Source organism: Pseudoalteromonas sp. T1lg122 (assembly GCF_002964825.1).
Lineage (GTDB): Bacteria > Pseudomonadota > Gammaproteobacteria > Enterobacterales > Alteromonadaceae > Pseudoalteromonas > Pseudoalteromonas gelatinilytica.
Genome location: NZ_PQCG01000023.1, coordinates 1 through 93,205 on the forward strand (window position 1 = coordinate 1; position 93,205 = coordinate 93,205).

The 93,205-nt window shown below is 42.1% G+C and carries 90 protein-coding genes, 2 tRNA genes, 1 rRNA gene and 2 pseudogenes; 42 read left to right on the forward strand and 53 right to left on the reverse strand.

Annotation, left to right across the window (positions count from 1 at the left end; all coding sequences use genetic code 11):
• Positions 1-157: 157 nt before the first annotated feature.
• The 9 genes from rrf to C2M33_RS10190 all read left to right on the forward strand — a co-directional run bounded on the left by rrf (position 158) and on the right by C2M33_RS10190 (position 7,115).
• Positions 158-272 (forward strand): 5S ribosomal RNA (rrf, locus tag C2M33_RS10150).
• 769 nt (positions 273-1,041) lie between these two features.
• Positions 1,042-1,974, forward strand: coding sequence for a hypothetical protein (locus C2M33_RS10155; RefSeq protein ID WP_063700561.1), 933 nt, complete (start codon positions 1,042-1,044; stop codon positions 1,972-1,974).
• 30 nt (positions 1,975-2,004) lie between these two features.
• Positions 2,005-2,904, forward strand: coding sequence for a DUF350 domain-containing protein (locus C2M33_RS10160; RefSeq protein WP_062566277.1), 900 nt, complete (start codon positions 2,005-2,007; stop codon positions 2,902-2,904).
• A gap of 73 nt (positions 2,905-2,977) precedes the next feature.
• Positions 2,978-4,630 carry a polyamine aminopropyltransferase gene (locus C2M33_RS10165; protein WP_420820056.1) on the forward strand — a complete coding sequence of 551 codons (1,653 nt, stop codon included), beginning with the start codon at positions 2,978-2,980 and terminating at the stop codon, positions 4,628-4,630.
• 79 nt (positions 4,631-4,709) lie between these two features.
• Complete coding sequence (locus tag C2M33_RS10170; RefSeq protein WP_063700564.1) at positions 4,710-5,123, forward strand: YjfI family protein; 414 nt, start codon at positions 4,710-4,712, stop codon at positions 5,121-5,123.
• Positions 5,124-5,147: 24 nt separating this feature from the next.
• Positions 5,148-5,840 (forward strand): PspA/IM30 family protein, encoded by a 693-nt coding sequence (locus tag C2M33_RS10175; RefSeq protein WP_063700567.1) that lies wholly within the window; start codon positions 5,148-5,150, stop codon positions 5,838-5,840.
• A 71-nt stretch (positions 5,841-5,911) separates the two neighbouring features.
• Complete coding sequence (locus C2M33_RS10180) at positions 5,912-6,550, forward strand: hypothetical protein (RefSeq protein WP_055199258.1); 639 nt, start codon at positions 5,912-5,914, stop codon at positions 6,548-6,550.
• Positions 6,547-6,864, forward strand: a complete 318-nt coding sequence (locus C2M33_RS10185; protein WP_063700569.1) for a hypothetical protein — start codon at positions 6,547-6,549, stop codon at positions 6,862-6,864. The genes C2M33_RS10180 and C2M33_RS10185 overlap by 4 nt, the downstream gene beginning before the upstream one ends.
• Positions 6,865-6,929: 65 nt before the next feature.
• Entirely contained in the window at positions 6,930-7,115 is a 186-nt protein-coding gene (locus tag C2M33_RS10190) for a hypothetical protein (protein ID WP_054554683.1), read from the forward strand.
• Here C2M33_RS10190 and C2M33_RS10195 read toward each other — a convergent pair.
• From C2M33_RS10195 to C2M33_RS10215, 5 genes are all read right to left on the reverse strand, one after another.
• Positions 7,108-7,509, reverse strand: a complete 402-nt coding sequence (locus tag C2M33_RS10195; protein WP_058585357.1) for a hypothetical protein — start codon at positions 7,507-7,509, stop codon at positions 7,108-7,110. The genes C2M33_RS10190 and C2M33_RS10195 overlap by 8 nt on opposite strands.
• Before the next feature lie 13 nt (positions 7,510-7,522).
• Positions 7,523-8,008, reverse strand: coding sequence for a hypothetical protein (locus tag C2M33_RS10200; protein ID WP_054554607.1), 486 nt, complete (start codon positions 8,006-8,008; stop codon positions 7,523-7,525).
• 149 nt (positions 8,009-8,157) lie between these two features.
• Positions 8,158-9,534: a class II fumarate hydratase gene (locus C2M33_RS10205; RefSeq protein ID WP_105174393.1), complete on the reverse strand. Its 1,377-nt coding sequence runs from the start codon at positions 9,532-9,534 to the stop codon at positions 8,158-8,160.
• Between the two features lie 8 nt (positions 9,535-9,542).
• Complete coding sequence (locus C2M33_RS10210; protein ID WP_054554609.1) at positions 9,543-9,908, reverse strand: hypothetical protein; 366 nt, start codon at positions 9,906-9,908, stop codon at positions 9,543-9,545.
• 106 nt (positions 9,909-10,014) lie between these two features.
• Positions 10,015-10,209 carry a hypothetical protein gene (locus tag C2M33_RS10215; RefSeq protein WP_054554610.1) on the reverse strand — a complete coding sequence of 65 codons (195 nt, stop codon included), beginning with the start codon at positions 10,207-10,209 and terminating at the stop codon, positions 10,015-10,017.
• Positions 10,210-10,392: 183 nt separating this feature from the next.
• On the opposite strand from C2M33_RS10215, the gene C2M33_RS10220 reads away from it, so the two are divergent.
• Positions 10,393-10,983, forward strand: coding sequence for a DUF938 domain-containing protein (locus C2M33_RS10220; protein ID WP_105174394.1), 591 nt, complete (start codon positions 10,393-10,395; stop codon positions 10,981-10,983).
• On the opposite strand, the gene C2M33_RS10225 is transcribed toward C2M33_RS10220, so the two are convergent.
• The 3 genes from C2M33_RS10225 to C2M33_RS10235 form a co-directional block, all read right to left on the reverse strand.
• The gene (locus C2M33_RS10225) at positions 10,960-12,099 is read right to left on the reverse strand and encodes a GNAT family N-acetyltransferase (protein ID WP_105174395.1); all 1,140 of its coding nucleotides are present in this window, start codon (positions 12,097-12,099) and stop codon (positions 10,960-10,962) included. The genes C2M33_RS10220 and C2M33_RS10225 overlap by 24 nt on opposite strands.
• Entirely contained in the window at positions 12,096-13,463 is a 1,368-nt protein-coding gene (locus C2M33_RS10230) for an alpha/beta hydrolase (protein WP_105174396.1), read from the reverse strand. The genes C2M33_RS10225 and C2M33_RS10230 overlap by 4 nt, the downstream gene beginning before the upstream one ends.
• 68 nt (positions 13,464-13,531) lie before the next feature.
• The gene (locus C2M33_RS10235) at positions 13,532-13,993 is read right to left on the reverse strand and encodes an Lrp/AsnC family transcriptional regulator (protein ID WP_105174397.1); all 462 of its coding nucleotides are present in this window, start codon (positions 13,991-13,993) and stop codon (positions 13,532-13,534) included.
• A 113-nt stretch (positions 13,994-14,106) separates the two neighbouring features.
• On the opposite strand from C2M33_RS10235, the gene C2M33_RS10240 reads away from it, so the two are divergent.
• The gene (locus tag C2M33_RS10240; protein ID WP_105174398.1) at positions 14,107-15,276 is read left to right on the forward strand and encodes a PrnB family protein; all 1,170 of its coding nucleotides are present in this window, start codon (positions 14,107-14,109) and stop codon (positions 15,274-15,276) included.
• A complete protein-coding gene (locus C2M33_RS10245; RefSeq protein ID WP_105174399.1) occupies positions 15,276-16,394 on the forward strand; it encodes an aminotransferase class V-fold PLP-dependent enzyme in 1,119 nt (372 codons plus the stop codon). Before C2M33_RS10240 ends, C2M33_RS10245 begins: the two co-directional genes overlap by 1 nt.
• On the opposite strand, the gene C2M33_RS10250 is transcribed toward C2M33_RS10245, so the two are convergent.
• The 5 genes from C2M33_RS10250 to C2M33_RS21200 all read right to left on the reverse strand — a co-directional run bounded on the left by C2M33_RS10250 (position 16,366) and on the right by C2M33_RS21200 (position 18,412).
• Complete coding sequence (locus C2M33_RS10250) at positions 16,366-17,130, reverse strand: MBL fold metallo-hydrolase (RefSeq protein WP_105174400.1); 765 nt, start codon at positions 17,128-17,130, stop codon at positions 16,366-16,368. The genes C2M33_RS10245 and C2M33_RS10250 overlap by 29 nt on opposite strands.
• Positions 17,131-17,198: 68 nt before the next feature.
• Positions 17,199-17,699: a DUF4124 domain-containing protein gene (locus C2M33_RS10255; protein WP_158685581.1), complete on the reverse strand. Its 501-nt coding sequence runs from the start codon at positions 17,697-17,699 to the stop codon at positions 17,199-17,201.
• A 108-nt stretch (positions 17,700-17,807) separates the two neighbouring features.
• A tRNA-Ser gene (locus C2M33_RS10260) sits at positions 17,808-17,900 on the reverse strand.
• 53 nt (positions 17,901-17,953) lie between these two features.
• Positions 17,954-18,044, reverse strand: a tRNA-Ser gene (locus C2M33_RS10265).
• Positions 18,045-18,271: 227 nt separating this feature from the next.
• The gene (locus C2M33_RS21200) at positions 18,272-18,412 is read right to left on the reverse strand and encodes a hypothetical protein (RefSeq protein ID WP_167350231.1); all 141 of its coding nucleotides are present in this window, start codon (positions 18,410-18,412) and stop codon (positions 18,272-18,274) included.
• A gap of 324 nt (positions 18,413-18,736) precedes the next feature.
• On the opposite strand from C2M33_RS21200, the gene C2M33_RS10275 reads away from it, so the two are divergent.
• Positions 18,737-19,585 (forward strand): diacylglycerol/lipid kinase family protein, encoded by an 849-nt coding sequence (locus tag C2M33_RS10275; protein ID WP_105174403.1) that lies wholly within the window; start codon positions 18,737-18,739, stop codon positions 19,583-19,585.
• A gap of 54 nt (positions 19,586-19,639) precedes the next feature.
• Here C2M33_RS10275 and C2M33_RS10280 read toward each other — a convergent pair whose 3' ends face one another.
• On the reverse strand, positions 19,640-20,569 hold the full coding sequence (locus tag C2M33_RS10280; protein ID WP_063700595.1) for a DMT family transporter: 930 nt from the start codon (positions 20,567-20,569) through the stop codon (positions 19,640-19,642).
• 101 nt (positions 20,570-20,670) lie between these two features.
• On the opposite strand from C2M33_RS10280, the gene C2M33_RS10285 reads away from it, so the two are divergent.
• Positions 20,671-22,113 carry an aminotransferase-like domain-containing protein gene (locus C2M33_RS10285; protein WP_063700597.1) on the forward strand — a complete coding sequence of 481 codons (1,443 nt, stop codon included), beginning with the start codon at positions 20,671-20,673 and terminating at the stop codon, positions 22,111-22,113.
• Between the two features lie 65 nt (positions 22,114-22,178).
• Here the strand turns inward: C2M33_RS10285 and C2M33_RS10290 are convergent, their stop codons facing one another.
• Positions 22,179-22,979: a YggN family protein gene (locus C2M33_RS10290; protein WP_063700707.1), complete on the reverse strand. Its 801-nt coding sequence runs from the start codon at positions 22,977-22,979 to the stop codon at positions 22,179-22,181.
• A gap of 391 nt (positions 22,980-23,370) precedes the next feature.
• Between C2M33_RS10290 and C2M33_RS10295 the strand changes: the two genes are divergently transcribed.
• On the forward strand, positions 23,371-23,559 hold the full coding sequence (locus tag C2M33_RS10295) for a PA3496 family putative envelope integrity protein (RefSeq protein WP_082389337.1): 189 nt from the start codon (positions 23,371-23,373) through the stop codon (positions 23,557-23,559).
• Between the two features lie 52 nt (positions 23,560-23,611).
• On the opposite strand, the gene C2M33_RS10300 is transcribed toward C2M33_RS10295, so the two are convergent.
• Both C2M33_RS10300 and C2M33_RS10305 read right to left on the reverse strand, forming a co-directional pair.
• On the reverse strand, positions 23,612-24,094 hold the full coding sequence (locus C2M33_RS10300) for a glutathione peroxidase (RefSeq protein ID WP_105174404.1): 483 nt from the start codon (positions 24,092-24,094) through the stop codon (positions 23,612-23,614).
• A 67-nt stretch (positions 24,095-24,161) separates the two neighbouring features.
• Entirely contained in the window at positions 24,162-25,028 is an 867-nt protein-coding gene (locus tag C2M33_RS10305) for a LysR family transcriptional regulator (RefSeq protein ID WP_063700602.1), read from the reverse strand.
• A 162-nt stretch (positions 25,029-25,190) separates the two neighbouring features.
• Here C2M33_RS10305 and C2M33_RS10310 point away from each other — a divergent pair, with 162 nt between their 5' ends.
• Positions 25,191-26,345: an iron-containing alcohol dehydrogenase gene (locus C2M33_RS10310; RefSeq protein WP_063700603.1), complete on the forward strand. Its 1,155-nt coding sequence runs from the start codon at positions 25,191-25,193 to the stop codon at positions 26,343-26,345.
• On the opposite strand, the gene C2M33_RS10315 is transcribed toward C2M33_RS10310, so the two are convergent.
• Both C2M33_RS10315 and C2M33_RS10320 read right to left on the reverse strand, forming a co-directional pair.
• Complete coding sequence (locus C2M33_RS10315; protein WP_063700605.1) at positions 26,342-26,641, reverse strand: AzlD domain-containing protein; 300 nt, start codon at positions 26,639-26,641, stop codon at positions 26,342-26,344. The two genes, C2M33_RS10310 and C2M33_RS10315, sit on opposite strands and share 4 nt — an antisense overlap.
• Positions 26,638-27,345 (reverse strand): AzlC family ABC transporter permease, encoded by a 708-nt coding sequence (locus tag C2M33_RS10320; RefSeq protein ID WP_105174422.1) that lies wholly within the window; start codon positions 27,343-27,345, stop codon positions 26,638-26,640. Before C2M33_RS10320 ends, C2M33_RS10315 begins: the two co-directional genes overlap by 4 nt.
• A gap of 152 nt (positions 27,346-27,497) precedes the next feature.
• Between C2M33_RS10320 and C2M33_RS10325 the strand changes: the two genes are divergently transcribed.
• Complete coding sequence (locus C2M33_RS10325; protein WP_063700607.1) at positions 27,498-28,148, forward strand: cytochrome b/b6 domain-containing protein; 651 nt, start codon at positions 27,498-27,500, stop codon at positions 28,146-28,148.
• Between the two features lie 61 nt (positions 28,149-28,209).
• Here C2M33_RS10325 and C2M33_RS10330 read toward each other — a convergent pair whose 3' ends face one another.
• Entirely contained in the window at positions 28,210-28,662 is a 453-nt protein-coding gene (locus C2M33_RS10330; RefSeq protein WP_063700610.1) for a c-type cytochrome, read from the reverse strand.
• Between the two features lie 91 nt (positions 28,663-28,753).
• Positions 28,754-29,224 carry a DUF2721 domain-containing protein gene (locus C2M33_RS10335; protein WP_063700612.1) on the reverse strand — a complete coding sequence of 157 codons (471 nt, stop codon included), beginning with the start codon at positions 29,222-29,224 and terminating at the stop codon, positions 28,754-28,756.
• A gap of 247 nt (positions 29,225-29,471) precedes the next feature.
• On the opposite strand from C2M33_RS10335, the pseudogene C2M33_RS10340 reads away from it, so the two are divergent.
• Positions 29,472-32,869, forward strand: a pseudogene (locus tag C2M33_RS10340) (S8 family serine peptidase).
• Positions 32,870-32,999: 130 nt separating this feature from the next.
• Entirely contained in the window at positions 33,000-35,165 is a 2,166-nt protein-coding gene (locus C2M33_RS10345; RefSeq protein ID WP_063700615.1) for a S9 family peptidase, read from the forward strand.
• Positions 35,166-35,186: 21 nt separating this feature from the next.
• Here the strand turns inward: C2M33_RS10345 and C2M33_RS10350 are convergent, their stop codons facing one another.
• The 4 genes from C2M33_RS10350 to C2M33_RS10365 are packed head-to-tail and all read right to left on the reverse strand — an operon-like array spanning position 35,187 to position 38,862.
• Complete coding sequence (locus C2M33_RS10350; RefSeq protein ID WP_105174405.1) at positions 35,187-36,662, reverse strand: sensor histidine kinase; 1,476 nt, start codon at positions 36,660-36,662, stop codon at positions 35,187-35,189.
• A complete protein-coding gene (locus tag C2M33_RS10355) occupies positions 36,662-37,387 on the reverse strand; it encodes a response regulator transcription factor (protein WP_105174406.1) in 726 nt (241 codons plus the stop codon). The genes C2M33_RS10350 and C2M33_RS10355 overlap by 1 nt, the downstream gene beginning before the upstream one ends.
• A 59-nt stretch (positions 37,388-37,446) precedes the next feature.
• A complete protein-coding gene (locus tag C2M33_RS10360) occupies positions 37,447-38,151 on the reverse strand; it encodes a spondin domain-containing protein (protein WP_054563701.1) in 705 nt (234 codons plus the stop codon).
• Positions 38,152-38,160: 9 nt separating this feature from the next.
• Positions 38,161-38,862, reverse strand: coding sequence for a spondin domain-containing protein (locus C2M33_RS10365; RefSeq protein ID WP_063700620.1), 702 nt, complete (start codon positions 38,860-38,862; stop codon positions 38,161-38,163).
• A 205-nt stretch (positions 38,863-39,067) separates the two neighbouring features.
• Here C2M33_RS10365 and C2M33_RS10370 point away from each other — a divergent pair, with 205 nt between their 5' ends.
• A complete protein-coding gene (locus tag C2M33_RS10370; RefSeq protein ID WP_105174407.1) occupies positions 39,068-39,439 on the forward strand; it encodes a DUF4870 domain-containing protein in 372 nt (123 codons plus the stop codon).
• A gap of 57 nt (positions 39,440-39,496) precedes the next feature.
• Complete coding sequence (locus C2M33_RS10375) at positions 39,497-39,934, forward strand: YqaA family protein (protein ID WP_105174408.1); 438 nt, start codon at positions 39,497-39,499, stop codon at positions 39,932-39,934.
• On the opposite strand, the gene folX is transcribed toward C2M33_RS10375, so the two are convergent.
• From folX to folM, 3 genes are read right to left on the reverse strand one after another with little or no spacing between them, the layout of a single operon-like run.
• Entirely contained in the window at positions 39,931-40,290 is a 360-nt protein-coding gene (folX, locus tag C2M33_RS10380) for a dihydroneopterin triphosphate 2'-epimerase (RefSeq protein WP_054554637.1), read from the reverse strand. The two genes, C2M33_RS10375 and folX, sit on opposite strands and share 4 nt — an antisense overlap.
• Positions 40,291-40,292: 2 nt before the next feature.
• The gene (folE, locus tag C2M33_RS10385; protein WP_063700628.1) at positions 40,293-40,847 is read right to left on the reverse strand and encodes a GTP cyclohydrolase I FolE; all 555 of its coding nucleotides are present in this window, start codon (positions 40,845-40,847) and stop codon (positions 40,293-40,295) included.
• Positions 40,848-40,865: 18 nt separating this feature from the next.
• Positions 40,866-41,585, reverse strand: a complete 720-nt coding sequence (gene folM / locus C2M33_RS10390) for a dihydromonapterin reductase (protein ID WP_063700630.1) — start codon at positions 41,583-41,585, stop codon at positions 40,866-40,868.
• A 248-nt stretch (positions 41,586-41,833) separates the two neighbouring features.
• Between folM and C2M33_RS10395 the strand changes: the two genes are divergently transcribed.
• Entirely contained in the window at positions 41,834-42,694 is an 861-nt protein-coding gene (locus C2M33_RS10395; RefSeq protein WP_233999159.1) for a sulfite exporter TauE/SafE family protein, read from the forward strand.
• Here the strand turns inward: C2M33_RS10395 and nadE are convergent.
• From nadE to C2M33_RS10410, 3 genes are all read right to left on the reverse strand, one after another.
• Positions 42,691-43,527, reverse strand: coding sequence for an ammonia-dependent NAD(+) synthetase (gene nadE, locus C2M33_RS10400; protein ID WP_063700632.1), 837 nt, complete (start codon positions 43,525-43,527; stop codon positions 42,691-42,693). The genes C2M33_RS10395 and nadE overlap by 4 nt on opposite strands.
• 95 nt (positions 43,528-43,622) lie before the next feature.
• Complete coding sequence (locus C2M33_RS10405; protein ID WP_105174409.1) at positions 43,623-44,249, reverse strand: YceH family protein; 627 nt, start codon at positions 44,247-44,249, stop codon at positions 43,623-43,625.
• Between the two features lie 17 nt (positions 44,250-44,266).
• Entirely contained in the window at positions 44,267-47,632 is a 3,366-nt protein-coding gene (locus C2M33_RS10410) for a response regulator (protein WP_105174410.1), read from the reverse strand.
• 164 nt (positions 47,633-47,796) lie between these two features.
• Between C2M33_RS10410 and C2M33_RS10415 the strand changes: the two genes are divergently transcribed.
• Positions 47,797-50,079 (forward strand): penicillin acylase family protein, encoded by a 2,283-nt coding sequence (locus C2M33_RS10415; protein WP_105174411.1) that lies wholly within the window; start codon positions 47,797-47,799, stop codon positions 50,077-50,079.
• On the opposite strand, the gene C2M33_RS10420 is transcribed toward C2M33_RS10415, so the two are convergent.
• Positions 50,072-51,172 carry a GGDEF domain-containing protein gene (locus C2M33_RS10420; RefSeq protein WP_233999161.1) on the reverse strand — a complete coding sequence of 367 codons (1,101 nt, stop codon included), beginning with the start codon at positions 51,170-51,172 and terminating at the stop codon, positions 50,072-50,074. The two genes, C2M33_RS10415 and C2M33_RS10420, sit on opposite strands and share 8 nt — an antisense overlap.
• A gap of 261 nt (positions 51,173-51,433) precedes the next feature.
• On the opposite strand from C2M33_RS10420, the gene C2M33_RS10425 reads away from it, so the two are divergent.
• Both C2M33_RS10425 and C2M33_RS10430 read left to right on the forward strand, forming a co-directional pair.
• Positions 51,434-52,966: a carbon-nitrogen hydrolase family protein gene (locus tag C2M33_RS10425; RefSeq protein ID WP_063700640.1), complete on the forward strand. Its 1,533-nt coding sequence runs from the start codon at positions 51,434-51,436 to the stop codon at positions 52,964-52,966.
• Positions 52,966-53,283 (forward strand): DMT family transporter, encoded by a 318-nt coding sequence (locus C2M33_RS10430; protein ID WP_054554646.1) that lies wholly within the window; start codon positions 52,966-52,968, stop codon positions 53,281-53,283. Before C2M33_RS10425 ends, C2M33_RS10430 begins: the two co-directional genes overlap by 1 nt.
• Before the next feature lie 41 nt (positions 53,284-53,324).
• Here the strand turns inward: C2M33_RS10430 and C2M33_RS10435 are convergent, their stop codons facing one another.
• Positions 53,325-54,203 carry a DMT family transporter gene (locus tag C2M33_RS10435; protein WP_082873973.1) on the reverse strand — a complete coding sequence of 293 codons (879 nt, stop codon included), beginning with the start codon at positions 54,201-54,203 and terminating at the stop codon, positions 53,325-53,327.
• 235 nt (positions 54,204-54,438) lie between these two features.
• Here C2M33_RS10435 and C2M33_RS10440 point away from each other — a divergent pair, with 235 nt between their 5' ends.
• Entirely contained in the window at positions 54,439-54,822 is a 384-nt protein-coding gene (locus C2M33_RS10440; protein WP_063700644.1) for an MAPEG family protein, read from the forward strand.
• Between the two features lie 77 nt (positions 54,823-54,899).
• Here C2M33_RS10440 and C2M33_RS10445 read toward each other — a convergent pair whose 3' ends face one another.
• The 3 genes from C2M33_RS10445 to C2M33_RS10455 form a co-directional block, all read right to left on the reverse strand.
• Positions 54,900-56,105 carry a M56 family metallopeptidase gene (locus tag C2M33_RS10445; RefSeq protein WP_063700647.1) on the reverse strand — a complete coding sequence of 402 codons (1,206 nt, stop codon included), beginning with the start codon at positions 56,103-56,105 and terminating at the stop codon, positions 54,900-54,902.
• 9 nt (positions 56,106-56,114) lie between these two features.
• A complete protein-coding gene (locus C2M33_RS10450; protein WP_063700649.1) occupies positions 56,115-56,489 on the reverse strand; it encodes a BlaI/MecI/CopY family transcriptional regulator in 375 nt (124 codons plus the stop codon).
• 68 nt (positions 56,490-56,557) lie between these two features.
• Complete coding sequence (locus C2M33_RS10455; RefSeq protein ID WP_063700715.1) at positions 56,558-57,244, reverse strand: pseudouridine synthase; 687 nt, start codon at positions 57,242-57,244, stop codon at positions 56,558-56,560.
• Between the two features lie 80 nt (positions 57,245-57,324).
• Here C2M33_RS10455 and C2M33_RS10460 point away from each other — a divergent pair, with 80 nt between their 5' ends.
• Both C2M33_RS10460 and C2M33_RS10465 read left to right on the forward strand, forming a co-directional pair.
• The gene (locus C2M33_RS10460) at positions 57,325-57,630 is read left to right on the forward strand and encodes a DUF6482 family protein (protein ID WP_063700650.1); all 306 of its coding nucleotides are present in this window, start codon (positions 57,325-57,327) and stop codon (positions 57,628-57,630) included.
• Between the two features lie 308 nt (positions 57,631-57,938).
• Complete coding sequence (locus C2M33_RS10465; RefSeq protein WP_063700652.1) at positions 57,939-58,346, forward strand: GNAT family N-acetyltransferase; 408 nt, start codon at positions 57,939-57,941, stop codon at positions 58,344-58,346.
• Between the two features lie 14 nt (positions 58,347-58,360).
• Here C2M33_RS10465 and C2M33_RS10470 read toward each other — a convergent pair whose 3' ends face one another.
• The 8 genes from C2M33_RS10470 to lptM form a co-directional block, all read right to left on the reverse strand.
• Positions 58,361-58,720: a HopJ type III effector protein gene (locus tag C2M33_RS10470; protein WP_063700655.1), complete on the reverse strand. Its 360-nt coding sequence runs from the start codon at positions 58,718-58,720 to the stop codon at positions 58,361-58,363.
• A gap of 9 nt (positions 58,721-58,729) precedes the next feature.
• Positions 58,730-59,842: a retropepsin-like aspartic protease family protein gene (locus C2M33_RS10475; protein ID WP_063700657.1), complete on the reverse strand. Its 1,113-nt coding sequence runs from the start codon at positions 59,840-59,842 to the stop codon at positions 58,730-58,732.
• A 67-nt stretch (positions 59,843-59,909) separates the two neighbouring features.
• Positions 59,910-60,620, reverse strand: coding sequence for an HAD-IA family hydrolase (locus C2M33_RS10480; protein ID WP_063700659.1), 711 nt, complete (start codon positions 60,618-60,620; stop codon positions 59,910-59,912).
• A 12-nt stretch (positions 60,621-60,632) separates the two neighbouring features.
• Positions 60,633-61,586 carry a tyrosine recombinase XerC gene (locus C2M33_RS10485; protein WP_063700661.1) on the reverse strand — a complete coding sequence of 318 codons (954 nt, stop codon included), beginning with the start codon at positions 61,584-61,586 and terminating at the stop codon, positions 60,633-60,635.
• Positions 61,583-62,194 carry a DUF484 family protein gene (locus C2M33_RS10490; protein WP_063700662.1) on the reverse strand — a complete coding sequence of 204 codons (612 nt, stop codon included), beginning with the start codon at positions 62,192-62,194 and terminating at the stop codon, positions 61,583-61,585. The genes C2M33_RS10485 and C2M33_RS10490 overlap by 4 nt, the downstream gene beginning before the upstream one ends.
• Positions 62,191-63,021 (reverse strand): diaminopimelate epimerase, encoded by an 831-nt coding sequence (dapF, locus tag C2M33_RS10495; RefSeq protein ID WP_063700665.1) that lies wholly within the window; start codon positions 63,019-63,021, stop codon positions 62,191-62,193. The genes C2M33_RS10490 and dapF overlap by 4 nt, the downstream gene beginning before the upstream one ends.
• Positions 63,022-63,085: 64 nt before the next feature.
• A complete protein-coding gene (lysA, locus tag C2M33_RS10500; RefSeq protein WP_063700667.1) occupies positions 63,086-64,339 on the reverse strand; it encodes a diaminopimelate decarboxylase in 1,254 nt (417 codons plus the stop codon).
• Positions 64,340-64,519, reverse strand: a complete 180-nt coding sequence (gene lptM, locus C2M33_RS10505; protein WP_054554660.1) for an LPS translocon maturation chaperone LptM — start codon at positions 64,517-64,519, stop codon at positions 64,340-64,342.
• A gap of 148 nt (positions 64,520-64,667) precedes the next feature.
• On the opposite strand from lptM, the gene cyaY reads away from it, so the two are divergent.
• The 8 genes and pseudogenes from cyaY (at position 64,668) to add (ending at position 74,290) form a co-directional block, all read left to right on the forward strand.
• A complete protein-coding gene (cyaY, locus tag C2M33_RS10510; RefSeq protein ID WP_054554661.1) occupies positions 64,668-64,991 on the forward strand; it encodes an iron donor protein CyaY in 324 nt (107 codons plus the stop codon).
• Positions 64,988-65,643, forward strand: a pseudogene (locus C2M33_RS10515) (alpha/beta hydrolase). Before cyaY ends, C2M33_RS10515 begins: the two are co-directional and overlap by 4 nt.
• Positions 65,644-65,664: 21 nt before the next feature.
• Positions 65,665-66,552: a DUF2914 domain-containing protein gene (locus C2M33_RS10520; RefSeq protein ID WP_105174412.1), complete on the forward strand. Its 888-nt coding sequence runs from the start codon at positions 65,665-65,667 to the stop codon at positions 66,550-66,552.
• A gap of 36 nt (positions 66,553-66,588) precedes the next feature.
• Entirely contained in the window at positions 66,589-67,527 is a 939-nt protein-coding gene (hemC, locus tag C2M33_RS10525) for a hydroxymethylbilane synthase (protein WP_105174413.1), read from the forward strand.
• 1 nt (position 67,528) lies between these two features.
• Positions 67,529-69,352: a uroporphyrinogen-III synthase gene (locus C2M33_RS10530; RefSeq protein ID WP_105174414.1), complete on the forward strand. Its 1,824-nt coding sequence runs from the start codon at positions 67,529-67,531 to the stop codon at positions 69,350-69,352.
• A complete protein-coding gene (locus tag C2M33_RS10535) occupies positions 69,349-70,458 on the forward strand; it encodes a heme biosynthesis HemY N-terminal domain-containing protein (protein ID WP_105174415.1) in 1,110 nt (369 codons plus the stop codon). The genes C2M33_RS10530 and C2M33_RS10535 overlap by 4 nt, the downstream gene beginning before the upstream one ends.
• 30 nt (positions 70,459-70,488) lie before the next feature.
• Positions 70,489-73,185, forward strand: a complete 2,697-nt coding sequence (locus tag C2M33_RS10540) for a CHASE domain-containing protein (RefSeq protein WP_105174416.1) — start codon at positions 70,489-70,491, stop codon at positions 73,183-73,185.
• 103 nt (positions 73,186-73,288) lie between these two features.
• Complete coding sequence (add, locus tag C2M33_RS10545) at positions 73,289-74,290, forward strand: adenosine deaminase (RefSeq protein ID WP_105174417.1); 1,002 nt, start codon at positions 73,289-73,291, stop codon at positions 74,288-74,290.
• 17 nt (positions 74,291-74,307) lie between these two features.
• Here add and C2M33_RS10550 read toward each other — a convergent pair whose 3' ends face one another.
• The 4 genes from C2M33_RS10550 to C2M33_RS10565 form a co-directional block, all read right to left on the reverse strand.
• Positions 74,308-74,724 carry a CBS domain-containing protein gene (locus C2M33_RS10550; protein WP_054554669.1) on the reverse strand — a complete coding sequence of 139 codons (417 nt, stop codon included), beginning with the start codon at positions 74,722-74,724 and terminating at the stop codon, positions 74,308-74,310.
• A 145-nt stretch (positions 74,725-74,869) separates the two neighbouring features.
• The gene (gene fre, locus C2M33_RS10555; RefSeq protein ID WP_058585406.1) at positions 74,870-75,583 is read right to left on the reverse strand and encodes an NAD(P)H-flavin reductase; all 714 of its coding nucleotides are present in this window, start codon (positions 75,581-75,583) and stop codon (positions 74,870-74,872) included.
• 87 nt (positions 75,584-75,670) lie between these two features.
• The gene (gene ubiD / locus C2M33_RS10560; protein WP_105174418.1) at positions 75,671-77,137 is read right to left on the reverse strand and encodes a 4-hydroxy-3-polyprenylbenzoate decarboxylase; all 1,467 of its coding nucleotides are present in this window, start codon (positions 77,135-77,137) and stop codon (positions 75,671-75,673) included.
• An 85-nt stretch (positions 77,138-77,222) separates the two neighbouring features.
• Positions 77,223-77,510 carry an MliC family protein gene (locus tag C2M33_RS10565; RefSeq protein WP_063700686.1) on the reverse strand — a complete coding sequence of 96 codons (288 nt, stop codon included), beginning with the start codon at positions 77,508-77,510 and terminating at the stop codon, positions 77,223-77,225.
• Between the two features lie 113 nt (positions 77,511-77,623).
• On the opposite strand from C2M33_RS10565, the gene C2M33_RS10570 reads away from it, so the two are divergent.
• Both C2M33_RS10570 and C2M33_RS10575 read left to right on the forward strand, forming a co-directional pair.
• Entirely contained in the window at positions 77,624-78,529 is a 906-nt protein-coding gene (locus C2M33_RS10570; protein ID WP_105174424.1) for a DUF808 domain-containing protein, read from the forward strand.
• A 108-nt stretch (positions 78,530-78,637) separates the two neighbouring features.
• Positions 78,638-80,599: an alpha/beta hydrolase family protein gene (locus C2M33_RS10575; protein ID WP_105174419.1), complete on the forward strand. Its 1,962-nt coding sequence runs from the start codon at positions 78,638-78,640 to the stop codon at positions 80,597-80,599.
• A 312-nt stretch (positions 80,600-80,911) separates the two neighbouring features.
• Here C2M33_RS10575 and C2M33_RS10580 read toward each other — a convergent pair whose 3' ends face one another.
• Positions 80,912-81,868, reverse strand: coding sequence for a tetratricopeptide repeat protein (locus C2M33_RS10580; protein WP_105174420.1), 957 nt, complete (start codon positions 81,866-81,868; stop codon positions 80,912-80,914).
• Between the two features lie 187 nt (positions 81,869-82,055).
• On the opposite strand from C2M33_RS10580, the gene dbpA reads away from it, so the two are divergent.
• Positions 82,056-83,444 (forward strand): ATP-dependent RNA helicase DbpA, encoded by a 1,389-nt coding sequence (gene dbpA, locus C2M33_RS10585; RefSeq protein ID WP_105174421.1) that lies wholly within the window; start codon positions 82,056-82,058, stop codon positions 83,442-83,444.
• Positions 83,445-83,453: 9 nt separating this feature from the next.
• On the opposite strand, the gene C2M33_RS10590 is transcribed toward dbpA, so the two are convergent.
• Positions 83,454-84,035, reverse strand: coding sequence for a DNA-J related domain-containing protein (locus C2M33_RS10590; protein ID WP_063700695.1), 582 nt, complete (start codon positions 84,033-84,035; stop codon positions 83,454-83,456).
• A gap of 158 nt (positions 84,036-84,193) precedes the next feature.
• Here C2M33_RS10590 and C2M33_RS10595 point away from each other — a divergent pair, with 158 nt between their 5' ends.
• The gene (locus C2M33_RS10595) at positions 84,194-87,028 is read left to right on the forward strand and encodes a tetratricopeptide repeat protein (RefSeq protein ID WP_063700698.1); all 2,835 of its coding nucleotides are present in this window, start codon (positions 84,194-84,196) and stop codon (positions 87,026-87,028) included.
• On the opposite strand, the gene C2M33_RS21340 is transcribed toward C2M33_RS10595, so the two are convergent.
• The 3 genes from C2M33_RS21340 to trxA all read right to left on the reverse strand — a co-directional run bounded on the left by C2M33_RS21340 (position 87,001) and on the right by trxA (position 90,183).
• Positions 87,001-88,251, reverse strand: coding sequence for a methyl-accepting chemotaxis protein (locus tag C2M33_RS21340; protein ID WP_063700699.1), 1,251 nt, complete (start codon positions 88,249-88,251; stop codon positions 87,001-87,003). The genes C2M33_RS10595 and C2M33_RS21340 overlap by 28 nt on opposite strands.
• 164 nt (positions 88,252-88,415) lie before the next feature.
• Positions 88,416-89,675, reverse strand: coding sequence for a transcription termination factor Rho (gene rho / locus C2M33_RS10605; protein WP_062566226.1), 1,260 nt, complete (start codon positions 89,673-89,675; stop codon positions 88,416-88,418).
• A gap of 181 nt (positions 89,676-89,856) precedes the next feature.
• A complete protein-coding gene (gene trxA, locus C2M33_RS10610) occupies positions 89,857-90,183 on the reverse strand; it encodes a thioredoxin TrxA (RefSeq protein ID WP_063700701.1) in 327 nt (108 codons plus the stop codon).
• Positions 90,184-90,273: 90 nt separating this feature from the next.
• On the opposite strand from trxA, the gene rhlB reads away from it, so the two are divergent.
• Together rhlB and gppA are read left to right on the forward strand one after the other, a co-directional pair.
• Positions 90,274-91,548 (forward strand): ATP-dependent RNA helicase RhlB, encoded by a 1,275-nt coding sequence (gene rhlB / locus C2M33_RS10615; protein WP_063700702.1) that lies wholly within the window; start codon positions 90,274-90,276, stop codon positions 91,546-91,548.
• A 48-nt stretch (positions 91,549-91,596) separates the two neighbouring features.
• Positions 91,597-93,090: a guanosine-5'-triphosphate,3'-diphosphate diphosphatase gene (gene gppA, locus C2M33_RS10620; protein ID WP_063700705.1), complete on the forward strand. Its 1,494-nt coding sequence runs from the start codon at positions 91,597-91,599 to the stop codon at positions 93,088-93,090.
• Positions 93,091-93,205: the final 115 nt, after the last annotated feature.

The following is a 93,205-nucleotide window of genomic DNA, read 5'->3' on the forward strand; positions in this document are numbered from 1 at the left end:
CCTGTACTAATTACCCGTGAGGCTTAACCATACAACGCCAAACGCGTTTTATGACAGCGTAACAGACAGAAGTTAAGAAACTAAAGTAGACATTTACTTGATATCAGAATTCCAAATTTATTAATTTGCTCAAAAGAGCGAATTAAAACCAAATTTGCTTGGTGACAATAGCGTTTTGGACCCACCTGACCCCATGCCGAACTCAGTAGTGAAACGAAACAGCGCCGATGATAGTGTGGCATTTGCCATGTGAAAGTAGGACATCGCCAGGCTCCAAATTAAAGAAAGCCCGATTCGAAAGAGTCGGGCTTTTTTGCGTTTTAGCTGTCAGCTTTCAGCCATCAGCCAGGTAGGTTGGGTAGAGCGCAGCGAAACCCAACGTCAGTTAGCGAGTGGCTAGTTAGCAAGGGTAAAGTTGAACTGTAGGGGGGTTGTTAAGTACAGAGTCACCCTCACTAACAACCCCATGTAGGAGGCACTTCAGTGCCGAATAGACAAGAGATATCAGACGTCAGATATTAGAGGTCAGTTGAGCTGTGGGGTTGTTTAGTACAGAGTCACCCTCAGCAACAAACCCCGTAGGAGGCACTTCAGTGCCGAATAGACAGGAGACATCAGACGTCAGATAGTAGATGTCAGTTGATCTGTGGGGTTGTTTAGTAAAGAGTCACCCTCAGCATCAAACCCCGTAGGAGGTACTTCAGTGCCGAATCTAGACCATAACAAACACATTCACGGCTAAAGCCATTCCTACAAGTAAACTTTACCTAGAACCTAGAGTAGAGGAAGACTCAGCACCAAACACCTCTACCGCGCGGCTGATCGCTGACGGCTGAAAGCTGATAGCTCTGTGATGTGTTGGGTTTCGCTGCGCTCTACCCAACCTACGCCAGACCTTAAAACTTTCCCCTCGCTAACTTTACTCTCGCTAACTTATGTAACCTACCACCCAATTTACCCTTTGTTGCAATTTTAATCTTGGTTTAGCACTTGAGCTATGTAAAACTATTTGCGTTTTTAAACCACAATCAGGTGACATGAATGTCTCAAATAAAAGCTTGGAAACTTATTAGCCTGTTTTGTTTGGTAAGCTTGCTTATGGGCTGTGAGTCGAAAGAAGAGCAGCTGAAACAAACAATACAACAATCCATAGAAAAAGCTGAAGTTGAATTAAATCAACTTGGTACAGCGCTTGATAATGGCTCTTTGCGTAATGCGACGATACTTAAACAATACGGACAAGTGCTTGCTGAGCAGCAGCCGCAACTTTCTGAGATCGCGCGAGTAATTAGTCTTGATGCTACTCGTGAAGGGGCTATTTATTCAGGTCTTACACAACGCTTAGCTGAGGTTAAGTCTACTTATCTAATACCCCCTTATGAAGATACCCTTCATCAACTTGATCTTATTCGTGATGCTGCCAAACCGTCTTTATTTCAGGATGCGCTGACAGATCCTATCAATATGCTTGCCGATATGTCGCAAGGCTCACTAGCGCGGGTTGGTGCAATTAGTGAAGCTGCTGAAGGTGAAAGTGTTGGTAACCAGTTAGTTGGTAACCCTAACTATGGGCAATGGCAAACAAATAGCAGCGGTACCAGTTTTTGGGTTTGGTACGGTATGTATCGCATGTTGGGCGATGTATTCGACCGAGTTGAATATGGTCGCTGGAGCCGTCATAGAAAGTATAGCTATTACAATGACTATGGCCGTTATCGTTATTCAAGCCCAAAACAGATTAAAGCACAACAAACGGTAGAGACGCGTACTCGACAGTCTTATCAACGCCAAGGTAAACAATTCACTAGTCCGTATGCCACTAAGCGCAGTGGTGCATCTGGATTAAGCCGTAGCAGCTATACGCCGCCACGCACACGCAGTAGCTATGCTTCTAGCAGTAGTTACAGTAAAAGCTCTGGGTCATTACGCAACAGCTCGAGCAGAACATCACGTGGCATTAGCCGCGGTAAGTAGTGAAAAGAATAACCACCGGAGTTACAACACATGTATGAATTTAATGGAATAACAACTTGGTCGTTGCAAGCTTTAGCAATCGACTTTGCAATCATTATCGCTTTATTTGTCAGCCTAAAATTTATCAAAGGCTGGGTATCTAACTTACACGCTAATGATGAAATAACTGAGCGTGATAATTTTGCTTTTGGTATTAGCTTTGCGGCAGGACTTGTGGCATTGGCTATTGTTCTAAGTGGCGTGAGCAGCGGCTCATTTGCACCAACCTTGCAACAAGAAGCATTACAAATGCTTGGATATGGTGTGATGGCGATTGTACTTATTAAGCTAGGTCATTTCTTCCAAGACAAGGTAGCGCTTCGTAAAGTGAGTCTGCACGACGAAATCGTTAAAGGTAATGCGACTGCTGCATTGATTGATTTTGGTCATGTAGTAAGTGTGGCTATCGTTATTCGCTCAGCTTTATTTTGGGTGGCAACTGAAGGTTGGCATGGTATTCCAATTGTGATCGCAGCTTTTGCGATTGGCAGCATTGCGATGCTACTGATCAGTCAATATCGCGTGCAGTTATTCAAACGTACTAATCGCAGTGGCGATTGTTTACAACAAGCGGTTATTGACGGCAACTTAGCTGTGGGTATTCGTTACGCTGGCTTTTTAGTGGGCAGTGCATTGGCATTAACTGCTGCATCAGGTATTGCTCCTTATGCTGCTGACAACATTGTAGCTAGTTTAGGTTACTGGGCATTAAGTGCAGCTGTGAGTTTGGTGGCTTTCATTTTACTACACTTAGTGACTATCAAAATCATCCTATCTGGTTGTGATATTTCAGACGAAGTGAACCGCCAGAAGAACGTGGGTGTAGCTGCTATCTCTGCAGCAATCTCATTTGCGATTGGGTCGACTATGGCAACCTTGTTAGGTGCCTAATTAAGTGTCTACTACAACAAGCGCCCCAAGTAGAGCTCATCTACTTGGGCATGATTTCCTATTAATAACTGTTATGGCCGTACTCGCTGGGTGCGGCCTTATTTATGAATACCTGCTATCTCATTATGCTGGTCGTGTATTAGGCTCGGTCGAGAGTGCCATATATGCCATGATTGGCACCATGATTGTCGCTATGGGTATCGGTGCCTTTTTAGCGCGATGGTTTAAAGATGCGTTTACTGCCTTTGCTTGGCTTGAGAGCATAATTGCTTTGGTCGGCATGGGCTGTATTTTAGCGATAGCGAGTGTAATCGCTGTCAGTTATTCATTGCCGCATATCTTCTCCGAAATATTTAACCTGCCTGCAGATACGGTACTTAATGGTTACGTGTTTGAAAGGCTGCAAGAATGGTCTCGTTTTTTACCTTATGTGTTTGGTCTATTACTTGGGCTATTAATTGGTATGGAGATCCCGTTAATTGCGCGTATTCGCCAGCAAGTCTATGGGCGCTTTTTAGAGAACAATGCGGGCACCATTTACGGGGCTGATTATATCGGTGCCGGTATAGGTGCTGCGATTTGGGTGAGCATTATGCTCGCGATGCCAATTATGCAAGCAGCAGCGTGGACAGCGTTATTTAATATTATTGCCGGCCTCGTATTTTTATGGCGCTATCATCAACACGTTCGCTTCGCTAAGTTACTGTTAGTTTGCCATGTACTGTTGTTGGTGTTTTTTGCGTTTGTGCTCGTGCTTGGCACTAACTGGATGAAAAATCTAAGCAATGTTTTATACAAAGATAAAGTCATCTACTCGCAAGCAACTAAGTATCAGCATTTGGTGTTAACTGAGCGTTTGAGTCGCAATCAGCCCAATGCAATTACTGATCTTTACCTCAATGGTCGTTTACAGTTCTCAAGTGTGGATGAGCAAATTTATCATTCAATGCTTGTCTATCCTGCTATGTTGGCCTCAAATCGCCATGACCGCGTGTTGATCATCGGTGGCGGTGACGGGCTTGCATTACGTGATGTTTTGAAGTGGCCAGTAGAGCATGTCACTCTGGTTGACTTAGATGGTCAGCTGTTAAACTTATTTGGTAATGATGTTGGCGACTATGATGCGCCAGAGAAAATCAGAACACGTTTAACAGCGCTAAATAAACATTCTATGAGCGACCCTCGTGCTGATATTCGCATTGCAGATGCCTTTTTAGAGGTCGAAGCAATGCTGGCAAAAGGCGAGCGCTTTGACACTATTTTAATTGACCTACCAGACCCTAATCACCCTGATCTCAATAAGATGTACAGTGACTATTTTTACAATCATGTACGTCAGTTATTGGCACCTGACGGGGCTGTGGCTGTGCAATCAACATCCCCTTATCATGCGAAGAAAGCATTTTTGAGTATTGCTAAAACAATGAAAGCTGCGGGTTTTGGTTATGTTGAGCAATACCAACAAAATATTCCTTCGTTTGGTCAATGGGGTTGGACAATCGCGACTACCGCTGGCAAATCAGCAAGTCAGCGAATTCGTGAAACTAACGAATTACCCGTGCCATCTCGTTGGGTAAGCAAAGAATATTTATTGGCTTCTTTTGTGTTTCCGAATCATTTTTTTGAACAAGTAAACACGATTGAAGTCAATAGATTAGGTTCTGGAACCTTATATGATTATTACCGCCAAGCGTGGCAAGTTGAAACCGAATTGTACAAAAATTGATATTTTATAGTTGACATAATATGTCGGCTATGCAAATCTTAACTCAGACATAATATGTCAAAACGTAAAAAGGTGAGACATGGAATTAAATGAACTATCAATCAAACTGGCTTCTTTTGAAACAGAAGGTGTGAGCTTTGAGTCTTTCTTGATTGCCAACGAAGGTGAGCAAGATGTGTTACAAGTTATCGTCGATGGGAATGATGAGTTACCTATCTTTGTTACTCAAACAGAAGAGCAATTACTGTGTATTAGCTACCTGTTTGCTGAAGACGAAGTACAAGCAGATATGCGTAATGAGTTAAACGAAACGTTACTACGTTTAAATGTACCAATCCCATTAAGCGCATTTGCAAAAATTGATGATAAATACGCTATTTTTGGCGCGTTATCGGTTAATTCATCGTTTGATGATATTACCCATGAGTTGGTAACACTGGCAGACAATGCGATTGATGCACTTGAAGCCGTGACCATTTATTTAAACGATTAATTAGCAATTTCTGGAGTTAAGATTATGAGTATTTTAAAGAAACTATTTACAGCTGTACGTGGTGGCGCTCGTGAAGCAGGACAAGCAATTGTTGATGCAAACGGTATCCGTATCTTTGAACAAGAAATTGCTGATGCACAAAATGCCCTACAACGTGCTAAGAAAAGCCTGACTGAAGTAATGGCAAAAGAGATGCAAACGAAGCGTAAAATTAGCGCACTAGATGCATCAATTGCTGAACATGAAGCGTATGCAGGCCAAGCACTTGAAAAAGGTAACGAAGCTCTTGCATTAGAAATCGCAGAAAAAATCGGTGATTTTGAAGCTGAAAAAGCAGAGAACGAAGAAGTGTTAGCTGGTTTTAGTAACCACATTGTGCAACTAAAGCAGCAAGTTAAAGAAGCTGAAAAGTCGATTAAAGAAAACCAACGTCAATTAACAATGGTTAAAACGACTGAAAGTGTGCAGCAAGCAACAATGGCTGTAAACAGCACGCTAAATACGAATAGCTCATCAATGACATCAGCACGTGAGTCTCTAGAGCGTATTAAGCAGCGTCAGCAAGACCGCCAAGACCAGTTAGGTGCGGCTAAGCAATTAGAAGCTGACACTAACGGCGATGATTTAAAAGCGAAAATGGCTGAAGCGGGTATTGGTGATACGAGCCCGAAAAGCGCGGATATTTTGGCGCGTATTAAAGCAAAGCAAAATAGCTAATCTGTTAGCGGAAAAACAAAAGGTAACCCACGCACTGGGTTACCTTTTTTGCTTCAACAAGGAGTCAGCCAATGTTTAACTTTTTCAAATCTAAAAAAGCCCCAGAGCGTCAGCTTACTGATCCAAGCCAATTACTTGTTGGTGATATGCTAACAGTGATTGATTCGTTCGCTTACCCAAGCTGGTTAAAAGGACAGACACTGCGTGTTATTGATGTGCAAACGTATCAGTATCAGCGTAGTGCAGAGTATGAGTTGGTACTCGAAAGCGAATCTGGCCAAGTGGTGTTTTTGCAAATTGAGTCAGATGACGGTGAACAGTGGGCAAACTTTGCGATCAAAATTCAACGCGATGATGTTGATGAGATTTTTACCCTTGATGAGTTTGCTCGTATTTTTGATGAAGACGAATTAACGGCAATTAATGTACAAAATAGTCCAGAGCGTTTTAGTCACTTTTTAGCATCGAGCTATAAACAATCAGAAGCACCTTATGTGTGTTATTTCCATAATAAGGACTACCGTAATAAGCCTTTACCTCGATATGAAGATGAAGGTGGTGAGCCGTGTGAAATGATCTGTTTAAGCTCTGACGATGAATCGCATAGTCTAAATATTGAGATCTGGGAAGGCGGTGAGACAGAAGTATCACTGACGTTAACTAGACCAATTAGCGATATTGTTGACTTATTTCCTGGGGATGCCAAGTGAGTGATGCAAAAGCCAAATGGCAGCGTCAGGAGCAAGCTGTTAGAGCCACACAAATGGCATTTGATTTAAGCTCTGAAGTGCAAAAATCAATTAAAAAGCAAGCCATTGACCAAGAGCTTACGCCATCAGATATGATCCGTAAGATTTTGGAGCTCGACGTTAAGTCGAAAAAAACCAGACAACGCTTATCGTTTAACTTAAATGATGAAGAGATTGCCTTATTGGCTGAGCGGTTTGGTGTTGCTGCTGATGATAAACGTGCTGTGAAACAGCGAGTGGCAGAATTACTCATTGCACACAGCAAAAAAAGCTAGGGTTTTGCCTTTACTTCTTTAAGCCCTTACACTGAGACTAGTTGTTTTAAAGAAGTGGCATGACTGTGGATATTATTTTACTTGCGTATTTAGTTATTTTTGCATTATTTGGCACTGCAGCAAGTTACTTTGTTCGCTACATTTATGCTTATTGGGTGCATAATACAATGCAAGTAAAGTACATTTATAAGGCCGGGATTTGTATCATCAGCGTGGTGATAGTATCCGGCCTTATTGCATTGTTTACTTAATTTCGATTGCTTGGCACTGTTGTGAAATACACAGCGATTGTACAGGCAGAACTGGTGAGCAATCGTTAACGGTTAATGCTTGATCAGATGACTTTTCAGCCGCTGTAATTCGCTCTGCAAGTTGCTCTGCTTGCTCTTGTGTGTTGTTCAACGTTGAATAAACCACATAGCGACTTGGGCCACCACATGCCCGCTCACCAACTTCTAACACCTTACATTGAAAACTCGCAGTACAGCTATTATTGCTAACGATATCGTTCAGCTGATCATTTAAATCACCTAGATCAACGCGCGCAGAGCTACCCGACGTTGTTGTTTCGCAACCGCTTAAAGCAATGCTTGCTAACACAGTTGTGGTGATGAAAAGTTTCTTGAAAGTCGATGAACGAACCATTATTGCTTATTCCTTAGTATACACTTGCCGCTGAGCCTTCGATTCTAACACAAGTATTCTCAGAACACTGCGCACCTGGTGCGGTTAGATGCTGACAAATACTCATCATGTCGTTTGCTGCGTTAAATTGCTTTTCAAGGGCGGTAATATCTTTTGCAAGTTTTTCAACCTCAGCCGTGTCAGCTGTTTTGGTTGAATAAACAATGAAGCTACTTGGGCCGCCACAAGCACGACTACCAACAGGTAATACTTTACATTGGCTGCTGTTGTCACAGCTTGGATCATCGATTAATTGTTTAAGTTGCTCATGGGCAGAGCTAATAGTGGCTTTATCTGGGGCTGCTTTGGTCACTTCCTCAGCGTTTTTTATTTCAACGGCTTTTGGTGCCTCGACAAGTTTATTGCTGGTTGCCGTTGATTCGGCTTGCTCATTAGTTGCAGCGTCCGAGCACGCAGTTAATAACACAGGAAATAAAATTGCCAATAGTGGATAGCGCATAACATACCTAAAAATCGTTGAATAAGTACTCACTATCATACACATTGCTCAAAGTGGAGCAATAAAAACGTTAGCTTTCAGTAAGTAGCTCTGTATTCACAGAGCTACAATAAGATAAAAGTTTTACAGCTATCTGCAATAAATAGGTATTACAAACCACCTTGGGTTAGTTTGGCTGGGTTCAGTAACTCGCTCAGTTCTTCGCGCGAAATATCCGTATGCTCAGCAGCAACATCAATAATAGGTCGACCTTCTTGATAAGCTAATTTGGCAATTTTTGCAGCTTTGCTATAGCCGATCACCGGATTTAGTGCAGTAACCAGAATTGGGTTTTTAGCGAGCGCTTTATCAACATTGCTTTGGTTTACTTTAAAGCTGGCAATCGCTTTATCTGCCAGTGCTTCACTGCTATTCGCCAGCAGTTCGATACTTTGCAAAATGTTTAAGGCAATCACAGGTAGCATTACATTAAGCTCAAAGTTACCCGCTTGACCAGCCACTGTAATGGTAGCGTCATTGCCAATTACTTGTGCGCTGACCATCGCTGCCGCTTCAGGGATCACAGGGTTTACTTTACCCGGCATAATTGATGAACCTGGCTGTAGAGCTTCAAGTTCAATTTCACCAAGACCTGCAAGTGGGCCTGAGTTCATCCAGCGTAAGTCATTGGCTATTTTCATTTGTGCGACAGCAAGTACCTTTAGCTGACCTGACAGCGCAACAATGGCATCTTGTGAACCGATGTTATAAAAGAAGTTTTTGCTTGGGCTAAAGCGAATACCCACATTCTCACTCAAGTGTTGGCAAAACTCACCGGCAAACGCTGGATCGGCATTAATACCTGTACCAACTGCTGTGCCACCTTGTGCAAGTTCACAAACTCGCTCAAGAGCTTGGCGAATACCAGCCATTGCATGATCCACTTGTAACTGCCATGCCGCCAGTGTTTGTGCAAAACTCACGGGCATTGCATCCATTAAATGAGTGCGACCGGTTTTAACAATATGGCCTACTTCGGCTTGTTTGCTTTGTAGGCTTTGACTGAGTTTATCGAGTTTAGGAAACAGCTCATAAATGATGTTAATAGCGCTACTTACAGCAATCGCAGTGGGGATCACATCATTTGAGCTTTGCCCCATGTTCACATCATCGTTGGGGTGAATGGTTTCCCCTGCAAATTGGCTCGCCAGCGTTGCAATGACTTCATTGGCATTCATATTTGAGCTAGTGCCAGAGCCTGTTTGAAATACATCAACCGGAAACTCTGAAAAATGTTTACCGTCGATGACCTCTTGGCATGCTTGCTCAATGGCTTTGGCTTTACCTTGGCTCAAATGGCCTAAAGCAGCATTACTTTGAGCGGCAGCTTGCTTAATGTAGGCGAGGGCGGTGATAAATTGCTTAGGCATGGCTAAGCCACTAATTTGAAAATTGTTGATAGCGCGTTGCGTTTGAGCTTGATACAAAGCATTCGCAGGGACTTGTAGCTCACCCATGCTATCTGATTCGGTTCTAAATTGGCTCATAAACACTCCTAAATCGGGTTAAATTCTTGGCTGAGAAGGCACGCTTCTCGCTCCAAACTGAAATACTTTTCAATACAGTTATGAGTTTTGTAGTAACGCTTTAGCGCAAGTTGCGGTTTATAAAGCTGAGCCAAACATTGTTTACGAATTGCATTATGCACTAATGAATCACACATCTTTTCAAGTAGTTCATGAAAGGTGCGTCTTAGATACAGCTCTTGCAAAATAAAGTTGTGATGCTTTTCGTAATAGCGTGCAATGTTTAAACCCGCTTCAACATAGTTCGCAACAAGTGCAGGGGCATGTAGCCCAGGTCTTTGGCAAACACATTTCATTTGCCGCTGATAATGGAGCATAGCATTGTGAGAGTGCATAGAAAAACCGATTAACTGTAATGATAATTGTTATCATTACAGTTAATCGGTTTTAGTGCAAGTCTTATGTAATGAAGCTAAGACTGAATGGATTAACTGTGTGTGATTAATTGTAGCCGAGAATAAAAATCTGGTCTGTTTCATGTTTTTTCGGCGCCTGTACATTTTCTTTGTTACATTGAGAAAGAAGATCGATCACGGTTGCTCTGTCGTCACAACTTGTTAAGGCGGCTTTTTCGCTTTCAGCACGTTCGCTGGCTGCAAGTGCTGCATCTACAGCGGTGTAGGGTGAGATATACATAATATTGCTCCTATTGGTTAACTCACTTAGGAAATAGCATAAGCTGTACCAATATTTATCAATAAATTTAACTTGTTGAAAATAATGGTTTTATATTTTTAACTAATAAATTCACCGCGACTTTATTATTTATTTTTGCTTTACTGTTGTGCACTAATTACCAAACATGGTGCACTAATTTGTATGGATAAACCCTTCTCTCAAGCCTGTGAAAACAACAAATTACCTATTTTAAACGTATTAGAAGCGTTCTTTTCTGATGTGACGGATGTATTAGAAGTCGGCTCAGGTACTGGGCAACATAGTGTGCATTTTGCAACGCATTTAGCACATTTGCAGTGGCATTGTAGTGATCGCGAGGTTAATCACCCGGGGATTTTACAATGGCATCAAGAAGCTGCATTAACTAACTTGCATGCGCCACTGACACTCGACCTTAATGATCCTTGGCCGGTTGAAACAGTGAATGCAATTTTCACTGCGAATACAATGCACATTATTAGCTGGCCACTGGTGGAGCGCTTTTTCCAAGGTGTAGCAAAGCATTTAGCGCCAAAAGGAAAATTGTGTATTTATGGACCATTTAAATACCAAGGTAAGTATACCAGTGCCAGTAATGCAGAATTCGATGCTTTTTTAAAACAGCAAGATGCACATAGTGCAATCCGTGATTTTGAAGCGATTTGCCAACTTGCAGAGCAAGCTGGCTTAACCTTTGTTGAAGATGTGCAAATGCCAGCGAATAACCAATTATTGCTGTTTAAAAGGCAGTAAGCTTTCGCATTGGGCTTTATAGAGCGCCATATGTTGGCGTTCTCTAGTAATAAAATCGCTAATGGCAGCTGCAAACTCAGTGTGCTGAATATGATGCAATGAATAGGTATTTACGGGCTTAAAACCGCGGCTTATTTTATGCTCACCTTGCGCGCCAGAATGGAACTGCTTAAGTTTATTGGTAATGCAGTACTCAATGCCTTGGTAATAGCAAAGCTCAAAGTGCAAACTATCAAGCTCATAATTTGTTCCCCAGTATCGACCATATAAACAGTTCTGATCTTTAAAACTGAGTGTGGCGGCAATCACTTCTCCTTGATACTTAGCGAACATTAATACCAGTTTGTCGGCCATGCTTTGCTGTAATAACTCAAAAAAGGCGGTATTCAAATAACCATTGTGGCCTGAGCGCTTCAAATAGGTTTGGCGGTAAAAATGACTAAATTTCTGCATATGCTGTTTGTTGATGTCAGCGCCTTCGAGCCATTCTATGGTTATCTGTTGTTCAGCTATTTTAGCGCGTTCTTTTTTGAGCGATTTACGTTTTCTTGCGGTGAGTGAAGCTAAAAAGTCCTCAAAGTCATTATAGCCTTCATTAAACCACTGAAACTGCACGCCATGACGTTGCATTACGGTGTCGCTAGTTAATACTGTCGCTTGTTGCTGGTGGCAAAAATTTATATGCCAACCTGACCAGTCTAATTGCGCTGCCGTTGCTGTGAGTATGTGCTGAATATACGCATAGACTTCAGCGGGTTTATTGTGATTTATACTAATTCGTTGCCCTGCAATAGGTGTGAAGGGTACGCCACACAGCCATTTAGGGTAATACTCTAGGCCATGTTGTTGATAGGCTTCAGCCCAAGCCCAGTCAAATACATATTCACCATAAGAGTGGTGTTTTAAATACCCGGGTAGTAGGGCTATGACTTGTTCTTGCTGGTAAATTGCTAGGTGCATGGGTTGCCAGCCCGACTCTTCACTCACACAGCCTGCTTGTTCTAAAGCAGCTAAAAAAGCGTGTTCTGTTAAGGGCGTATCATCAAAAAATGATTGCCAAAGGGCTGCATCAATCTCGCTTATTTGATTAAACCAGCGGTGGCTAAACTCACTCATTGTGCAGCCGATTCAATATCTTTGATGAAACCGTTGATATGCATAGCAAGCTTATCGAAATAAGGATTAAACGTGAGTCGTGCAAAGGGCTTGTGCGCTTGTAAATTTTCGGCTGTGCGCTCACCCATCACAACGTCTTTTTGGTATTTGCAGGCTGTATAAAGCGTGTCGTCATCTAAGTAGCTTCCGCAATTGCGATACAAAGCTTTACGACCGTAGTAAGGGTTGCTGGGTTTATTAACAATACCAATGTGTGACATCCCTTTGATTTTTTTACAGTCATCGGTGTCGCAGTCATCACGAATTATTTGGTAATCAGCTGGAAAGCTAGCTGGGATGTTTTTGTCATCCCCATAGTATACAAGGCGATCAAGCTGATTATTCTTGCGCGTTTTTGGGTCGTGCAGCTTAGTTAAAATCTTAAAGGTTGCTTGGTTATCTATTGTGGTGTCAATATCACTAAAGGTACTAAATATCGCTACATTAGGCAGTTGGCGATGACGTAGTTCATCAAGGCTAATACGGCTCATTGCTTCGTGACTAGCTGAGGCAGCACTAAATGGAAACGACTCATACTTGGCAAAATCAAGGTCCGCATCTTTATCAATCCAATTCACAAATGGAATCGCATCGACCCATTTCGCCAGCCAACCGTTTTTATTGTGTGGCTCGCTTGCGGGTGAAAACAACATAGCAGCCGTAATTTTATTATCGACCGGGCCTTGAGTTAAGTAATCAATAACCAGTGCAGCACCGGTTGAGTAGCCCCCTAATATCACCTGATCAAAGTCTTTTAATGTGCGCTCAATAGCATATACGCTAGCCTTTTGCCAATCATCGGCATCGATGTCTCTAAGTGCTGCAGGAGCAGTACCATGCCCAGGTAGTAAAATTGTTCGCACCGTATAACCTTGCTGATAATACACCTGTGCAAGGTCGTGATAGGTAAAGGGTGAATCGGTTAAACCGTGGATCAAGAGCACGGCTTTACGGCTGTTGGCGTGTTTAAGTTCAAATGGGCTTATTAAATCAGCAACAGTCGCGTTAGCTGGTCGAGCGCCTTGTGCAACAAGCTGCTGATAGGTGTCGGTGTAAACAGGGCATGGCAAACTAGCACGCGGATTTTCGCTACTAATTTGCAGGTACGCAGCGGTTAAATAGTCACTAAATGCTTGCTCGACATTATAGCTAAAGGTGCTATGGCTGCGTGGTAATGGCTCTCTAAATAGCCCTTCGCGCTTACTTTTCATCATTAGTGCTTGGTCTTCAAGCTGAGTAAGGCAGGTTTGTTGCTGTGCCATTAATGGGCTGCTAAATAGTCCACTGATGGCCCAAGAAAGAGCAACTAAGTTGATGAATTTCATATTTTAAGCATCCTTTTAAAGCCTGTTTTTAGCTTATCGAGTTATGTTTTATTTGCAAGCAAGCTGCGTCAAGCGAGCGGTAAATGACGCTTAGTGAACGCTTGTTTTAAAACCACCGTCGACTCGATGTTAGCAATACAATCAATACTACCTAATTTATGTTTCACAAAGCTTTCATAGCTTTCTAAATCAGCGGCAATAATCTTGAGTAGATAATCATAACTGCCTGAAATAACAGAGCACTCAAGCACATGTTCAAGCTTCTCAACCTGCTGCTCAAATTGCTCAGCAGCGGCAACAGAGTTTTGGTTTAAGCGAACAAAGGCATACACAGACACATTTAAATCAACGGCTTTAGGATTGATGGCAGCATGATAACCGCTGATCACATTTGCTGATTCGAGCTTTTTAATGCGGCGAAGGCAAGGGGTATCTGACAGGCTAACAGACTGGGCCAGCTCCGAGACAGAAGTTCTTGCATTGTCTTGTAGAGCATTAAGTAGTTGTTGGTCTTTTTTGTCTAATTTCATTTTAATTTGAGTGATTTTCACTAATCTAGGTGGATTCTAGTCTATATTTTGGCGATTAGCACTCATTGAACTCTGTTAACATTATCGCAATATAATTATTTTGGAGTGAGCCTGTGACTGAGAACACCAAGGCATTTGATAGCTGGCTTCGCACCCGTTTTGTTGAAATCAACAGCGAATTAGAAAAACTATATTGGCAACAAGACGATAAAGCGAATGTAGAGGGTGTCGGTGAGCACCTTAAACGTCAATTAGAGCAAGAGGGTAATGAGCATATTTGTGCTTTACTGGCTGAGGGCAATACCGATGAAGGCTTTGATAACGCCTTCGATTTATTAGGTAATGTTGGTTTGTATATGGCGGCATGCCGTCGACATGAAATCACTGAGCCTTCTCGTGAAACAAGCTCACCGCTTGTTGAAGCCTCTGCGTTGGCAATGCACATCGGTGCATCTATTGGTGTAACCCCGCGATTTGCAACGGCGCATTTAACCACCCACAATAAAGCGGTTGATGGTTTGTATAAGCGCTTTACTGACCTTGAAGATGAGAAAATCTTTGTCGATTACAACACCAAGGGCATTTTAGCGTATAAGCGCGCGGCAGATGCTTTATTAAAAATTCAGCCGTTAGGGATATCGCACCCTATCACGGCTGATTTACTGGCAGTAGCAAAACAAGCGCTGCTTGATGTGATTGATTCGAATAATGCGCTATATAACAAGCTCGACACAGACCGTTTTTTCTATTGTGTACGTCCGTATTACAAGCCGTACCGAGTAGGTAAAGAGGTATATCGAGGTGCGAATGCCGGTGATTTTGCGGGCATTAATGTCATCGATTTATTACTTGGTCTTTGCTTTGCTAATGAACCTAGTTACTCGCAAATGCTGGTGGATAAATTCTTGTATATGATGCCTGAAGATCAGCAGATCCTGCGTGAGAGCATGCGTATGACAAGTATTATGGATGACTTCTTAGCGGCAGAAGCTGAGCGCGATAGTGAATGGTTACAAACTAACTTAAAGCTGTTCATTCAAGTGTGTAAACTGCATGGTGATACTGCCATTGGCCATCATAATCAATTGGTCAGTAAATATATTGCGCAGCCTTCACAGCAAATGCAGCAACAACATATGGATAAAGTCACAGCCAGTGGGCCGCCTTTGCATGTGTTACTAAACTCACTAGAGCAGTTGCGTGATCGCCGTGCGGCAGCAAAGCGGGATGATATTCGCACTCGTTTCGATGACTTAACTAAGTTAAAACAGTGGATTAAGTAATGAACAAAAACGATTTTGTAATTCCACAAGGCAGCTATTTGCTTAACCACTCTGTTGGGCGACCATTAAAATCTGCTGAGCAGCATTTTCATCAGCAGTTTTTTGCCGCTTGGCAAAATGAAAATAAAGAACCATGGCAACAGTGGCTGCAAGGTGTCGAGGCATTTACGAGTAGTCTCGCTAAATTATTTAACTCGCACAGTGAGCTATTTTGCCCACAAGTTAACTTATCGAGTGGTTTAACTAAGCTTTTGATGTCGCACCCGCGACTTCAACAAGAAAATTGCAAAGTGTTGATGGCAGAAAGTGATTTTCCAAGCATGGGTTTTGCAATGCAAAAAGCCCTACCTGAAAGTGCTGAAATCGTGTTTATTGATAAGCATGAAGACTTAGCCGATGCGCAGGTTTGGCAGTCATATTTAGCGAATAATGATATTGATTTAGTCTTTATTAGCCATGTTTATTCAAACACGGGTCAGCAAGCGCCTATTCATGAAATTATAAATATCGCGAAACAACACAACACATTGAGCTTACTTGATGTTGCGCAGTCTGCAGGTATTTTAGAGGTCGACTTAACTAAGCTAGATGCCGACTTTATGTTGGGCTCGAGTGTCAAATGGCTATGTGGTGGACCGGGTGCTGCTTATTTATGGGTTAACAGCAAGCAGCTATCACTTTGTCAGCCACAAGATGTTGGCTGGTTTTCTCATCAAAATCCGTTTGAGTTTGATATTAAGCACTTTGCTTATCATCAAACCGCGTTGCGCTTTTGGGGTGGCACACCCTCAGTTGCACCTTATATTTTGGCTTCGCATAGTATTAATTACTTTGCTGATCTTGGTATTGAGAAAGTACGCGCTCATAACTTAGCAATGCTCGCGCAGTTTCATGATCAATTAGCTGATTATATGCGTTCACCAATACAGGCTGACAAATGTTCTGGAACGGCCATTATGCATTTTGGCGAGCAACAAGCCGCTGTCAAAGCTGCGCTTATTGCAGCGAATATTGCGGTTGATGAACGTCACTTAGGTTTAAGAGTTTCAGCTCATATTTATAATGATCAGCAGGATATTGATAAATTTATCAAGACTGTGAAAAGCGCTTTAAATTAAGTGCTTGTCGGGCCTTTGCTTTGACGGAACGCCAGTGCGTCATTGGTTTTTCGGGGACCAGCGCTAAAATTTGCTCAAAGTCGATGTCATCAATACTAACTTCGTTACTGTGGGCAAACATAATTCGTTTTGGTTGCAGCGCTTTTAGCATCAACAAAGAGTTTAAATACAGCTTTGGGTAAAAAACAGGAAAGGGTGGCACAAGCTGCCCTTTTACTTTGACCAATAAATCAGCAATGTAAATTCGCTCGCTAGGAATATGATACAGACTAATATCTCGGTCTGTATGACCTGGGCTATGCAGTGCTTGCCAATCGTCAAAGCCCGGTAGGGTTGCATCTGTGGCAAGGTAATAATCTGCATCTAAATGGCGGCTGTACCAAAGATTGTGGCGTTTTTTATTTAACCTACCGGCGACCCACCAAGCCAAAGCGATATCGGTTAAATGCATTAAAAAACCATCAATGCCTCTATACCATTGCCCAGGGGCGTTCGACGTAGCTATTTTGCCACCGCTTAACTTTCTTAATGCATGCGCTCCACCGGCATGATCGGGGTGCATATGGGTGACTACTATCAGTTTTAAGTCTGTGATGGGGCGCTTGAGTTGCTCGGTAATATAGTCAAATACAGTATTCACATCAGCACGGCAACACCCATCAAGCAGCATCAATTTATCTGGATATTCAACCAAATAGATATTTTGAATATAACCTTCGAGCGTGTGAATTTGCAAAACGATTGATCCCTAAACTTAATCAGCAAACCAGTTATATCATGTCTGACCAGTTTTAGTAAGCTAGACTAATTGGGCTGGCTGTTTTGCTCAGTTAGCTGTTTCTTGCCTTCTTCTAACTGTGCTACCTGTTTTTCGAGGATGGTGATTTGGCTTTTATAATAAGCGTTAATACGCTCACTTTGTTTGCTGATAGCATCTTCAATAGAAGGCGCACCTAACCTGTTTGCGGCATCTTGCGTCATATTATTGAGTTTATCGATGCGTTCACTTTGTTGTTTTTGTAGTTCTTTGATTTCTAACTGAAGGCGGTCTATTTCGCGATCGGCTTTTTGAATTTTTAAATAATCCTCAACACTTAAGTCCGCTGGCTTTTGTGGATTTGGCGGCTGCTCTGTGGCTGGGGGTTGGTTAGTTGCTGGTGGCGGTGCAATTTTCACGATTACTGCGTCTTTACCACAAGGCTGCTCTGTAAAGGTGGCAACCCCGTCAATCATGCACTTATAAATAGTGGCCTGACTGTTGGCGCTGGCAAATAGGGCAAGAGTAAAAAATGCAAAACGAAACATAGCATCACTTTGTGTAGCAAATAGATACATAGCATGCATGAAATATAATGAAGTGTGCAAGGTTTCGGGCATAAAAAAACCGCTTAAAAGCGGTTTTTAATAATAAAATGGTGGAGAAGGAGGGATTCGAACCCTCGATAGAGCTACAAACCCTATACTCCCTTAGCAGGGGAGCGCCTTCGGCCACTCGGCCACCTCTCCAGCGCATAATTCTGATTGTAATTTGCTGAAATAAATCAACAAATAAAAATAAGTGGTGGAGAGATAGGGATTTGAACCCTAGAGGGGCTACAAACCCCTGCCGGTTTTCAAGACCGGTGCATTCGACCACTCTGCCATCTCTCCACATCGTGATGCGAGAATAATACTTAGCTGAATCGGCTGTGTAAATAGGAAAAAGTTTGTTTGCTTGTTTTTTGAGCGTAAAGAGGGTGTTTTTTGTAAAAAGGTTTAATTATTTGCTGTTTTTAACTTAAAAGAAGGGGGTTGGGGCAGTAAACGGAGGAGCTAAAGAAGGATCTTCGTTAGTGGTTGGGTGTTTACTGCACCGATAAAGTAACCATGGTTGGGGATTACTTGTGTTGTACTGCGCCGCCAAGAGCTAACTTTTTGCCGTAGCGATTTAGTTTTGCCAACATTTTTGCTTTGCGGTTTGTTGGTTTTACGGCAACATGAGCTGCAGCGTTTTGGTTTAATGTATTAATTGGGTTCATTACTTTGCTCCGGGTTGTGTTTGGTTGAAAACGTGAGTATTTTGCAACCAAACTGGACAAAAATAAAACGATAAAAATTGAGTCTGTCGGATAACTTTTTCTAATCTGAAAGCCTTTTATTAACATGGGGTTAAGTTTTTAAATACACATTGCTCTGCATGCTTATGCAATTGCATTTGCGTTGAAGTGTAAGTAAATAAAGGTTTTTAGCTTTTGGTGTTTTTATTTATGCGTTTTTAGAGTGAGAAAGTGATTAATTATTCAGATTAATATAATTTGAACGAGCGTGGTGTTTTTGCCATGCAAGAAAAGAAGTAACCGTTGATGTTGATAATAATAAAGCCAAGTGACAAAAAAAATCATAAAAACAGTGTTGATTGGCTACTAAAAGAATGTAAAAAAAGACAGATTGAGCCTGAATTGTATTTAACCACAGGCAAGTTTGAGAATGATTGCGCTGATATTGCGCTTTTGGCTAAAAACCAGACTCAAGTTGTGGTGATTGGTGGTGATGGGACGCTGCATTTAGCCGTTAATGCATTAATGACGAGTCGCTGTTCTATCGCGTTAATTCCAGCAGGCACAGGAAATGATTTTGCTCGTGGCTTTGCGTGTAAACAACAGGCTTGGTATGACGCTGTTTTTAATAGCCGTACAGAATTAATCGATGTTGGACAAATCAATCAACGCTATTTTATTAATGTGGCGGGAATAGGTTTTGACGCTGAAGTCGTGACTAAACTAAATAAAGCCGGAAGTTTTAGCTCGTTTGGCTACACTTGGCAGGGCATCAAACAGCTATTTTCATTTCGGGCACGATCACTTCAGGGTGAGTTTAATGGTAAAGCACTCAACTACAGTAATTTAGCGACGATTTTTGCTAATCATCATTACTTTGGTGGTGGCTTAAAGATTGCCCCTCGGGCAAAGTTAAATGATGGTCAGCTTGATTGCTACTGCATGCCAGCTGGCGGTTTATTGAAAAACCTGCTCAGCTTTTTGTATTTACTGCTCGTAAAGCATCATAGTTTGCACGCGCTGGAATATACCCGTTTAACGACTGCCGAGATCACCACGAAAGGACTGGCTATAGAAGCCGATGGTGAGCTCGTTGGTTTTACTCCGGCTAAAGTTAAGATTCACAAACAAGCACTTCGTTTTCATGTGCCATAAAAAAGCGCCGGCAAAATTTGCCAGCGCTTGGTGTTAGAGGCGACATAGTCACTTCTAACTGGGGATGGAGCTTTTTTGCTGTAGGTTACGTGCAGCAAAAAATGCTTTAATTTGTCGAGTTGGAGTTAGCACGATAGCATTTCCGAATAACACCAAGCTAAATCCCATAAAGGTATTCGCTTGCCATTCGAATCCTTCAAATAAGGTGCTTAAAACCACTGCAACCAGCGGGAACAATACGATTACATAGCTTGCTCGCTCAGGGCCGATATTTTTAAGTAGCGCGAAGTAACAAGCAAATGCGATTACGGTACCAAATACTGCTAAATAGAAGAGCGATACCCAATAACTGGTTGGGGCATTCAATGTCAGCTCAACGTCGCTTACTAAAACATAAGCAGCTAGCCCTAAAGCGCTGTACAACATGCCCCAGGCATTGCCCTGAAGTACGCCAATATTACGCTGAGAGTTTCGAACGCTGACCATATTTCCCAATGAAGCCACAAAGGTCCCAGACAGCGCAAGTAGTAACCCGACCAACGCACCATTACTCAAGTCGAATTGCTGAATTTGTGGCCAAAACAAGCTGGCAATACCCATTACGCCAAGTAGTGCGCCAAAGTAAATTCGTTTTGCAATTGGCTTGGCGAAGAACAAGCGGGTGTTAATAATGTTCATTAATAGCAACATCGAAAAGGCAATTGAGGCCATTGCTGAGGTGAGATAGTTCTGCGCCCAATACAGCACTAAATAATTTAAACCAAAGTTAAATAAAGCCAATAATGCAAAAAATCCGTGATCACGCAGTGAATATTGCATAGGGAGTTTTTTTACCAGCACAAAGGCCCACATTAAAATGGCTGCAATGGCAAAGCGATAAAATAAAGAGACCTCAACAGCGACATCACCCAGTTGAAACTCAATAGCTAGCCAAGTCGATCCCCAGATCAATACTGTAGCAAGGTAGAGAGCGGCGCTTTTCATAGTTAGTACCTAAAAATTGAAAGTATGTTCATTTTAGTTCGCTTCTGTATACTTAACATATACAGAAAACTAGAAATGCAACCTATACAGTTTGGTGGGCTATGTCACAAGTTATCAGTCGTAGTAACAGTGAGTTCTTATATCAACAAGTTATTCAGCTAGTTAGAGATCTTTGCTTGCAAGGCTCGTTATTACCAGGTGAAAAATTACCTTCACTCAGAAAAATGGCAGACAAGCTCAACATTAGTATTCCGACGGTAAAACAAGCTTATCAATTACTTGAAGGACAGGGGCTAATTGAAGCCAGAGAAAAGTCAGGTTACTTTTTAAAGTCTTCACAATTAAATCAGTCGCGGCCAAAGCGAGTCAGGCTGAGTCGAGAACCTACCACAGTCAACAAACAAGGCTTAATAGAACAAGTATATAGTGCTATCCACAAAGCTAATGTGGTGCCATTTGGTATTGCCAATCCTGTGGCTGCTGCACCGACAGATAAAGCATTGGCAAGAACCATGCGTCGGGTAATGACACTCGCTGGGGCATCGGCAATTAATTACGGTCCGATGGATGGCTTTGCACCACTTAAAAAACAACTCATTCATCGTTATTTAGACTTCGGCATTGGGGTTGATAGCGATGAATTAGTGATCACCAATGGCGCTCAAGAGGCGTTGGCGATAGCCCTTAAGTGTGTCGCTAAACCCGGAGATGTTATTGCTATCGAGTCGCCTTGCTATTTTGGCATTATCGAATTAATCGAAAGCTTAGGCTTAAAGGCACTGGAAATACCGCTGTGTCCTGATGAAGGAATATGGCTAGATGATTTGGCTCAAGCACTCGATGAGCATGATATAAAAGCCTGTGTATTTTCTACCTCATTAAATAACCCGGTTGGCAGCTTTATGCCTGATGCCAAGCGTGAACAATTGGTGGCACTTTTGGAGCAGCGCGACGTGGTGCTTATTGAGGATGATGTTTATGGCGACTTACATTTTACAGCCAAGCGTGCGACGCCTGCACAGGCCTATTCAAAAAAGGGCTTAGTGATCACCTGCGCGTCGTTTTCAAAAACAGCTGCCCCCAGTTACCGCATAGGTTGGATCATTGCCGGTAAGTTTGCAGAACAAGCAAGACGGCATAAACGCGCGCTTAGTTGCTCTGCGCCACTTATAAACCAGTGGACCTTGTATGAGTTTATAGCCAGCGGAGAGTACGACCGTAACATTCGTTTGCTTAGACAGCGCTTAAGCACCAACAAAGAGCGCATGATTTGGTGCCTGCAGCAATATATGCCAAATTGTGCGCGTATTAGTAACCCGCAAGGGGGCTGTGTTATCTGGGTTGACCTTGGTAGCCAATATGATGCGGTAAAGTTATTCCATTTGGCACTAGAGGCGGGGATCAGCATTACACCAGGGTTGATATTCTCAGCGGGTAAAAAGTACCGTAGCTGTTTTCGTTTAAGTTATGGCTTGCCTTGGTCTGAAAACTTAGAGCAGGCGATTAAAACGTTATCGCAACTGACTGTGTTGGCCAAAAAATAAAAAAGCGCAGAGCAAGCTCTGCGCGAAAGGACCAAGTTTTTGGTTCAGGGATGTTAATTCGTCAATTACTCTGCGTTCTGTTTGAAAGTAAATAGTTGGTACTCTCTTAGCTCTGGTACTAGCGCCACTAACTCTTGTTCTTTGTGAGCGATATCTGCAAAGCTGCCGCATAATGCATCTGCGCGCTCTTCCAGTTGAGCTGCCTGTGTTTCTACACGCGCTTCGATTTGTGCGCCCATGTTTTCCATACGTTGTTCAAATTCATCCATGTCGCCACCTGAGCCTAAAAGCTCAGAACCTAGCGCCACTAAAATACTGCCCATTGATTGCATCATGGCTGACTCGACTGCTGATTCGATTTGCTCATCAAATTGGTCTTCAAAGTTTTGGCCAAATTTTTCGAAATTTTGCTGACCCATGGTGAACGCACCTTGCTGATAGAAAGCGTTTTGCACTTCTACGCTGATATCGTCCATTAATTCTGAAATGTCGTTTAGGCCGTCAATATTGAAGGCTTTTGACACCTCTTCTATTGCTACGCCTGCGATTTTTACGCCATCAAGTGCAATATTTGCTACTTCAGGAAGTTGGCTGCGTAAGCTGTCTGAGTAATCTGCAATTGCTTGCTGTTGTGAAGCATCAAGCGATACGCTTTGACCATCGATATACAAAGTGTGCTGATCGATGATTTTCATTGTGCGATTATCGGCTGTGTATACTTCTAACTCGCTAGGTGTGATGCGTACATCATTTTTAAATTCAACATCACATTGCTCACCGCTGAATGAAATATTTGTATCATTATCGTTATGAGCCATTGCGCTGGTAGCGATAAATAAAGAACTTACTAACAATAACTTTTTCATTTTTTTCTTTCCTGTTTGAAATGACACAAACACATAATCAATTAAGATGCCAAAGTTAATAATTTCATATATTTCAAATTGTTGTGTTATTTTGGCTGTTTTTACTAAAGTGATAAAAATAAAGTTTTAACCACTTTTTAGTCAAATTAACTAAAAAATACACGAGCATAAATGTGTTTTATCGAAACGATAAAAAACTCTCACTTTTCAGAAATCGAATTTAGCGCTATTTATTCACAATATTGACATATGGCCTATTTAGCATGGGTATATGGCTTTATTTTGGTGGTTTTTTAGATACTAAATTACTACTGAGCTTTTTAATCTTTGCCAATTCATCGAGCAAATTTTAATCTCCTGAATTGGTCTCAAACACTTTATGGAGTGGGTTGTGGGTAAGACATTTAGTTATGACGCGCTAGATGACGATTTTGTTGAAGACGAGTACGAAATGGTCGGGCGTAATCAACACGACAAGAAAAAGCAACGCGTTAAGAAGAAGTTGGAAGACTATCTTGAACAAAAACGCTTGCGTAGAAACTTAGGCGATGACGACTTTGACGAGTACTTGAACGACTAAGCATAAATTTAGATAAAGAGGCAATTTGCCTCTTTATTGCTTTAAGACATTGCTACTTGCTAAGTGCAGTAACAATGTCTGACTCGAGCTGCTCAGGTTTTGTTAGTGGCGCATATCGCTTAATGGCTTTGCCGTCTTTACCAATTAAAAACTTGGTGAAGTTCCATTTTATTTTGCGGGTAATAAAGCCCGGCAACTCTGATTTTAGGTATCTAAAGACAGGGTGAGCGTGTTCGCCATTCACATCGACTTTGCTCATCATTAAAAAGCTAACGCCATAGTTAATAAGGCAGCCTTCTTTAATTTCCTTCGCATCCCCAGGCTCTTGTTTACCAAATTGGTTACAAGGAAAGCCAATTATTACTAAGCCTTGCTCATGATATTTTTCATGCAGTGCTTGTAAGCCTTCATATTGTGGAGTGAAGCCACATTTACTTGCAGTGTTCACAACAAGTACGACCTTGTTTTCAAAATCAGAAAAGTCAACGGTTTGGCCTTGCAGGCTGGTAGCAGAGAGTTGGTGAAATTCGCTCATAGTGATAACTTTTTATTATTGTTGCAGTGATTCTAACGTGCTTGGCATTTTTCTAAAAGGGTAAATTTTAATCAGCAAATGCATTGGTTAAGTGTTCTATTAGTAAACGTACACGAAACGGTAATAGATCTTTTCTTGGGTAGACTAACCAAGATGCATTATCACCAACCTGAAACTCATCCAGAATACTAACCAATTGGCCATTTTTTAAGTAAGGCTCCACAATATCTAACGCTAAGTGGGCGATGCCAACTCCAGCTACAGCAGCATTTAAAATTGCCTGTGGGTGGTTACTGCGCCAATTACCATCAATACGAACTTCTTTGATTTCTTCGTCAATATTAAATCGCCAACGTTTTCGCATGGTGATTAAGCAATTATGTTCAGCCAGATCGTAAGGTGTTTTGAGGGGAGTGTGGTTGGCTAAATATTCTGGGCTAGCAACAAGTGTCATAGCACGCTTACATAACGGGCGGGCAATTAAGTTCGAGTCTTGCATCCTGCCAAAGCGGATAGCTAAGTCAAAGCCTTCTTCAACTAAATTGACGTTGCGGCTATTAAAGTCGAGATCGACTTCTACCTCAGGATAACGCTTTACGAACTCAGCCACTTTCGGTGCAACTTGGTTTGCCACAAACTCGCCTGCTCCTGTGATGCGAATTAGCCCTTTGGGTTGACGTTGTTCACCTTGTAATTGATTGTTTGCATCGATTAACTCTTGGCGAATTGCTTTTAATTTTACTGCGTATTCACGGCCTGCATCGGTAAGACTTATTTTGCGAGTGGTGCGTTGAAATAACACCGAGCCTAAACGGTTTTCAAGTTGTTGTATTTGCCGGCTAATATGTGAAGTTGATACTTCCATAGCCTTTGCTGCATGAGTAAAGCTGCCGTGCTCAACAACATATAAAAATTCCTCTAAGCCTTGCCACATTATCTTGTACCCTAGAATGCCTCAGTAAATTAATAGCAGTTTAGGCTGTTTATTGTTGCATGTCTGCAAAAGTGATTATCAATTTTCTGGCTTTATCCCTATATAAAAACAACTACAATAGTCGAGTCACTGATTAATACTCACAAATATAAGGGAGTAAGCATGTTAAATTTTAGCTTTGAGAATCCAACCAAAATTCATTTTGGTGAGCAACAAATTAAAGAAATTCAAAATGAGATCCCAAAAAATGCCAAGGTGCTTGTTACTTATGGTGGCGGTAGCATCAAGAAAAACGGTGTTTATGATCAAGTTAAAGCCGCATTAAGTGAGCATACTTGGTTTGAATTTGCGGGTATTGAGCCAAACCCAAGTTACCAAACATGTATGAAAGCGGTAGAGCTGGTTAAAGAGCAGCAAATTGACTATATCTTAGCTGTAGGCGGTGGTTCAGTGGTGGATGGTAGTAAATTTATTGCCGCTGCGGCAGAATTTACTGGCGAACCATGGGATATTTTAGCAAAAGGCGCTGAAGTTAAATCTGCAGTAGCACTTGGCGTTGTACTGACATTACCTGCAACTGGCTCAGAATCAAACACGTTCAGTGTTGTATCAAACTTAGAAACGCAAGACAAACTGCCGTTTGCCAGTGAGTTTGTGCGTCCTCGTTTTGCAGTTCTTGATCCTGCAGTGACATTCTCATTACCTGAGCGTCAGGTAACGAATGGTATTGTGGATGCGTTTGTGCACACGATGGAGCAATACTTAACATATGATGTGGGTGCCAAATTACAAGACCGCTTTGCTGAGGGGATTTTAATGACCCTTATCGAAGAAGGGCCAAAAGCATTCTCTGAGCCTGATAACTATCAAGTGCGTGCGAATATTATGTGGTCAGCAACTATGGCATTAAATGGTTTGATTGGTGCAGGTGTACCACAAGACTGGGCAACCCACATGATTGGCCACGAAATGACTGCGGTGTATGGCTTGGACCACGCACAAACATTAGCGATTGTATTACCGCGTATGATGGCAGAGCAAAAAGACACGAAGCGTGGCAAGCTATTACAATACGCAGAGCGAGTGTTAGGTCTTGATATCAGCGATGAAGATGCGGCGATTGATAACGCCATTGCTGCAACAGAAGCATTTTTCCATAGTGTTAAAATGCCAACTCGTTTAAGCGATTATAAGCTAGATGAAAGTGTTGCAGATAAACTTGTTGCGCAGCTTGAGCGCCATGGTATGACGGCGCTTGGTGAGCGTGAGCAAGTTACACTTGAAAAAAGCCGCGCGATTTTACTAGCGAGCGTTTAACTTAAGATTATAAATAATCCCATCCCTGCCAGTGTTGTGTAGTATATGTTGTGCGTCTTATAAGCCACGATAACAGATACGATAGCAGCACTTAGGTAGGGATTTTGCCAATCTAGATTTATCCCTTCGTCATTAATAAACACAATGGGCACCCAAATTGCGGTGAGTACTGCTGGGGCGCTAAAACTTAAGAATTGCTGCATTTTGGGGCCGACTTTAAACGGTAATGCACGGTGCAAAAATAAGTAACGTGTGAAGAAGGTGATACACGCCATTAATAAAATGGTGGTCATCATTGTGTATGCTCCACTTTTGCCTGCCAGCGACTAATTAGGTAACCCACTGTCATAGCGATAAGAGCCGCAGTGACAAGCCAAAGTTGAAAGCCCTGATTTTTTAATAGCGTTGCAACAACGCCAGCGGTGATTACAGTAGCCAGTGTTGCAAGGTTCTTTACACCCGGAATAACTAAAGCAATAAACGTGGCTGCGATGGCGAAATCAAGCCCTAGGTGTGTTAAATCGGGGAGGAGGCTTCCTGCGACAATACCAAGCAGGGTCCAGATATTCCAGGCAATATAAAAACTAAACCCGGCACTGAGTGCATAAATAAGGCGCACTTTTGTGCGATAGGCTTTGCGATGATGCGAAAAAGCAAATAATTCATCCGTCAATACAAAACTCACAGGCAGGCGCCAACGAAAGGGTTGATCAATGACTTTGTGACGAATAGCTAAACCATATAAAAAGTGCCGTGAGCTAATAATGAGTGTGGTAAATAAGATAGTTAAAAGCGGGGTATTGCCGGCCATTAATTCAATCGCAACGAGTTGTGCTGAGCCTGCAAATACCAACAACGACATAGCTTGTGTTTCTAAAGCACTGAAGCCATTTTGAACAGCTAACGAACCACATAAAATCCCCCAAGGTAACACCGCAAGGCATAAGGGGAGCATGTCGAAAAATCCTTTTAGCAAGGCTCTTATTGTTGATTTATGCATCTTATCGCTCATGTTTGTTGTTATGGCTCAGATCAAAACGGCTGAAATAGAGGTGTGTCAAAATAACTGAAGTTTGCAATAATGTATAGCCGAACCCGTTGCTGAAATTTCATATCTGCAAGTTATAAGCGTCTTTTAAAGGGAAAGTTACAATGTCTAAAGTTAAAGTATGGGATGGCTTTATAAGAAGCTTCCATTGGTTATTAGTTGCGGCCATCGCAACACTCTATTTTAGTGCTGAAGAAGGTATGTTGGAGCTGCACTTTGCTGCAGGCTACTTTACCTTGGCGCTTATTATTACACGCCTTGTTTGGGGCCTTGTTGGTAGCAAAACGGCAAAACTCTCTGCACTTATTCATTCGCCTGTTGCGGCAATAAAATCGTTTAAAAGCAGTGAGCATAAGGCGGGTCATGGTGCGGCGGGTAGTTATATGGTGATCGCTTTCTTTGTTTTGCTTATTGTGCAGTTAACCTCGGGCTTAATGACTAGTGACGATATTTTAACGGATGGCCCGCTGGTGGCGCATGTATCAACAGACACCGTAGAGCTTGCTGGTTGGTTGCACCATCTAAACTTTGATATTTTGTTGTATGCCATAGTGTTACATATTCTGGCGATTGTGATTTACCGTATCAAGGGTAAGAACTTAGTAAAACCCATGCTAACGGGCAGTAGCGATCAGGTATCGGTCACTGAGCCAGTCACTAAATCACCCGTACTCGCTTTTATTATTTTTGCAGTATGCTTAGTGGTGTTATTTACGACGTGGGGCGCAGAGCCGCTCAGCTATTTGCTTGGGTAGCAACTTCAAAACATGAAAAAAGGCGCTAATAAGCGCCTTTTTAGTTTAAATGATTACTAGACTAGTCTTTGAAAGACTTATGGCAATCTTTACAACCTTTAGCCCATGCGCCAAATGCTTTACCAATTACTTTTTGGTCGCCACTTTGTGCAGCTACTGCTAGCTCATCAGCATATTGTTGGAAAGCGACTGCTTTTTTCATGAAGGTTTCGTTGTCGCTCCAAACAGCTGCAAGTGCAGATGTATCACCTTTATCGGAACCCGCTACAAAAGCTTCCCAAGGCATTTTTGATAATGCCGCTGCATTGTTTGCACGCTTTTGAAAACGTTCTGCATCAAAAGGTACTTTTCCTTTTAGCATATCGCCCATGTCACCAATTTGTACGCGGATCATTGAAAATGCTGCCTGACGATACTCGATTGCATCGCTTGGTTCTTCAAATACAGAATTTGCTGATGCGCCCAGTGCCATTGTTGAAAGCATTGCACCTAGTACTAATTGTTTTAATTTCATTCCTTTTGCCCCTTAAGATGTCATAAAAGTAAACTAACTGAGTTGTATCTTAGCCCAATATAATATTCAAGTGTATTGCGGTTAATCTTAATTAATCATTAATATCAATATCGGCGAAGATCATACCGCGGCGCATGCTTCTTGTTGCTAAGAAAACCTCGCCTAATAAAGATAAAAAACCACAAATCAACAGTGCCATAGCAGCCACAAAACAGCTAGCAATCGTCACGCTTAAATTAATTGATTGAATGTGTGATAAGAATAAGCACATGACCACGGCGCACACCAATAAAGCACTGAGTACACTCAGACTAAATGCAATATGAATGCAGCGTGAGCGTTTTAACAGTGCTCTTAACTCTGTTGTCAGCGACTTATTGAAGTCTTCATCGGTACTGACTTTAAGCTTACGCTCTAACTGTCTCGCTCGATCGGTAATACGCGCTAAGCGGTTTGAAAGCACGCCTAACGTTGCTGCAATACCGGTAATTAAAAAGACCGGTGCAACAGCAGTTTGAATCACTTTTGCCATAGTAAGAATGTTGATTACTTCTGAATTCATTTAACCGTACTCTATTTATTAAAACTCAATACATGATGTTCATTTACAAATGTTTACAACTCTAGCTTGCATGTTTAAACCTCAAAAAAACATATGCTTACAGCTGTTTTGTTGTTCGGTTGCGCACTGAATGTAACGCTAATGTAACGGAAATGTTGTTCTTGTTTGGGTTTCCGTTTTATATTGGGACTGAAACGTAGTTTCAATCACTATTTAGACGATAACATAACATATCCCAGGGGAACCCATGTCTAATAATCTAATAAAAAGAACTGCAGTTGCTTTGGCTGTAACCAGTGCAATGTGCGCTAGTGCACAAGCTAATGACTTTTCTAAATATAATCTTGCCGGTAAAAAATTAATTAAATCGAGCGCCGTCACTAAAAAAGAACAGAAAGCTCATCGTGAAGCGACAAGCTGGCTAGTAAAATTAAATGCTCCAGCAACAATTAATGCGAAAACAATGGGTGCAGATGTAGCATCGATTCAAGCGCAAGCAAAAGTAGCGCAAGCAAACGTAGAACAAGCTATTAATAGCATGGATTTACCAGTACAAGTTGTTGCTAAAACATCAACATTAGTAAGTTCAATCGTAGTGAATGGTAACAAGCAAGATGTTGCTAAGTTACTATCGAATTCTCAAGTTGAGGGCATTTACCCAGTATACGATTATGAGTTGCATGTTGCTGACAGCGCTGACTATATTGAAGCAACGCCTTTAGTTTCTAATGGTTTAGCAACAGGTGAAGGTGTTCGTGTTGCTGTACTTGATACAGGTATTGACTACACTCACACTGCTTTTGGCGGTGCGGGTACAGATGAAGCATATGCTGCAGCGATTGCTGACCCTGCTTCTGTAGATTGGCCACAAGGTAAGGTATTAGGCGGCTACGACTTTATTAATGATGATGCTGACCCTATCGATGTGACAACTAACCACGGTACACACGTTTCTCACTCTGTGAACGGTATCGCGCCAAACGTAGATTTATTCGTTTACTCTGTGTGTAATAGTGGCTGTCCAGGTCTTGCGCAATTATTAGCACTTGAAAGCGCAATGGATCCGAATGGTGACGGTGATATGAGCGACCGTGTTGACGTTGTAAATATGTCACTAGGTGGTGATTACGGTGATATTGCCAACGATGCTGTAGGTCTATTCATCAACCAAGCAGTTAAGCTTGGCACAAACGTTGTTATCTCTGCTGGTAATGACGGTGCATACCCGTTCATCGTTGGTGGTCCAAGTACAACTGAAAACGCTCTTTCAGTAGGTGCAATGACTCACCCTACAGGTGAAGAATCAGTTGGTAGTGGTACAGTTAATGGTGAAGAAGCGATTGTACAACCAGCCAGCTTCGGTCCACAAACCGCATTCAGTTACACCAGTGACAACCTTGAGCTAGTTTACCCTGACGCAAACCAAACAGCATGTGAAGCGTTTGCTGATGATGTTGATTTCACAGGTAAAGGCGTAATTCTTGACCGTGGTGCGTGTAACTTCAGTGCGAAAGTATATTACGCACAAGAAAAAGGCGCAGTATTTGTTATTATCGCAAACAACACTGATGATGGTACGCCAGCACCTATGGGTGGTTCTGAGCCACTTGTTACAATTCCTTCAGTAGGCGTAACATTTGCAGCAGGTACGGCGCTTAAAGCGGGCGGTACATTTAATTTAACGGTTGAGCGTCTTGTTATGTCTGGTGCGATTGCAGACTTCACATCGCGTGGTCCTTCAATGGGCGGTCTGTTAAAACCAGAAATTACTGCACCAGGTGTTAACATCATGACTGCTCATCCGGGTCTTGGTGATGGTCTTACAGGCGCAACGGGTACATCATTCTCTGGTCCTATCACAGCAGGTGCGGTGAGCTTATTGAAAGAAGCGCTACCAGAGCGTAACGCGTTTGAAATCAAAGCGACGTTAATGAACACTGCAAACCTAAATGTGACTATGGAGCCATTAGCAATCAACCCTGATGCTGAGCTTGCACCAATTAGTTACATCGGTGCGGGTCTTGTTGATGTAAACAAAGCGGCTAACTTACCAGTTGCAGCGTGGGCTGCAGATACTAAACAAGCAGCACTTTCGTTTGGTTTAGTGAATGCATCAGAAACCGTTGAGCTAACTAAAACAGTTCAAGTTAAGAACTTCTCTAACGAAGATAAAGTGTACACGCTTTCTCTTGAACAACGTTATGCAGATGATGTTGAGCGTGGTTCATTCGCTCTTGATTACCCAGAGTCAATCACAGTGCCTGCAGGTCAAACAATGTCATTCGACGTAACTGCGACAATTGATCCTGCAACGTTACCAGAGTGGACATTAACGGATGACAATATCGGCTCACAAGATGCAACGGCTGATTTAACTAACCTAGAACTTGATGGTGCGTTAATCTTCTCTGAAGGTAGTGATGAAGCATTCCACCTTGTTTATCACGTATTACCAAAAGCAAATGCAGCAATGAGCTTCATGCCTGTGGTAACAGATAATGGTGTTGCACATGAAGTGACAAATACAGGTGCTGTAGCACTTGAGCCAGTGTTCGCGCCAACAGTAATGACTGATGATGTTGATGAAGACCAACGCTTTGACTTAGTGGGTGCGTCAATCGAAACGTTTGCTGTATCAACTGAAATCTGTGAAAGCGGTTTTGTGACATTAACGACGCTTGTTCTAAATGAAGGTATTACACACTCTTATGTGGGTGGCTTCATGGCTGACTTCGATATGGACCAAGATGGCGAATACGATGTAACGGTACAAAATGGTAAGTTAGAATGGTTCTACGATGTTGAGCCAGGCACAGCAATTACCTTTACACACGGTTACGGTAGCGCGTCTGGTTTCTTAGACAATGTTTACCAAATCATCGGTAATAACCACCTGACAATGCAAAGCTGTATTGAAGCATTTGGTCTAACTGCTGAAGATATGGGTAAAGCGAGTGCAAGCATTCGTTTCCGTACAGAAGAAGAAACATGGACGCCAATTGCATCAGGTGAAGGTGATGTTGCAATGGGTACTTACACATTCACTGATGCATCAAGCGATGTATATGCAATGCTTGTTGATGACGCTGGTGAAGTGGTTAGTTCAATTGAACCAGGTGCTTCAGCGACATTATACAATGCAGGTGAAGATTTCATGATCCTTTCAGACTCAGGTTCTAAAGCATATGCTGCAACACCTGAATCTGATTCAAACACTCCACCAGTTGTTGCTGATGCTGAGTTCTCAGTAAATGAAAATGCAGAAAACGGTACGGTAATTGGTACCTTAGAAGCAACTTACGGTGCTGACTTAGCAAGCCCTGTAACTGAGTTTATCGTAATTAGCTCAACGTCAACGGCTGTGTCAGTAACATCTTCAGGTGATGTTGTAGTTATGAATCAAGACGTACTTGATTATGACGCTGGTTTAACATCAATTGAGCTTGAAGTTGTTGCAACTGACAGATCAGGTAATGTTTCAGAGTCTGCGATGGTAACTGTTACAGTTAACAACCTAGCTGATGAAGCATCTGAGAACCAGTTGTAGTTGAAGAGCCGAAGAAGAAATCTTCTTCAGGTTCACTAGCATGGTTAACATTACTTGCTGCACCGTTCGCATTTATGCGTCGTCGTAAGCAAAAGTAATTACTTGATAAGTAATTGATAAAAGGGAGCTTCGGCTCCCTTTTTACATTGCTTCACAAAGGCTACTTATATATTGCAGTTTTTTTACTTATATTGGAGACGGAATAATAAAAACGAACACAGGAATCCCATGAAAGTTGGCCATTCACTTTGCCTTGCGGCACTCTCTTTAGCTGTTCTATCAGCGTGTAATAAAGTCCCAGATAATAAAGAACAAGCTGTTATTACAGAGCAAGTTCAGATTGCAGCACCCGTCGCCAAAAAAATACCTCATGAAATGACCATTCATGGTGACACACGTATCGATAACTACTATTGGATGCGTGATGATGAACGCAAAGATGCCGCTGTTATTGCTCATTTGAATGCTGAAAATGCGTATGTTGAAAGTAAACTGGCACATACTCAAACGCTACAAAACACCCTATTCGAAGAGCTTAAAGGGCGTATTGAGAAAGATGACGATACCGTACCGACAAAAAAAGGGGAATATTACTACTTCTCACAAACGCGCGGTGATGACGAATACCCGGTTTATGTGCGCAGCAAAGATAGCCTAGGAGAAGATAAGCAGGTTATTTTAAATGTGAATGAGCTTGCTAAAAATCATGACTATTTTGCCGTAACCGGTTTAGCTGTGAGCCCAAATGGCAATTTGCTTGCTTATGGTGAAGATACCGTGAGTCGCCGTATTTACACAATTAAAGTAAAAGATTTAACCACAGGTAAAATGCTCACAGAAAGCCTTGAAGGCACAGAAGGTGATGTCGTGTGGGCGAATGACAACAAAACCTTTTACTACATCAAAAAAGACCTACAAACGCTGTTAGGCTACCAAGTATATCGCCATACGCTAGGCACCCCGCAAGCTGACGATGAACTCGTTTACGAAGAGGAAAACACTAGTTATTACACCGGTATTTACAAGAGCAAAGACCAACAAGAGATCTATATTAGTCATGGTAGCACCAGTGCATCTGGCGTCTCGGTTATTGATGCTAATGATGTCAAAGCAATGCCAAAACGTTTTATTGAACGCGAAGCAGGGCTTGAATATGACATCAAAAAGTTAGGCGATTGGTATTACATTGTTACTAATTTAAATGCAGTTAACTTTCAACTTATGAAAGTGCACCGCGATAAAGCGCATGATAAAGCGCAATGGCAAACGCTAATTGCTGGTCGTGATAACGTAAAGCTTGAAGGCATCGAGTTATTTAACAATCATTTGGTATACGAAGAGCGAGAAATGGGGCAAACCCGTATCACTATTCGTGACCTTCGTAACCAACAAGAGCAAGTCGTAGCGTTTAATGACCCAACTTATATGGTCTTTAGTTATGGTAATGGTGAGTTAGATAACCCTAACTTACGTGTTTACTATTCAAGTATGACGACGCCAGGCAGCAGCTACGATATCAACCTAGAAAGTGGCGAAAAAACCCTGCTTAAACAGCGTAAAGTGTTAGGTGATTTTAATCCTGACAATTATGCCTCTGAGCGAGTTTACGTGACCACCCGAGATGGTGTCGATGTTCCTGTGAGCCTTGTTTATCGTAAAGACAAGTTCAAAAAAGACGGCTCGAATCCGCTTATGCAATATGGTTATGGTTCGTATGGTGCGACCATGGATCCGAGCTTTTCTAGCTCTCGATTAAGCTTACTTGATCGTGGTTTTGTGTTTGCGATTGCGCATATCCGTGGCTCACAAATGCTGGGTCGTCCTTGGTACGAAGACGGCAAGTTGCTGAAAAAACAAAACACCTTTAATGACTTTGTTGATGTGACTAAATCATTAGCAGCTCAAAAGTATGGTGATAAGGATAATATCTTTGCCATGGGTGGCAGTGCAGGTGGCTTACTAATGGGGGCTGTTGTGAATCAAGCGCCTGATCTTTATAAAGGGGTGATTGCAGCAGTGCCTTTTGTTGATGTAGTCACGACCATGTTAGATGCCAGCTTACCACTGACAACGAATGAGTATGACGAGTGGGGCAACCCGAATGATAAAGTCTATTACGATTACATGCTGTCATATTCGCCGTATGACCAAGTTAAGAAGCAGGCTTACCCAAATATGTTAGTCACCACCGGCTTACACGACTCTCAAGTTCAGTATTTTGAGCCTGCAAAATGGGTTGCTAAGCTACGTGAATATAAAACCGATGATAACTTGCTGCTGTTCAAAACCGACATGGAAGCAGGGCACGGTGGTGCTTCTGGGCGCTTTAAAAGCTTGCAAGATACCGCTTTATATTACGCCTTTATGCTCGATTTAGCGGGTATCGAAAAATAATAACAACACAGGCATCCGTGATTAAGCGGATGCCTGCATTGCTAAATTAAAACGAAATTCACTGCCTTTTCCTAGGGTACTTTTTACGTTTATTTCACTATCCATTAGGGTGAGCAGTTGCTTACAAATAGCAAGTCCCAAGCCTGTTGAGCCTCGTTTTATACTATTACGTGCTTGATAATGAGGTTCGAAAATCGCATTGAGTTCATCCTCATGAATACCAACCCCGGTATCAGACACTGCCACGTATAACTGATCACTTTGCTGGCTAACTTTAACGGCTATTTCACCGCCATTTGGGGTGTGCCGAATGGCATTTTCGATTAAGTTTGTAAGCACCCGCTCTAATTTTGCAATATCTGCTGTCACGGTAAAATCGCAAATTTCGGGAATAACCTTGAGCGAAATACCTGCTGATTGCGCTGTTAGAGCAAGCTTTGCCACACAATCATAAATCAACTCGCCCAAATTAAAGGTCTCGGATTGTATTTTCACTTGGCCGCACTCTAAATTAGCCAGCTCAAAAATTTGTTCAATCAGCTGTTTTAGTTGCTGGCAGTTATCCATTGCAAGGTTGAGATAATGACGTTGCTCAGGCTCGTTTAAGTGGCTATCCGGTTTATTGATCACCTCCAAAAAGCCGTGCAGTGAAGAGAGTGGCGTACGTAAATCGTGTGATAAATGAGTGAGCAACTCTCGGCGTTGCTTATCAGCGTGCTGTAATGACTTAAATTGCTCATCAATACGCGCCAGCATGGCATTGACGCCTTTGCTTAAATTGCCAATTTCATCATCAGCTGTATAGCTAGAGTCCAATGACATTTTGGTTAGGCTGTAGTTAGCCGCTTCTATTTTATTAAGCTCTTTATTGAGTTTTTTGAGCGGTAAGGTGAAAAACCGAAATAACAGCAACATCGCAATAAAGAGCGCAACTAAGGCGGCTATAAACCACATTGCGGCAAGCCAAAGGTTATCATTGGCTTTAATGTTTTTAAGGGTTGTATCGTAAGCTTGCCCGCCAATTATCACGTACAAATAGCCTTGCAGTTGTTGCTGATTATAAACTGGTGCGGTCGAAAAAATTTTTACGCCATCCTTGCTACGTGGATCGTCACCATAAATTGGCGTGGCAGTGGGGTTGTCGAGTAGCTGCTGTATTGGGCTTAAGTTTATTTGTTGCCTCACGACTTGCCCTGGTTTAGCTGAATAAGTCAGTAAATGACCTTCTGGGTCTACAAAATAAAACTCAAATGCAGGACCAAGTATCATCAGCGTGTGAAATAAGTTTTCTAGTGCCTTATAGTCATACACACCTTGCTGGATCAGTGGGTTATCATGCACTAAATGCTCGGCTAATTGAAGGTGCAAGTTTTGCTGAGCATGGTGTACCGAGCTTTGCTCTAATTGCTTACTCCAATTTAAAACCAGTGCGCACAACAGGCTAAAAATAAGCACTAATGACCAAGCGAGTTTTTGATAAAGCGTCATTGATTTCATTAGTTTGCACTCAATTGACCGGGGTTTAATTTATAGCCTACACCCCAAACTGTTTCGATAAAATTGGCTGGGTGATGTTGCTCAAACTTACTGCGTAAACGGTTTATATGGGAATTAACCGTATGCTCGTAGCCGCTGTGTTGATAGCCCCATACTTGGTCTAGTAGCTGCTGGCGGCTAAAAACATGGTTTGGATGTTTAGCAAAATAGACCAGTAAATCGAATTCGGTGGCGGTTAAGTTAATTGCTTGGTCAGCTAAAAATGCTTGGTGGCTGGCAAATTCAATGTGTAGCTCTCCAAGTTGAATTGCCGCTTGAGCGCTATCTTCATGGTGTGATTGAGCTGCTATAAGTTGTGACCTATGCCGTAATTGCGTTTTTATTCGTGCTTGTAACTCTCTAGCGAAGAACGGCTTGCAAATGTAATCATCAGCGCCCATTTCCAGACCAATCACTCTGTCCATATCGCTACTGAGTGCGGTCAGTAAAATAACGGCAATACTTGGGTAGTGCTCTTTAATTTTGCGACATAAGCTCAAGCCATCCATTTGTGGCAGGTTAATATCAAGCAGTACTAAGCCATAACTTGAGCTGGCAAGCTTCTTTATTGCAGTTTCTGCGCTCGAGGCTTCATCAATATGTAAGTTTAGGCAGTGCAATTGTGTGCTGATAAGTTGGCGGATTGCTCTATCATCTTCGACGATTAATAATTTTTCTTGGCGCATGGCTCACTCCAAATCACAGAGGCACATCCTTATGACCTTCTGTGTAAGGAGTGCGATTATTATTGCGTCCGCGTTATCGTGATCCGAGCAACCGGGTTATCAAACTTATGCTGGCTGGTGAGCACTGAGTTTGTCAGGCCATCATCTTGACTAACCACACCTGGGTGCATTGCAACACGGTTAATATCGTCACGCATTTCGTTGTAGCCTTCGCCTGAGTCGGCAGGGCCTGGGATCGTGCCTTGTGCTTCAGAGTTAGCCTCTGTGCCTGCATCATAGGCAAAACTAGTGCGAGACAGTGACTCATTAACCGCTAACGAAGACACGTCTATTGCATTAAGACCGGTAAACGCGTCATTTGTATTCACCAACATGGTCGCTAAGCTGATTTTTAATGAATCAAGCTGCTCAGTACTCAGCATTAAAGTGACTTGCTCACCTGGAGGGAGTGGACTCTCAGCTGAGCTTGAGGCCATAGCAAAATCAGTTGCTAATAATTCACTGTTATCTCCTCCTTCAGCCATTAATTCGAGCGCAGCAGAAGCTGGTTCACCTATTTGCCAAAGCATACCCTCAGAGTGAGCAATGGCTGCAATCGGTGACAATGGTTGGGCATTGGTTAAATTCGTAACTTGTACTGTAAATTCATAGCTCATAACGGGCATTACAGGATCTGTTACTTCCACCTCGTTATTATCTGAATCCCCACAGGCCGCAAGGCTGGCACTCAATGCGAGGATAATTAAGCTTTTTGAAAAGCGCATAATAACCTCCTATTTAACCGTAACTGTGAGCATCGCAACTGGATTTAACCATCTGTGTACGGTGTTATCGAGGTCACTTATCCCCGCTTCTAAATCGTCGTCGCCTAAGTTACCCGGATGAATATGCACCATCATATTCGTTTCGCTACTGGTGACGCCGCTGCCATTCATACCCGCATTGCCACCCGGTGCAGCAGGAATACCTGGCGTGCCCGGCATGCCTGAGCCTTCAACAACAAGCTCATCATTGGCTTCGGTGCCCGCATCATAGGCATTGAGATAAACAGTGTAGGTACCAGCTTCTGTTGGGATCATCCAACTATCTAAACCTACAAAGCCATCATTGGTAGGCAGTAGCATGGCTGTTAGAGATAAGTAGTTATTGCCATCCTTGGTGGATAAGCTCGCCATCGTTGAGCTTGCTGGTGCCAGTAAACCTTCAGCTGGATTGGCAACCATGTCGCTGTTTGCGGCTGTGGCTTCAGTCATTAATGGCTCGAGATTGCCACCTTCAGCCATAGTTTGTAGGGCTGTAGAAGCAGGCATAGCAACGCTGAAAAGTTTGCTATCACTGTTATGAGCTGTAATGAGGATAGGGGTAAAGTGTAAACCTTGCGTGAGGTTAGTTAGTTTTATATCAAGCTCAGCAGCTTGGCTTGCAAGGCTGGTTACTGCGCATGCAGCGAACAAAGTTAAAGGTAAAGCTTTCATATGAGATTCCTGTTTTTGATGATTCAAAACCAGTATCGAATAGCAATATCCAGAAACTCTCACAAAGTTATCACATTTTTATCACAGCGTTGATTACAGTCTTTAGTGTTGGTTTGGAGTATCAAATTTAATCAATTTAGCTAGGGTAAAAGGTCATTACAGTTTATAGTAGAGAGACAAACAGACCCATAACAAGGAATTTAAAATGGATGATAATCAAAAAGTTGAAATAATTGTGGCAGATAAAGAGCAGCGCACGTGGGCAATGTTTTGTCACTTAAGTGCCTTAGCAGGCTTGCTTTTCCCGTTCGGCTCAGTGATTGGACCTTTGATTGTTTGGCTTGTAAAAAAAGAAGAAATGCCACTTGTAGCTGAGCATGGACGCAAGTCATTAAACTTTCAATTAACCATGATGATCGCCTACATTGTCTGCTTTATGCTGATGTTTGTTGTCGTTGGTGTCATTCTTTTGCCATTGGTTGCGCTATTCTCATTGATTATGGTGGTCGTATCGGCGATTAAAGCCAACGATGGTAAAGAAGTAAACTACCCAATGGCGATAGAATTTATAAAGTAAACTAATTGCCATATACTTAAAGCTCAGCCATTTGCTGAGCTTTTTTATGTGATGTTTATGGCCTACTTATCGTTATTTCTCAGCGCGTTTATTTCCGCAACCTTATTACCTAGCTCTTCAGAATTAGTGATGACAGCTATGATAGCCAGTGGTGACTATCTACTTTGGTTGTTATGGCTAAGTGCAACCGTGGGCAATGTACTTGGGAGTTGTGTGAATTATTGGCTGGGCACGCAGGTTATGCGATTTAAAGACCGTAAATGGTTTCCTGTTTCACAAAACTCGATAGACAAAGCCGAACAGCAATTTAATAAGTACGGTGTTTACAGTTTGTTGTTTGCTTGGCTGCCTATTGTCGGCGACCCTTTAACGGTTGTTGGCGGAATTTTTAGGGTTAAGTTTTCAATCTTTTTGTTACTCGTGACCCTAGGCAAAGGCGCACGTTATTTAGCTGTGCTTGCCTTTGCGGTAGGGCTTGATAAATTCTTATTCTAGCTTTTTTGCCAATCAAGGGTCAGTGATACTGAATCAGCAAAGCGCAGCGCATGAGGTTTATCGACGCGTACTTTGGCATAGTGAACACTTTGATGCTGGTGGCAAATTGCTAAAATTTCAGCAACCAATTTTTCTAACAGCAAAAAGTGGCCTTCTTCGACAAGGCTGATCACTTCTTTAGTAATAGTCTTGTAGTTTAGCGCTTTATCGACTGCGTCAGTTTCACAAGCTTGATCAGCGGGGTAGTGAATTTCTAAATTAATCACTACATCTTGCTTTTTCTCACGTTCCTCAGGGTTAAAACCTATAAATGTTCGTAGCCTGAGGTTAGTAACATTAATAATTGCGTTGGCCATCATTACCCTCTAACTAGTTGTAAAAACTCGTTACGGGTTTTTGGATCGGCTCTGAAGTTACCTAACATAACCGATGTACGCATGCTTGAGTTTTGCTTTTCAACGCCGCGCATCATCATACACATGTGTTTTGCTTCAACGATTACGCCAACACCTTTCGCGCCAGTTACTTCTTCAACTGCTTTAGCAATTTGATGGGTTAATTGTTCTTGAATTTGGAAACGACGCGCATACATGTCAACAATTCGCGCAAACTTAGATAAACCAAGTACTTTGCCGTTAGGGATATAAGCGATATGACAGCGGCCAACAAATGGCAGCAAGTGATGCTCACACATAGAGTAAAGCTCAATGTCTTGAATCAATACCATATCATCGGCATCTGAAGTGAATACCGCATTATTGGTGATCTCGTCTAACGTTTGACGATAACCCTTAGTTAGGTATTCCATTGCTTTTGCTGCGCGTTTTGGTGTGTCGAGTAGTCCTTCACGAGCAGGATCTTCACCCACTGCGCTAATTATTTGTTGGTAACTGTTTTTTAAATCATCGTGCATAGCTTTCTCAGTAATTCGTTATTTTAAATGTCTGCCACCATCAACAGGCATAGAGCGACCTGTGATGTAGTGACTGTTTAGTAATAGTTCTACGCTGTTAATAATCTCGGCGCAGCCGGGCTCAATGCCCATTAGCGATTTCTTTAATGTTTTTGCTTTGTATTCGTCGCTATCGTGCTCGTTAAAAATGATAAGCGAGGGAGCGATAGCATTCACTTTAATGGCTGGTGCAAATTTAGCGGCAAACGACTTGGTTAAATTATCAAGCGCCGCTTTACTTGCTGCATAAGCAAGGTGCTTAGGGCTACCTTTTTCAACCACATAATCGGTTAGGTGAATAATATCTGCGGCTTGGCCACTGTTTTGCTGATAATGCAGCAACAAATCAGAAGCTGCTAGATTAATTAAATAAGGCGCTTTGGCGTGAATACGCATCATGTTATCAAACAGGTCTGCGTAATCGTGGTTATTTTCCTCACAATCCCAGCTAGACGCATTATGGATAATTGCTTTGAGCTGATTGGTATGGGTTTTTAATTCTTCGATAAAATGCCCGATAGCTTGGTCACTATTAAAATCGGCATGAAGACAAGTAGCACCTTTTCCTGCAAGCACATCTATTGCTGCATGGCGGGTACGATAAGTGACTATGATTTCTTGCCCTTGCGCTAAAAAGTGCTCGGCCAGAGCGAGTCCAATACGTTGGCCTGCGCCAGTAATTAATATGGGCGATGACATAAACTAATATAAAACCTTAGATTTTTAATACGAAATGTAATGTATTTAATGGCTATAACTGTAACAACTATAAACCAAATTACAGAACTATTTCATCTTTACTGCAATCATGTTGCCAAACTTTCTACGCGATACTGTCAAACATAGATCAGTTGCTCGGTTTTCTGTCTCAGGCATAATAGCCATACTTGATGCTTTTCTTTTTCACTATGTTTGCTGTCATAAAATCATTTAGCTGGCTACGGACTGTGCCATGGCTATTTATAATCGCTGTTTACAGTACTTTATTGCTTTCGCAAGGGCCTGCTAATGCGGTGAGTAATTTTGTGGCGCAATTGAGTATTGCTGCAACGATGGCCGTTGGCTCATTTGTTGCTGGTGGCACGGCTCTAGGAGGCGGTGCGGTAGCGTTTCCGGTAATGACCAAACTATTAGCAATTGAACCTGCGACAGCGAAAGTGTTCTCTCTTGCTATCCAAAGCTTTGGTATGACAGCAGCAGCTTTAACAATTATTTTTAGCCGTATCCCTTACTACAAACAAGTGGTGTTAATCGCGACGCCAATGGCTATTTTAGGCGCTGTATTGAGTTTATTGTTCATTGCTGATCATTTACCAAGGTTAGCGGTGAAAGGGGTCTTTAGCGCACTATTATTATGTTTTGCGTTGACCTTGGCATGGCGTATTTATCGCCGAGCTCAGCATATTTGTAGCCAAACAAAGATTATTGTGAATAAAACGCGGGTCGCGTTGATTGCAACGCTGGGTGGTGTTGCATCAGGGTTGGTAGGGTCGGGCGCCGATATTGCTATTTTTGCGCTGTTAGTTATTGCATATAACGCGAATATCCAACGTGCAACGGCAACCACGGTGATCATTATGGCTGTGACGTCTGTCGTTGCAAGTATCGTGAATTATTTTTACCTCGAGACAATTAACTCACAAATTCAAGCCTACTTATTAGCTGCAATTCCTGTTGTGGTGCTTGGCGCACCGCTTGGTGCTTATGTGTGTGCAAAAGTGAAAAGCGGGCAACTCATTAGCTTTTTATTGCTACTCATTGCCCTCGAGGTGTCATTTACGATTTATGAATTGCTGAGTGTTGTTTAAAGCGCATCGTAAACAGTTGGGATCGCTTGGCGCTTATGCTGAGTACGTAAGTAAATGCCAGTCAGCTTTTCTTCAACTTCACTACTGACGTCTTTACCTTCTAAGAAATCATCAATTTGATCGTAAGTGAGGCCAAGCGCTTCTTCGTCAGTCAGGCCTGGGCGATCACATTCTAAATCGGCAGTCGGGGCTTTATGCACAAGTACTGCTGGCGCACCTAAGTGCTCAGCAAGTGCACGAACTTGACGTTTTGATAAACCAAATAGGGGGGCTAAATCACACGCTCCGTCACCAAATTTTGTGTAAAAACCAGTGATGTTCTCTGCACTGTGATCGGTACCAACAACTAACCCTTGGCAGAAGCCGGCAATTTCATATTGTGCAACCATGCGCTGGCGTGCTTTTACATTACCTTTGATAAAGTCGATTTTAGCTTGTTCTGGCAATTCGGCGCCACCACCAACAACCGCGGCCATTGCTTGTTCATGCATGCCATCGACAGCCGCTTTGATGTTAACCGTCATACGTTTACTCGGTTGAATAAAATCAACGGCTAGTTGTGCTTCGTCTTCGTCTGCTTGTACGCCGTAAGGTAAGCGCACAGCAATAAATTGATATTCGTTGGTGTTATGTTCTTGGTTTAATTCATCCACCGCTAATTGGCATAAACGGCCGCAGGTTGATGAGTCAACACCGCCACTGATCCCTAATACAAGTGAGCGAGAGTGCGCAGCAATAAGTCGGCTTTTAAGAAAGTTAACACGACGGGTGATTTCCGCTTTTACATCAATAGTTGGTTGGACTTTCATTTCCGCCAGAATGTCGGCACGCATGGTAGAGCTCCTATTTTTCGTTGTGGTTGTCAGCGTTTTGAGGGAACCCCTTTATAAAGGGGTAGAATTACATTATGTTACGGGCGCGGTTTTTATTAAAGACCTAAATGCGCTTTTATTGCGTTAATTTGCTGCTTAAGATCTTCGATTTCGCTTCGTAATTGTTGCACTTCACTACTGTTATCCTGCATCGGCTCGTTACTTGCCATGTCTTCAGTAATGCTGTCTGGGTCAACAAACAAGTGCATGTAGCGGCTCTCTCGCTTGCCTGGCTCTCGTGCTAAGCGCGCAACATGCTCTTGCTCTATAAGTGCATTTAATGCGGCTTCGACTTCATTGACGTTACTGAACTCAGCGAGGCGGTTGCTGCGAGTTCTCAGTTCGCCTGGTGTTTGCGGGCCACGTAACAGTAACAAACAAATTATGGCTCGTTGCTGCTCAGTAAATTGCAAACTGCCAAATTCGGTATTACAAAAGCGGTGAGCGTATTTATTTACACGACCTGATAGCCCTTCATCAACCGTCACTAAGCGTGATGCAACAAGCTCATCGAGTGTATCTTGGACTTGCGCTTCAGTGAGAGACAATACTGGCTCACGGTTAGATTTTTGATTACATGCATTAGTCAGTGAGTTTAAAGATAATGGATAATGTTCGGGTGTTGTACTTTGCTTTTCGAGTAAACAGCCAATAACACGTTGTTGAATTGATGATAATTGCATGGTTTTACTCTCTTTCTTTATTCTTCAGTGGTTAGCCACACTGTTAACTTTTTATTGAGCGAGTCAAATTTTAGGGGTTTGGTAACATAGTCGTTCATACCTGCGTTTAAACAACGCTCTTTGTCACCTTGCATCGCATTTGCAGTGAGTGCGACGATATTAACTCCCTGATGAGCTGCGCCTGCTTCACCTGCCCGAATGGCTCGTGTTGCTTGGTAACCATCCATTTCTGGCATTTGGCAATCCATTAACACTAATTGATAGGGGCTTTGTTCTCGGCTTGAAAGTTTTGCAATCGCTTCAAGGCCATTTTCGGCAATATCAAAACTAATGCCTGCTTGTTTTAGCAACGAACCTGCCACCATCTGATTTACTTTATTATCTTCAACCAGCAACACTTGCGACTCAGCGCTACCGCTGTTTGTCATCACTTTGGTAATTAGGGTTTCTTTATTAACCTGCTGCTGTTCAATGTACTTGTCGTTCGCAAGAGCATTAAATAAATCAGACTGCGTTAATGGTTTAAAGATAATACTCTCAACTTTTAAGGTTTGTCTTGTTTGTTTTTCTGTTAGGCTCATAGGCGCCATTAAAATACGCTTGCAGCTGGTGGCATTGAAGTAGTTTAAGAACTCTTTCTGCAATTCTTTAGTAGCACTGTTATAAAACTTATAATCTATTAGAATTGCATCGCAGCCCTTATTATCAGGCATGGCTGCGCGATTTAATAAGCTTGGCATATCGCTGTAAGTTTCTACCTCAGCTCCCCACAACTGCAATTGCTTTTTGGCGATATTGCTGCTGAGCTTACAGCTATCAGCAATTAAGATATGTTTTTTATCAATAATATGACTTGGCTCTGGCGCATGTTTCGTGTGATCACGTTTAACCTTTACTGAGAAATTAAAGGTGCTGCCTTCTCCGTATGAGCTAACGACACTGACATCTCCAGCCATCAACTGACAAAGCTGTTTTACAATTGCAAGGCCAAGCCCCGTACCGCCGTATTGACGGGTGGTAGAGGCATCTGCTTGCGTGAATGAGTCAAATAAAGTGGCTTGTTTTTCAGGTTTAATGCCCACTCCCGAATCAATAACAGAGCAGTTCAAGAATAATTCTTCATTGCTAGTTTCGAGCTTGGCGATAACAATTATCTCACCATCTTTTGTGAATTTAACCGCATTGCTCACTAGGTTATTGATGATTTGCCTAATCCGATTGGGGTCACTGATAATAAACCCGTGATGAAGATTCGTTGTATCAAGCAGTAGTTTGGTATTGTTCTGTTCAGCCTTAATAGCAAACGATTCGATTGTGTCGCCTAGTAATTTAGACACGTTGAAGCTGACATTTTCAATATCGAGTTTACCAGCCTCAATTTTAGAGAAATCTAAAATATCATTAATGATATGCAGTAAAGACTCTGCTGATGATTGCGCAAGTTCAAGATGGTGGTTTTGTTGGCTATCTAGCTTGCTTTGTTTAATGATATTGAGCATGCCGATCACGCCATTCATCGGGGTGCGGATCTCATGACTCATACTCGCTAAAAATTCACTTTTGGCTTTTACGGCTTGTTCTGCAGCTTCTTTTGCTTGAACGAGTTGTTGTTCGGTCTCTATACGACGTTGGCTGGCATGCAAACTACCAATGAGTGCGGCAACGGCAATTAAAAAGCTTTCTTCATTTTTACTCCAATGCCTACGTGTAAAGCATTTTTCAGCGCACACCACCCCCATGCTTTTACTCCCTGTGGGAATAATCACCGTTAACATTGAGCGTATATTAAACCAATCTAGGTAATTGCTACGAAGATCACTTGTCAGAGGGTGTTGCTGGGCATCGCTGGCATTAATTACTGCGTGATTATTAATGGCATCAAAATAGTTTTGAAATTCAATTTGTTGCAACGATATGGCTTCATTAAATTCGGGTTGGCTCTGATCGTGAATGGCAAAGGTGTTGAGCGATTGTCGATCGTCACTGAATAGCCAGATACTGGCGCGATCTATATCAAATGCATGACAAATGGCTTGCACAATAACATGCTTGGAGAGGTTAAGATTACCTGTCAGTACCGCATCATTGACGGTGAGAGACGCTAAAATCTCGTTATGTAAGGCGATTTTGTTATTTTCGAGCTCAACACGTTTACGGGTATCAATATTTTGCAGTGAGCCAAAAAGTTTTATACAACGACCATTTTTGTGTTCGGCTTCACCATGTAGCAGCACCCAAATTTCATCACCTTCTGCAGTGATGATCTCAACTTGTGTTTCAAAACTTTCACCATACTTGATTGCGCGCTCGTTCAAACGGCGAATTTTATCGCGGCTTTCGCCAGCTTTGAAATGGGTAAAGTTAGCAGGCCACTCAGGTTGAACATTCAGTGGAAACTTAAATATTTGCTTGGTCATATCTGACCAATACACGGTTTTTGTTTCAAGGTTAAATGACCATGCACCCACTTTGGCAAGGCTACTCATGGTTTCTAACATGCGTTCGCTTTTGTACTGCCTTTCAACCATGCGCAAAAAGAATAGTGAAGCACAAGCAAACAAAATGCAGAACAAAATAATGGCGAATCTTAGAGGCCAAACAGCAGAGCTTGGTGGCTGCCAGCCAGATTTTGGCGAGGCATACATGCGCCACTCACCACCGGGCAGGTTTATCGTAAAGCTCAGAGGTTTTGTGTTAAGTATATCTTCTGAGCCATAGAAAAAATCGCCTTGTAAACCGCGACCACCACGGCCTTGCAGTGCAACATCATAATGCTGGCTAAGCGCAATCAAACCCGAATTGCTATAGATTTTATTTACATCGAGTACGACCGAGAGGAGCCCCCAAAAAGTGTTCTCAGGAGGAATGAACACCGGCATTCTTGCTATCAGCGCTTGGCCTCCTTGTACAAGCTCCAAAGGGCCTGCCATAACAATACGATTTTCATCTCGAGCTCTAATCGCATCATCACGCTGTGCTGGGTTTTCTAAAAAGTTTAGCCCGATGGATTTTTCGTTACCTGTGAGAGGATAAGTCATCTGGATAATCATATCAGGCGCTGCACCGATGTTTCTAAGTTCTGAAGAGGTTGCGAATAAGGGCGCGGCTATTTGCTCATAGCGAGCTTGGTCTAAATTGGGTTCGGCAGCAACGGCAACGGCAAGGCCCCTAACAAGTTGAATGTTAGATACTAAGGTGGCTTCGAGCTCTGCACGATAGGCGCTGATTTTTGCAAGCTCCTGCGCCCGAAAAGCATCTTTCTCACGGCTGTAATTAATTTGGTCGATGACGAGGCCAATTACCACCACACAGGCGAGTGAAACCCAGAAGGCTAGCTTCAGTTTTTGCAGCTTTTTATTATCTGTTTCGGTGGCTAGCGGCATGAGAAATATCGGGTTTTATACTTTCTACCTACTATAGACAATTTCTGTGGCAATTAACAATGAACAGCTAGCTAGAGTATTAATTTTAATTATTTGTATCGCAACACTATTCTTTCACAAAACTCAGGTTAATATAGTGTTACTTTAGCGCAAGGATAATTGGCATGTTTAAGATAATCAAATGGTTACTCATAGGTTTGTTCGTGGTGGTGTTACTCGCAACCGGGCTTGTTTATGGCGTATTAAACTTAAGTTTACCGGCCCTTGATGGGCGTGGTAAAAGTGACGCTATTGCGCAGTCTGTCAAGATCGAGCGAGACACGTTGGGGCAAGCTGTTATTCATGCCGAAAACCGTTTAGATGCGGCCTATGCATTAGGCTTTGCGCATGGTCAGGACCGATTCTTTCAGATGGATTTACTGCGCCGCAATGCTGCTGGCGAACTCAGCGAGCTATTTGGTAAAGCTGCTATAGGGCTTGATAAAAAAATGCGCTTTCATCAGTTGCGTAAACGTAGTCAGATTGCGGTTGCACAGTTACCCGCTAAAGATAAAGCGCTATTAAAAGCGTATGCGAATGGGGTCAATGAAGGCCATGCACAAGTTGGCTATGATAGTTTTGAGTATTTACTCACTGGCGCTGAAGCCAAGCCTTGGCAAAGTGAAGACAGCTTGCTAATCATTTTTAGCATGTACCTTGATTTGCAATCGACGACGTTTCAGCGTGACAAAGCATTGATCGAAATCGAAGATTTATATGGCAAGGAGATGGTTGACTTTATTACGCAGCCTAGCCTCTATCAAGCTGCACTCGATAACAGCCAATTAGCGCCTTATGACGGCGGTATTCCTCATCTTAAAGACGCTCAATGGGCTATGACAGAGATTGCCGACCGAAAAGAACTTGGCAGTAATAACTGGGCTGTAACTGGGCAGCTAACTGAAACCGGTGCAGCCATGCTGTCTGACGATATGCACTTATCATTTGCAGTGCCAATCATTTGGTACCGTGCTCAGCTTAATTACCCTCTCAATGGCGAAATGCAACAAATCACTGGTGTGTCTTTACCAGGCGCTCCTGCCATTGTTGTTGGGACCAATAATAAAATTGCGTGGGGATTCACTAACGGTTATTTAGATACAGCGGATTGGGTCGCACTTGAGAGTAAAGAGAAAACCTGGCAAATAGATGAACCAATTTTACTCAATGACGGCAACAGCGAAAATTACGCTTTAACCATGAGCGAGTACGGCCCGGTTAAAGAAATTAACGGCAAACCTTATGCGCTAAGTTGGGTTGCTCACCATGAGTATGCGGTTGATATGGAATTACTTAAACTTGAGCAAGCAAACACTGTTGACGATGCATTAGCACTTGCTTCTGAGGTGGGAATTCCTGTACAAAATTTAATGGTCGTTGATGATAAAGGTAATGCAGCTTGGAAGAATATGGGGGCTGTGCCTGCCCGTAAAGTTCCGCATCAATTAGCTGTTTCAGAGCAAGCGTATCCTGCAGCATGGCATGATAACGAAACGCAGCGTCCATTTGTCAAAAATCCAGAAAGTGGCCGATTATGGACAGGCAACTCACGAGTCGTTTCAGCAGAGGATGATCAGCGCTTTGGTAATGGTGGTTATGCAATGGGGGCTCGCTCGGCACAAATTCGCGATCGCCTATTTGAAAAGCAGCAGTTTAACGAACACGATTTTTACGACATACAACATGATAACGAAGCGCGTTTCTTAACGGCTTGGCATAAACTGCTGGTCAAACAGCTTAGCACTGCAGGCGATAAATATGCGCTGTATTTAAAAGAGCTAAATAATTGGCAGGCGTGTGCTTGTAGCGACTCAATTGGCTACACCTTAGTAAAACGCTACCGCAGTGAAGTGATTAATGGCTTATTTAGCCCGTTAGAGAATAAGCTAAAAGCTCTCGATAGTAGCTTAAAACCGATAAAACGAGACTTAGAGCCCGCAGTTTGGCAGCTTATCGAAGCCCAGCCTCAGGCATGGTTAAACCCTGAGTATGCAAACTGGCAACAGCAAATGATAGGAGCCTTTGATCGCGTTATCACTAAACTAACCGAGCAATACGGTAACAACCCGCACAGCTGGGAGTGGGGCAAGGTTAACGAATTAGTGATTGAGCACCCATTTGCCAAGCAAATACCCGCATTGAAAAGCTTACTGAATATGCCAACAGCGCCAGGATTTGGTGATACCTTTATGCCTTCGGTGCAAGGACGTAGCTTTGGTGCTTCGCAGCGCTTTATTGTCCAACCTGGGCACTTAGATAAAGCAATTATGGCTATTCCGGGAGGGCAGTCGGGGCACCCATTGTCAGAGTTTTACCGCGCAGGATTTAATGATTATGTCAGTAATGGTTTAACGCCATTATTGCCACAAGAGATTGCCCACAGTATCACTATCGATGCGGTTAATTAACCGCATCAGCATCTTTAAAAGCAGGGTGTTGGCCTTTGGCAACGGTTGTTTGGTTGCGCCCTGCATGCTTACTTTTATACAGCGCCTCATCGGCGTGCTGTAGCATTTTTTCTATTGAAGCGAGCGGTTGCCATTCAATAAGCCCAAAACTCATGGTGACATTGAGATCAGGAAACTCGTGATGCGCCTCTAATTCGGCGATTTTTAAACGTAGCGCTTCAATTTTTGCAAAGGCTTGTTTTGCATCTGTATTGGTTAATAAAATTAAAAACTCTTCACCCCCCCAACGTACCGCAATATCGTCATCATCAATAAATTGGCGAATGAGCCTTGCGACATTAATGAGCACCGTATCACCTTTTTCGTGGCCGTAATTGTCATTAATATTTTTAAATTTATCGATGTCAGCCATAACAATGCAAAGGTTGCTCTCAAGCTCGATGCTTTTTTGATGTGCAGCAGTAATCAGCTTTTTTGCAAAACGGCGGTTATAGAGTTTAGTGAGTGGGTCGCGAGCGGCCATGTCGGTTAACTCAACCCGTTGTGACAAGGTGATTTCTCTAATTAGACCCATGCCGTAGACCATAGGTAAGCCAGCAATAATGATGTTGATCACATTCACGTGTGGGAGGAGTTCAGGGTAAGCAAAACTGTACTGAACATCTGCAAAAAATACATACAGCAGGGCGAATGTCGCAATCATCATTAGGCTATAAAAAGCAGCGCGTTTAAAGGTTAATTGATAATCGATCATTAAAATACAAGACACTGTCCACAAGTAAAATTGAAAGCCTGCACCTAAGCCTAGGGTGGCGCAGACAATCACTGCATGAATAATTACTTCTAGACAAAATACTCTGAGTGCTAGCGAAGTCAGTCCTTGCTTAATTAAGAAGATACCGCTGGCCCAAGCAAACACGCTCAAAATATTAACTAACGCAAGCATGTTCGCCCCTATGTGGGCAAATGCGGGGATCAGCAAAGCATGAACAATTAGCGCAAAGTATGCGATTTTGGAAATAATCAGAAATTTAACGTGTTCAATTTCTTCTAAGCCAGATTGCTTTGATTGTTTTAATAAATGTTTGATCAATCCAACCTCTAATACACATGGAAGTAGCATAATTATAGATTAAAAGCTGAACAATGCAGGTTTATAATTGCTCGCTTTTGCTTTGTAAACTTAGGTAGGTTCTGTTTATGAATGAGGCTAAGCGTTTGTTCACATCGAGTTTGCTAAGCTTAGGGCTTGGCAGAGTTTGCAATTGATGCCACTCTAGTTAAAGCAAATCAAGAAACATTCTGACTCAATGTTTGCTGTGATTATTCTCTCGTGCCTAAAAAAGGAGTATCTATGCCGGCGGAAAAAACGCATTTAGCGATCTGTAATCTCACTAAAGAACAGTATCCACAAATCAAAACTCTGATGGATCAAGCCTATCCAGGGCTTGGTGGGGCTTGGCCTAGCCACACTATTTTTAGGCTGATAGACCAGTTTCCGGAAGGGCAAATAGGCATCGTCGATGATGGTGTCTTGGTGGGCATCGCCTTGAGTGTGCAGGTAGATTACGCGCGCTTTTCTAACCCTCATACCTACGAAGACATTGTTGATGGTCACGACCGAGTATTTAGTGACCCTGAGGGTGATGCACTTTATGGTTTGGATGTGGTTATTTCATCGACTCATCGAGGGATGCGACTTGGCAGACGTTTATACGATGCACGAAAAGAGCTGTGCCGTCAGTATAACTTACGCGCTATTTTAGCGGGTGGGCGAATTCCGCGATATTACAATCACAGTGCAGAGATGTCTCCGATGGAGTACATCGAAAAAGTTGACCACAAAGAGCTTTACGATCCGATTCTAAGCTTTCAGCTATCTAATGATTTTCAAGTTAAACGTTTACTTAAAAAGTATCTTCCTGAAGATCAGGAATCCGTTGGTTATGCCACTTTACTAGAGTGGAATAATATTATGTTTGAGCCCACTGATACGGTACTTGAGTCGACTAAATCAATTGTGCGTGTCGGTGCTGTACAGTGGCAAATGCGCTGTGTTGAGTCTGTGGAAGAACTGCTCAAGCAGGTGGAATATTTTGTTGATACGGTGTCTGACTATAAAAGTGACTTTATTCTGTTTCCGGAATTTTTCAATGCTCCATTAATGGGGCTCACTGAGCAAAGTAATCAAACGGAAGCAATTCGCTATCTGGCCGAATACACAGAAACATTCCGTGATGCGATGTCGCGCATGGCGGTTGAATACAATGCCAATATTATCACCGGCTCAATGCCGCTCGCAGAAGATGACAAGATTTATAATGTCAGCTATTTGTGCCACCGTAGCGGTAAAATTGATGAGCAGCGCAAAATTCATATTACGCCCCATGAGCAAAATGACTGGGTGATCCAAGGCGGTGACAAAATTGCGGTATTTGAAACGGATGCGGGTCGTGTCGGTATTCAAATTTGTTACGATGTTGAGTTCCCTGAGCTGTCGCGTATTCTCGCTAAGCAAGGGCTGGATATTTTGTTCGTGCCATTTTGGACGGATACTAAAAACAGTTACTTACGTGTTCGTCATTGTGCGCAAGCACGTGCAATCGAAAATGAATGTTATGTTGTGATTGCAGGCTCGGTTGGTAACCTACCAGAGGTAGAAAGTTTAGATGTACAGTACTCACAATCGGCAGTGCTTACCCCATCTGATTTCTCATTCCCGCATGATGCGACCTTGAATGAAGCAACACCGAATACCGAAATGCTGTTATTCAGTGATTTAGATATGGATAAACTGAAAATTCTTCACAGTGAAGGTACGGTAAGAAACTTAAAAGACCGCCGTGAAGATTTGTATGACGTGATCTTGAAAAAGCGAGATCAATAATGGCGTGGTTGTATTTAATTGTCGCAGGTCTGTTAGAAATTGGCTGGCCTGTTGGCCTTAAGATGTCTCAACAGGCAGACAGCCGCTGGTTAGGCATTGCAATAGCCGTCGCCTTTATGGTCGCTAGTGGCTTTATGTTGTGGTTGGCGCAGAAGGATATTCCGATGGGGACATCCTATGCTGTATGGACAGGGATCGGTGCAGCGGGCACTTTCTTGGTCGGTATTTTATTTTATGGTGATGCCGCCACATTTGGCCGCATTGCCGGAGTACTGCTGATAATTAGCGGAGTGATAACGCTCAAAATTAGTCATTAAAAAAGCGGCAATAGCCGCTTTTTTAATGACTAGAAACGCACCTAATTGGGTAGCATTACCAGAATGGCTGCCAGTGCAATTAACACAAGCCCCGCCGTGTCTTGGCGTTTTAGCGGTTGTTTTAACCAAAGAATCGATACCAAAATGGTAAAGAATACTTCTATCTGCCCCAATGTTTTTACATAAGCAACATGCTGCAAGCTCATGGCGCTAAACCAACCAATAGAACCTAAACAGCTACAAACACTAACAGCGGTCGTGGTGCCTTTGTGATGCCACATTTTCTTAAATGTATCGCGCTCTTTTAATGCAATATACACGCACAGCATCAGTGTTTGTAAGCTAATTATCAGCACTAACACCCAAGCTGCTGAGTGTGGAAAAGTCAGTCCTGAATTTAAACTTGCCTCACGGATCCATGACGATGAAAGAGCAAATGAAGTACCACAGGCAAGCCCAAGCAGTGCGGTGCCCAAATTAAAGTGTTTAACATTCGCGATGCCACTTAATAGCAATACCGCAATTGCACCAATAAATACGCCAACCCAACCTAGCAATGACAGTGCTGAGCCAAAGAACATTACACCTAAAATCGCCGCCATCAGTGCTTCACTTTTGGCAAGCCCTGCGCCGACTGCAAAGTTATTCATTTTAAACAGTTTTACCATCAAACCAGTGGCAACGATTTGGACGATACTGGCACCAACAATGTAGCCAATAAAAGCGAGATTAAAATCAGGAAGTGCGGCGTCTTGATACTGATAAAGTGCAAATAAATACAAGGCAGCAATTGGGCTGGCAACGATAAAGCGAGCAAGTGTTACCCCGGCAACACTCACAGTTACACTGAGTTTACTTTGCAGAGCGTTGCGCCACGACTGCATAAATGCCGCAAAAATAGTTAAGAAAATCCAAGTCATATTGAAAATAAATTAATGAGGAGAGGCAATTAGAGTAACAAAACCAAAGTATGAGAGCATTAGCTTATCGACCAACTTGAGAAAAACTCAGCTGTGACAATATGCCGCAGGGCTTTTATGCTGTCATTAGGCTATAGTGACAATGATGCTATTGCTAGCCGCTGCTGTTTTAAGTAGCGGCTTTTTTTTGTTTGCGGTAGGGTGAGCTATTACAGTTAAAAGATAAGGAAATACCATGACCACATTGATTATCTGCGCACTCATCGCAGTGCTCATACCTTATTTAGCTAAAGCCCCCGTGGCTTTTGCACAAAATAAGTTGTCAGGCTATGACAATAAACATCCGCGTGAACAACAAGCTAAACTAACAGGCTTTGGTGCTCGAGCATTGGCTGCACATCAAAATAGCTTTGAGTCACTAATTATTTTTGCGGTCGCGCTGGCAGTTGTAATAGGTAGCAATAATGTCTATCAGGTGACAGAAACCTTAGCGATTATGCATGTTATCGCCCGCGTGTTGTATTGTATTTTCTACTACATAAACCAAGATATTCTGCGCTCATTAGTCTGGCTAGTGGGGTATGTCTGTGCTGTGGCGATGATTGCTGTTTGCCTCTAGTCACAAGCCAATGAGTAAAAACCATAAAGCAAGCGGCTTAAATAAGGCGCTTGCTTTAGGGTCTTAAGTGGTTACTTTTACTTAGAGCTAACTTTAATTTTCTCTATTAAATCCTTTGCTTGATAGTTTTCATCTAAGGCAAAGTCGAGTTGCACTAAGGCATTTTTAAAGCCAGATTCAGACGGCGCATATTGCCATTGTTTTAAGGCTCTTTTCGCTTCTCGATTGAAAACACCTTCAGGCTCTGCGCTCACCACACTAACATTGCTGGTGGCGCCGCTTGGTAAAATATCGTATTTCAAAACGACTGAACCGCTAATACCTTGCTCTGCCGCTTGAATTGGGTATATCGGCTCTACGCGCATTACCGCTTGATAGTCTTTTGTCTTTTCAACGGACATCGGCTGTTTTGCAATGGCAAAACTGCTAAGCATGCCCATTGTAAAAATAACTAACGCTGTTTTTGCAATAAATGAGCTGTTGTCGATCTGCTTGATCTGATTTAGACGTTGTAACATGGTGTTTTTATCTCCGTATTGTGAATAAGCCATTAAGCCTGTTCTGCTAAAGCTTGCACAGTGCACTAATGCCTTACTGTATAAAATTCGTTGTTCAGTTGATTTATTTTTGAGTACTTGCTCATCACATGAAAGCTCTTGAATGCGGCGCAGACTTGCATAACCAAGCCAAGCGACAGGGTTAAACCACAACAAAATAGTGGCACATAAAGCGATGGCATTAATTAGGTTATCTTTGCGTTTAATATGCACTGATTCATGCTCTAAAATAAGTGCTAAAGCATGGCTGTTGTAATGGCTTTGGTAGTTTGTTGGCAGCACTAGCTTGGTGTTTATAACCCCTACAACCATTGGTGAACTCACCTGATTACTTTGGTACAAGCGCATGCTTTGGTTGCTGTGCTGATCAAGGGTAATTGGCGCTAATTGCAGTTTTGCTAGAAAACGGTAATGAAAATATACGGCAGTGATCAGCAGTGCGGCACTAATAAAGCCATAAATAGCAAACCAAGTGAGCGTAAACTGCGGCATTATTGCTGTGTTTGGCGTGATAGTCAGCTTACTGATAAAGTCGTTTTGAATTGGCTTTAAGTGCTCTGGTAGGTTCGCTAACAATAAACTAATTGGTAAAAGCGCCCACAGTGTATAAACCAAGCGCGCCGATAGCTGGCTTAGTAACTTTCGCTCTAGCAGCAATAAAAACATAATTGCAGATGAGATCAAAAGTTGTTGATCTAACAACCAATTAAAAAATGCATCTAACATAACAACGCCTTATTTTTGCTGTTTTTCCCAATCATCGATAACCTTTTTCAGCTCATCAATATCATGTTGTGAGAGTTGCTCTGATTTAGCAAAGCCACTCACCAGCGGCGCAATTCGGCCATTAAAAAAGCGTTCAATAAAGCTTTGGCTTTCTTTTAATGTGTATTCTTCACGAGCAATGCAAGGGGTGTAGTTATATTGGCGACCTTGTTTCTCGAAGCTTAGTGCGCCTTTTTTAACTAAACGGCTTAATAGCGTTTTAATGGTTTTTTCGTGCCATTCTTTATCGTCACTTAAACGCACAATTACTTCACTAGCCGTGGCTGGGTAGCCAAGCCATACCGCATCTAATACTTCAAATTCAGCTTTAGAAAGTTCAATCATTTTTATGCCTACAGATGTAATCTTTAATTTAAGATTACACGCGTAATCAAATAATGCAAACTTTTTTGTTAGAGAACGTCACTTTTTTTGATACTGACTATCTGCCCTTCGGGCAAATTCAGCGTGGTGAGTGACAGTTTTGCGATATCTGTGCGGTACAGGTCGATGACTTTGTAGCCACAAAAACGTGCCATTTTACGTATTTGCCGGTTTAAACCTTGCTTTAAGACGATGCAAAACTGTGTTTCGGTGACTTGAGTCACCTCACAAGGAAGGGTTATTTGTTTATCTACAGGCACACCGTTTGCCATTTTTTTACAAAAATCACTATCAAGAGGTTTATCTACGGTGACTAAATAGCGCTTGGGTTGGTGGTAATCAGGGTGGATCAGTTGATTACAAAACTCACCGTCATTAGTCAAAATTAACAACCCACGAGAGTCCTTGTCGAGCCGGCCAATTGGGTAAACGCGAGTAGTTTTAGGCAGGCTATGAATAAGGCTTGTTGGGTCGTCAGCATTTAATTTGCAATCTATACCAACAGGCTTGTGATATGCAAAGTAGGTGAGTGGCGCTTTAGCTGAAATTTTTTCGCCAAGTACAATTACATCATCGTGCTCATTAACGTGATCTATGTGATTTGCAGCACGGCCATTTACTGTTACCTCACCTTGATCTATCAAGCGTGATGCTTGCTTTCGAGAACAAACACCTGCATGGGCAATAAATTTAGCAAGTCGTACTTTTTCTAGCATGAGTGATTTTTGTACAGTTAATTTGATCACAGTATATCAAACCCGCGTATAAGAAGTACTACATACAAAAGGGGTTCGACATGGCAATTAAGTTATCTGAACTTGCAGCGCACCAACCACTGCAAAAGGTTATCCTTCATTCGTTGGAAATGGCACTGTATCAGGTGTCTGTGGTGATCAATAACGTTGAATATTATGTCACTGATGAGCAAGGTGAGTTTATTCGCGATATTAGCCCGTTGCACATTCAAAAGCGCCTCGATCACTTAAGTTATGGTGATATGGTTTTACGCCACACCAGTGCTTATGATGAGATGTGTGGTCAGCCCGAAAAGCTGGCCAGCAACATGCTTGAAGTACCCTATGGTAAGAACCACTTATACTGATTAACGATATAAGCGTATACTGAGTCATAACATTTTATATACCCAAACCACCTCAAGATGCGAGTTTCAGTTGGAATTAAATGCGATTTAGGCAAGGCATTGATTGCAAGTAATAGTGTTTCTATTGTTAAAATCAATAACGCAGTATAAATTGCATTTAAACCAACCCTTTGGGCGCTTCACAGGCACTTACTCTCATCGTTGTTACTTCTTAAAAGGGACTGCCATTCTTGCAAAGTAACGCCTTGATATTAAGCACCTGTGAAACGCTGAATTCTGCATCTTGAGGTGGCTTGGGTATATATACTATGTATCAATTAAAAAGTGATGACTCAGCTGATCTCAACAACCAGCTAAGAGAACAAATTGTTGCTTTCAACGCCGTGCATTTTAATGCCGAGCGTATTCCCGTTGGATTTAAATTCGTTAATAAACAAAACACTGTTGTTGCTGGTATTCATGGCCAGGTATTTGGAAATTGGCTGCTTATTAGTTGGCTATGGTGTGATGATAAGACGCGTGGTAAAGGGCTTGCGACACGATTACTCGCTGAATTAGAGTGTAAAGCTAAAGCGCTTGGTGCAAACACCGCACAACTTGATACGCTCGATTTCCAAGCTAAACCCTTTTACGAAAACAACGGCTACCAAGTCAAATATGAAATGCGTAACTACCCACTCGACGGCTGCCGTTATTTTATGGAAAAAAGCCTTTAAATATCAGCTTTTACTCACTTCGCTTTAAGCACGTCTTGCTCGGTAAAAGTAACACCTAAGAAAGGTGTTGCTTCTGGGGCAAGCATGAAAGTGCGGATGTTCATGTGGTCTTGCCCTTCAGGATTGTGTAATACGTCATCACGATAAAACGCGCCAAAGCAATCTAGGGTGTTTTGTTTACTTAGTTGATTAAGCTTTGCAAAGGCAAAAATTTTACACGAACCATTATTTTCATTAGCCGCACTTAACAGCCCATGATTATTAAAAGCGCTTGGGGTAAAGTCATAATTGTTGTCTATGACCGCCATGGTGTCGGTAAATTCAATTTGTTGTGGTGAGTTTGCTAATGTTGCCAGGAAATCGTTCAGAGTCATTGCTTGTCCTTAAAAATTGTTCTTTATCAACTCTAACTCATTCACTTGCTGATTGATATTAAACTTAAAATTCTCTAAAAAGTTCATACCAAGCAAGCCATAGCCAACATGATTTTCTATTACCAACACTTCAAAATTACGAATACGTTGTTGTCCGACTTGAAACGACTCGAGTTGATAACGCTGCGCTTCAACAACGCCATTAGCTGTGTTTACTTCTAGTGTGCCAAGGTAATTGGCAGGACTATTCAGCGAGTTTAATTGCGTTTGATTTATGACTGTAAAGCTCGCGCCCGTGTCGATCATCAACTCGGTTTCGATATCATCGTTGATAATACTGTTCACTAAATAGTGTGAACCTCGAGCGGTTAATTTTATAACTTCAACTCCTGCGAGGGCTTGTTGAATCAACAGATGTAACTGCTCAGCTTGCTGTTTGTATTCATGATCTTCAGGCAGTTGATCTAGGGTTATTTGGCTCGCGACATAATCTTCTAAATGATAGTTAGCTAATGCATGATTATATAAGTAATGCGCGTTACCTGGCGCGTAATCAAGCCACTGTTGACTGCTATTCAGCAATGCCTGCCATTGTTGCGCCGCACTAAGTTCATCAATATAGGATGTGCTTAGCTCGTCTATTTGTTTGTTAAGTTGTTGCTTATCATTGCTGTCTAACTGGTTGCTAAGAGCCAGTAAATTGATAATACCTTGTTGGGTATCACCTTGTGCGATTAAACGCTTAGCTTCAAGTTCAAGCATGGTGACATCGTAAGGGTGACTATTTAAAAAGGCCGTTAAAAATTGCTCACTTAAGGTGAATTTTTGATGGGAAAGCCATGTCTCAAGTTGTTGTTGCCAAATTTGTTTAAGTTGCCTTGCATAGCGAGGTTCATTAACAAGCAATTGGGTGTACTCGGCCACCGCTTTGTCGAATAATTGGTTGCTAAATAGCGCAACAGCTTGTTGAAAATGGGCTGGTAAAACCGCGCTTTTCTTGACTATGGGAGTGGTTGCTACAGTCTCAATTTGTTTTGGCTTCACGGGGTTAAACAGCTGCCAAATAAAGTATCCGTTTAAGCTAAGAGAACATAGCAATAATAATTTAAGAAAAGCATTCATCCGTTTTGCCCAATCATTTAATCTTTGTTGTTTACTTACTCAGCATAAAACAAATTTTTGAAAGTCGTTACTTTTTAACTAAATGATTGAGCGCCATGATATTGCTTATTTCAATATCAGCTAACCCTTGATAACGATATTGCGTTGCTTGGTTATTAAGCCAAACGCTTTGGCAGCCGGCATTATTTGCGCCTTGCACATCAGTATCTAGGCTATCGCCAATGTGCAAAATTTCCTTGTGAGGCACCTTTAAGTGTTTGGCTGCGCTATCAAATAAGGCGCTATGCGGCTTCGCTTTTCCGTGTGGGCCTGCTTGTAAAACTAACTCAAACACGCCATTAAGGTTAAACTTTTCTACTTCAACATTACCATTGGTGATGGCGATGAGGCGGTAGTGTTTACTGAGATTAGTAAGTAATTCAAGTACTTCATCAGTCACGTTTATTTGACTGCGGGCATCAGCGAATGCCTGATAAGCATTTTCGGCATGCAACTGAGCTTGCTCTGCTGAAAAACCCAGATCGGTCATGGCATAGTGTAATGCTGCTTGTCGCCAGCGTGTAACGTCATCAATTAAAGTTGCATCATGTTTTAAAGCACACTCGCGGCATGTTAACCAGTAGCTCATGCTATCGGTGGGCCATTGTTCTAGCGCTTCGAGGTAATCAGCTTGTGCTTGCAAGGCTGACTTTATGATCGGATGGTTGTTGTAAAGTGTGTCGTCTAAATCAAAACTTAAAACAGAAACTGGCGATAGGGCACGGTTAAATCGGATCATAATGACAAGGGTTTACTCTGAAGTTGAGCGCTTTTTAGCGCGTGGATGGGTGTTATCGTACACTTTAGCTAAATGCTGAAAATCTAAATGCGTATAAACTTGAGTTGCAGACAAACTACTGTGTCCTAACAGTTCTTGTACGGCACGCAGATCCCCTGATGATTCTAAGATATGTGATGCAAACGAGTGGCGCAATTTATGCGGATGCACTTGCGAGCTGATCCCTTGCTTAATTCCCCATTCTTGCATCCGTAAGCGAACTTGGCGTACGGAAATTCGCTTTTTTTGGCTGCTAACAAACACGGCTATTTCATCAGGATGTGCAAATTGAGGGCGAATTTTCAGCCATGCTTTTAATGCACTGAGCGCTTTGCTGCCTACAGGTAATAAACGTTCTTTGTTACCTTTACCACGGACTAAAATTTCGCCTTCAGTCGGGTTTATATCTTGTAAGTTAGCACCAACTAACTCGCTAATACGCAGACCCGAAGAATACATTAATTCCATCATAGCTTTGTCACGAATAGCTAAAGGCTCATCATCTGGCAGTTCTAGTAGCTTAGCCATTTGATCTACGTCTAAATTTTTGGGTAAAGGCTTGGAAAATTTAGGCCCTTTAATGGCCTCTGCCGGATTGTGATAATGTGCCTGACTGGCTATATTTTTGGCTTTTAAGAATTTATATAAACTGCGAATACAACTTAGTTTTAAACTGATTGTGCGACCACTTAATTGTTTGCTGCGCATTTGCATGCTGTAACGGCGAATATGCTCACCTTGAACAGCAAACCAGTCTTCACATAGTTTACTAAAGTACAAAGCTGCGAAGCCTAGCTGGCTAGTATATTGGTTTACTGTGTGCGCTGAGTATTGTTTTTCGTAGCGTAAGTAGTCTGCAAATAGTTGGATGGGTGTTCGCCAAGCATCACTTAATTCATCAATGTCTGGCGTCGTCACATCGCTCATGCAAGTTCCAATAAGCGCAGTTGCAATGAGCGCACAAACTCAAGGACAAAAAAGCTGTCTTTTGCCGGTTCGAAGTGATTTACGTCATCACTACCAAACGCCAAAATTGCCACAGGGTGTTTCGTGTTACCAATTAGATATAAAGCAGTCGATTGAGTCGTGTCTGAAAACAGTAAGTCTCTTTCTTGTTGGCTTACTCGACCCAAGTAAATGCCGTCGTTTTGCAGGCGATGAGCAATTAATTCATCAAACTTTTTATCGTACTTAACTAAGTGGCATTCGTTAATGGATGGGTTCGTGCAGATAATATTGCGCAAGTTGCTAGCCAGTGTCGTAAAGTCGTAGTTAGTCCATAACTGACGATGACAGTCGCTAAATAAGCGGTAAATTAACTCGTTTTCTTTTGCTTGTTCAACGAGCTGCTCAATCTTATTTTTTAATAACGTATTGTGTTCACGTAATTGGCGCTGTTGAATATGCACCAAAGACGTTGCTCCCGCCGTTTGCTGTTGTAGTTCAACTTCAGCGAGCACATCAGGGTTTTTAATAAAAAAATCAGGGTGTGCTTTTAAATATTCAGCAATTTGTTGTTCTGTTAGTTTGCTCATAGTGCCACTTGTCCATCAAAAACATGCTCAGCAGGGCCTGTCATTCGTACAGGGTGGCCTTCGCCTTGCCAACGTACTTGTAAACTGCCGCCGGGCAAGTCAACTTGTACGGTAGTAGCAAGTTTATTCTGAATTTGACCAACCACGACCGCAGCACAGGCACCTGTACCACAGGCTAAGGTTTCACTAACGCCACGTTCCCACACTCTTAGTTTAATGTGATCTTGCGAAATTACCTGCATAAAACCAACATTTGCGCGTTGTGGAAAGCGTTCATGATTTTCAAGCAGTGGGCCTAAGGTGGTGACTTCTGCGGTATGAATGTCATCAACTTCTAACACGCAATGCGGGTTACCCATCGATACTGCGCCACTAAATACCGTATGTTCTTCCGTGCGAAGAATATAGGTCAGCTCACGCTTGCTGGCTTTTAATGGGATTTTGTTCGGTTCAAAATTGGGATGGCCCATATTTACCGTTACTTGACCATCTTTCTCTATATAAAGCGTGAGGTTACCAGACTTTGTTGAAACCGAGATTTTATGCTTATTGGTTAGGCCTTTCATACGTACAAAGCGGGCGAAACAGCGCGCACCGTTGCCGCACTGTTCAACTTCGTTACCATCGGCATTGAAAATACGATAATGAAAATCGAGATCAGGAGAGTAAGGGGCTTCAACCATAAGCAGTTGATCGAAGCCAATGCCGAAATGGCGATCTGCCAGCTTCTTTATTTGATCACGTGATAAAAAAACATTTTGAGTAATGTTATCAATAACGACAAAGTCATTACCTAGGCCGTGCATTTTTGAAAAATTAACTAACATAACGCTCTAATTCGGGTTTGCTCTGAGCTAATCATGCCACAGAGCAGGGCGGTTATAAAAACGTTTATGGTAAAATTTTCTCACCTTGCCAAAGGCTTTCTAAGGTTTCGCGTTGGCGAATTAAATGGCTTTGCTGACCATCCACCATAATCTCTGCAACACGCGGGCGTGAGTTGTAGTTTGAGCTCATTGTGAAACCATATGCGCCAGCGCTGCGCTGCGCTAAAAGGTCACCGGCTTGAAGTGCAAGCTCACGGTCTTTGCCTAAAAAGTCGCCGGTTTCACAGACTGGGCCGACAATGTCGTAGTTGTAAGTAGGCGTATCATCTGCGCGAGGTTCAACTGGCACAATACTTTGCCAAGCTTGATACAGTGATGGACGCAACATATCGTTCATGCCTGCATCAACAATAGCAAAGAACTTATCTTGGTTTTGTTTAATAAACTCAACTTTAGTAACTAAAATACCTGCGTTGGCTGCAATCGCACGACCAGGTTCAAAAATAAGTTCTAAATCTTGGTAGTCTGCTAATCGAGCGGTAATTTTATCAACATACTCGCTTGGATGAGGAGGCGTTTCGCCATTATAAGGCACGCCAAGACCACCACCGATATCTAGGTGAGTTAGCTTGATGCCAACCGCTTTTAACTCTTCGATAAGAGTCAGTACTTTTTCAAGTGCTGCTAAGAAAGGTTTTATTTCCGTTAGCTGCGAACCGATGTGGCAATCTACACCGGTAATTTTTAAACCGGGTAATGATGCTGCATGTTGATACACAGTCACCGCAGTTTGAATATCAATACCAAACTTATTCTCTTTTAAGCCGGTTGAGATATAAGGGTGCGTTTTTGCATCTATATCTGGGTTTACGCGAATCGAAATCGGTGCCACTAAGTTAAGATCCGTTGCCACTTTTGAAATACGCTCAAGCTCAGCCACTGACTCAACGTTAAAACACTTGATCCCCAATTCAAGTGCATAGGCAATTTCGTCAGCGGTTTTTGCAACGCCAGAAAACACAACCTTACTTGCGTCTCCGCCTGCTTGGATAACACGCGCAAGCTCACCTTTTGAAACGATGTCAAAACCTGAACCAAGTCGCGCTAAAATATTCAGCACGGCAATATTTGAGTTGGCTTTTACGGCATAGCACACCAAGCTCTTATGCGACTGAGCAGCGTCTGCAAATGCTAAATAATGACGTTCAAAGGTTTTGCGAGAATAGATATAACAAGGCGTACCATATTGTTCGGCAAGCTCTTTGACAGCGATGTCTTCAGCGAACAGCTGATTATTATTGTAGTTAAAAAAGTCCATCTATTGGTCCTGTTTTTGCTCTGGTTGTTCGGATGGATCAGCTTGTGGCTGAGACTTTGCAGGCGGCTTAGTATCATCTGGCAGATAAAGAGCACCACTTTGTCCGCAACCTGCTAGGGTTAGTAGAAGGGCGCTTAGAGGTAAAATGGTTTTTAATTTTTGGCTATGAGTCTCTTTCATTAGATTAATACGGTTGCTGGCTTTATAATCGCAGAGTAACAGAATATTTAAAAAATGCAGCTATTCGCGGATGAATTTATTCCTGTTACACTTGATGTACACAATCTGCCCCCAGATCTAGGCTTAAAGCCAGTTAAAGGACACTAAAATGACTGATCATGAATACCACACACTAGCCGATGCATTAATGCTAACTATTGAAGAGCAAATCGATGAATGTGATGCCGATTTAGACTATGAATCAGCGTCAGGTATTTTAGAAATCATCTTTCCTGATCGCAGTAAAATAGTGATCAACAAGCAAGCACCATTACACCAAGTTTGGGTAGCGACTAAATTTAACGGTCACCATTTTGAACTACGCGACGATAAGTGGATTGATAACCGCTCAGGTGCAGAGTTTTGGCAATTTATGTGTGATGCAGCAACTCGCCAAGCAGGTCAAACAATTGAATGGCGTTCTGAACTATGAGTTTAGAGTTTGTTGAATATCCAGCGCAAGGTGATCACAAAGCAACGGTTATCTGGCTACATGGTTTAGGTGATTCAGGTGATGGTTTTGCGCCCGTTGCACCGCAACTTGCTTTACCAAAAGAGCTTGGTGTGCGTTTTGTGTTTCCACATGCGCCAGTGCAACCGGTCACCTTAAATGGTGGGATGGCAATGCGCTCTTGGTACGACATTAAATCAATGGATTTAGATAAGCGTGCTGATGAGCAAGGAGTGCGTGAATCTGCTGCAAAAGTGGCTGCAATTATTGACCAAGAAATTGCAAAAGGTATCGCTCCTAACAAAATTATTCTTGCCGGTTTTTCGCAAGGGGGTGTGGTATCGCTGCACTTAGCGCCACGTCTAGATTATAAATTAGCGGGTGTAATGGCACTTTCAACCTACATGTGTGTGCCTGCAAAATTAGCCGATGAAGCCAAGCAGCAGGGGTTAAATATTTTTATGGCACATGGTCGATTTGACGATGTGGTACCGCATAGCGCAGGCAGAAAGCATTTGACGTGCTTAGCGCAAATAACATGGAAGTAAGCTGGCAAGACTATCCGATGGCGCACCAAGTTTGTGGTGAAGAACTAATGGCTATTCGAGAGTGGTTAATTGCTCGCTTGAGTTAATTTTTGGTTTTAGAGGCCAACATGACAAAGAAACTTGTAATTACAGCAAATATGAATACCGTTGAACCGGTTAACTCAGCGCCGACGGCAGTGACCTATCAATGGCATTGGCGACGCATCTTTATGGTTAGCAGTGTTATCTTAGTTGCGCTGGCTATATTAGTGTATAGCTTTATTGGCGCTGTAAATGCAGAGCAATCACCGCAAGATGAGCCGCAATCAGAGTTTGCAAATGCTGAGCTACAAGCGCCTTTGAATGACGCTGAGCAAGAAGAGCCAAAAGAAATCGTCGCACCGTCTATGAATGAGCAAACACCGCTGGCTGATAACACAGAAACAGCTAAAGCAGAGGTTGTGAGCTCAAACATTGTAGAACCTGAGGTTACGACAGTAGAGGCTGAGATCGACAGTGAACAGGTTGTTGACGCGCAACAACCGGAAACATCAGCGGTCACTCTTGATGAAGAGCCACTCCAAACAGAACAGCAAGCAGAGATTGCTGCAGCGCCCGATGCTCAGCAGCAGTTTTCACAGTCAGCACATATTGCCAGTGTCGCAATTGGCGCTAAAATAGACACAGATAAAGTAAGCCGCGCAGTATTAACTACCGATGTTGTTGATCGAGAACCAGTAAACGTTCTTAAAAACGATGTAAAATTAGCGCAAATTAGCAATAGCCTGAGCTTTTTTAGCGAGCTTAGAAATATGCAAGGGCAAACTGTTCGTCATCAATGGTATTACCAAGATCAACAGCTTGCTTCAATTGAATTAGCGGTAAGTAGCCCACGTTTTCGTACTTATTCAACGAAAAACATCATGCCAGAGCAATTGGGTGATTGGCGTGTTGAAGTTATTGACGCAGAGGGCAACTTACTGGCCCAAAAAGAATTTAGAATTTTAGCTGAGTAATATTTAGTATCAGCCTGATAATTAATTGGATTTTTCATGACACAGACAACAAAACTAGTTCGTATCGCTACCCGTAAAAGTGCACTTGCTTTATGGCAGGCAGAATTTGTAAAAGCTCAATTAGAGCACTTCCATGACGACGTAACGGTAGAGTTGGTTCCTATGTCGACGCAAGGCGATATTATCCTTGATACGCCACTGGCAAAGATTGGTGGTAAAGGCTTATTCGTAAAAGAGCTTGAGCAAGCCATGCTAGATGGCCGTGCAGATATTGCGGTGCATTCAATGAAAGATGTGCCTGTTGAGTTTCCTGAAGGCCTAGCATTACACACTATTTGTGAACGTGAAGACCCACGCGATGCGTTTGTATCAAACAACTACAAAAGCTTAGATGAGTTACCACAAGGTGCTATTGTTGGTACATCAAGCTTACGCCGCCAATGCCAAATTCGCGAAGCTCGCCCAGATTTAGACATTCGTGATTTACGCGGTAATGTTAATACGCGTTTAGCAAAACTAGATGATGGTCAATATGATGCAATCATTCTAGCTGCAGCGGGTCTAATTCGTTTAGAAATGCCTGAGCGTATTACAGCTTTTATCGAGCCAGAAGTATCATTACCTGCAAATGGTCAAGGTGCTGTGGGTATTGAGTGCCGTATTGATGACGAAGTAACAAAAGCATTATTAGCGCCACTCGAACATACTGAAACTCGTATTCGTGTTAATGCCGAGCGTGCTATGAATCGCCGTTTAGAAGGTGGTTGCCAAGTGCCAATTGGTGCATTTGCATTGGTTGAGGGTGAGCAAGTTCATTTACGTGGTTTAGTGGGCGCTATTGATGGCAGCCAAATGCTACGTGATGAAGTGACAGGTCCAGTGGCTGACGCAGAGCAGTTAGGTATTACACTTGCTGAAAAGTTACTTGAGCAAGGTGCTGATAAAATTTTAGCTGAAGTATATAGAGACGCTTAATATGCATATTTTGATAACTCGTCCAGAAGGAAAAGGCACTGAGCTTGCTCTTGAGCTTCAGCAGGCGGGTTATCAAACAACCCTGTGTCCAGTCCTTACCTTAGATTATCTCACTGTTAATAGTAGTGAACTCGCACCGCTAGAAAATGCCGATAAAATCATTTTTATCTCGCAAGATGCCGTGCATGCCTTGTTAAAACTCACACCAACCATCAACAAAGCAGCGCAACTTTATGCGGTCGGTCAGCAAACTGCTGATGCGGTTTATGAAGCCTTTGGGCGTCGTGCTGCAGTACCCAAACAGCATGATTCAGAAGGTTTGCTTGAATTAAAAACGCTGCAAGATGTTGAGCTAAGTAACATTGTTTTAGTGAAAGGTGAAGGCGGGCGCACGACCATAGCAAAAACTTTAAAACAACGTGGTGCTTTGTTAAATCAGTTGGTTGTTTACAAGCGGAGCGCAATTGAGAGCGAACCGGGCAAGTGGATGGACCACTGGCAAACAATTGATGTAGAAGGTATAGTCATTACCAGTAATGCAGCGGTGGATGCCATTTTTAATGGCTTAAATGAGCCTCAGCGTGCATGGTTGAAAGAGCGGAAATTTTTCGTTGCCAGTGAGCGTATCGCTGACTATTTAAAGCAACAAAATGTCGCAAGAACACAGATACATATTGCTGCAGGGGCGAGCGATAGCGCTATGTTCACCTGCATTAATCAGCAAGGTAGCAAAATGAGTGAAGCAGAATCAAAACAACCCGCAAAAGCAGTGACTGCACAGCCAGAGAAAAAAGCGCAAACAACGGCAAATAGTGGGGCGAAAGCGCCTGTGCAAGCTAAAAAAGGCATCAGCAAAACAGGTAGCTTAGCGTTACTTATTTCACTTTTAGTGGCTTCTGCGGTTGGCTATGAGTTTTATCACAAATTATATAGCGATCAGCAATCGGCTGTAGCATTAACTGAGCTGACAGATGAAAACCTACGCTTACAGCAGCAAATTGATGCATTAAAAAGCGCACAGCAAACATTACAACATTCACTTTATAACAGTGAGCAAAAGGTCACTGATGCGCTGAATGAAAGTGCTGAGCAAACTCAGCAGCAATTACAAGCGGCTTTAAAGCGCGCCGAGCAGCAAACTTTCACGCTTAATCCGCAAGAAGTCACAAGCCTGCAACGTATGGCCGAATTTAAATTATGGGCTGAGCACGATTATCAAGGGGCTGCAGCTGTGTTATCGCGCTTAGATAGCTTGCTTGCAGAACACCCAGGTACAGGGGCTATTCGCCAAGCAATTCACCAAGATTTACAAACCTTGAATGCCATAGAGCCTGTTGCTGTTGAAGCAATTTATTTGAAACTGCATGGCATTAATCAAAAAGTGGATGAACTTCTATTTAATGCTATTTCTCTACCTGAAGAAGTCGTCAAAGAAGACCCAAATCAACTAAGTGAAAATGTCAGTGAGTGGCGTCAGAACCTTGCTAAGTCATGGCAGCAGTTTAAAGACTTCTTTGTTACAGTGCGCACACGTGAAGATATGGTTATCGCACCATTTTTAAGTGAACAAGAGCGTCACTTAGTAAAACAACGTCTGAGTTTATACTTAGCTCAAGCGCAAGATGCGGTATTAAGTAAGCAAAGCAGTGTGTATTTTAGTGCTGTTGATGCTGCACATAGCTTGGTAAAAGATTACTTTAAGCAAGATGATGCACAAACAAAAGCGGCATTAAAAAGCCTTGCTGAGCTTTCTAAAGAGCAACTCGATTTTAGCCCAAAAGTGTCACTGCAAAGTACTGAGCAGGTGAAGGAGTGGGCACAATGATCCGCTTTTTATTAATCATTATTGCAATTGCAGGCTGCTTGGGGATAGCCCCCTTTTTTATAGACCAAAAAGGTTATGTCTTAATTGCCTTTAATAAAACGACCATTGAAGGCACTATTTGGGGCATCACAGCACTTTTAATATTAGCATTTGCCGCACTGTTTTTGCTTTATAAGCTTTGTCGTTACGTAATGTCTTTATATAGCCATACACGCCATGGTTTTTTTGCGCGCAGTGAAGAGCGTAAACAAGCGGCTATTGAGCAAGGTGTATGGAGCTTAATCAATAACGATTATGCACAGCTGGAGCTTGCTCTTGATAACAATAGCGTGGCAGAAAAGTGGAGCGATGTACGTTACGCGCTTCTTGCTAAAGCAGCACTCGCAAACAATGACAGCGAAAGAGCAATTAGCTTTCTTGATAAAATAAGCCAAGATAAGCAGCTAAAAGTCGCTAATTTATGGATCGCCAGTGGCGAAACCAGCACTATTTTTGCTGACCTAAAAGCCTTAGCTGAGCGTAAAAAAGCCACTCGTTTAGAGCTTAAGATGTATGCCCATGTTTTAGTGCAAGAGCAAAAGTGGGCAGCATTAAATGACTTTATGCCGCGTTTATTACGTAAAAAAGCACTTTCTGAGCAAGAGTGGCAACAACTGTTTGACGGTTACTTTGCAGCGCAGTCAAACGCGGATTTATCTGAACGATATGAGCAATTAGCCAAAAACCTGAAACCATATGCTGAGGTAAGCTATTTAGCAGCGATGGCAAAAGCAGGTGAGTTAAACAAAATTGAGCTAAGCTTAATTAAAATGATCAAAAAACCGCTGCAGCATAAAGACTTAGCACGTATTTTACGTACTAGTAGCGCTGGCGATGCACTCAAGCTACAAGCAAGCTTGCAAGATGTATTGAAAAAAGACACCGAGAATACAGATTTGCTACTAGCTCTTGCGTGTTTAGCGAATGCTCATGGTGAATATGACTTAGCTGCGCGAGTGTTTGATAAAGCGCTTAATGCAAATAATCGCCATGCCTATTTGCAGCAAGCGGTACTCAGTTATAGTAAAAGTGCCCAGCCAGAAAAAGCATTGGTACTCTATCAATAATTTTACTCCAGGCAGCAAAGGAGCGATGGCTTGAAGAACTTATTTACACTGACAATAAGTATTGCACTAGCTTACTTTCTTACAGGGTATTTAAGTAATTCTTTGCTGGCGATTGATGGTTATGCGGTTGCTGCATGGCCGCCTTCTGGTATTGCGCTTGCCAGTATCTTGCTACTTCGAAATCGAGCCCTACCAGGAGTTTTGCTAGGGGCGCTCTTTGTAAACCTCATTCACCTTGATAAAGCTACCGATATTTTCCATTGGCAAATGATGCTGCAGGCTATTGGTGTAACAACTGCATCAACATTCCAAGCTTGGCTTGCCTATTACATTATTATTCATGTCGCTAAGCGCCCGATTGAATTATCGTCATTAAAGCAAAGTGTGCTTGGTTTAATGATTGGTGGCCCTCTGTGTAGCTTGATTGCGGCTTCAATTGGCACAGGCTTGCTGGTCATTAATAATGTTATTCCGAGTTATGCGGCACTTAATAATTTTATTGCATGGTGGATTGGCGACAGTATTGGGGTGCTGATTTTCACGCCATTAGTGTTAGCTGCATTTAGTTACCATCATACCCGCCAGCGACTACAAATTATTGTGCCGTCGCTATTAATCTATATGGTTATTTGTGTCAGTTTTTATGGTGCAGCCAGTGTAAAAAAAGACAAAGACTTACAACGCCAGCAAGCCAAAGTTAGTGCGATTCATACTAATCTTGAACACCAAGTTGATGAAATTAAGTCGCACCTAGCCTTACTCGCCACTTTTTTTGCTAGTAGTGACGTAGTTGATTTTGATGAGTTTAAGCGCTTTACAGCAAGACAAATGCAATACAGCGAAGAAATCCTTGCTCTTGAGTGGGCGCCTAAAGTTATTCACTCACAACTAAACAACTATCAAAACTTATTGCGTGATGAATTGGGCGCTGATTACTACGTGAAAGAAAAAAATGCTGCTGGGCAGTGGCAGCCAGTGAGTCAGCGAGCTGTGTATTTTCCGGTGCAATATATTCACCCATTAGCAGGGAACGAACCCGCGCAAGGTTTTGATTTGGCCTCAAACGAATTACGCAAACAAGCATTAACAGACTCTCGATTAATTAAAAATGTTACCGTCAGTGAGCCTATTACCCTGATGCAAGGTGATGGCAACGAAAAGGGCGTTTTATTCTTCAACCCTGTCTATTCAGACATTAATCACCAAGTCGGGTTTAGAGGTTATGTTGTTGCAGTGGTCAATTTAGAAGTGTTAGCACAAACACTTAACTTTAATCAGAACACAGAGATTGATGCCAGCTTCTATGATGTTACCGACGGCAGTAACCCAGTCGAAATTTATAACCCCCAACGTGTTGGCACAACGGCCATTGCGAGCTTTAACTTTATTATTGGTGAGCGTGTATGGCAGGTGAAATTATGGGAGTCAGTAGCACAATCATCATGGCTGCCTTATTGGCTGGCGCAAATAGTGGGTATGCTGTTTGTTTGGTTATTGATCACTTTTTTGATTTCAGTAACCGGCACAAATATTCAAATTCGTCAGCAGGTCGCGAAACAAACTCAAAGCCTTCGCGAAGAAAAACTAAAAGCCGATAAAGCCAGCCAAATTAAAAGTGAGTTCTTGGCAAATATGAGCCATGAAATACGCACGCCTATTAATGGTATTAAGGGGTTGCATTATTTAGCGATGCAAGAGCAAGACTGGCAACAAGCTCGTGGTTATATTGATCAAGCAGATGGTGCATTGAATGTACTATTACGGGTAATAAATGATGTTTTAGATTTTTCTAAAATTGAAGCTGGGCGATTGGAGCTACATCAAGAACCCATAGATGTGAATGCGTTGGTTAGTGAGCTGACTAACTTATTGCAGTTTGAACTTAACTCTCGCTCGTTAGAATTTAGTGTTGAGTTTGATGCATCTGAACACTTACTGCTCCACACCGACCCAATTCGTTTAAAACAAATATTGTTGAATCTGTTAAATAATGCGGTGAAGTTCACCCAAGAGGGTACGATTACATTACGTATTTGGCAGCAGGGCGAATTTACTTACTTTAGTGTTATTGATACGGGTATCGGCATCAGTAAAGAGGCACAACAGCGCCTGTTTAAACCATTCTCACAAGCCGATAGCTCAACCTCTCGTCGCTTTGGCGGGACAGGTTTAGGCTTGAGTATTTGTCAAAAACTCATTGTTATGATGGGAGGCGAGATAAGCCTCAGTAGCACTGAAGGGCAAGGATCAACATTTACAATTTCGCTGCCATTTGAATCACCTCTTGAAGAGGTCGTTCATAGTGACGATGAGTTAGCAGATATCGATGTGACTGCTGTGTCATTTGCCGATGATGCAATTCTATTGGTTGAAGATAATCCATTGAATCAACATGTGGCGAGTTCGATTTTAAAAACTAAAGGCTGCCAACCTGATATCGCGAAAGATGGCCATGAGGCTATTAAGATGATCAGTGAAAAAAGCTATGACCTTGTGCTCATGGATATTCAAATGCCGAATATGGATGGCTTACAAGCGACCAAGGTTATTCGCAATGAATTACTGATAACCGATTTACCGATCATTGGCTTATCGGCAAATGCCCATGATGATGACCTTAAGAAAGGCTTAGCCAGTGGTATGAATGGTTATTTAACTAAACCAATTGATGCTGATAAACTTTTTAAAACCTTGTGGCATTTTTTGCATAATGATAGCAGCCATTAAAGCAGACATTTGACCTCAAAAAAGTAAATAAAATCATCTAAACTTGAAATATCGCCGTGGGTACGTATGATCCGCGCAAATTTACTGAACCTGAGTGCTAATTATGATCAATAACAAACTCCCTTTGCTTGATATTCACCGTCATCTAGATGGTAATGTTCGCCCACAAACGATCTTAGACCTTGGTCGTCAGTTTAATCTTGAATTACCTGCTGATAACATTGAAGCGCTTATTCCGCACGTACAGGTTATCGACCCTGAGCCAAATTTAGTGGCGTTTTTACAAAAGCTAGATTGGGGTGTAAAAGTACTGGGTGATTACGATGCTTGTCGTCGTATTGCTATCGAAAATGTTGAAGATGCGATTGCCCAAAACCTCGATTACGTTGAGCTTCGTTTTAGTCCATATTATATGGCGCAAAGCCAAGGCCTACATCCGCAAGGTGTTGTCGAAGCGGTGGTTGATGGTGTTAAAAGTGCGTGTCAAAACGCGCCAATCAAAGCCAACTTAATCGGCATTATGTCGCGTACATATGGCACTAAAATCTGTCAGCAAGAGCTTGATGCGCTACTAGCTTTTAAAAATGATTTAGTTGCGGTTGATTTAGCTGGCGATGAAATTGGCTTTCCGGGCGAGTTATTTGTTGATCACTTTAAGCAAGTACACGATGCATACTTAGCAGCCACTATTCATGCAGGTGAAGCGCGAGGCAGCGAAAGTATTTGGCAAGCAATTAACGAGCTTGGTGCAACGCGTATTGGTCATGGTGTAAAAGCGATTGAAGATACTGCGCTAATGGATTATTTACGTGATAAGCGCATTGGTATTGAGTCTTGCTTAACCAGTAACATCCAAACTAGTACTGTTGCTGAGCTTGCTAAACACCCGTTAAAAACCTTTTTAGACCATGGTATTTTGGCATCAATTAATACCGATGATCCGGCAGTTGAAGGTATTGAAATAGCCTATGAGTATCAAGTAGCAGCACCTGCGGCAGGTTTAAGCCCAGCCGATATGGAAAAAGCGCAAGCTAATGCGCTTGAAATTGCTTATTTAAGCGATGCTGATAAAGCGGCTTTAAAACAGTTAGCTGCTAATCGTTAAGCAGCTAACTCGTCATCCTATACTTGGTGCTCTTGGCATGAAACGTAGTTTTCATATAATGCCTTGAGCACGTCACCTCGGCTGATCATGCCAACAACCTTACCACCCTCGATAACTGGGTAATTCTTTGGCTTACCCGTTTTCATGGCATCAGCCAACTCAATGATATTTTGATCGCTACTCACGGTAACAACATCGGTGCGCATGAGTTGTTTTACCTTTACCACGCCATCGCAGAAATAACTGTTTTGCATAAGCGGCTGCAGCAGCTCTTGTTCAGAAATAAAGCCGACTAGGCTTTTGTTATCATCAAATACCGGTGCGCCCAATAATTTAAACTTTTGTAGCTCGCTAATTGCGGTGGTCATTTCAGTTTCAGGCGTAATGTGTGGCAACTTACGTTGCATAAAATCTTGTACTTTTGTATTTAGCATTTGGGTCTCTCCCCATCGTTATTCTAATCAGAGTATGGTCAAGGAAATGCAGTTTGTGAAATCGTTTAGATGGATTAAGGCGATAGGTAAAACAAATAAAAAAGGCATCCAATTGGATGCCTTAAAAATAACCTGTATGAGTAAGTTATTTAATGAATGCAAATGCATCGGCGTACATGTTCTCACGTACCGCACCATGATTAATAAAATCATCGCGAACCACGCCAATCATGTCGAAGCGGCCTGCCATGTAAATATCGTATGGTTCTAAAGACACGATATCTTCCATAACGGCTTTGTGGACGTAACCGGTTTTGCCAGTCCAGCTTTGCGGTGCATTTTCAACCACAGGAATATATTGGAAATGTGGGTTGCTGTTTGCCCATGCTTGCATTTCATCATGAGCATAAAGTGCAGCTTGCTCACGTACACCCCAGTAAAATAATACAGGACGCTCACAGCCAATTTCAGCAAGGTGATCAGCCATTGATTTAGCGTAAGAGAAGCCAGTACCGCCAGCGAGTAGAATAATTGGGCGCTCACCCTCAACTCGCAGCTGTGATACGCCTAAACCTACTTCAACATTAACTTGCTGTTGCTCTGTATGTGCTTGACGTAAATGATCAAGCGCTTGCATCGCATACGAATCAGCACCCGCGGCACCAATGTGTAGTTCAATTTGCTCAGTTTGTGATGGGCGGCTTGCAATAGAAAAGGCGCGCTTATCTTTTTCGCCTAATACAAGTTGCATATATTGGCCTGCCTCGAATGACACAGGTTGCTGTGGTTTCAAAATGACCTTATGTACGTGGTCTGTAAGCGGGCTGATCGCAACAACGTCAGCGAGTAATGTTTGCATAGTTTACCTTTATAAGCACAGAAGCAAATTCGGTTATGAATCGCACTCATAACCGTTAAATTTTGAGCAGTTTAACATAGTCACAGCCTAGAGAATATCTAAGCTGTCCCATAATTCATCAACACGTTCTTTGATTTTTGGATCCATGACAATGGGCTCACCCCATTCACGATCTGTTTCGCCAGGCCATTTATTAGTCGCATCCATGCCCATTTTTGAACCAAGGCCAGAAACTGGCGATGCAAAATCTAAATAATCAATTGGCGTGTTTTCGATCATCGTCGTATCGCGAGCAGGGTCCATACGTGTGGTAATGGCCCAAATTACGTCGTTCCAGTCGCGTGCGTTTACATCATCATCGCAAACAATCACGAACTTGGTATACATGAATTGGCGCAAGAAAGACCACACCCCCATCATTACGCGCTTAGCATGACCCGGGTATTGTTTTTTCATGGTGACCACAGCCATACGATAAGAACAGCCTTCAGGTGGCAGATAAAAATCTACAATTTCAGGGAATTGCTTTTGCAGAATTGGTACGAACACTTCGTTCAATGCAACCCCGAGTACTGCTGGCTCATCTGGTGGACGGCCAGTATAAGTGCTGTGATAAATTGGGTTTTCACGATGTGTAATATGAGTCACCGTCATCACCGGAAACTCGTCTACTTCGTTGTAGTAACCGGTGTGATCGCCATAAGGGCCTTCTGGTGCTGTTTCATCCGGCATAATATAACCTTCAAGCACGAACTCAGCAGTAGCAGGCACTTGTAGGTCATTTGAAATCGATTTTACGACTTCAGTTTTACTACCGCGTAGTAAACCAGCAAACGCATATTCGCTTAGGGTATCAGGGACGGGTGTTACAGCGCCTAAGATTGTCGCAGGATCAGCACCTAATGCCACTGATACAGGGTAGGGTTCACCTGGGTGCTCTTTACACCATTCACGAAAATCTAATGCGCCACCGCGATGCGATAACCAACGCATAATAATTTTGTTTTTACCCAGTAGCTGCTGACGGTAAATACCTAAGTTTTGGCGCTTTTTATAAGGCCCTTTAGTAACCGTTAGGCCCCATGTAATCAAAGGAGCTGCATCACCCGGCCAGCAATGTTGGATAGGTAACTTCGTTAAGTCAACATCATCGCCTTCAAGTATCACTTGCTGACAAGGTGCTTTTTTTACTTCTTTTGCAGGCATATTCAATACTTGCTTGAATACTGGGATTTGCCCTAGTGCCTCTTTAATACCTTTTGGTGGCTCAGGCTCTTTTAGAAAAGCTAATAACTTACCGACTTCGCGCAGTTCACTGACATCATCTTGGCCCATACCCATAGCTACACGTTTGGGCGTACCAAAAAGGTTAGCAAGAACGGGAATGGTGTGACCTTTAGGGTTTTCGAATAACAGAGCAGGGCCTTCGGCACGTAACGTGCGGTCGGCAATTTCGGTCATTTCAAGGTAAGGATCAATTTCTTGTTTGATCCGTTTTAATTCACCTTTTTGTTCTAATAACTCGATAAATTCGCGAAGATCTTTGTATTTCATTATAGCCGCTTAAACGCTGAATAAACTGTCGCTATTATACTCAAAACCACTGATTAAGCTAATTTAGCCACGAAAGCATTTACTCTTACTTTGTTAAGCTACATTGGTACTTTTTACCTTTTAAAATCAGCATGGCCTCATCGCCTTTTGACCAAAACAGTACATTATCTGCACTGTATTTAACCCCTGAGCCGCTTACTTGGCGATTGAGTGAAAATTCAGCGTCCTTAAATGTCAGTCTGGCTTCATCATCACTGTATTCAACGATACTGGCGCTAAGGGTCTCATCGCACAGATAATTGCTCGGTGCACTTTGCTCAGCACACGCGCACAAGGTAACTAAAGCGAGTCCCGAGAGAAGTGGTTTAATCATAGAAACACCTCTATTTTTGAATGAGCTATAAGCCTAACAAAGAAAAATTAACCGTTGGTGAAAATGGCAGGATAAGTTATGTTGATAGTGTATTTAATGGGCAAGGAACCACCATGGCAGGCACAAATTTACTAACCTTACTTGATGATATTACAACACTTTTAGACGACATTGCGACGATGAGTAAAGTCGCAACAAAAAAAACAGCAGGGGTATTAGGTGATGACCTCGCTCTCAATGCCCAGCAAGTCACAGGGGTAACTGCCGATAGAGAGTTACCAGTGGTTTGGGCTGTAGCAAAAGGCTCGTTTATTAACAAAGCCATCTTAGTGCCCGCAGCGTTATTGATTAGTGTTTGGTTGCCTTGGTTAATCACTCCGCTGTTAATGGTTGGCGGCCTGTTTTTGTGCTTTGAAGGTGCAGAGAAAATTATCGAAAAACTGTTTGGTCACGCTCAACAAGAAGATGAAAGTGTGGTTGAACAACAAGACTTACAAGAATACGAAAAGCAAAAAGTGAAAGGGGCGATCCGCACTGATTTTATCCTCTCAGCAGAAATCATCGTGATAACGCTAGGCACGGTTGCTGGCGCAACGCTGGTTAATCAAGCTTTAGTGCTCAGTGTAATCGCAATTATTATGACCATTGGCGTGTATGGGTTAGTTGCAGGGATTGTTAAACTTGATGATGCTGGTTTGTATTTACTGCAAAAAGCGCAGCAAAGTGGCGGTAAGTTTAAAGAGCTCGTAGGTAAGTTTTTACTTGCTGCAGCGCCTAAGTTAATGCGCTTTTTAGCCTTTGCAGGAACGGTTGCTATGTTCTTAGTTGGCGGAGGTATATTGGTACATGGGATCCCTGTTTTGCATCACGCCCAGCAGGTTAGCACTGAGTTTGTAACGGGTTTACTTGGTAAAACCGGTGAGCTGGCTACGCCAATTATATTTGATGGTTTATTGGGCGTTGTTGCCGGCGTGATCGTCGTATTAGTGGTTGAACTTTGGCATAAAATTCGTCGATAAATAGCATTTGTTAACTCGGGTTTGTTAATTTATTGTAGCTTAAATAGGGTCTTTGCTTTATTATTGCTCAGCTAAAAATAACAATTAAATCGTTAAATGGAGTTAATCATGTCTCGATACCTCACTTTTATGCTGGGGCTAGCGTTATTTACGCTGTCATTTACCAGTTTCGCTAAATCTGCAAAATTATCGGTAGAAGATTTTAGTAAAGGCAATGACTTTAGTCGTGTAACCATCTCTCCTGATGGCAATTACGTTGCTGCTATTAAAAAGCACGAAGGTAAAAATTCACTCATTATTGTTGATACAACCAAGTTTGCCGTAACCCATGCGGTTGCTTTTCCGGGTAATGCACAGGTTGGCGAATACCACTGGGTTAACAACGAACGTGTTATTCTTGAAAAAGAGTATTTAAAAGGCTGGCAAGATACTCCTATTTATTATGGTGAGTTATTTGCTGTTAACGCTGATGGTAGCCGTGGCGCATACGTAATTGGTTATCATGGTGAACAGCAAACAGGTACTCGGTTAAAAAAACAAACACCTGTAGAGGGGACTTCATATCTTTTAGATCCCTTACTTCATGATGATAAAAAAGTTTTGGTTGTCACTTACCCATGGACTGCAACCAATGAGCCAACTACCGTTGTTTATGAAGTCGATGTATATCGCGGTCTGCGCACTTTAATTACGCGATCACCTGCACCAATGGGTGAATTTCTAACAGACCATGATGGTAACGTTCGTATCGCTGTATCAAGTGACGATTACCTCAATGCGACACTTCATGTTCGAGAGCCTGAGGGCGGTTTTTGGAAAGAGCTTGATTTAGAAGGTATTGATTACACCGATATTTCATTAAAGGCATTTGATAAATCAGGTGAGTCTGTATATGCCACCGCATCAAAGGGTGGCGAAGCAGAAAGCCTGATTAAAATTAACCTAAAAACCAAAGAAGTAACGAAAATCTTCCAAGATAAGCATGTGTCACCATCACATATTTGGGTTGATGAAGTTACTAAAGAGTTATTTGCAATAGAAACGGAGGCTGACTATCCAAGCTACTCTTTTGTAGATAGTAGCTCAGTAAAGTCTCAGCGTCTTAAAGATATGTTAGGTGCATTACCTGGTAGTCAAGTGCAGCTAGTCAGCAGTACCGAAGACGATTCAAAAAATATTATTTTTGCATCAAGTGATATAAACCCTGGGCAATATTATCTGTATGACGCAAAGAAGAATAAGTTAAGAGTGCTATTTTCTGCGCGTGGTTGGATAAACCAAGATGATATGGCGCAAACCACACCACTGCGTTTTAAAAGCCGCGATGGATTAACAATTCTTGCTTATTTAACTGTGCCAAATGGCAAAGCTGAGAAAAACTTACCACTCGTTGTTATGCCACATGGTGGTCCTTACCAAGCAAGAGATTATTGGGGTTACGATCCAGAAGCGCAAATGCTAGCTAATAGAGGTATGGCAGTGCTTAAGGTGAATTTTCGTGGTTCACCAGGTTTTGGACAGAATTTTAGAGAAGCTGGCTATCGCCAGTGGGGACAAAATATTCAGCACGATATTATTGATGGTGTAAAACTGTTAATTAATGACGGCACAGTTGATAAAGATAATATTTGTATTATGGGAGCCAGCTTCGGTGGTTACTCTGCATTACAAAGCGCGATTATCGAGCCGGATATGTTCAAGTGTGCAATAGGTCTGATGGGGGTTTACGACTTGCCTCTTATGTATGAAGAGGGTGACACGCAAGCCCGAAGCTATGGAGTTAATTACCTAAAAACAGTGATTGGTACTGATGAGGCTGAGTTAAAAGCATTCTCGCCGGTTTACAACATTGATAAGCTAAAAGCGCCTGTACTTATTGTGCATGGTGGTGAAGACGAACGTGCCCCAATTGAGCAAGCAGAATCATTAGAAGCTGCGTTGAAAAAAGCTAAGCACCCATATGAAATTACTATTCTAGATGATGAAGGCCACGGTTTTTATAAAGAAGAGCACCGCACTCTTTACTATAAAAAAGTACTGGCTTTCTTAGAAGACCATTTAAAACTTTAAAAGAAAAATGCCGGCGAGATACCTCGCCGGCAAAGATTTAGCACGGGAACGTAAGCGTGCTAGTGTGCAAGGTCTTCCTTCAAGTTATACAAACTCAAAAGACGATTCGTTCATTAAGCAATGCAGCCCAGTTGCAATTTAAAACAGAGTAGGGAGAGTGACTCTGCTTTTGCTAACACGCATTTATAAAACCAACAAAATAATATAAATACTGCGCCACGTAAAAATGTTATAACATAACAAAAGTAAAGTAAATAGCGAGAGTCATATTATTAGCTTGGTTTCTTCTGAGTGATGTTTATGGATAATTGGTTATTGAGTGTCTAATTTACTACAATCGTAACTCAAACATAGCTCTGCAAGTTCAATCTTCGCTTTCGGATTCCCTTGTAAGGTGGCTTTGTTAAGCCAATAAGCTGCTTTTTCGTTATTGATTTCTGTGCCTTGGCCGTCACGATACATCTGACCTAAGTTTAATTGTCCCCATGAATAGCCACCTTCAGCTGACAGCGTAAAGCTATTCAGTGCTTCTTTGTATAAGCCATCTTTGAAGTAAGTAATGCCTTGTTGATTGTACTTATCTAACTTCACACCTGCGTATAAGGGTTTGGGTCTTGGTGGGTGCATCACAAAACCACCGAATAAGCTATAAAGCTCAGGTCGCATGATTTTATATATGCTGCCGTCATCATACAGCTGTTTAATTTGTTGTTTACTGAAGGTTAGAGTTTTACTAGAAAAGTAATCATCTTGCACTAACAGACTGGTGCGCATCGCAATCTCGATGTCTTTGTTGTATTTGTATGTGTAGTTAGCAATTCTAAATGTCATGCTCTTATCGTCAAACTCAACGAGTTGTGCCACTTTCAAATTGTTAATACGTTTTGGCTTACCAGTGAATTTATCTGAATACACAAAATAGGTATCAAATAACTTAGGCTCGCTTAGGTAAGTTTGCTCGTTCTCAGTTTGTTCATTCGCACCAAGTAATGCCTTTGTGAATAGGTAAACGATGATGAATAGACCAATAAAGTATTTTATAAATGAGGCTAATTCTAGAGCTGGCAGGGAATACCAAGGTGCAGGAGTAACATAGCCACAGTCATCGCATTGCCTTTGATAATTAATAGAGAGTGGCATGATGGGCAAAATGGTAAAGCGCAACACTCTACTGTGATTGCTTAAAGAATAATGTTCACTATGACAATGTGGACACGTTTTTTGTTTTTTATAAAAAACATCAGCGGGTGCGGTATTAAATAGAAGCATCGTTTCTTCCTGAATATTGCTATCAATAAACTAGAACAAATGCAGAGAGTTAGAAAGCGTCAAACTGTAACTAAATATGAATTAAACGAGTCGAACAGTGTTTTCGTTTAGAGAAACAGAACATTCTCTGCTATGATCCACAGCATCTTCGAGGATGTCCCTCAATTATCAAGTTTGGAATATTACTGTGACTGCTACTGCTTTTTCATCTTTGGCTTTGCCGCAAGAGTTAACCGATAACTTATCAACTTTAGGTTATACGCAAATGACGCCTGTGCAAGCGCAAAGCTTGCCAGTGATCTTGCAAGGCAAAGACATTATTGCCCAAGCTAAAACCGGGTCGGGTAAAACGGCTGCGTTTAGTCTAGGTGTGTTGGCTAAGTTAAATGTGAAAAGGTTTCGTATTCAGTCTCTCATTTTATGTCCAACCCGAGAGTTAGCAGAGCAAGTTGCTGAAGAAGTTCGTAAGCTTGCCCGTGGCATTCACAATATTAAAGTTTTAACCTTATGTGGTGGGGTGTCTATTGGTCCACAAATTGGCTCATTAGAACATGGTGCGCATATCATTGTTGGCACGCCTGGTCGTGTTGATGACCATATTCGCAAAGGCACATTGCGCTTAGATGATGTCGAGACTTTAGTGTTAGACGAAGCTGATCAAATGCTAGACATGGGTTTTCAGGATACCCTTGATGCTATTGTTGAGTGCATTCCTAACCAACGCCAAACATTATTGTTCAGTGCGACTTATCCAAAATCAATTGCAGCGATTGCAGAGCGAGTGCTTAGCAATCCAGAAATGATTAAGGTTGAAGAAGAACAAACAAAGAGCACAATCAAACAATACTTTTACAAGCTTGATAACAACAAACAGCGCTTTAATACATTGAAGCTGTTGCTACTGAAGTTCCAACCAGAAAGCTGTGTGGTTTTTTGTAACACCAAAGTTGAAACACAACAGATTTGTGATGATCTTTATGGTGAGGGTTTTAGTGCAGTTGCCTTACACGGTGATTTAGATCAGCGTGAACGTGAGCGCACTTTAATTCGCTTTGCTAATAAAAGCGCCTGTATTCTGGTTGCAACGGATGTTGCCGCACGCGGCTTAGATATCAACGATATGGACATGGTAGTGAACTATCACCTTGCACATGACCCACAAACCCATGTACATCGTGTTGGTCGTACCGGTCGAGCAGGTAAAAAGGGTATTGCATGCTCTATTTATGGTGAAGCTGAGCAATTTAAAGTGGCACAAATTGGCGACCACTACGAGCGTGACTTTGACCCGGAACCAATTCCGCCATTTAGCTTGCTAGAAAAGCCCGCTTATAAGCCAACCATGGCAACCATTATGATTGATGCTGGCAAGAAGCAAAAAATTCGTGCTGGTGATATTTTAGGCGCATTAACGGGTAAAGAAGGTATTGCTGGTCATCAAGTAGGTAAAATTAATGTGCTTGATAATGTTGCCTTTATTGCTGTAGAGCGAGCTGCTGCAAAACCTGCGCTACGTAAATTAACTGAAGGTAATATTAAAAAGCGTAAGATTCGCGCACGACGTTTGAGCAGATAAATTGGTAAATTATGAGCAGCTTGCTTTAAGTTGCTCATATTCGAGTTGTATTTTCTTAAACTCAATTGCACAGCCTTGGCGGTCTGGGTGATGTTTTAATGCGAGCTGCCGCCAGCGTTTCTGTAACTCTTTTAAAGAAAACCCCACCGGTAGTTGCCACGCCTGCTGTAAGTCTAATAGCTGTTGCTGAGATAACGGGTGAATGCCCTTTTTTTGGCTAAATGACGAAAAACGCTGCCAAAAATCAGTTAATAACGCATCAATTTCTTCGCTGCTTGTATCAAAGTTTTGCCAATCTAAATAGTAATCCCGTAGCGGATCGTGACTTTCTAATGCATTACTTATTTGCTCATTAACAAGCTCAATATGTAATGAGGCAATTTGTAGTTGTTGCTCTGGTGCGAGTTGTGTTTGCAGCTGATAAAGGCCATTCATAACTAAAAAGTTGCGTTTAAACAGATCTTTTTGTGGGTCAGCGTCTAATGGTTCAATTTTTCCTGATTCACTGAGAGCGCTGGCAAGCGTATGAACCTTCCATGTTGGTTGTTCCAAAAGAAGGTAAAAAATCTCATCAATCAGTGGGTTAACCATTGTTCGTAAGCCTATCTTTAGTGTAATCTACAGTGGTATACGCTATCACAGCTGCTTTTTTGAAACTACGCTATTGTTTTTTAGATACTAGGGAATACTTTTAGCCAAGCTTACTAACTGCATCTTCAGGCTAAGTTGATATTAAGGGATTTCGTCATATGTTCACATCACTGCGTATTAGCTTGCTTACAGCCATCCTGATCGGCTGCAGTGTACTCTTTTCGCAGCCAAGTTTTGCTATTTCTTCATTATTCAAACAATTTAGTGAATCCGAGCAGTGGCAAGAAAAGCAACAGCTTGCCAAAAAACTGCTTAAGCAAGATTCAACTAACCAAGAACAAAGGCTCGATATATACCTGCAACTTGCGGATTTTGCGCTTGATAAGGGCAATTTTTCGGCGGCTGTAAAGAACTACCAATTGGCAGAGCAATCGACAAGCTTTGCTGCAACCCCAAAACGGTATTTTCGTAGTTTAAAAATGCAAGGGGTTACTTACTATTATCAAGGTTTGATGCAACAAGCTGTGCTTGCTTACAGTGAGGCATTAAGCGTTGCGAAAAAGCTACCAGAGCCAATTGCCGAAGCGAACTTACTTAGTAATATTGGCCTTGCTTATTTTGATATGTTCAATATGGATCAAGCGCTTAAGTATTACAAAGAAGCGAAAGACATATACGAAGAGCATGGCAGTGAACAAGATAAAGCAGATATCTTACACAACATAGCGGGTATTTATATTCGTTTGTCGAGCTATGATATTGCGCTTGATATGTATAGAGAAACGCTAGAGATTTTCCAAAAATTAGGGGATGAAGACGGCGTTGCTCAATCCTATGGCAATATTGGCGTTGCGTACTCTGAGCTTGGTCAATATCAGCTGTCTTTGCATTACTATCAACGAGCTTTGCGATATTACCAAGAGACAAATAATGCTTATTTTCTTTCGTCGCGCCACGCAAACATAGCCAATGTTTATCTGCGCACTGGTGATTTAGAACTTGCCTTAAGCCACGCAGAGAAAGCTGTTGAATTTGCAAAACAAATTGATAATAAAACGTTAGAGCTTGCCGGTTTATTATCGCAAGCAAAAATCGAGTTATTACAAGGAAAGCTCGCTGAAGCTGAAGCAACTCTGACTACGTCGGTCTTTATGGCTAAACAATATAAAGATGATTTGAGAGTACAAGACGGCGCAGGAATGATGGCCTTAATTAAATCTGGCAAAGGAGATTATGCAGGGGCCGTTGCTAGTTTTGATCAGTTTGTACGTTCATTCAAAAGCGAGCAAAGCTTACAATTATTAAAGTCGATGGGTGAGCTGCAAAGTCAAATTCAAGCAAGTCAGCTTAATCAAGAAATTGTTGAGCTAAAGCAGCTACAACATGTGCAAGAGCTCGAAATGTCTAAACAGCGCCAGTTGGGCATTATGTTATTTATTTTGTTTGTGATGATAGTGGTAACGGGGATTACTATTTATCGCCGTAGTATAGAAAAAGGTGCCAAAGAGCAACTTTCGTTAATGGTCGCGAAACGCACCAAAGAGCTTGAAGAAACCGCAGAGCAATTACGTAGTGCTAACGAAATTAAAAGTCAGTTTTTAGCAAATATCAGCCATGAAATCCGTACACCTTTAACCGCAATTTTGGGGCAAACCGATAATTTAATGAATGGTTTTTATAAACCAGAGCAGTTAAACGATGAGCTTGCGGTTATTCAAAAACAAAGTGATCACTTGAAAGAACTGATTAACGATGTACTCGATATTAGTAAAATTGAGGCTAATAAGCTTGAGTTAAGCCTAAAAGAAGGTGATTTAGTTCGATTACTTACTGACGTCCACTCCATGCTCAGTGGTCAGGCTAAAGATAAAGGGCTGAACTTTGCTTTTCACAATGAGTTGGGTGAGCAGTTTTACAGTCAACTCGACTTTACCCGCATTAAACAAATACTTATCAACCTATGTGCTAATGCAATTAAATTTACTAATCAAGGTGAAGTAGAGTTAAAAGTCTCTCAAGTAGAGCAAGGCGTCTGGTTTCGTGTCGCTGATACGGGCATTGGTATGAACGCCGAGCAGCTTAAGCAAATATTTGAATGTTTTAGGCAAGGCGACAACAGCATCAGCCGTCGCTTTGGTGGGACCGGGCTTGGCTTAAGCCTATCACAACAACTTGCGATGATGATGGGTGGCTATATTAGTGTTGAAAGTGAACTAAATAAAGGCAGCATATTTTCGTTTTACTTGCCGTGTAAAGAGCATACGCCAAGCTCTGAAACTGTTGAGCTTACAAAGTATGTGCAGCCAGTGACAAAAGGTTTATCAGGTAAAGTGTTACTTGCTGAAGATCACCCAGATAACCGCCGTTTAATTTCTCGTTATTTAGAGTCGATGGGCCTTGAGGTGATTGCGGTTGAAAATGGTGAGCAAGCTGTTGAGCAGTGCCTCAAGGAATTCCCAGATGTGGTGCTGCTGGATATTCAAATGCCAGTATTGGATGGCTTACAGGCGCTCAAGCTATTACAAGAATGTGGCTTTACTCAGCCTGTCTATGCATTAACAGCTAATGCAATTAGCCATGAAATTGACAGCTACCTCGAAGCCGGCTTTACAGGATATTTAGCCAAACCGATTGATAAAAAAGTATTTTACACGCAACTAGCTAAGCATTGTAAAAAGGATGGGGCAACAACTAAGTCTCAGCATGATATGAGCGACTTAGTGGCAAGCTTTATTAATAGCTTCGAGCATGAAAGCGCATTGATACAACAGCACTTTGCAGCTCATGAGTTGTTTAACTTACAGCAAGATGCTCACCGAATTGGCGGTGCGGCTAAAATGTTTGCACTAGATGATGTTGCAATGAGTGCTATGGCGCTTGAGTCGGCGTTAAAGCAAGACAAACTTACCGATTTAACAGGTTTAGTTGCTCAACTACTTGAGCAACTACATAATGCTTCGGTTGATCAAAACAGTTCAATATCACCGTCTTGAATTTTTTCAATTTCTTGATTGGTATCGAAACGAGAGCGGTCAATTCGCTGTTCGTGATCGGTTTCGGGTGGCGTGATATGAAACATCGACAGCTTATCGTCTATGGTGTGGGCAAGGCGAACCAAGTCTTTACTCGATACAGCCTGTATTTGTGAACTTGAAAGTGCATCAGAGTTGAGCTCCACCATCGCATCAATACTTGCTTGGGCTTCATCCGACATTTGGCTTTGCATCGCCACCTGCTCATGAACACTCTCAGAAAACGCATTAATTTCAAGCATTGCTTGTTCAATTTTATTGGTTTCTTTGGTTGAAGCCTCAGACAACTCAACCGTACGCTCGGTTTCTTTTAGTGCCGTTTGCATTAATTGATATGCTTGTTCAGTACTGTGCTGGATTTTAGCTACCATCTCACGCACTTCTTGTGTTGATTTACTGGTGCGGGCAGCCAGATTTCTTACTTCATCAGCGACTACCGCAAAGCCACGCCCTTGCTCGCCAGCTCGTGCAGCTTCAATGGCAGCATTTAGCGCAAGTAAGTTAGTTTGTTCGGCAATACTATTTATGACATCAATGACGGAGCCAATCGCATCACTATCTTGTTTAAGTAAAATAATCTGCTCACTCGTTAGATTGATATTATCGGCAAGCTTGATAAGACTCGCCTGGCTTTTATCTGTGTCTAAACGGGTTTGTTGTACAGAACGGGTGGCATCAGATACTGAATTAAAAATTTGTTCAAGGCTTCTATCTAACTCTTTCGATACTTCAATCGTACGGGTAATGGTATCCGCTAAATCAATACCATGAGCATCTTGTATGGTGGCTTTTTGAGTCATTGATGCATACGTGTCACGCAGTGCATCGGCCATAGGTAATAAGCGGGCAGATGACGAATATATTTCGCCAAGCATGTGTTCAACCATCGTCAAACTGGCATTGAGGGCATGACAAGCTTGCGGTAATTGACGATCATTTTCGTCAAAACGAAAAGTGAAATCGATGCCTTGCTCAGAAGTAATATTAGAAACAAAATAACTTAAGTGATCCTGTTGCTTATGCTCAGTAGTATAAACGTAAGCAATAATAGTAAGCCAAGGAACGACAACAATAAGCGCAAATACAGCCATTGCTGTTGCAGATAATTCAAATACGGTAAAACTAGCAATACAACTAAGTAAGCTTATTAAGAATAGAGCTACAGCTACTTTAATGCGAGTCATTGAGGGGATCCTTACCTTTTAATCCTATAATATATAGAACAAATCTCTGTGAAATACCAATAATCTTAGCGCACATAAGTATAACTGTTTAATTGCTATGTCATTAGTTTTAGGCAAAAAAAATGCCTGTATTAAACAGGCATTTATTAAAAACTCAGTAATCGTTATTGACGTTTCATAGAGTCAAAGAATTCATCATTGGTTTTGCTCATTGAAAGCTTATCAATTAAGAATTCCATCGCGTCAATTTCTGACATCTCATGAACGATCTTACGTAAGATCCACATCTTCTGAAGTTCATCAGGTTTAGTGAGTAACTCTTCGCGACGCGTACCTGAGCGGTTAAAGTCAATCGCAGGGAATACACGCTTTTCAGCAATCTTACGATTTAAGTGTAATTCCATGTTACCTGTACCTTTGAACTCTTCGTAGATAACTTCGTCCATCTTCGAACCCGTATCGATTAGGGCTGTTGCGATAATTGTTAAGCTACCGCCTTCTTCTACGTTACGCGCTGCACCAAAGAAACGTTTTGGTTTGTGTAAAGCGTTCGCATCAACACCACCAGTTAGTACCTTACCTGATGAAGGGATAACGGTATTGTAAGCACGAGCAAGACGCGTGATTGAATCAAGTAAGATAACCACATCTTTTTTGTGCTCAACAAGGCGCTTCGCTTTTTCAATTACCATTTCAGCAACTTGAACGTGACGACTCGCTGGCTCATCAAATGTTGAAGCAATTACTTCACCTTTAACAAGACGCTGCATCTCTGTTACTTCTTCTGGACGCTCGTCGATAAGAAGAACCATAAGCTCACAATCAGGCTGGTTGTAGCTAATTGATTGTGCAATGTTTTGCAGTAGCATCGTTTTACCCGCTTTTGGCGGAGCAACGATTAGCGCACGTTGGCCTTTACCAATTGGTGAGGCTAAATCAAGTACACGTGCTGTGATATCTTCAGTACTACCGTTACCACGTTCCATACGTAAACGTTCGTTTGCGTGAAGTGGGGTAAGGTTTTCAAAAAGAATTTTTGTGCGAGAGTTTTCAGGTTTGTCGAAGTTTACTTCATTTACTTTTAATAATGCGAAGTAACGTTCACCGTCTTTAGGTGGACGAATAAGACCTGAAATAGAGTCACCAGTACGCATGCTGAATCGACGGATTTGACTCGGTGATACATAAATATCATCTGGACCGGCTAAGTAAGATGCTTCTGATGATCTTAAGAAACCAAAACCATCTTGTAAGATTTCTAAAACACCGCCGCCATAGATGTTTTCACCGCTTTTAGCGTGCGCTTTCAAAATGGCGAAAATAATGTCTTGTTTTCTTAAACGGGCTACGTTTTCGAGCCCCATGGACTCAGCTAAGTTTACAAGCTCTTTGATAGACTTGTCTTTTAATTCGCGTAAATGCATATTGGTGGGTTCTTTATTACAATTGTCATACTCAAAATCATCGTTAGATACATGAGTGAGGTTTGTTGGTATAACTAAGGATTAGTTGGCTTTATAAACTAGCAGGTCACTAGCAAGGCGTCCAGTCTTTAAACAAAATAAAGCTAAAAAAAGGGCAAAAAGCCCTTTTTTTATATTTTCATTAGATGTTGTTTTCTAAAAACTCTACTAATTGAGTCTTAGAAAGAGCACCAACTTTAGTTGCTGCAACTTGGCCATCTTTGAAAAGAAGTAATGTAGGGATACCACGGATACCAAACTTAGGTGGTGTGCCCGCGTTTTGGTCGATGTTAAGTTTTGCAACTGTAACACGGCCATCAAACTCGCCAGCTACTTCGTCAAGAATAGGGGCGATCATTTTACAAGGTCCGCACCATTCAGCCCAAAAATCAACAAGTACAGGTTTGTCTGATTGTAGTACGTCAGCTTCAAAGCTATCGTCAGTTAATTGAATAATTTTCTCGCTCATTGCGATCTCCGATTAGTTAGGCGAAATATTTAATGCGTATTTAAACACTCTTGTTTCTTATTGCAAGTTTAAACGTTATGCTTAAACGCTATGACTAAGACACATTTGACCGATAAAAAGTTTTCAGACTTTGCTATCGCACCGGAAGTGGTTGCCGGTTTAACCGAAAATGGGTTTGAATATTGCACACCCATTCAAGCGAAATGCCTACCTTTTATTTGTGAAGGCCGCGATATTGCGGGCCAAGCACAAACGGGTACGGGCAAAACGTTGGCGTTTTTAACTGCCACGTGCCATCGGTTATTACAATCTAGCAAAGCACCTAGTAAACATCCAAGAGCCCTGATCATGGCCCCAACAAGGGAGCTGGCGATTCAGATACACAAAGATGCAAAAATTTTAGCGCCACACTGTAATCTTAACTTAGGTTTAGTATATGGTGGCGAAGATTACGAAAAACAACGTGCACAACTAGAAAAAGGCGTGGATATTTTAATTGGGACCACCGGACGCCTTATCGATCTTTATAAACAGGGCTGTTACACCCTGAATGAAATTGAAGTTGTGGTGCTTGATGAAGCGGATCGTATGTTCGATCTAGGCTTCATAAAAGATATTCGTTATATGTTTAGACGTATGCCAGAAACGTCTGAGCGTTTAAACCTATTATTTTCTGCCACCTTGTCTTATCGCGTGCAGGAATTAGCGTTTGAACATATGACTAACCCTGAGCATGTACAAGTTGAGCCTGATGTAAAAACAGGTAAGCGTATTCAGGAAGAGCTGTTCCATCCATCACAAGATGACAAAATTAAGTTACTGTTAACTTTAATTGAAGAAGAATGGCCAGAGAAAGCAATTGTGTTTGCAAATACGAAACACAGTTGTGAGAATGTCTATGCATGGATGAAAGCGGATGGTCATCGAGTTGGGTTATTAACCGGTGATGTAAATCAGAAAAAACGTCAATCAATTTTGGCTCAATTTACCAAAGGCGATTTAGACTTTTTAGTAGCAACCGACGTTGCTGCCCGTGGTTTGCATATTCCAGAAGTAAGTCATGTATTTAATTTTGATTTGCCAGATGATTGTGAAGACTATGTACACCGTATTGGCCGTACAGGACGTGCTGGTGCTTCAGGACACGCTATTAGCTTTGCCTGTGAACAGTATGCCTATAATCTCCACGAAATTGAGCAATATATAGAACACAGCATTCCATTATCACATTATGATAAAAGTGCATTGCTTGATGATTTAACTAAGCCTACTATTCAGAAAAAGCGGAACTATTCTACAGGCCCACGTAGTCGTAATAACAACGGACGTCGACCAAATAATAGTTACCAGAAATCACGGTCGTAATAAGCGACCGTTGTTGAAGACTTAGTAGTAACTAGAGGTTTTTGAACGGTGGGGCAACTTCAACCGCAAAAAAATGTGTATGCAGTAATCGACTTAGGATCAAATAGCTTTCATATGCTGATCGCTAAATCGATTGCTGGCGGTCTGCAAACGATCGGTCGAGTCAAACGTAAAGTAAGGCTTGCTGCAGGACTTGATGAAAACAACGTCCTAAGTACAGAAGCTATGCAACGAGGCTGGGAATGCCTAGCCTTGTTCGCTGAACGTCTACAAGACATACCAAAGAAAAACATCACAATTGTTGCGACCGCAACCTTACGTCTTGCTACTAATGCTGATGTATTCAAGCAAAAAGCTGAACAGATCCTTGGTCATAAAATCAATGTCATCAGCGGTGAGTTAGAAGCAAAGACAATCTATAAAGGTGTGGCGCATACCTCAGCTTGTAGCGGCAAACAACTGGTGATCGATATTGGCGGCGCGAGTACCGAAGTCGTGATCGGCCAAGGTTTTGATGCACTGCACTATAAAAGCCTGCATATGGGGTGTGTTACCTTCCTAGAACGCTACTTTAAAGATCAAAAACTCAGTAACGAAAATTTTGCTGCAGCAATTAAAGCGGCAAGTGATGTGGTTGCTGAGATTGTTGATGAATACAAAGCAACGGGCTGGCAAATAGCGAGCGGTGCATCGGGTACTGTGCAAGCTATTCAAGAGATCATGGTTGCACAAAACCAAGATGAGCTTTTAACGCTCGATAAACTCCTCGCCATTAAAGAACAATCAGTACAATTTGACACTATTGCTGATCTTGAGCTTGCAGGCTTGAGCGAAGAGCGCCGTCTAGTGTTTGTTTCTGGCCTCGCTATTTTGATCGCATTGTTTGAATCGTTAGATATAAAACAAATGGGTCTTGCTCGCGGCGCATTACGCGAAGGTGTTTTATACAGCATGGTGCCAGAGCTTCATAACCACGACATTCGAAAACGAACTGTTGATGGCTTAATGAATCGCTATCATGTTGATCAAAAACAAGCGTGCCGTGTTGCGCAACTAGCAGAGCAATTGGCAAAAAGCGTCATGGGGCAATGGCAGTCAATCGATGATAACGCAATCGCATTATTAAGAACGGTTGCAAAACTGCACGAGATTGGCTTACTGATAGAGTATAAGCTTTATCATAAGCACACAGCTTACATTATAGAAAACACAGATATGCCAGGATTCTCACAATCTGAGCATAAACTGATCACAGCTGTTGCTAATGAACATCGTGCTGATCTTGTTAAAAACAGCTTTGCTCACTTAGGTTGTCATCAAGTACTCGCAGAATGTTTAACAAGAGTTGTGCGGATCGCCGTGATCTTATCAATGCGTCGCCAAGATGATGTACTGCCAGCGATAGATCTTAGTGTTAATGAAAACACCCTCACACTGACATTTGATGGCGATTGGTTAAAATATCACCCATTAATGGCCAGTGAACTACAACTAGAGTCCAAGCTACAAGCAAAAGTAGGTTGGAAGCTTATAGTAAAATAACGTTAAAAGGCCCTTTGGGGCCTTTTTTAGTGCTATTTTTACGCGTTTCGTTCGTATTTTGCGCGAACAGTCATTTTTTTCATAAAAACTTCAAAAAACAGTTGATCTCAATTCG

What these genes read in the sequence shown, in the direction of transcription:
- C2M33_RS10155 (WP_063700561.1), top strand. Translation starts at nt 1,042, where the DNA reads ATGTCTCAAATAAAAGCTTGGAAACTTATTAGCCTGTTTTGTTTGGTA.
- C2M33_RS10160 (WP_062566277.1), top strand. Translation starts at nt 2,005, where the DNA reads ATGTATGAATTTAATGGAATAACAACTTGGTCGTTGCAAGCTTTAGCA.
- C2M33_RS10165 (WP_420820056.1), top strand. Translation starts at nt 2,978, where the DNA reads ATGGCCGTACTCGCTGGGTGCGGCCTTATTTATGAATACCTGCTATCT.
- C2M33_RS10170 (WP_063700564.1), top strand. Translation starts at nt 4,710, where the DNA reads ATGGAATTAAATGAACTATCAATCAAACTGGCTTCTTTTGAAACAGAA.
- C2M33_RS10175 (WP_063700567.1), top strand. Translation starts at nt 5,148, where the DNA reads ATGAGTATTTTAAAGAAACTATTTACAGCTGTACGTGGTGGCGCTCGT.
- C2M33_RS10180 (WP_055199258.1), top strand. Translation starts at nt 5,912, where the DNA reads ATGTTTAACTTTTTCAAATCTAAAAAAGCCCCAGAGCGTCAGCTTACT.
- C2M33_RS10195 (WP_058585357.1), bottom strand. Translation starts at nt 7,509, where the DNA reads ATGGTTCGTTCATCGACTTTCAAGAAACTTTTCATCACCACAACTGTG.
- C2M33_RS10200 (WP_054554607.1), bottom strand. Translation starts at nt 8,008, where the DNA reads ATGCGCTATCCACTATTGGCAATTTTATTTCCTGTGTTATTAACTGCG.
- C2M33_RS10205 (WP_105174393.1), bottom strand. Translation starts at nt 9,534, where the DNA reads ATGAGCCAATTTAGAACCGAATCAGATAGCATGGGTGAGCTACAAGTC.
- C2M33_RS10210 (WP_054554609.1), bottom strand. Translation starts at nt 9,908, where the DNA reads ATGCACTCTCACAATGCTATGCTCCATTATCAGCGGCAAATGAAATGT.
- C2M33_RS10215 (WP_054554610.1), bottom strand. Translation starts at nt 10,209, where the DNA reads ATGTATATCTCACCCTACACCGCTGTAGATGCAGCACTTGCAGCCAGC.
- C2M33_RS10220 (WP_105174394.1), top strand. Translation starts at nt 10,393, where the DNA reads ATGGATAAACCCTTCTCTCAAGCCTGTGAAAACAACAAATTACCTATT.
- C2M33_RS10225 (WP_105174395.1), bottom strand. Translation starts at nt 12,099, where the DNA reads ATGAGTGAGTTTAGCCACCGCTGGTTTAATCAAATAAGCGAGATTGAT.
- C2M33_RS10230 (WP_105174396.1), bottom strand. Translation starts at nt 13,463, where the DNA reads ATGAAATTCATCAACTTAGTTGCTCTTTCTTGGGCCATCAGTGGACTA.
- C2M33_RS10235 (WP_105174397.1), bottom strand. Translation starts at nt 13,993, where the DNA reads ATGAAATTAGACAAAAAAGACCAACAACTACTTAATGCTCTACAAGAC.
- C2M33_RS10245 (WP_105174399.1), top strand. Translation starts at nt 15,276, where the DNA reads ATGAACAAAAACGATTTTGTAATTCCACAAGGCAGCTATTTGCTTAAC.
- C2M33_RS10255 (WP_158685581.1), bottom strand. Translation starts at nt 17,699, where the DNA reads ATGTTTCGTTTTGCATTTTTTACTCTTGCCCTATTTGCCAGCGCCAAC.
- C2M33_RS21200 (WP_167350231.1), bottom strand. Translation starts at nt 18,412, where the DNA reads ATGAACCCAATTAATACATTAAACCAAAACGCTGCAGCTCATGTTGCC.
- C2M33_RS10275 (WP_105174403.1), top strand. Translation starts at nt 18,737, where the DNA reads ATGTTGATAATAATAAAGCCAAGTGACAAAAAAAATCATAAAAACAGT.
- C2M33_RS10280 (WP_063700595.1), bottom strand. Translation starts at nt 20,569, where the DNA reads ATGAAAAGCGCCGCTCTCTACCTTGCTACAGTATTGATCTGGGGATCG.
- C2M33_RS10285 (WP_063700597.1), top strand. Translation starts at nt 20,671, where the DNA reads ATGTCACAAGTTATCAGTCGTAGTAACAGTGAGTTCTTATATCAACAA.
- C2M33_RS10290 (WP_063700707.1), bottom strand. Translation starts at nt 22,979, where the DNA reads ATGAAAAAGTTATTGTTAGTAAGTTCTTTATTTATCGCTACCAGCGCA.
- C2M33_RS10300 (WP_105174404.1), bottom strand. Translation starts at nt 24,094, where the DNA reads ATGAGCGAATTTCACCAACTCTCTGCTACCAGCCTGCAAGGCCAAACC.
- C2M33_RS10305 (WP_063700602.1), bottom strand. Translation starts at nt 25,028, where the DNA reads ATGTGGCAAGGCTTAGAGGAATTTTTATATGTTGTTGAGCACGGCAGC.
- C2M33_RS10310 (WP_063700603.1), top strand. Translation starts at nt 25,191, where the DNA reads ATGTTAAATTTTAGCTTTGAGAATCCAACCAAAATTCATTTTGGTGAG.
- C2M33_RS10315 (WP_063700605.1), bottom strand. Translation starts at nt 26,641, where the DNA reads ATGATGACCACCATTTTATTAATGGCGTGTATCACCTTCTTCACACGT.
- C2M33_RS10320 (WP_105174422.1), bottom strand. Translation starts at nt 27,345, where the DNA reads ATGCATAAATCAACAATAAGAGCCTTGCTAAAAGGATTTTTCGACATG.
- C2M33_RS10325 (WP_063700607.1), top strand. Translation starts at nt 27,498, where the DNA reads ATGTCTAAAGTTAAAGTATGGGATGGCTTTATAAGAAGCTTCCATTGG.
- C2M33_RS10330 (WP_063700610.1), bottom strand. Translation starts at nt 28,662, where the DNA reads ATGAAATTAAAACAATTAGTACTAGGTGCAATGCTTTCAACAATGGCA.
- C2M33_RS10335 (WP_063700612.1), bottom strand. Translation starts at nt 29,224, where the DNA reads ATGAATTCAGAAGTAATCAACATTCTTACTATGGCAAAAGTGATTCAA.
- C2M33_RS10345 (WP_063700615.1), top strand. Translation starts at nt 33,000, where the DNA reads ATGAAAGTTGGCCATTCACTTTGCCTTGCGGCACTCTCTTTAGCTGTT.
- C2M33_RS10350 (WP_105174405.1), bottom strand. Translation starts at nt 36,662, where the DNA reads ATGAAATCAATGACGCTTTATCAAAAACTCGCTTGGTCATTAGTGCTT.
- C2M33_RS10355 (WP_105174406.1), bottom strand. Translation starts at nt 37,387, where the DNA reads ATGCGCCAAGAAAAATTATTAATCGTCGAAGATGATAGAGCAATCCGC.
- C2M33_RS10360 (WP_054563701.1), bottom strand. Translation starts at nt 38,151, where the DNA reads ATGCGCTTTTCAAAAAGCTTAATTATCCTCGCATTGAGTGCCAGCCTT.
- C2M33_RS10365 (WP_063700620.1), bottom strand. Translation starts at nt 38,862, where the DNA reads ATGAAAGCTTTACCTTTAACTTTGTTCGCTGCATGCGCAGTAACCAGC.
- C2M33_RS10370 (WP_105174407.1), top strand. Translation starts at nt 39,068, where the DNA reads ATGGATGATAATCAAAAAGTTGAAATAATTGTGGCAGATAAAGAGCAG.
- C2M33_RS10375 (WP_105174408.1), top strand. Translation starts at nt 39,497, where the DNA reads ATGGCCTACTTATCGTTATTTCTCAGCGCGTTTATTTCCGCAACCTTA.
- folX (WP_054554637.1), bottom strand. Translation starts at nt 40,290, where the DNA reads ATGGCCAACGCAATTATTAATGTTACTAACCTCAGGCTACGAACATTT.
- folE (WP_063700628.1), bottom strand. Translation starts at nt 40,847, where the DNA reads ATGCACGATGATTTAAAAAACAGTTACCAACAAATAATTAGCGCAGTG.
- folM (WP_063700630.1), bottom strand. Translation starts at nt 41,585, where the DNA reads ATGTCATCGCCCATATTAATTACTGGCGCAGGCCAACGTATTGGACTC.
- nadE (WP_063700632.1), bottom strand. Translation starts at nt 43,527, where the DNA reads ATGCGTGCCGACATTCTGGCGGAAATGAAAGTCCAACCAACTATTGAT.
- C2M33_RS10405 (WP_105174409.1), bottom strand. Translation starts at nt 44,249, where the DNA reads ATGCAATTATCATCAATTCAACAACGTGTTATTGGCTGTTTACTCGAA.
- C2M33_RS10410 (WP_105174410.1), bottom strand. Translation starts at nt 47,632, where the DNA reads ATGCCGCTAGCCACCGAAACAGATAATAAAAAGCTGCAAAAACTGAAG.
- C2M33_RS10415 (WP_105174411.1), top strand. Translation starts at nt 47,797, where the DNA reads ATGTTTAAGATAATCAAATGGTTACTCATAGGTTTGTTCGTGGTGGTG.
- C2M33_RS10425 (WP_063700640.1), top strand. Translation starts at nt 51,434, where the DNA reads ATGCCGGCGGAAAAAACGCATTTAGCGATCTGTAATCTCACTAAAGAA.
- C2M33_RS10430 (WP_054554646.1), top strand. Translation starts at nt 52,966, where the DNA reads ATGGCGTGGTTGTATTTAATTGTCGCAGGTCTGTTAGAAATTGGCTGG.
- C2M33_RS10435 (WP_082873973.1), bottom strand. Translation starts at nt 54,203, where the DNA reads ATGACTTGGATTTTCTTAACTATTTTTGCGGCATTTATGCAGTCGTGG.
- C2M33_RS10440 (WP_063700644.1), top strand. Translation starts at nt 54,439, where the DNA reads ATGACCACATTGATTATCTGCGCACTCATCGCAGTGCTCATACCTTAT.
- C2M33_RS10445 (WP_063700647.1), bottom strand. Translation starts at nt 56,105, where the DNA reads ATGTTAGATGCATTTTTTAATTGGTTGTTAGATCAACAACTTTTGATC.
- C2M33_RS10450 (WP_063700649.1), bottom strand. Translation starts at nt 56,489, where the DNA reads ATGATTGAACTTTCTAAAGCTGAATTTGAAGTATTAGATGCGGTATGG.
- C2M33_RS10455 (WP_063700715.1), bottom strand. Translation starts at nt 57,244, where the DNA reads ATGCTAGAAAAAGTACGACTTGCTAAATTTATTGCCCATGCAGGTGTT.
- C2M33_RS10460 (WP_063700650.1), top strand. Translation starts at nt 57,325, where the DNA reads ATGGCAATTAAGTTATCTGAACTTGCAGCGCACCAACCACTGCAAAAG.
- C2M33_RS10465 (WP_063700652.1), top strand. Translation starts at nt 57,939, where the DNA reads ATGTATCAATTAAAAAGTGATGACTCAGCTGATCTCAACAACCAGCTA.
- C2M33_RS10470 (WP_063700655.1), bottom strand. Translation starts at nt 58,720, where the DNA reads ATGACTCTGAACGATTTCCTGGCAACATTAGCAAACTCACCACAACAA.
- C2M33_RS10475 (WP_063700657.1), bottom strand. Translation starts at nt 59,842, where the DNA reads ATGAATGCTTTTCTTAAATTATTATTGCTATGTTCTCTTAGCTTAAAC.
- C2M33_RS10480 (WP_063700659.1), bottom strand. Translation starts at nt 60,620, where the DNA reads ATGATCCGATTTAACCGTGCCCTATCGCCAGTTTCTGTTTTAAGTTTT.
- C2M33_RS10485 (WP_063700661.1), bottom strand. Translation starts at nt 61,586, where the DNA reads ATGAGCGATGTGACGACGCCAGACATTGATGAATTAAGTGATGCTTGG.
- C2M33_RS10490 (WP_063700662.1), bottom strand. Translation starts at nt 62,194, where the DNA reads ATGAGCAAACTAACAGAACAACAAATTGCTGAATATTTAAAAGCACAC.
- dapF (WP_063700665.1), bottom strand. Translation starts at nt 63,021, where the DNA reads ATGTTAGTTAATTTTTCAAAAATGCACGGCCTAGGTAATGACTTTGTC.
- lysA (WP_063700667.1), bottom strand. Translation starts at nt 64,339, where the DNA reads ATGGACTTTTTTAACTACAATAATAATCAGCTGTTCGCTGAAGACATC.
- lptM (WP_054554660.1), bottom strand. Translation starts at nt 64,519, where the DNA reads ATGAAAGAGACTCATAGCCAAAAATTAAAAACCATTTTACCTCTAAGC.
- cyaY (WP_054554661.1), top strand. Translation starts at nt 64,668, where the DNA reads ATGACTGATCATGAATACCACACACTAGCCGATGCATTAATGCTAACT.
- C2M33_RS10520 (WP_105174412.1), top strand. Translation starts at nt 65,665, where the DNA reads ATGACAAAGAAACTTGTAATTACAGCAAATATGAATACCGTTGAACCG.
- hemC (WP_105174413.1), top strand. Translation starts at nt 66,589, where the DNA reads ATGACACAGACAACAAAACTAGTTCGTATCGCTACCCGTAAAAGTGCA.
- C2M33_RS10530 (WP_105174414.1), top strand. Translation starts at nt 67,529, where the DNA reads ATGCATATTTTGATAACTCGTCCAGAAGGAAAAGGCACTGAGCTTGCT.
- C2M33_RS10535 (WP_105174415.1), top strand. Translation starts at nt 69,349, where the DNA reads ATGATCCGCTTTTTATTAATCATTATTGCAATTGCAGGCTGCTTGGGG.
- add (WP_105174417.1), top strand. Translation starts at nt 73,289, where the DNA reads ATGATCAATAACAAACTCCCTTTGCTTGATATTCACCGTCATCTAGAT.
- C2M33_RS10550 (WP_054554669.1), bottom strand. Translation starts at nt 74,724, where the DNA reads ATGCTAAATACAAAAGTACAAGATTTTATGCAACGTAAGTTGCCACAC.
- fre (WP_058585406.1), bottom strand. Translation starts at nt 75,583, where the DNA reads ATGCAAACATTACTCGCTGACGTTGTTGCGATCAGCCCGCTTACAGAC.
- ubiD (WP_105174418.1), bottom strand. Translation starts at nt 77,137, where the DNA reads ATGAAATACAAAGATCTTCGCGAATTTATCGAGTTATTAGAACAAAAA.
- C2M33_RS10565 (WP_063700686.1), bottom strand. Translation starts at nt 77,510, where the DNA reads ATGATTAAACCACTTCTCTCGGGACTCGCTTTAGTTACCTTGTGCGCG.
- C2M33_RS10570 (WP_105174424.1), top strand. Translation starts at nt 77,624, where the DNA reads ATGGCAGGCACAAATTTACTAACCTTACTTGATGATATTACAACACTT.
- C2M33_RS10575 (WP_105174419.1), top strand. Translation starts at nt 78,638, where the DNA reads ATGTCTCGATACCTCACTTTTATGCTGGGGCTAGCGTTATTTACGCTG.
- C2M33_RS10580 (WP_105174420.1), bottom strand. Translation starts at nt 81,868, where the DNA reads ATGCTTCTATTTAATACCGCACCCGCTGATGTTTTTTATAAAAAACAA.
- C2M33_RS10590 (WP_063700695.1), bottom strand. Translation starts at nt 84,035, where the DNA reads ATGGTTAACCCACTGATTGATGAGATTTTTTACCTTCTTTTGGAACAA.
- C2M33_RS10595 (WP_063700698.1), top strand. Translation starts at nt 84,194, where the DNA reads ATGTTCACATCACTGCGTATTAGCTTGCTTACAGCCATCCTGATCGGC.
- C2M33_RS21340 (WP_063700699.1), bottom strand. Translation starts at nt 88,251, where the DNA reads ATGACTCGCATTAAAGTAGCTGTAGCTCTATTCTTAATAAGCTTACTT.
- rho (WP_062566226.1), bottom strand. Translation starts at nt 89,675, where the DNA reads ATGCATTTACGCGAATTAAAAGACAAGTCTATCAAAGAGCTTGTAAAC.
- trxA (WP_063700701.1), bottom strand. Translation starts at nt 90,183, where the DNA reads ATGAGCGAGAAAATTATTCAATTAACTGACGATAGCTTTGAAGCTGAC.
- rhlB (WP_063700702.1), top strand. Translation starts at nt 90,274, where the DNA reads ATGACTAAGACACATTTGACCGATAAAAAGTTTTCAGACTTTGCTATC.